This window comes from Rhodococcus sp. IEGM 1241, from assembly GCF_033142365.1.
GTDB classification, from domain to species: domain Bacteria; phylum Actinomycetota; class Actinomycetes; order Mycobacteriales; family Mycobacteriaceae; genus Rhodococcus_F; species Rhodococcus_F erythropolis.
The window spans coordinates 230,687-339,470 of record NZ_JAWLSE010000004.1; the positions used below are offsets into that span (position 1 = coordinate 230,687).

102 protein-coding genes (1 of these 102 only partly in view) are annotated in these 108,784 nt (G+C 61.9%); 57 read left to right on the top strand and 45 right to left on the bottom strand.

Annotation, left to right across the window (positions count from 1 at the left end; translation table 11 throughout):
* On the bottom strand, positions 1–220 hold the 5' portion of the coding sequence (locus R4P70_RS19465; RefSeq protein WP_029254441.1) for a metal ABC transporter ATP-binding protein. The gene continues 641 nt to the left of window position 1, outside the view; 220 of the gene's 861 nt are visible here — the first part of the coding sequence; its start codon is at positions 218–220; the stop codon falls past the left edge of the window.
* 102 nt (positions 221–322) lie between these two features.
* A complete protein-coding gene (locus R4P70_RS19470) occupies positions 323–1,273 on the bottom strand; it encodes a metal ABC transporter solute-binding protein, Zn/Mn family (RefSeq protein WP_317831238.1) in 951 nt (316 codons plus the stop codon).
* Positions 1,274–1,412: 139 nt separating this feature from the next.
* Here R4P70_RS19470 and R4P70_RS19475 point away from each other — a divergent pair, with 139 nt between their 5' ends.
* Entirely contained in the window at positions 1,413–2,501 is a 1,089-nt protein-coding gene (locus tag R4P70_RS19475) for a LacI family DNA-binding transcriptional regulator (RefSeq protein ID WP_007733995.1), read from the top strand.
* Between the two features lie 3 nt (positions 2,502–2,504).
* On the opposite strand, the gene otsB is transcribed toward R4P70_RS19475, so the two are convergent.
* Both otsB and kstR read right to left on the bottom strand, forming a co-directional pair.
* Complete coding sequence (gene otsB / locus R4P70_RS19480; protein ID WP_021332371.1) at positions 2,505–5,045, bottom strand: trehalose-phosphatase; 2,541 nt, start codon at positions 5,043–5,045, stop codon at positions 2,505–2,507.
* An 87-nt stretch (positions 5,046–5,132) separates the two neighbouring features.
* Complete coding sequence (gene kstR / locus R4P70_RS19485; RefSeq protein WP_003945752.1) at positions 5,133–5,771, bottom strand: cholesterol catabolism transcriptional regulator KstR; 639 nt, start codon at positions 5,769–5,771, stop codon at positions 5,133–5,135.
* A 94-nt stretch (positions 5,772–5,865) separates the two neighbouring features.
* Between kstR and R4P70_RS19490 the strand changes: the two genes are divergently transcribed.
* The 6 genes from R4P70_RS19490 (at position 5,866) to R4P70_RS19515 (ending at position 12,915) form a co-directional block, all read left to right on the top strand.
* Complete coding sequence (locus R4P70_RS19490; RefSeq protein ID WP_070385795.1) at positions 5,866–8,028, top strand: acyl-CoA dehydrogenase; 2,163 nt, start codon at positions 5,866–5,868, stop codon at positions 8,026–8,028.
* A gap of 83 nt (positions 8,029–8,111) precedes the next feature.
* On the top strand, positions 8,112–9,152 hold the full coding sequence (locus R4P70_RS19495; protein ID WP_317831244.1) for an acyl-CoA dehydrogenase family protein: 1,041 nt from the start codon (positions 8,112–8,114) through the stop codon (positions 9,150–9,152).
* Entirely contained in the window at positions 9,137–10,288 is a 1,152-nt protein-coding gene (locus R4P70_RS19500) for an acyl-CoA dehydrogenase family protein (RefSeq protein ID WP_084326786.1), read from the top strand. The genes R4P70_RS19495 and R4P70_RS19500 overlap by 16 nt, the downstream gene beginning before the upstream one ends.
* A 10-nt stretch (positions 10,289–10,298) precedes the next feature.
* The gene (locus R4P70_RS19505; RefSeq protein ID WP_411742482.1) at positions 10,299–11,306 is read left to right on the top strand and encodes a bifunctional MaoC family dehydratase N-terminal/OB-fold nucleic acid binding domain-containing protein; all 1,008 of its coding nucleotides are present in this window, start codon (positions 10,299–10,301) and stop codon (positions 11,304–11,306) included.
* A 2-nt stretch (positions 11,307–11,308) separates the two neighbouring features.
* Complete coding sequence (locus tag R4P70_RS19510; RefSeq protein ID WP_095970907.1) at positions 11,309–11,749, top strand: MaoC family dehydratase; 441 nt, start codon at positions 11,309–11,311, stop codon at positions 11,747–11,749.
* The gene (locus tag R4P70_RS19515; RefSeq protein ID WP_003945661.1) at positions 11,746–12,915 is read left to right on the top strand and encodes a lipid-transfer protein; all 1,170 of its coding nucleotides are present in this window, start codon (positions 11,746–11,748) and stop codon (positions 12,913–12,915) included. The genes R4P70_RS19510 and R4P70_RS19515 overlap by 4 nt, the downstream gene beginning before the upstream one ends.
* A 107-nt stretch (positions 12,916–13,022) precedes the next feature.
* Here the strand turns inward: R4P70_RS19515 and R4P70_RS19520 are convergent, their stop codons facing one another.
* Entirely contained in the window at positions 13,023–14,327 is a 1,305-nt protein-coding gene (locus R4P70_RS19520; RefSeq protein ID WP_317831248.1) for an HNH endonuclease signature motif containing protein, read from the bottom strand.
* Positions 14,328–14,412: 85 nt separating this feature from the next.
* Between R4P70_RS19520 and R4P70_RS19525 the strand changes: the two genes are divergently transcribed.
* From R4P70_RS19525 to R4P70_RS19550, 6 genes are all read left to right on the top strand, one after another.
* A complete protein-coding gene (locus tag R4P70_RS19525; protein ID WP_046377912.1) occupies positions 14,413–14,955 on the top strand; it encodes a GNAT family N-acetyltransferase in 543 nt (180 codons plus the stop codon).
* Between the two features lie 54 nt (positions 14,956–15,009).
* Complete coding sequence (locus R4P70_RS19530) at positions 15,010–16,011, top strand: helix-turn-helix domain-containing protein (protein ID WP_317831252.1); 1,002 nt, start codon at positions 15,010–15,012, stop codon at positions 16,009–16,011.
* A gap of 134 nt (positions 16,012–16,145) precedes the next feature.
* A complete protein-coding gene (locus R4P70_RS19535; protein WP_003945857.1) occupies positions 16,146–16,556 on the top strand; it encodes a VOC family protein in 411 nt (136 codons plus the stop codon).
* Positions 16,557–16,736: 180 nt separating this feature from the next.
* Positions 16,737–17,876: a serine hydrolase domain-containing protein gene (locus R4P70_RS19540; RefSeq protein ID WP_257237391.1), complete on the top strand. Its 1,140-nt coding sequence runs from the start codon at positions 16,737–16,739 to the stop codon at positions 17,874–17,876.
* A 103-nt stretch (positions 17,877–17,979) separates the two neighbouring features.
* Entirely contained in the window at positions 17,980–18,828 is an 849-nt protein-coding gene (locus R4P70_RS19545; RefSeq protein WP_019746862.1) for a mycofactocin-coupled SDR family oxidoreductase, read from the top strand.
* The gene (locus R4P70_RS19550; protein ID WP_205907383.1) at positions 18,825–20,285 is read left to right on the top strand and encodes an MFS transporter; all 1,461 of its coding nucleotides are present in this window, start codon (positions 18,825–18,827) and stop codon (positions 20,283–20,285) included. Before R4P70_RS19545 ends, R4P70_RS19550 begins: the two co-directional genes overlap by 4 nt.
* A gap of 33 nt (positions 20,286–20,318) precedes the next feature.
* Here R4P70_RS19550 and R4P70_RS19555 read toward each other — a convergent pair whose 3' ends face one another.
* Entirely contained in the window at positions 20,319–21,812 is a 1,494-nt protein-coding gene (locus R4P70_RS19555) for a glycoside hydrolase family 71 protein (protein WP_317831255.1), read from the bottom strand.
* 327 nt (positions 21,813–22,139) lie between these two features.
* On the opposite strand from R4P70_RS19555, the gene R4P70_RS19560 reads away from it, so the two are divergent.
* Genes R4P70_RS19560 through R4P70_RS19570 form a run of 3 tightly spaced genes read left to right on the top strand, consistent with a single transcriptional unit; the run spans position 22,140 to position 24,553 of the window.
* Positions 22,140–23,096 carry a daunorubicin resistance protein DrrA family ABC transporter ATP-binding protein gene (locus R4P70_RS19560; protein WP_003945489.1) on the top strand — a complete coding sequence of 319 codons (957 nt, stop codon included), beginning with the start codon at positions 22,140–22,142 and terminating at the stop codon, positions 23,094–23,096.
* Positions 23,093–23,893 carry an ABC transporter permease gene (locus R4P70_RS19565; protein ID WP_003945537.1) on the top strand — a complete coding sequence of 267 codons (801 nt, stop codon included), beginning with the start codon at positions 23,093–23,095 and terminating at the stop codon, positions 23,891–23,893. Before R4P70_RS19560 ends, R4P70_RS19565 begins: the two co-directional genes overlap by 4 nt.
* A 30-nt stretch (positions 23,894–23,923) precedes the next feature.
* Positions 23,924–24,553, top strand: a complete 630-nt coding sequence (locus tag R4P70_RS19570) for a TetR/AcrR family transcriptional regulator (RefSeq protein WP_317831257.1) — start codon at positions 23,924–23,926, stop codon at positions 24,551–24,553.
* On the opposite strand, the gene R4P70_RS19575 is transcribed toward R4P70_RS19570, so the two are convergent.
* Positions 24,544–25,338 carry a putative protein N(5)-glutamine methyltransferase gene (locus R4P70_RS19575; RefSeq protein WP_317831259.1) on the bottom strand — a complete coding sequence of 265 codons (795 nt, stop codon included), beginning with the start codon at positions 25,336–25,338 and terminating at the stop codon, positions 24,544–24,546. The two genes, R4P70_RS19570 and R4P70_RS19575, sit on opposite strands and share 10 nt — an antisense overlap.
* Before the next feature lie 207 nt (positions 25,339–25,545).
* Between R4P70_RS19575 and R4P70_RS19580 the strand changes: the two genes are divergently transcribed.
* Entirely contained in the window at positions 25,546–26,706 is a 1,161-nt protein-coding gene (locus tag R4P70_RS19580) for a lipase family protein (RefSeq protein ID WP_046377918.1), read from the top strand.
* 10 nt (positions 26,707–26,716) lie between these two features.
* Here R4P70_RS19580 and R4P70_RS19585 read toward each other — a convergent pair whose 3' ends face one another.
* The gene (locus tag R4P70_RS19585; protein ID WP_317831262.1) at positions 26,717–27,283 is read right to left on the bottom strand and encodes a TetR family transcriptional regulator; all 567 of its coding nucleotides are present in this window, start codon (positions 27,281–27,283) and stop codon (positions 26,717–26,719) included.
* 127 nt (positions 27,284–27,410) lie between these two features.
* On the opposite strand from R4P70_RS19585, the gene zapE reads away from it, so the two are divergent.
* A complete protein-coding gene (zapE, locus tag R4P70_RS19590) occupies positions 27,411–28,358 on the top strand; it encodes a cell division protein ZapE (RefSeq protein ID WP_317831264.1) in 948 nt (315 codons plus the stop codon).
* Between the two features lie 9 nt (positions 28,359–28,367).
* On the opposite strand, the gene R4P70_RS19595 is transcribed toward zapE, so the two are convergent.
* On the bottom strand, positions 28,368–29,117 hold the full coding sequence (locus tag R4P70_RS19595; RefSeq protein ID WP_019746871.1) for a helix-turn-helix domain-containing protein: 750 nt from the start codon (positions 29,115–29,117) through the stop codon (positions 28,368–28,370).
* On the opposite strand from R4P70_RS19595, the gene R4P70_RS19600 reads away from it, so the two are divergent.
* Both R4P70_RS19600 and R4P70_RS19605 read left to right on the top strand, forming a co-directional pair.
* A complete protein-coding gene (locus R4P70_RS19600) occupies positions 29,092–29,937 on the top strand; it encodes an ABC transporter ATP-binding protein (RefSeq protein ID WP_054188043.1) in 846 nt (281 codons plus the stop codon). The two genes, R4P70_RS19595 and R4P70_RS19600, sit on opposite strands and share 26 nt — an antisense overlap.
* On the top strand, positions 29,934–31,241 hold the full coding sequence (locus R4P70_RS19605; RefSeq protein WP_317831267.1) for an FtsX-like permease family protein: 1,308 nt from the start codon (positions 29,934–29,936) through the stop codon (positions 31,239–31,241). Before R4P70_RS19600 ends, R4P70_RS19605 begins: the two co-directional genes overlap by 4 nt.
* Before the next feature lie 18 nt (positions 31,242–31,259).
* Here R4P70_RS19605 and R4P70_RS19610 read toward each other — a convergent pair whose 3' ends face one another.
* The 4 genes from R4P70_RS19610 to R4P70_RS19625 all read right to left on the bottom strand — a co-directional run bounded on the left by R4P70_RS19610 (position 31,260) and on the right by R4P70_RS19625 (position 34,808).
* A complete protein-coding gene (locus R4P70_RS19610; RefSeq protein ID WP_317831269.1) occupies positions 31,260–32,108 on the bottom strand; it encodes a sterol desaturase family protein in 849 nt (282 codons plus the stop codon).
* 82 nt (positions 32,109–32,190) lie between these two features.
* Positions 32,191–33,000, bottom strand: a complete 810-nt coding sequence (locus tag R4P70_RS19615; RefSeq protein WP_020968420.1) for a PE-PPE domain-containing protein — start codon at positions 32,998–33,000, stop codon at positions 32,191–32,193.
* Positions 33,001–33,188: 188 nt separating this feature from the next.
* Positions 33,189–34,376 carry a serine hydrolase domain-containing protein gene (locus R4P70_RS19620; protein WP_279163063.1) on the bottom strand — a complete coding sequence of 396 codons (1,188 nt, stop codon included), beginning with the start codon at positions 34,374–34,376 and terminating at the stop codon, positions 33,189–33,191.
* Between the two features lie 144 nt (positions 34,377–34,520).
* Positions 34,521–34,808, bottom strand: coding sequence for a MerR family transcriptional regulator (locus R4P70_RS19625; RefSeq protein ID WP_020906139.1), 288 nt, complete (start codon positions 34,806–34,808; stop codon positions 34,521–34,523).
* Between the two features lie 484 nt (positions 34,809–35,292).
* Here R4P70_RS19625 and R4P70_RS19630 point away from each other — a divergent pair, with 484 nt between their 5' ends.
* On the top strand, positions 35,293–35,529 hold the full coding sequence (locus R4P70_RS19630) for a hypothetical protein (protein WP_279163064.1): 237 nt from the start codon (positions 35,293–35,295) through the stop codon (positions 35,527–35,529).
* A 134-nt stretch (positions 35,530–35,663) separates the two neighbouring features.
* On the opposite strand, the gene R4P70_RS19635 is transcribed toward R4P70_RS19630, so the two are convergent.
* From R4P70_RS19635 to kstD, 3 genes are all read right to left on the bottom strand, one after another.
* Positions 35,664–37,427, bottom strand: a complete 1,764-nt coding sequence (locus R4P70_RS19635) for a cholesterol oxidase substrate-binding domain-containing protein (RefSeq protein WP_020906140.1) — start codon at positions 37,425–37,427, stop codon at positions 35,664–35,666.
* A gap of 69 nt (positions 37,428–37,496) precedes the next feature.
* The gene (locus R4P70_RS19640) at positions 37,497–38,354 is read right to left on the bottom strand and encodes a MaoC/PaaZ C-terminal domain-containing protein (RefSeq protein ID WP_003945880.1); all 858 of its coding nucleotides are present in this window, start codon (positions 38,352–38,354) and stop codon (positions 37,497–37,499) included.
* Positions 38,344–40,068 (bottom strand): 3-oxosteroid 1-dehydrogenase, encoded by a 1,725-nt coding sequence (gene kstD / locus R4P70_RS19645; RefSeq protein ID WP_173362659.1) that lies wholly within the window; start codon positions 40,066–40,068, stop codon positions 38,344–38,346. The genes R4P70_RS19640 and kstD overlap by 11 nt, the downstream gene beginning before the upstream one ends.
* A 115-nt stretch (positions 40,069–40,183) precedes the next feature.
* Here kstD and R4P70_RS19650 point away from each other — a divergent pair, with 115 nt between their 5' ends.
* From R4P70_RS19650 to R4P70_RS19675, 6 genes are read left to right on the top strand one after another with little or no spacing between them, the layout of a single operon-like run.
* Positions 40,184–41,782, top strand: coding sequence for an FAD-binding protein (locus tag R4P70_RS19650; RefSeq protein WP_047890327.1), 1,599 nt, complete (start codon positions 40,184–40,186; stop codon positions 41,780–41,782).
* 3 nt (positions 41,783–41,785) lie between these two features.
* The gene (locus R4P70_RS19655) at positions 41,786–42,571 is read left to right on the top strand and encodes a 2-keto-4-pentenoate hydratase (RefSeq protein WP_003945480.1); all 786 of its coding nucleotides are present in this window, start codon (positions 41,786–41,788) and stop codon (positions 42,569–42,571) included.
* An 8-nt stretch (positions 42,572–42,579) separates the two neighbouring features.
* Positions 42,580–43,482: an acetaldehyde dehydrogenase (acetylating) gene (locus tag R4P70_RS19660; protein ID WP_003945771.1), complete on the top strand. Its 903-nt coding sequence runs from the start codon at positions 42,580–42,582 to the stop codon at positions 43,480–43,482.
* On the top strand, positions 43,479–44,522 hold the full coding sequence (gene dmpG / locus R4P70_RS19665; protein WP_007734084.1) for a 4-hydroxy-2-oxovalerate aldolase: 1,044 nt from the start codon (positions 43,479–43,481) through the stop codon (positions 44,520–44,522). The genes R4P70_RS19660 and dmpG overlap by 4 nt, the downstream gene beginning before the upstream one ends.
* Before the next feature lie 3 nt (positions 44,523–44,525).
* Complete coding sequence (locus R4P70_RS19670; RefSeq protein WP_003945607.1) at positions 44,526–45,278, top strand: SDR family NAD(P)-dependent oxidoreductase; 753 nt, start codon at positions 44,526–44,528, stop codon at positions 45,276–45,278.
* The gene (locus R4P70_RS19675) at positions 45,275–45,763 is read left to right on the top strand and encodes a VOC family protein (protein ID WP_003945419.1); all 489 of its coding nucleotides are present in this window, start codon (positions 45,275–45,277) and stop codon (positions 45,761–45,763) included. Before R4P70_RS19670 ends, R4P70_RS19675 begins: the two co-directional genes overlap by 4 nt.
* On the opposite strand, the gene R4P70_RS19680 is transcribed toward R4P70_RS19675, so the two are convergent.
* Positions 45,750–47,357, bottom strand: a complete 1,608-nt coding sequence (locus tag R4P70_RS19680; protein ID WP_113682118.1) for an FAD-dependent monooxygenase — start codon at positions 47,355–47,357, stop codon at positions 45,750–45,752. The genes R4P70_RS19675 and R4P70_RS19680 overlap by 14 nt on opposite strands.
* Positions 47,358–47,467: 110 nt before the next feature.
* On the opposite strand from R4P70_RS19680, the gene R4P70_RS19685 reads away from it, so the two are divergent.
* The 7 genes from R4P70_RS19685 to R4P70_RS19715 all read left to right on the top strand — a co-directional run bounded on the left by R4P70_RS19685 (position 47,468) and on the right by R4P70_RS19715 (position 52,690).
* Positions 47,468–47,773 carry a hypothetical protein gene (locus R4P70_RS19685; protein ID WP_317831284.1) on the top strand — a complete coding sequence of 102 codons (306 nt, stop codon included), beginning with the start codon at positions 47,468–47,470 and terminating at the stop codon, positions 47,771–47,773.
* A 371-nt stretch (positions 47,774–48,144) separates the two neighbouring features.
* Complete coding sequence (locus R4P70_RS19690) at positions 48,145–49,320, top strand: alkane 1-monooxygenase (RefSeq protein WP_124568882.1); 1,176 nt, start codon at positions 48,145–48,147, stop codon at positions 49,318–49,320.
* Positions 49,317–49,487 carry a rubredoxin gene (locus R4P70_RS19695; RefSeq protein WP_095970932.1) on the top strand — a complete coding sequence of 57 codons (171 nt, stop codon included), beginning with the start codon at positions 49,317–49,319 and terminating at the stop codon, positions 49,485–49,487. Before R4P70_RS19690 ends, R4P70_RS19695 begins: the two co-directional genes overlap by 4 nt.
* A gap of 30 nt (positions 49,488–49,517) precedes the next feature.
* Positions 49,518–49,709 (top strand): rubredoxin, encoded by a 192-nt coding sequence (locus tag R4P70_RS19700; protein WP_007734094.1) that lies wholly within the window; start codon positions 49,518–49,520, stop codon positions 49,707–49,709.
* Positions 49,709–50,965 carry an NAD(P)/FAD-dependent oxidoreductase gene (locus R4P70_RS19705; RefSeq protein ID WP_317831286.1) on the top strand — a complete coding sequence of 419 codons (1,257 nt, stop codon included), beginning with the start codon at positions 49,709–49,711 and terminating at the stop codon, positions 50,963–50,965. Before R4P70_RS19700 ends, R4P70_RS19705 begins: the two co-directional genes overlap by 1 nt.
* Before the next feature lie 70 nt (positions 50,966–51,035).
* A complete protein-coding gene (locus R4P70_RS19710) occupies positions 51,036–51,662 on the top strand; it encodes a TetR/AcrR family transcriptional regulator (protein ID WP_019746903.1) in 627 nt (208 codons plus the stop codon).
* Between the two features lie 194 nt (positions 51,663–51,856).
* Positions 51,857–52,690: a hypothetical protein gene (locus R4P70_RS19715; RefSeq protein ID WP_308371907.1), complete on the top strand. Its 834-nt coding sequence runs from the start codon at positions 51,857–51,859 to the stop codon at positions 52,688–52,690.
* 73 nt (positions 52,691–52,763) lie between these two features.
* Here the strand turns inward: R4P70_RS19715 and R4P70_RS19720 are convergent, their stop codons facing one another.
* Both R4P70_RS19720 and R4P70_RS19725 read right to left on the bottom strand, forming a co-directional pair.
* Positions 52,764–53,135 (bottom strand): hypothetical protein, encoded by a 372-nt coding sequence (locus tag R4P70_RS19720; protein ID WP_317831291.1) that lies wholly within the window; start codon positions 53,133–53,135, stop codon positions 52,764–52,766.
* 2 nt (positions 53,136–53,137) lie between these two features.
* Positions 53,138–54,298, bottom strand: coding sequence for a Rieske 2Fe-2S domain-containing protein (locus R4P70_RS19725; protein ID WP_003945847.1), 1,161 nt, complete (start codon positions 54,296–54,298; stop codon positions 53,138–53,140).
* 195 nt (positions 54,299–54,493) lie between these two features.
* On the opposite strand from R4P70_RS19725, the gene hsaA reads away from it, so the two are divergent.
* The 4 genes from hsaA to hsaB are packed head-to-tail and all read left to right on the top strand — an operon-like array spanning position 54,494 to position 58,041.
* Positions 54,494–55,669 (top strand): 3-hydroxy-9,10-secoandrosta-1,3,5(10)-triene-9,17-dione monooxygenase oxygenase subunit, encoded by a 1,176-nt coding sequence (gene hsaA, locus R4P70_RS19730; protein ID WP_031332838.1) that lies wholly within the window; start codon positions 54,494–54,496, stop codon positions 55,667–55,669.
* Positions 55,670–55,679: 10 nt separating this feature from the next.
* Positions 55,680–56,558, top strand: coding sequence for a 4,5:9,10-diseco-3-hydroxy-5,9,17-trioxoandrosta-1(10),2-diene-4-oate hydrolase (gene hsaD / locus R4P70_RS19735; protein WP_317831293.1), 879 nt, complete (start codon positions 55,680–55,682; stop codon positions 56,556–56,558).
* Complete coding sequence (gene hsaC, locus R4P70_RS19740; protein ID WP_003945585.1) at positions 56,558–57,460, top strand: iron-dependent extradiol dioxygenase HsaC; 903 nt, start codon at positions 56,558–56,560, stop codon at positions 57,458–57,460. Before hsaD ends, hsaC begins: the two co-directional genes overlap by 1 nt.
* Positions 57,457–58,041 carry a 3-hydroxy-9,10-secoandrosta-1,3,5(10)-triene-9,17-dione monooxygenase reductase subunit gene (hsaB, locus tag R4P70_RS19745; protein WP_003945677.1) on the top strand — a complete coding sequence of 195 codons (585 nt, stop codon included), beginning with the start codon at positions 57,457–57,459 and terminating at the stop codon, positions 58,039–58,041. The genes hsaC and hsaB overlap by 4 nt, the downstream gene beginning before the upstream one ends.
* Positions 58,042–58,103: 62 nt before the next feature.
* On the opposite strand, the gene R4P70_RS19750 is transcribed toward hsaB, so the two are convergent.
* Both R4P70_RS19750 and R4P70_RS19755 read right to left on the bottom strand, forming a co-directional pair.
* Complete coding sequence (locus tag R4P70_RS19750) at positions 58,104–58,928, bottom strand: Abi-alpha family protein (RefSeq protein ID WP_019746907.1); 825 nt, start codon at positions 58,926–58,928, stop codon at positions 58,104–58,106.
* Positions 58,929–58,942: 14 nt separating this feature from the next.
* Positions 58,943–60,217, bottom strand: coding sequence for a DUF445 domain-containing protein (locus tag R4P70_RS19755; protein ID WP_019746908.1), 1,275 nt, complete (start codon positions 60,215–60,217; stop codon positions 58,943–58,945).
* A 330-nt stretch (positions 60,218–60,547) separates the two neighbouring features.
* On the opposite strand from R4P70_RS19755, the gene thrS reads away from it, so the two are divergent.
* Positions 60,548–61,768: a threonine--tRNA ligase gene (gene thrS, locus R4P70_RS19760; RefSeq protein WP_256063825.1), complete on the top strand. Its 1,221-nt coding sequence runs from the start codon at positions 60,548–60,550 to the stop codon at positions 61,766–61,768.
* On the opposite strand, the gene R4P70_RS19765 is transcribed toward thrS, so the two are convergent.
* Positions 61,765–62,211, bottom strand: coding sequence for a MarR family winged helix-turn-helix transcriptional regulator (locus tag R4P70_RS19765; protein WP_003945852.1), 447 nt, complete (start codon positions 62,209–62,211; stop codon positions 61,765–61,767). The genes thrS and R4P70_RS19765 overlap by 4 nt on opposite strands.
* 143 nt (positions 62,212–62,354) lie before the next feature.
* On the opposite strand from R4P70_RS19765, the gene R4P70_RS19770 reads away from it, so the two are divergent.
* Positions 62,355–63,551, top strand: a complete 1,197-nt coding sequence (locus R4P70_RS19770) for an MFS transporter (protein WP_020968434.1) — start codon at positions 62,355–62,357, stop codon at positions 63,549–63,551.
* A gap of 81 nt (positions 63,552–63,632) precedes the next feature.
* Here the strand turns inward: R4P70_RS19770 and R4P70_RS19775 are convergent, their stop codons facing one another.
* From R4P70_RS19775 to R4P70_RS19785, 3 genes are all read right to left on the bottom strand, one after another.
* A complete protein-coding gene (locus R4P70_RS19775) occupies positions 63,633–65,687 on the bottom strand; it encodes a neutral/alkaline ceramidase (RefSeq protein WP_317831296.1) in 2,055 nt (684 codons plus the stop codon).
* A gap of 95 nt (positions 65,688–65,782) precedes the next feature.
* Positions 65,783–66,511 carry an acetoacetate decarboxylase family protein gene (locus R4P70_RS19780; RefSeq protein WP_007734116.1) on the bottom strand — a complete coding sequence of 243 codons (729 nt, stop codon included), beginning with the start codon at positions 66,509–66,511 and terminating at the stop codon, positions 65,783–65,785.
* Positions 66,508–67,368 (bottom strand): SDR family oxidoreductase, encoded by an 861-nt coding sequence (locus R4P70_RS19785; RefSeq protein ID WP_069146979.1) that lies wholly within the window; start codon positions 67,366–67,368, stop codon positions 66,508–66,510. The genes R4P70_RS19780 and R4P70_RS19785 overlap by 4 nt, the downstream gene beginning before the upstream one ends.
* A 139-nt stretch (positions 67,369–67,507) precedes the next feature.
* Here R4P70_RS19785 and R4P70_RS19790 point away from each other — a divergent pair, with 139 nt between their 5' ends.
* Positions 67,508–68,713 carry a cytochrome P450 gene (locus R4P70_RS19790; RefSeq protein ID WP_317831300.1) on the top strand — a complete coding sequence of 402 codons (1,206 nt, stop codon included), beginning with the start codon at positions 67,508–67,510 and terminating at the stop codon, positions 68,711–68,713.
* Here R4P70_RS19790 and R4P70_RS19795 read toward each other — a convergent pair.
* A complete protein-coding gene (locus R4P70_RS19795) occupies positions 68,702–69,136 on the bottom strand; it encodes a cupin domain-containing protein (protein ID WP_069146981.1) in 435 nt (144 codons plus the stop codon). The genes R4P70_RS19790 and R4P70_RS19795 overlap by 12 nt on opposite strands.
* Before the next feature lie 125 nt (positions 69,137–69,261).
* Here R4P70_RS19795 and R4P70_RS19800 point away from each other — a divergent pair, with 125 nt between their 5' ends.
* Positions 69,262–69,618 carry a hypothetical protein gene (locus R4P70_RS19800; protein ID WP_029537545.1) on the top strand — a complete coding sequence of 119 codons (357 nt, stop codon included), beginning with the start codon at positions 69,262–69,264 and terminating at the stop codon, positions 69,616–69,618.
* A 17-nt stretch (positions 69,619–69,635) separates the two neighbouring features.
* On the opposite strand, the gene R4P70_RS19805 is transcribed toward R4P70_RS19800, so the two are convergent.
* On the bottom strand, positions 69,636–70,580 hold the full coding sequence (locus R4P70_RS19805; RefSeq protein WP_317831303.1) for an alpha/beta hydrolase family protein: 945 nt from the start codon (positions 70,578–70,580) through the stop codon (positions 69,636–69,638).
* A 118-nt stretch (positions 70,581–70,698) separates the two neighbouring features.
* On the opposite strand from R4P70_RS19805, the gene R4P70_RS19810 reads away from it, so the two are divergent.
* Entirely contained in the window at positions 70,699–71,298 is a 600-nt protein-coding gene (locus R4P70_RS19810; RefSeq protein WP_031332839.1) for a TetR/AcrR family transcriptional regulator, read from the top strand.
* Positions 71,299–71,310: 12 nt separating this feature from the next.
* On the opposite strand, the gene R4P70_RS19815 is transcribed toward R4P70_RS19810, so the two are convergent.
* The 4 genes from R4P70_RS19815 to R4P70_RS19830 form a co-directional block, all read right to left on the bottom strand.
* On the bottom strand, positions 71,311–72,393 hold the full coding sequence (locus R4P70_RS19815) for an ABC transporter substrate-binding protein (protein WP_031332841.1): 1,083 nt from the start codon (positions 72,391–72,393) through the stop codon (positions 71,311–71,313).
* Between the two features lie 78 nt (positions 72,394–72,471).
* The gene (locus tag R4P70_RS19820; RefSeq protein ID WP_317558048.1) at positions 72,472–73,269 is read right to left on the bottom strand and encodes an ABC transporter permease; all 798 of its coding nucleotides are present in this window, start codon (positions 73,267–73,269) and stop codon (positions 72,472–72,474) included.
* The gene (locus R4P70_RS19825; protein WP_317558049.1) at positions 73,266–74,096 is read right to left on the bottom strand and encodes an ABC transporter permease; all 831 of its coding nucleotides are present in this window, start codon (positions 74,094–74,096) and stop codon (positions 73,266–73,268) included. The genes R4P70_RS19820 and R4P70_RS19825 overlap by 4 nt, the downstream gene beginning before the upstream one ends.
* A complete protein-coding gene (locus tag R4P70_RS19830) occupies positions 74,093–74,926 on the bottom strand; it encodes an ABC transporter ATP-binding protein (protein WP_317558050.1) in 834 nt (277 codons plus the stop codon). The genes R4P70_RS19825 and R4P70_RS19830 overlap by 4 nt, the downstream gene beginning before the upstream one ends.
* Before the next feature lie 97 nt (positions 74,927–75,023).
* Here R4P70_RS19830 and recC point away from each other — a divergent pair, with 97 nt between their 5' ends.
* From recC to recD, 3 genes are read left to right on the top strand one after another with little or no spacing between them, the layout of a single operon-like run.
* On the top strand, positions 75,024–78,305 hold the full coding sequence (gene recC, locus R4P70_RS19835; protein ID WP_317558051.1) for an exodeoxyribonuclease V subunit gamma: 3,282 nt from the start codon (positions 75,024–75,026) through the stop codon (positions 78,303–78,305).
* Positions 78,306–78,308: 3 nt separating this feature from the next.
* A complete protein-coding gene (locus tag R4P70_RS19840) occupies positions 78,309–81,626 on the top strand; it encodes a UvrD-helicase domain-containing protein (RefSeq protein ID WP_317831312.1) in 3,318 nt (1,105 codons plus the stop codon).
* Positions 81,623–83,491, top strand: a complete 1,869-nt coding sequence (gene recD / locus R4P70_RS19845) for an exodeoxyribonuclease V subunit alpha (protein ID WP_317831314.1) — start codon at positions 81,623–81,625, stop codon at positions 83,489–83,491. The genes R4P70_RS19840 and recD overlap by 4 nt, the downstream gene beginning before the upstream one ends.
* A 26-nt stretch (positions 83,492–83,517) precedes the next feature.
* Here the strand turns inward: recD and R4P70_RS19850 are convergent, their stop codons facing one another.
* Complete coding sequence (locus R4P70_RS19850) at positions 83,518–83,886, bottom strand: cupin domain-containing protein (protein WP_064112446.1); 369 nt, start codon at positions 83,884–83,886, stop codon at positions 83,518–83,520.
* A 250-nt stretch (positions 83,887–84,136) separates the two neighbouring features.
* Positions 84,137–84,700, bottom strand: a complete 564-nt coding sequence (locus tag R4P70_RS19855; protein WP_007734140.1) for a TetR/AcrR family transcriptional regulator — start codon at positions 84,698–84,700, stop codon at positions 84,137–84,139.
* Positions 84,701–84,798: 98 nt separating this feature from the next.
* Between R4P70_RS19855 and R4P70_RS19860 the strand changes: the two genes are divergently transcribed.
* Both R4P70_RS19860 and R4P70_RS19865 read left to right on the top strand, forming a co-directional pair.
* Positions 84,799–86,025 carry a metal-dependent hydrolase family protein gene (locus R4P70_RS19860; RefSeq protein WP_225989611.1) on the top strand — a complete coding sequence of 409 codons (1,227 nt, stop codon included), beginning with the start codon at positions 84,799–84,801 and terminating at the stop codon, positions 86,023–86,025.
* Positions 86,022–86,894 (top strand): alpha/beta hydrolase, encoded by an 873-nt coding sequence (locus tag R4P70_RS19865; RefSeq protein ID WP_097387867.1) that lies wholly within the window; start codon positions 86,022–86,024, stop codon positions 86,892–86,894. Before R4P70_RS19860 ends, R4P70_RS19865 begins: the two co-directional genes overlap by 4 nt.
* Before the next feature lie 164 nt (positions 86,895–87,058).
* Here the strand turns inward: R4P70_RS19865 and R4P70_RS19870 are convergent, their stop codons facing one another.
* Positions 87,059–88,369, bottom strand: coding sequence for an NAD(P)/FAD-dependent oxidoreductase (locus R4P70_RS19870; protein WP_060938419.1), 1,311 nt, complete (start codon positions 88,367–88,369; stop codon positions 87,059–87,061).
* Between the two features lie 257 nt (positions 88,370–88,626).
* Entirely contained in the window at positions 88,627–89,967 is a 1,341-nt protein-coding gene (locus R4P70_RS19875) for an MFS transporter (protein WP_020968454.1), read from the bottom strand.
* 548 nt (positions 89,968–90,515) lie between these two features.
* Here R4P70_RS19875 and R4P70_RS19880 point away from each other — a divergent pair.
* Entirely contained in the window at positions 90,516–91,604 is a 1,089-nt protein-coding gene (locus R4P70_RS19880; protein WP_317831320.1) for a PucR family transcriptional regulator, read from the top strand.
* A 639-nt stretch (positions 91,605–92,243) separates the two neighbouring features.
* On the opposite strand, the gene R4P70_RS19885 is transcribed toward R4P70_RS19880, so the two are convergent.
* Positions 92,244–93,668, bottom strand: coding sequence for a PQQ-binding-like beta-propeller repeat protein (locus R4P70_RS19885; protein WP_317831322.1), 1,425 nt, complete (start codon positions 93,666–93,668; stop codon positions 92,244–92,246).
* Between the two features lie 246 nt (positions 93,669–93,914).
* Here R4P70_RS19885 and R4P70_RS19890 point away from each other — a divergent pair, with 246 nt between their 5' ends.
* Together R4P70_RS19890 and R4P70_RS19895 are read left to right on the top strand one after the other, a co-directional pair.
* Positions 93,915–94,514 (top strand): RNA polymerase sigma factor, encoded by a 600-nt coding sequence (locus tag R4P70_RS19890; protein WP_019746930.1) that lies wholly within the window; start codon positions 93,915–93,917, stop codon positions 94,512–94,514.
* A complete protein-coding gene (locus R4P70_RS19895) occupies positions 94,514–95,635 on the top strand; it encodes a CU044_5270 family protein (RefSeq protein WP_317831324.1) in 1,122 nt (373 codons plus the stop codon). The genes R4P70_RS19890 and R4P70_RS19895 overlap by 1 nt, the downstream gene beginning before the upstream one ends.
* A 64-nt stretch (positions 95,636–95,699) precedes the next feature.
* Here R4P70_RS19895 and R4P70_RS19900 read toward each other — a convergent pair whose 3' ends face one another.
* A complete protein-coding gene (locus R4P70_RS19900; RefSeq protein WP_317831326.1) occupies positions 95,700–97,001 on the bottom strand; it encodes a TrpB-like pyridoxal phosphate-dependent enzyme in 1,302 nt (433 codons plus the stop codon).
* A gap of 318 nt (positions 97,002–97,319) precedes the next feature.
* Entirely contained in the window at positions 97,320–97,778 is a 459-nt protein-coding gene (locus R4P70_RS19905) for a PaaI family thioesterase (RefSeq protein WP_003945940.1), read from the bottom strand.
* 85 nt (positions 97,779–97,863) lie between these two features.
* Between R4P70_RS19905 and R4P70_RS19910 the strand changes: the two genes are divergently transcribed.
* From R4P70_RS19910 to R4P70_RS19920, 3 genes are all read left to right on the top strand, one after another.
* Entirely contained in the window at positions 97,864–98,439 is a 576-nt protein-coding gene (locus R4P70_RS19910) for a TetR/AcrR family transcriptional regulator (protein ID WP_007734151.1), read from the top strand.
* 72 nt (positions 98,440–98,511) lie between these two features.
* On the top strand, positions 98,512–99,015 hold the full coding sequence (locus R4P70_RS19915; RefSeq protein ID WP_030534740.1) for an SRPBCC family protein: 504 nt from the start codon (positions 98,512–98,514) through the stop codon (positions 99,013–99,015).
* Between the two features lie 28 nt (positions 99,016–99,043).
* The gene (locus tag R4P70_RS19920; protein WP_069146995.1) at positions 99,044–100,294 is read left to right on the top strand and encodes an NADH:flavin oxidoreductase/NADH oxidase family protein; all 1,251 of its coding nucleotides are present in this window, start codon (positions 99,044–99,046) and stop codon (positions 100,292–100,294) included.
* Here R4P70_RS19920 and R4P70_RS19925 read toward each other — a convergent pair whose 3' ends face one another.
* The gene (locus tag R4P70_RS19925; protein WP_019746934.1) at positions 100,295–101,170 is read right to left on the bottom strand and encodes an aldo/keto reductase; all 876 of its coding nucleotides are present in this window, start codon (positions 101,168–101,170) and stop codon (positions 100,295–100,297) included.
* A gap of 53 nt (positions 101,171–101,223) precedes the next feature.
* The gene (ald, locus tag R4P70_RS19930) at positions 101,224–102,324 is read right to left on the bottom strand and encodes an alanine dehydrogenase (RefSeq protein ID WP_019746935.1); all 1,101 of its coding nucleotides are present in this window, start codon (positions 102,322–102,324) and stop codon (positions 101,224–101,226) included.
* Between the two features lie 109 nt (positions 102,325–102,433).
* Here ald and R4P70_RS19935 point away from each other — a divergent pair, with 109 nt between their 5' ends.
* Positions 102,434–102,955: an Lrp/AsnC family transcriptional regulator gene (locus R4P70_RS19935; RefSeq protein WP_317831330.1), complete on the top strand. Its 522-nt coding sequence runs from the start codon at positions 102,434–102,436 to the stop codon at positions 102,953–102,955.
* Positions 102,956–102,962: 7 nt separating this feature from the next.
* Here R4P70_RS19935 and R4P70_RS19940 read toward each other — a convergent pair whose 3' ends face one another.
* Genes R4P70_RS19940 through R4P70_RS19950 form a run of 3 tightly spaced genes read right to left on the bottom strand, consistent with a single transcriptional unit; the run spans position 102,963 to position 105,370 of the window.
* Positions 102,963–104,027, bottom strand: coding sequence for a maleylacetate reductase (locus R4P70_RS19940; RefSeq protein ID WP_097387863.1), 1,065 nt, complete (start codon positions 104,025–104,027; stop codon positions 102,963–102,965).
* A 1-nt stretch (position 104,028) separates the two neighbouring features.
* Entirely contained in the window at positions 104,029–104,817 is a 789-nt protein-coding gene (locus R4P70_RS19945; protein ID WP_042950829.1) for a pirin family protein, read from the bottom strand.
* A 37-nt stretch (positions 104,818–104,854) separates the two neighbouring features.
* Positions 104,855–105,370 (bottom strand): VOC family protein, encoded by a 516-nt coding sequence (locus tag R4P70_RS19950; protein WP_317831336.1) that lies wholly within the window; start codon positions 105,368–105,370, stop codon positions 104,855–104,857.
* A gap of 111 nt (positions 105,371–105,481) precedes the next feature.
* Here R4P70_RS19950 and R4P70_RS19955 point away from each other — a divergent pair, with 111 nt between their 5' ends.
* Together R4P70_RS19955 and R4P70_RS19960 are read left to right on the top strand one after the other, a co-directional pair.
* Entirely contained in the window at positions 105,482–105,952 is a 471-nt protein-coding gene (locus R4P70_RS19955; protein WP_097387861.1) for a MarR family winged helix-turn-helix transcriptional regulator, read from the top strand.
* Between the two features lie 62 nt (positions 105,953–106,014).
* Positions 106,015–106,833, top strand: a complete 819-nt coding sequence (locus tag R4P70_RS19960) for an HAD family hydrolase (RefSeq protein WP_097387860.1) — start codon at positions 106,015–106,017, stop codon at positions 106,831–106,833.
* Between the two features lies 1 nt (position 106,834).
* Here R4P70_RS19960 and R4P70_RS19965 read toward each other — a convergent pair whose 3' ends face one another.
* Together R4P70_RS19965 and R4P70_RS19970 are read right to left on the bottom strand one after the other, a co-directional pair.
* A complete protein-coding gene (locus R4P70_RS19965; RefSeq protein WP_003945464.1) occupies positions 106,835–107,722 on the bottom strand; it encodes an alpha/beta fold hydrolase in 888 nt (295 codons plus the stop codon).
* A gap of 225 nt (positions 107,723–107,947) precedes the next feature.
* Positions 107,948–108,613 carry a hypothetical protein gene (locus R4P70_RS19970; protein WP_317831340.1) on the bottom strand — a complete coding sequence of 222 codons (666 nt, stop codon included), beginning with the start codon at positions 108,611–108,613 and terminating at the stop codon, positions 107,948–107,950.
* Between the last annotated feature and the right edge of the window lie 171 nt (positions 108,614–108,784).

The window sequence follows — 108,784 nt, forward strand, 5'->3', positions numbered from 1 at the left end:
GTGCCGGCGTGCCGACGATCTGTGCACTACCGCCGCTGAGTTGTAGTTGGCCCAGCAGAATCTTCAAGAGCGAGGTCTTGCCCGACCCGTTCGGCCCGAGTACGGCGATGAACTCACCTGGCTGTACCTCGAGATCGAGCCCGTCCCACAATGTGCGGGCGCCGAAAGACAATCGAGCGTCCTTCAGCGTCACAGCGGGCACGGAGGCCTTCGAAGGCACGGTGTTACCAGGAGGCACGGTGTTACCAGGGGGCACAGGAGTATTCGCGGAAGTTTCTGTCACAAGCCGATCGGTTCTTCTCGGAAATCGTGGGGCAAATAATTACTGGGCAGAGAGGGCGTTTGCGAGCGACTCCGCGGTCTGCGTCTGCCACTGAATGTAGTCCAGGCCCTCGGGGAGAGTCTCCGTAACCTCGACGACGGGCACTCCGGCGGTTTCGGCTGTGGTGCGCATGTCCTGGGTCACTTTGTCCTGCGTCTGGATGTTGTAGACCAGTGCGCGGGCCTGCTTCTCCGAGAGGAGCTGGCGCGTTGCGGCGATTGCGGCCGGTGAAGGATCGTTGCCGTCTTCGATGGCACTGGTGAACTCTTCGGGAGTTGCGTCCTTCAGTTCAGCTGCGACCAGGAGGTAGTGCGCGATCGGCTCGGTCTGCGCCACCGGTGCGCCCGCGTGGGCAGCGGCGATGGAATCGGTGATCGCTGTGACGCCGGCGAGCTTCTGGCTGTATGCCTTCGCGTTGTCCTCGTAGGTCGCCGCGTTGTCCGGATCGAGAGCGCTCAGCTGATCGGCAACCGAATGTGCGACGGCGTCGACGGTCGGAATGTCGAACCAGACGTGTTCGTTGACTGCGCCGTGGGTGTGACCGTCATGCGATTCGCCCGCGGTTTCGCCGGCGTGGATGCCACCGTCGAGCAGGTTGTAGGCGTTGACCGTCTTCTGCTCACCCTTGCCCGCGTCGAGGACGTCGGTGATGAACTGGTCGTAGCCGCCGCCGTTGTAGACAACGAGCGATGCGTCGGTGATCTTGGCGGCATCGGCTGGAGTCGCCTCGAACGAGTGCGGGTCCGCGGATGGCTCGTTGATGATCGACGTCACGGTCAGCTTGTCGCCGGCGACGGCTTGCGTGACGTCGCCCCACACGTTCGTCGATGCGACGACGGTGATGCCTTCGTCTTTCGACGAGCTGGAGCTGCACGCGGTGAGCGCGAATGCTGCGGCGACCGAGACGGCCGCGAGGGCGGTGGCGGTGCGGAATTTCGACGACGAACGCACGTGCTTTTCTCCTGAACAAAGGCTGGGCTAAATGCTATTGGAAACCGTTACCGTTACACATTAGCGCATAGTCGCTGGTAGTTCACCTTCGGTTCAGCCCCAACGCGCCGTCTGCGGGCACTACGGCTAACGTCCGTTTATGCCCCGGTCCCGTCAGCCACGCCGTCAAGCCACTTTGGCGTCGCTTGCCGCCGAGCTCAATGTGTCGAGAACTACAGTCTCGAACGCGTACAACCGACCCGATCAGCTCTCCGTCGAGCTGCGGGATCGAGTGCTCCAAGCGGCCAAGCGACGCGGATATCCCGGACCCGATCCGGTCGCCCGCTCCTTGCGAACTCGCAAAGCCGGTGCCGTCGGTCTTCTGCTCACCGAAGCACTCAGTTATTCGTTCCGTGACCCGGCCGCCATGAGCTTCCTTGCCGGTCTCTCGGAATCGTGTGAGGACGCGGGCCAGGGCTTGCTGCTCATCCCGGCCGGGCCCGGCCGCGACGAGGTGGATGCTGCAGCCGTGGTCCAGCAGGCGGGCGTCGACGGCTTCGTCGTCTACTCGGTGGCCGACGACGATCCGTATCTCGCTGCCGTGCTCGAGCGTCACATTCCGATCGTGGTGTGTGACCAGCCGCGCGAGATTCCCGGTGCATCCCTCGTGGGCATCGACGACCGCGCTGCCATGCGCAAGGTCGCCGATTACCTCATCGGGCTCGGCCACCGTGACATCGGCGTGCTCTGCATGAGGCTGGGGCGCGACCGGATGGACGGCGTGGTCAGCCAGGAACGACTCAAGTCCCCGCACTTCCACGTCCAGCGTGAGCGCATCGAAGGAGTGCGCGACGCGATGGTGGCGTCCGACATGGACCCACTCTCACTCACGGTGATCGAGCGGTACGTCCACACATCGCAGTCCGGGCACTCGGCGGCGGCGGAAGCTCTCGCGACCAACCCCGAGATCACCGCACTGGTCTGCACCACCGACGTGCTGGCTCTCGGCGCCTTGGACTGGGCGCGCTGGCAGGGCATCGATGTACCTGGCCAACTGTCGATCACCGGATTCGACGGCGTCGACGAGGCGCTGCGCGAATCACTGACAACGGTGCGCCAGCCCCAGGAAGAGAAGGGCCGGCGCGCCGGTGCGCTCCTGATGTCGCCGTCTGGATCCGGCGTTCCGATAGTCGAGATGCTCGACACCGAACTACTGGCCGGGCGAACATCAGGTCGGATCAAGGGGTAGCGCTCACGCCAGGAGTTGGGCGCAGCGCAACAATCCCAGATGGCTGTACGCCTGGGGATGGTTGCCCAGCGAGCGTTCCGCGATGGGGTCGTACTCCTCCGCGAGTAGTCCGGTAGGACCCGCTGCCGCGACCAACTGATCGAACAGTGCCTCTGCTTGCAGGCGTTGTCCGATCAGTAGGTAGGCCTCGACGAGCCAGGCGGCGCAGAGGTGGAACCCACCTTCGATGCCGGGCAGACCGTCGTCGTGATGGTATCGGTATACCGTTGAGCCGCTGCGTAGTTCAGCCTCGGTGGCTACGACGGTCGCTGCAAAGCGTGGATCCGTCGGATCGATCAGTCCCGACAGCCCGATGTGCAGAGTAGCGGCGTCGAGATCGGTACCGTCGTAGGCTGCGGTGTACGACTGGACGTCGTCCTTCCAGCCTTTGTGTCGCACTTCGTCGGCGATCTGGTCACGCAGTTCCGCCCACTCGGGCAGAGCCTCGCGAGAAAAGCGAGTAGCAAGATCGACGGCGCGGTCGACGGTGACCCAACCCATCACCTTGGAATAGACGTGGTGGCGCGGGTTGTCGCGAATTTCCCAGATGCCGTGATCCGGTTCGAACCAGCGCCGCTGCACTGCTTCGACCATGGCGCACACCAGTTCCCAGTCGCGGTCACTCAAAGGATCGGGGGCACCGGCCTTTTCGCGTGCATTCGCCAGTTCGACGATCAGCTCGACGATCGGGCCGAACACGTCCAGTTGAACCTGCTGATTCGCGGCGTTTCCGACGCGGACCGGCCTGGAGCCGGCGTATCCGGGAAGTGAATCGATGACGGCCTCTGGCGGTAGCGAAGTCCCGTAGAGCGTGTAGAGGGGGTGCAGGCGCTCGGGTCCCGGCAGCGTTTCGAGTACGCGGTGGACCCAGTCGAGGTAGTTCTCGGCTTCGTCGGTGGATCCGACGCTCACGAGAGCTGTTGCGGTGAGGGCGGCATCGCGCAACCAGCAGTAGCGGTAGTCCCAGTTGCGGACTCCGCCGATCTCTTCCGGCAGGGATGTTGTGGCGGCGGCCATGATGGAACCGGAATCGGCATGAACCAGCCCGCGCAAGGTCAGCGCCGAGCGTTTCATCAAGTCCGGCTTCAGCTTCGGCAGTTCGAGCGTCTTGGCCCAATCGGACCAGTATGCCTCCGAGGTCGCTCGACGCTCGAGTTCCGGAACTTCGGAAGGGCCGATTTCTTCTGTTCCGCAGCGCAATTCGAGTACGACGTCACCCTTGGACGGCTCGACGATGGCGTGGGCAGTCTGCTGGTTTCCGTCGGTGGCGATGTTCCACAGCACACCAGGGGAGCGGAGCACGTAGGGCTCGTTGGTGCCGAGGACCCGAATGCCCTCGTCGACGACCTCGAGCGTGACCTGACCCTGGCCGAACTCGGGACGGGGTGCAAACGAGACGATCGCGTCGGCCTGACCGGAAATGATGCGGGTCAGGTCGGTTCGTCCCTGCGGGACGTCGTGCGGGAGGTAGTCGGTGACGGACAGGCTCGCCCAGCGGGTCTGAACGGTCATCGTGCTGTCGATGTACTTCTGGCTCAGTGGCAACGCTGTGCGGCGAGGCCCGACCGAGAAGTGGCCGGCCCCGGTTCCGCCGAGAAGGTGGGCGAAGACCGCCGCGGAATCCGGTTCCGGGTGACACAACCAGGTCAGCGTCGCATCCGGGGTCACCAAAGCGACGGTCCGCGGACTGGCGAGCATCGAGAGTCGCTCGATGGGCGGAGCGTCGGCACCGGAAAGCCACGTACGGCGCTCGTCGAGCAGGAACGCCAGAGCAGCAGCGACATCCTCGGTGCTGTCGACGCGATAGTCGGCGACGGTGTCCCCGCTGCCGACCTTGATTCCGATGTCCGGCCCCTGCAGCCTGCTGAACGCCTTTTCGTCGGTGACGTCGTCCCCGATGAAGACGGCAGCGGTAGCGCCGTCCTGATGGCGGATCAAGTCGAGTGCGTGGCCCTTGTCGGTGGCGATGACCGCCAACTCGACCACCGACTTACCCTCGGTGACCTGAACACCCGGCCAGAGGGCCGATTCGGTGCGAACGGCGATGAGCGCCTTCTCGGCGTCGTCGGCGCTGGTGTTGCGTACGTGCAAGGCGACGCTGGCGGGCTTCTTCTCCACAGTTGCGCCGGGGGTGTCGGCGGCGATTCGGCCCAACTCGGTGACGATCTCGTCGAGCAGTTTCCTGGCGTCGGCGTCGATCGCGTGAACGAATCCGATGTCGAACTCGGAGCCGTGGCTGCCGACCAATTGCACTTCGGCGGGAAGCCGGGACAGCGCCGCCAGATCCTTGAGGGCGCGGCCCGAGATCACGGCAGCAGTCGTCGACGCCAGGCTGGCGAGGGAGCGGAGCGCACGCACCGTTTCCGCGCGGGGATACGCCTTGTCCGGGTTGGCGACTATGGGTGCCATCGTCCCGTCGTAGTCGGAGGCTACGAGCAGACGCGGCGTGCGTGCCACGCCCGACAGCGCTCGGCGGAGTTCGATGGACAGATCTTGTGCGCTCACCTCTTCAAATCTAGGTGATGCAGCGACTCCTGGCTCGATACGTTTCTGCCAGATCAGTGCAAAAATGACAGATGCGACAAAGGATGTCTATTCGGGTTTCCGAGTTCCATCACCGAGCAGCAGTTCAACCGTCAATTCCAGTCGATTGGCGACATCGGTAGCCGAAGAACGTCGCGTGAGCCAGGCCACCAAATTGGACAGCCACACATCGGAGATCACGCGCGCGATTGCCAACTGCTCTTCGGTCGGCTCCTCTTCGGTCATCGCTCGTGCGAAGAGGCGGTCCATCAACTGGCCCACCTGATCGACCTCTGCCGCTGCGGAGGCGTCGGCGAACATGAACGCGCGAGTCATGGCTTCGGTGAGGAGCGGATCGCGCTGCATCGCTCGGGTGATGAGGCTGAGGATCAGCTGCATCCGCTCGAGCGGGCTGGTTCCAGGTGGGATCTTGCCCTTGGAATCGATCTTCTCGAATTCGCGTGCCAGAGCGGACACCAACAGGTGAACCTTGGAGGGGAAGTAGCGATAGAGCGTTCCGACTGCGACATCGGCGCGCTCGGCCACGGCGCGCATTTGAACAGCCTCGTAGCCACCCTTGGACGCCAGGGCGAGGGTTGCGTCGAGAATCCGCTTGCGGCGTTCACGTTGCGCGTTGGAGCTGAGATCGTCGTCCCCGAGCGTTGCAGAAGCAACCGCGTTGGAGCGGGATCGGGATGTTGTGGTCATCGACAAATTCCTTCGCGCCTTGACTCTTGGCCAGGTGTCATATTAGAACACGTTCTAAACAATTGTGTCACTTATCGAGAGGCGGGAACCAGTTGTGACAATCGCCACGACCGATGAACAGCGGGCGGTCCAGGAATCGATAGAGGCCTGGGCTCGCTCGGCCACGCCGATGGACATGGTACGCCGTGGACCAGCAGTTTCGTGGCGGGAGAAATGGTCCGAGTTCGCGTCTCTCGGGATATTTTCCGTCGCCGTTCCTGAATCGGTAGGCGGAGCCGGAGCCGAAATCGTCGATCTCGCAGCAATGCTCGAGCAGGCGGCAATCGAACTCGTGCCGGGTCCTGTTCTCACGACTGCACTTGCAGCTCTGGTGGTTGGGCGTAGTTCGTCGCCCGCTGCCAAGCGCTGGTCCGAAATGCTCGCCGACGGTGCGTTGCCGTGTGCCGTCGTATTGGACGAAAGTCCAGTTGCGGCAACGGCGAATGCGTCCGGCGGCATCGAGCTTCATGGCGAAGGAGGTTACGCCTGGGGTGGAGACTCGGGCGTATCGGTCCTCGTGTCGGCGGGCGTGGTGTCGGAAGGTGAAGGCTCGCGTGTCGTCTGGGCTCTCGTCGACGGAGACAGCGAAGGTGTGACCTACGAAGCGGTCGACACGATCGACAAGTCGCGACCACTGGCGCGAGTCTCCTTCGACCGAGTGACGGTCGACGCCGACCGAATCCTCGATGACATTGCGCCAGGATCGGTTTCCGATCTAGCGGCGGTACTTGGGGCTGCCGAAGCTGCCGGAATTGCGGCGTGGAGTCTGCGTACTGCGGTGGAGTACGCGAAGATTCGCGAACAATTCGGAAAACCCATCGGTTCGTTCCAGGCGATCAAACATATCTGTGCCGAAATGCTGTGCCGAGTGGAAAATGCCGGAGCTGTCGCCTGGGATGGTGCGGTCGCTGCAGAGTCGGGCGACGAACTTCCGATCGCGGCGGCGGTGGCGGCCGCGGTGTCTCTGGACGCCGCTGTCGACACGGCAAAAGACTGCATTCAAGTGCTCGGCGGCATCGGATTCACCTGGGAGCACGAGGCGCACTTCTACCTTCGTCGAGCACTGTCGCTCCGGCAGATTCTGGGTGGATCGTCCCGCTGGCGCGCACGCGTCGTTGAATTGACGATCGGCGGTGCACGGCGTCACCTTCAGATCGACTTGAGTGAGCTGGAATCCGACCGGTCCGACATTCGCGAAGAGGTAGCGCAATTGGTGGCGCTGCCCGAATCCGAACAGCGCAACGCGTTGGCCGAATCGGGCTACCTTGCGCCGCACTGGCCTAAGCCGTACGGCCGGGGCGCCAAGGCCGCGCAACAGATTTTGATCGAAGAAGAGTTGGCGGCCGTCGGTATCGGCCGACCCGATCTCGTGATCGGGTGGTGGGCAGTTCCCACCATCCTCGAGCACGGCAGTGCGGAGCAGATCGAAAGATTTGCGACACCGACGCTCAAGGGTGAGATCACTTGGTGTCAGCTCTTCAGTGAACCTGGTGCAGGTTCCGATCTTGCCGCGCTGCGTACGACCGCGGAGAAGGTCGACGGCGGTTGGAAGCTGAACGGCCAGAAAGTCTGGACTTCGCTTGCGCGTGAAGCTGACTGGGCCATCTGCCTCGCCAGAACCGATCGCGAGGTTCCCAAGCACAAGGGCATCACGTACTTCCTTCTCGACATGAAGACGGCCGGGATTCGGATCTCGCCGCTGCGTGAGATCACCGGCGATGCTCTGTTCAACGAAGTCTTCCTCGACGACGTCTTCGTGCCGGACGACTGCGTCGTCGGCCAGCTCGGCGGAGGCTGGAAACTGGCCCGAACGACCCTCGCCAACGAGCGAGTCGCGATGAGCGGGGGCTCTTCGCTCGGCGGTGCGATGGAGGAATTGCTCGAGCTGGCGGGCGATCCCGATCCTGTGGTTGCAGACAAGCTCGGTGGGCTGATCGGAACCGCCATGGTGGGCTCGTTGCTGGAATTGCGCACGACACTGCGGCAATTGGATGGTCAGGATCCGGGCCCGGCGTCGAGCGTCCGCAAGCTGGTGGGCGTGCGCCAGCGTCAGAATGTCGCAGAGTTCGCCATGGAATTGGGTGGCCCAGCCGGATGGGTGGAGGGTCCGCTCTCGCGTGAGTTCCTCAACACGCGATGCCTGTCGATTGCCGGCGGAACCACGCAGATTCTGTTGACCGTCGCCGCGGAGAGAATTCTGGGTCTGCCCCGTGATTAGACGGCGTGAGTAGAGGCCTTTAGAAATGTCCACGTTGGTGATACAACTAGAACACGTTCTACATCAGAGACAGGATTGCCAGCGTGGACTTCACTCCCGATGAAACCCAGGAAGCGGTAGCCGAGGTGGCTACCGCGCTCCTTGCCCGCGAACTGGAGCCGGACGCGCTCTGGGCGGCATTCGCCGAAGCCGACCTGCTCACGTTGGCACTGCCCGAGCGTCTGGGCGGCGAGGGACTCTCCGTCACCGACGTCGGCTCTCTTCTCGTCGAGGTCGGCCGGGCAGCCGCTCCCATTCCGGCTCTCGCAACCCTCGGCTTCGGCGTCCTCCCCATCGTTGCTCTGGGGACCGACGCTCAGCAGGACGAATTGCTCACCGGAGTCAGCGCCGGACGGGTGTTCACCGCGGCGCTCGGTGAGCCGGGTCAGCAGTTCCCGGCGCAGTCGTCGACCACCGCCCATCAGTCGGGCGACTGGTATCGCGTCAGCGGGACGGTGCTTGCCGTGCCTTTCGCGGCGAGCGCACACAGAATTCTTGTGCCAACCGACGCCGGAGTCGTGCTCGTCGATCCGACCGCCGCCGGCGTCGCATTGACGCCGACACCCAGTGCGTCCGGCAGTCCGGAGTTCGCAGTCACGATGGACGAGGCAGTCGGTGAACTTCTCGGTGCCGGCGAGGAAGCCGTCCAGACGCTGTACCGGATCGCTACGGCGAGTATCGGAGCCGTTGCAGACGGTTTGGTGTCCGGTGCCGTCGATCTCACTGCGGCACATGTCGGCTCACGCGAGCAATTCGGCAAGCCGCTCGCCACGTTCCAGGCGGTCTCACAGCAGATCGCCGACGCCTATGTCACCTCGCGGACTCTTCACGTCGCGGCGTTGTCGGCGTCCTGGCGTGTGTCGGAGGGCCTGGATGCTCAGTCGGACCTCGACGTCATGGCGTACTGGATCGCCCAGGAAGTGCCCGCCACGATGCAGGTGCTTCACCACCTGCACGGCGGTCTGGGCGTCGACGTCACGTATCCGCTTCATCGTTACTACTCGACTGCAAAAGACTTGGCGCGCCTGCTCGGCGGCGCTTCGCAGCGACTCGACCTCGTGGGGGCCCGGTGTTCATCGATCTGACCGACAGTCAGCGCGCATTGCAAGCTGAACTTCGACGCTACTTCTCGACGCTGATCTCGCCCGAGGAGGCCAAGATCATGCGTGTGGAGCGTCATGGCCCTACCTATCGTGAGGTCATCCGTCGTATGGGCAAGGACGGTTGGCTCGGCGTCGGCTGGCCGGTGGAGTACGGCGGACGTGGGTTCGGTGAAGTCGAGCAGCAGATTTTTGTCAACGAGGCTGTGCGGGCGGATGTCCCACTGCCTTCGGTGACGTTGCAGACCGTCGGTCCGACTCTGCAGAAGTACGGCAGCGAGGAGCAGAAGCAGAAATTCCTGCCCGCGATCCTCGCCGGTGAAGTGCACTTCGCGATCGGCTACACCGAACCGGAAGCCGGCACCGACCTTGCAGCCCTGCGTACTTCGGCGGCACGAAATGGTGACGAGTACGTCGTCAACGGCCAGAAGATTTTCACCACCGGCGGGCATGACGCCGATTACGTGTGGCTCGCCGTGCGGACGGGATCTGCCGATTCACGGCACCGCGGCATCTCAATCCTGATCATGGATACCAAAGATCCCGGCTACACCTGGACCCCGATCATCACTTGCGACGGTGCGCATCACGTCAATGCCACCTACTACGAGGACGTTCGCGTTCCGGCGAACATGCTTGTGGGTGAAGAGAATCAGGGTTGGCGCCTGATCACGACGCAGCTCAACCACGAACGCGTCATGCTCGGTCCGGCAGGTCGCGTCGCAGGGATTTACGACCACGTCTTCGATTGGGCCAAGCGTGAAAACCTGCTTGATCACGTTGACGTACGACGCGCGCTCGGCGAGATTCACGCGACGTATCGCCTCAACGAACTGCTCAACTGGCAAGTGGCATCGAGTGATTCGGAGTCGGTGGACATTGCCGACGCTTCGGCAACCAAAGTATTTGCGACCGAACGCATCCAGCGAGTCGGTCGACTGGCGGAAGAGATCGTCGGGCGGTACGGAAATCCGATCGATCCCGAAACGGCTGATCTCATGGAGTGGCTGGACATGCAGATCAAGCGCAACCTGGTGATCACCTTCGGCGGTGGAGTCAACGAGGTGATGCGCGAATTGATCGCTACCGCCGGCCTGAAGCTTCCCCGCGTTCCGAGATAGGAAACAAATCGTGTCAGATCCCATTCTCACTGCTGCCGAGCGGGTTCGAGAGGACGGGCCAAGCGCTCCTCGCGCCGGCCGGGACCCCGTGAACTTGCCGATGATCCGCAACTGGGTCGAGGCGATCGGTGACGAGAACCCGATCTACGTCGACGAATCGGCCGCCCGCGCCGCTGGACACGACGGAATAGTCGCGCCGCCGGCGATGGCGCAGGTATGGACGATGCGCGGTCTGGGGGCAATTCGAGAAGCCGATGATCCGTTGGGCCGGATGACGGACATTCTCGACGAGGCCGGATTCACGTCTGTCGTCGCGACCAACTGCGATCAGATCTACCACCGCTATTTGAAGCCGGGTGAAGAAGTCACCATCTCCTCGGTGTTGGAAGACGTAGTGGGACCGAAGAAGACAGGTCTTGGTGAAGGGTGGTTCTTCACCACCCGTAGCTTCTGGCGGGTCGGTGAAGAACTGGTCTCGGAGATGATGTTCCGGATCTTGAAGTTCGCGCCGCCGGTAAGTGAGCGCCCCTCCACTGACGTGCCTGCGGACCTGGACGCATCTCGGATGCTGCGCCCGACGGCGTCTCTAGACACACAGTTCTTCTGGGACGGTGTCGCCGCACACGAGTTGCGTATTCAACTGCGTGCGGATGGTTCGGTGCAGCACCCACCCGTGCCCGCGATCTGGAAGGACAAGTCGGAGCAGACCGACTACGTGGTCGCGTCAGGGCGGGGAACGGTCTTCAGTTTTGTCGTTCACCACGCGCCCAAGGTTCCTGGTCGGTCGTTGCCGTTCGTCGTTGCCCTGGTCGAACTGCCTGAGGGTGTGCGGATGCTCGGCGAATTGCGCGGCGTCGATCCCTCGAGTGTGTCGATCGGAACGGAGGTGGAGGCGATCTACCTCGACTTCCCCGGAGACGACGAGACCGGGGGAACTCCCTGGACTTTGTACGCCTGGCAGCCGGTTGGGGCTTCTGCGGTTTCGGCGGTTCCTGCGGTTTCTGCGGGGAAGGAGTGACGGTGACTTTGACGACGGATATCACTGTGGGAGAAATTCTTCCGCAGCTCTCGATTTACGGCGACCCGACGTTTGTGGTCTCGGCAGCGCTCGCTACCCGCGACTTTCAAGATGTTCACCACGACCGTGATCTCGCACAGAAACGCGGCTCGAAAGACATTTTTGTCAACATCCTCACCGACACCGGCCTGGTGCAGCGATTCGTGACCGACTGGGCAGGACCGCGGGCAGTACTCACGTCGATCAAGCTCCGCCTCGGGGTCCCCTGGTACGCCTACGACACTTTGACGCTCTCCGGCACGGTGACCTCCTACGACGAGGATCTCGTTTCGCTCGCGGTGGTCGGGAAGAACAGTCTGGGAGATCACATCACTGCGCAGGTCACACTGGCATTTCCGGCGTCGGGCTCGAATGGAGACATTGAAAACGGAGACATTGAATGAGCGCATTGTCCGGCAAGGCCGCGATCGTCGGAATCGGAGCCACGGATTTCTCGAAGGACTCCGGTCGCAGTGAACTGCGACTGGCCGCCGAGGCTGTTCAAGCCGCGTTGGACGACGCCGGTCTGACACCCGCCGACGTCGACGGTCTTACCTCGTTCACCATGGACACCAACACCGAAGTGGCAGTAGCTCGTTCGGTGGGTATCCCGAACCTCAAGTTCTTCAGTCGTATTCACTACGGTGGCGGTGCCGCTGCGGCGACGATTCAGCAAGCGGCCATGGCGGTTGCCACTGGCGTCGCAGACGTCGTCGTTGCTTACCGCGCGTTCAACGAGCGATCGGGTGCGCGTTTCGGGCAGGTGAACTCCGGCCTTGTGGCGCAGGTCAATTCGTCGGGAACGGACAACGCCTTTTCCTATCCTCACGGATTGGGTACTCCCGCATCGTTTGTCGCGATGGTCGCGCAGCGATACATGCACGTATACGGAGCGTCCAGCGAGGACTTCGGTCGAATCGCCGTCGCGGACCGTAAGCATGCAGCCACCAATCCGAAGGCGTTCTTCTACGGAAAACCGATCACCCTCGAGGACCATCAGAACTCGCGATTCATCGCTGAACCTTTGCATCTCCTCGATTGCTGCCAGGAATCCGACGGCGGCATCGCCATCGTCGTCACCTCGGCAGAACGAGCCAAAGATCTGAAGAACACCCCTGCCGTCATCGCTGCCGCAGCACAGGGCAGCGGGGCAGATCAATACATCATGACCAGCTATTACCGCGACGGTTTGACCGGCCTACCGGAGATGGGCCTTGTCGGCGATCAACTCTGGTCACAAAGTGGGCTGCGCCCGTCGGACATGCAGACGGCGATCTTCTACGACCACTTCACGCCCTATGTTCTGATGCAGCTCGAGGAACTCGGTTTCTGCGGTAGGGGAGAGGCCAAAGACTTCATCGCCGGTGGCGCAATCGAACTCGGAGGCAAGCTTCCGATCAACACCCATGGTGGACAGCTCGGCGAGGCATACATCCACGGGATGAACGGTATCGCCGAGGGAGTTCGGCAGATCCGTGGTACTTCGGTCAACCAGGTCGACTCCGTCGAGAATGTGCTGGTGACTGCGGGAACGGGCGTTCCGACATCAGGGCTTGTGCTGACTCGCTGATCGTTGTGAGCACAGCTTCATCAAGCGTCACGGCCTGTTGGCACCGCATCGAGGTCTCCTTCGATGCGGTGCTGGCCCGTGTTCTGTTGTGCCCGAGGAGTACTACCTCAGGTTTTGAAGGTGGTGTTCGCCGGCCGCGGGTGCTGCTGCGGGTCGATCGAGGGTGGTGGGATGAACCAGGGTTTGTTGTCGACGCCGATGCGGATTACCCACTTCCCGACGAAACCGGCTTTTCGGTGCATCAGCCGATGATGCGAACGGCACAGCAGGACAAGGTTGTTCATCACCGTCGGGCCGCCGTTCGCCCAGTGCCGGATGTGGTGCGCGTCGGTCCAGGCCGGTACACACGTGCAGCCGGGGAACGCGCAGCCTTTGTCGCGGGCGATCAACGCCACTCGCTGCTCCGCGGTGACCAACCGTTTCCCGGGTTTCGCATCGAGCGGCGCCTCGTGGTCGTCGAGCAGTACGGTGGACAGGAAGCAGTCGCAGCCGAGGAGTCTGGTCTGCGACACGGACAGTGGCCCCAGCCAGGGCATGTGCCCGACATCAAGATCCGACACAGCCACAGCAACACCATCGGGCGAGGGTGCGGCGGCGCAGTCCCGGTGCTCCGCGAGATCGCGGGCGTTGATGTGCACGTTCACGTGCGGACGCTGCCCACCATCGAAACCGGTCTTGGCGCAGTCCAAGTACCGGCGGATCAGTTCGGTGAACCCATCCGCCGTCCGCTTCGCCGCCGACCGAGAATCCGGAGTTCCATCCGGTGCCGGGGTCGGCATCGTCAGATTCGACAACGCCGACAACAACATTTCCCCGGTGAGAGCATCGAAATCACCGCGCACCACCACCCGACCATTCAACGTCGACGCGATCCGCAACTCATTCCGATCCACATCCTCGGCGGGCGGAATCTCATCGGACTCGAACACTCGCTCCAAGGTCGCGATAACACTCCGCACCTTCGTCGTCGTCGCCTCCACGCCCGAAGCAGCAGCCAACAACAAATCGACACAGCGAGGCAACGCCTCCTCCGGCATCCCCTTCGGAGGTGACTCGCAGAACGCCACGATCAACACGGCATGATCGAAGGAGCAGTCCCCGACATCGAACCGGGCAGCCACCGCCGGAAAAGGCCGAAGCGCCGCACCCAACGCGGCGATCTTCTTCCCATCCCGAACCTGCAGCATCGTGTTCGCCGCCAACCACACACCCACCCCGCGGCTCGCAATCACCTGATCATCCGGCCGCAACGACAACTCGTCGACCACCGCCACACGAACAGCCTCGAGACGAAGAATCTCCGCACTCGCCCCGATAGCAACGGCCCGCAACTCCGCGGCAGTCAACTGCCACAGGCGTCCGCGCAACCCCACCGCAGAACCCGACACCACATCCGACAACAGAACACTCATTGAATCCCCCGATCCCCTCCCCAAACAATACTCGAACACCCGTTCGAGTCAAGAGGTGCTTTCGGGCTCGCTCTAGGATCGCTGGATGTTCACGTTGACTACGGAACGCCTTGTTCTTCGAGATTTCACTGTCGCGGATGAAGATGCCGTCCATCAGTACGCGTCCGACCCTGCCGTCTGTAGATATGTTGATTGGGGGCCGAACACCCCAGCGGTGACCAGGGCATTCCTGGCTGACGCGGCACTCGAAGCTGAGCTCGTCGAACGTCGCACGTTCACCCTGGCCATCACGTCGAAGGCTGATGGAACGGTCATCGGTTCGGTAGCTGTGTGGGAAGTGTCCGCCGCGCACCGGCGGGCGGAACTCGGTTTTGTCGTGAACCCGAAGTCCCAAGGACGAGGTTATGCATCCGAGGCAGGGAGTGCGGTCCTGGGACTCGCCTTCGCTCGCCTTGGAGCACAGCGCGTGCAGGCAACGTGTCGTCCGGATAACTCGGCGTCGGCGTCGGTGCTCACCAAAATCGGAATGGTGGAGGAGGGGCGGATGAGGGCGCACATGGTGATCCGGGGGACCGCGGTGGATTCGCTGCTTTTTGCTGCAACACGACCTGCCGCCGTACAGCCATAGACCGCGTCGGCTCACTTTCGTGACCTTCCCGGGCCCTGGTGCGATACTCGAACCATGTTCGAGGATGCCTTGCTCATCGACGCGGCCGGCCGGCCCACCATGCAGCATCACCAGGCCTTTTCTCGGGACTGGGACCGCATCAAGGAATGGTCCGACAACATCTACATGCCGTATACGGTCACGCCGATAGGAAGTCGGTTGAAGCCGGCTTCGGACATGTACTCGGCAGCGGTGGGCAAGATCGACGTCACCCGATTCTGCTACGGCATTCCGGTCTCTGTCGGTGAATGTTCTCCTGAGGCCGGAAACATTCTGGTTCTGACGACGATCAGAGGCAACGGCCGACATGCCCTTGGCCGGGGAGCTGCGGCAAATACTGCCGTGGGGGAGACTTTTGTCGCCGACTGTAGTCGGACCGACTATTTCGTCGAATTCGACGAGGATCATCTGCAGCTGAATCTCACTGTGCCGCATCAGCTTGTCGCCGACCACGCCCAGCAGTGGTACGGGGCGGTTCCCGACGATCGTCTGTGGCGGCACAAGTGCACCATCGGCGGGCGTGGCTCGAGTTGGCTCGCATTGATGGACTACGTCGTTTGCGCGATTGCAGAGTCGCCTGACGCGATGTCGAGTGAAAGGCTGGGCGCCAGGGTTCAAGAACTCATCACGGCTCAGCTTCTCGACGAGTGGGCGACGCAGGCCGGGTTGCAACTCGGCGCCGACGTCGCCTCCGCCGAACCGGCATACGTGCGATCGGCGGAGGAGTACATCGATACCTTCGCGCGCTCGGTACCGACGGCGTCCGAGATCGCGGCTGCGGTGGGTGTCAGTGTCCGGGCGCTCACTGCGGGATTTCGACGGTACCGAGACACCACGCCGGGGCAACGATTGCGCGCGCGTCGGCTGGAGGGGGTACGCAGCGAATTGTTGCGTTCCGATGGGAGAACCGTCTCCGAAATCGCAAACGCCTGGGGCTACGTCAATCTGGGCATGTTTGCGGCCGCCTACCGGAAACGGTTCGGAGAGTTGCCTTCCGAGACTCGGAACCCACTCTGAGGATAGTTGTTTGAACGGTCATGACGATCGGTTTACGCACTCGATGAACTGCGATGATCCGTTGTTTCGTGTCGGAGCGTTCTGCAAGGATTGAAATCGAACGTGACAGCAATCCCACGAGCTAGGAGTACGTCATGGCAACTCGACTCAATCCGTACATCAGTTTCAACGGTAACGCGCGTGAAGCGTTGGAGTTCTACAAGGGCATTTTCGGTGGCACGCTGGCGCTGAGCACGTTCGGTGAATTCGGCAATCCCGGCGAAGGCGGGGACAAGATCATGCACGGAATGCTCGAGACCGATCAGGGATACACCCTGATGGGTGCTGACACTCCGCCAGGCATGCCGTACAACCCCGGCGACAACATCACGGTCAGCCTCAGCGGCGACGACGGCGATGTGCTGCGCGGGTACTGGGAGCAACTGTCGGGAACAGGTACGGTCAGCGTTCCGCTCGAGAAGCAGATGTGGGGCGACGAATTCGGCGCCTGTACAGACAAATTCGGCATTTCCTGGCTGGTGAATATCGGAGCGCCCCAGAGCTGACTACAGAGTCTGCCCGGTTCTGCCGAAACGAGACAGTTTTCCTGCCGTTTCGAGGCAGAGCCGGGTGTGTGATCGCCGTTACATTCTGTTCGACAAGACAAGTTGCAAGTCGGATGGAGAAATGCAGTGACGATCGAAGATATTGCGCGGAAGCCCCTTTCGAAGCAGCGCCTCGACGACGTGCTGGCGCGAGCAACTCAGGGGGCTGATCGCGTCCCGGGTGTGGTCGCGATGATCACGGATCGAGAAGGCAACATCTACGAGGGTGCTGCGGGCGAGCGGACTCTCGGTTCCGGCGTTCCGATGACCCTCGATACAACTTTTGCGCTCTTCTCCACCACCAAGGCGATCACCGGTACCGCTGTCCTGCAATGTGTGGAGGAGGGATTGCTCGATCTCGATGCACCTGCAGCGACCTATGTTCCCGACATCGGTGAGCTGCAGGTTCTGGACGGTTTCGACGCCGGCGGAAACCCCGTTCTTCGAGAGCCCAAGCGTGACATCACCACTCGCATGCTGCTCCTTCACACTGCAGGGTTCGGCTACGACTTCTTCAACGAGTCGTACAACCGGCTCTCACAGGAACATGGGCAGCCCAGCGTGATCACGTGTAGCAAAGCGGCGCTCACGACACCGCTGCTCTTCGACCCGGGTGAGAAGTGGGAGTACGGCACCAATATCGACTGGGCCGGCCAGGTCGTCGAGTCGATTCGAGGTCAGCGACTCGGCGATGTCATGCGTGAGCGCATCTTCGAACCTCTCGAGATGGCCGATACGGCATTCACGATGAGCCCGTCGATGAAGGCTCGACTTGCGCCGATCCATCAGCGCGAGAGCGACGGAAGCCTCACTCCGCTAATCGGATTCGAGCTTCCGGCCGAACCCGAGGTGCACATGGGTGGTCACGGTTTGCACGGCACTGTCGCCGACTACATGAAGTTCATTCGTATGTGGCTCAACGACGGCGCGGGCACTTCGGGTCGCGTATTGTCGCCGGAGACGGTAGCTGCAGCCGTTCAGAACGGGCTCGAAGGCCAGCACGTGGGGTTGTTGCCCGGAGTTCTCCCGACTCTGTCCAACGATGCGGAATTCTTCCCCGGTGTACCCAAAGGATGGGCATACTCCTTCATGACAAATGAAGAGGTGGCACCCACCGGTAGGCCGGCCGGATCGCTGGCTTGGGCGGGTCTTGCCAACCTCTATTACTGGATCGACCGGCAGACCGGCGTCGGCGGGTTCTGGGCAACGCAGATTCTGCCGTTCGCGGACGCTGGATCCATCAACGGATACCTGGAATTCGAGACCGCCGTTTACCAGTGATCGGCTGGATTCCCGCTGTCCGGGATCGACTGTTTCTTTCGGGCGGGTTCGGAGTACGCATGCAGTACAGCGCACGCTTGCATACGACGAACTAGGAGACGGCATGAACAGCCTCGAAGGCAGCTTCGAAGGAAAAGTTGCACTGATCACCGGCGCCGCACGCGGTCAGGGGCGCGCCCACGCTGTCGCATTCGCGGAGCGTGGCGCGGACATCGTGATCTGCGACCGGTGCGAGAACAGTGATGTCGTCGCCTACCCCCTCGCAAACGAGGAGGATCTGAAGGAAACCGTTCGTTTGGTGGAAGCCACCGGTCGGCGGTGCATTGCCGTCAAGGCAGACACTGCTGATCGCGAAGCAATGGACGCGCTCGTTGCCCGCGCTGAAGCCGAGTTCGGCCGTGTCGACATCGCCGTCGCGAATGCCGGGGTGTCCGTGCCCGCTCCGATCACGTCGATGACGTCGGCACAGTGGAACGAAGTCATCTCGTCGAACCTGACCGGTGTGTTCAACACCGTTGCGGCCGTGTCAGGTGGAATGGCGGAACGTGGTTACGGTCGCATCATCACGATTTCCTCGATGATGGGTCGATCAGGTGGCACCCAGATGGCGGCGTACGGCGCCTCCAAATGGGGCGTCATCGGTTTGACGAAGAGTGTGTCGCTCGAACTGGCCAATTCGGGTGTGACCGTGAATGCTATTGCGCCGGGTAATATCTCGACGCCGATGATTCACAACGACATGATGTACGCAATGATGCGGCCTGACCTCGAATCGCCGACGGCAGACGACGTCGAACCCGTGTACGCGACTCTGCATGCGCAGCCGGTCGGTTGGCTGGATCCTTTCGAGATCACGCGAGTAGTCCTGTTCCTCGCCGCCGACGCGAGTGCCCACATGAGTGGCATCGTGGTTCCTGTCGACGCCGGAGTAGCCGCTCGCTCGAACGCTTGACGGACAAGACTGTTCGCGCGAAAGCGCGGACCGGGTGGGTCGTCGGCGTCCTGAGTCTGAGCGGTGTGGTGGTCGCGCTGCAACAGACCTTGGTGGTGCCGGTCCTGCCTGCGTTCGCGACGGCATCGGGAGTATCGTCGTCCACCGCTTCCTGGCTGGTGACCTCGACGTTGCTGACCGGTGCCGTCGCAACCCCTCTCATCGGCAGACTCGCCGACATGTTCGGCAAGCGCGCGATGATGCTCGTCTGTCTTGCCGTGATGATCGTCGGCTGCATGGTTGCTGCGCTCAGCCAGAGTTTCTGGTTACTGATCCTCGGGCGCTCGTTGCAGGGGTTCGCGACGGCACTTCTGCCCGTCGGAATCAGTATCATGCGCGATGTCCTTCCTCCGGAAAAGCTCAGTGGTGCAGTAGCTCTCATGAGTGCGACGTTGGGGATCGGTGGCATGTTCGGTATGCCGATGGCTGGGGTGATCTCGGCGCACTGGGGACTACCCGCGCTTTTCTGGGTCACCGGTGGATTTGGGGTAGTACTGATAGTCGTCTTGCCGCTGGTGGTGCCGGAATCGGCGGTGAAGAGTCGCGGACGCTTCGACTTTCTGGGGGCCACGGTCCTCACGCTCGCCATGACTGCACTGCTACTGGCCGTTTCGAAGGGAACCGAATGGGGCTGGGCAAGCCCCGAGGTTCTTGTTCTGGTCGCGTCCGGCGTGGTCTTGCTCTGTGGATGGATTCCGTGGGAACTGCACACGCCGGCACCGCTGGTCGATCTGCGGACTTCCCTTCGCGCTCCGATTCTGGTTTCGAACGTCTGCGCAGTATTACTCGGTTTTGCCATGTTCATCAGCGCGTTGGCGGCAACGCAGGAACTTCAGTTGCCCCTGGCGTCGGCGGACGGTCTCGGACTCTCGGCTGCCGAAGCCGGACTGGCGATGATGCCGGGTGGAGTCCTGATGATCGGATTGGCGCCGGTGTCGTCGAAAGTGACGAGGCGATGGGGAGCGAAGGCTACGTTGGCGTCGGGTGCGATCGTCATTGCAATCGGATATGTCTTGCGTGTGCTGTTGGCGCCGACGTTGGTCAATATCGTGATCGGCGCTGCCGTGGTATCGGCCGGTGTGGCATTTTCCCTGGCAGCCATGCCGACTCTGATCACCGAATCTGCGCCGATCCATCAGACTGCCTCGGCCAACGGATTCAACAGCCTGCTCCGTTCGGTCGGTACCTCCACCGGAAGCGCCGTTGCGGCAGCGGTATTGGCCAGTTCAACGGTGGTGATCGGTGCGAGCGCTGTGCCGACCCTGCATTCGTTCGCGGTTTTGTACTGGATCGGAGCGGGCGTATCAGCACTGGCCGCCGCGGTGACGTTGGCAGTGAAGGTGGAGCGGACGGGGGCGGTATCGCTGCCCGAGTTACCAATTGCAGCTCAAACCGATGGCGCAACGAAGATCGGGTGAGTCGACGGACTCACCCGATCTTCGTCGTCACCGTTATCTTCGACTGGAATCAACCAGGTACTCGAGATTCTGGTTGTACGGGGTGGCCGTTACCGCAGCGTGCGAACTCACCCGGGACACCTCGGTAGTGCCGCGAACGACAGAAGCCTTGATCGAACCTACTTTCAACGGGGCGATGCAGCTGCTCATCCCGGCCGGGGCATTGCAGGTAGTTGTCGTGGTTCCCACCGTTACTTTGACGACCGCCGGCGCCGTCAAGAAGGAAAGGACTTCGACGGTATCGCGAGCGGGGGATGACCATTGGCGCAGTGACATCGGGGGTGTCGAAGGGTTGGCAGGCACTGTGGATACTTTCTGCGTTCGATAACTCAAATAGGCAGTATCGCGGACGATCGTCGGCATTACCCCTGACCGGAACCAGTACAGACCGTAGGCGTTGATGTCCAGCAGGGAGCGTCCGTGCCCGGCGCTGGGAGCGAAGGAAGTCCCCTCGCTGTAATCGTTCCAGGTTGTCAGTTGGACCCATTCGCTGCCTGAATCGAGCGCGATCTGCCAGGTATTGCGAAGATTCTGTGTGTTTTCCGCTTCGTCGTAGATGGCCTGGTTCGGTCTGACGTCTTGGAAGGAGACCGATTGCATCCAGATCTTTCCCAATGCATGAGCCGCGGCAGCCAAATCAAGCGGAGTATTTGGGCTGTTGACCACTGGGTTTCCCGCCGGATTCCGGTTTCCCCAACTCGACATGCCATAGCTGATGGAGGCAAACGCATTGCGGTTTGCCGCTGCGTCTAAAAACACCGGAACTAATGCGACATTTATCCCATAGGACTGACTCATCAGGGTGATGAACTGCGACCACCATGTTGGACTTTTGGCTTCTGCAAGAAATGGGGAAATAACGAGGCGTCCGTCCGCAAGTTTGAATACGGACGGTTTTGTCGCATATGGTGCCATTTCTGCGGCGAGCTCTGCAGGCGTCATATTATTGAAAGAAGCGCTCATATCGGGCATGAGCATTACTTTGAAGTTCGGATCTACTGTGGCTGCGGCTTGCATGAGCGCGCCGGGAATGATTGAACCCCACCAACTGGTGTCCGTTGCCTTGGCCATGATGTCGACAGAGAACCCGTCGAGCCCAGCAGCGACCGCCTGACGAACTTCAGTTTCGAGATCTCTCTGACGCCACTGGGGATCTGTGATCGGAGGGCGTGGAGCAGGCCGATCGCGGATGAATCCAGCTGAGTTGACGTGTGCATTGTTCTCTCCATGCACTGTCATGTACTGAGTTGTGTAGAAGTCGCTGTTCGGGGTCGCGTTGTCGATAGATACCGGGTACGGCGGAAAATAATGTCCGAATACCTTCCGTCCGTTCAGCGTTGCCCGGTCCGGAATGTCGAAGGGGAGAGCAGCAGATTCCGGATTGGCAGAAAGAGCAGTGGGAGCAAACGTAGGTGATTCTGTGTGCCCTTGCCCCTGATAGGAATAGGCAAATGTGAGCGATAGTGCGACTGCCGTCGAGAGGCACATGAGACGGATTGTTTTCGGTAGGATTGCGTACCGTCGCATAGGGATGAAACGCATGGGAGTTATCCTCCAGGTCAGATTCTTCGGCTGTAGAGAAATTTGTTTGGAGTGCATTCTGAGGCACGAACTTTGCGACGCTAACATGAATTGAAATCCGGGGCACTCTCGTCCACTTGAATACGCGAGCGAGCCGAATCGTGAGGAGTCACGACGGTTGGGTCCTGTCGGGGGCCCGTTTGCAGGACTGCTGCGTGAAATCCTGGAATGTGTCGGCCTCCTGGGTCACACTGGGGAACGGACTACCGACGGATTACCGATGCGGGAGGGCTCATGACCGAAGCGATTGTGGCCGAGGGGCTGGTCAAGAAGTACGGCGACGTCACGGCATTGGACGGCATCGACCTGGAAGTGCGCGAGGGTTCGGTGATGGCTCTATTGGGTCCCAACGGCGCCGGAAAAACCACTGCGGTAAGGATATTCACGACGCTGCTCATTCCGGACGGTGGACGCGCCAAGGTTGCCGGGCTGGACGTGGTCGAGGATGCGCGGGCGTTGCGGTCCAAGATCGGTGCTTCGGGTCAGTATGCCGCGGTCGACGAGTACCTGACGGGCTATGAGAACTTGGACATGGTCGGGAGGCTGTATCACCTCGGCGCCCGAAGCAGTAAGGCACGAGCGCGTGAATTGCTCGAGCAGTTCGATCTCGTCGAGGCTGGAGATCGGCCGGTCAAGGGCTATTCCGGCGGAATGCGGCGACGTCTCGATCTGGCCGGCGCATTGGTTGCTCGGCCGCAGGTGTTGTTTCTGGACGAGCCGACCACCGGCCTCGATCCTCGTGCGCGACTCGGTCTCTGGGATGTCATCGAAGGGTTGGTGGCGCAGGGGACAACACTGTTGCTCACGACGCAATACATGGAGGAAGCCGAGAGGTTGGCCGACCAGATCGCCGTCATCGACCGCGGCTCGGTCATCGCGCGCGGTACTGCAGATCAGCTGAAGGCGCGGGTCGGGGGTGAGCGCATCGAACTGAGTGTGCACGAGGTCGAACATCTCGACATCGTCCGAGAAGAATTGCGCTCGCTTGCCGTGGGGGACATTCAGGTTCAAGAGAATGTCCGTCGCGTCACCGTTCCTGTCGACGACGGTACCGATGCGTTGGTCGCAGCGCTGAATCTCCTGTCGGCACGAGGCATTCGGGTGTTCGACGTCGGTCTGCGCCGGCCCACTCTCGACGATGTCTTTCTCACACTGACCGGGCACCAGGCTGAACTGGAGGATCAGAAATGACCGTGCAGATGGCGCTCGAAGACGGTTTGACCATCGCCAGGCGAAACTTGATCAAGATCAAGCGCGTTCCGGATCTACTGGTGTTCACCACTTTGTCGCCGATCATGTTCGTGCTCTTGTTCGCATACGTGTTCGGCAGCGCGATCTCCGTCCCGGGCACGTCGTATCGAGAGTTCCTGATCGCCGGAATCTTCACGCAGACGGTCATATTCGGTGCTACCTGGACTGGTTTGGGGATGGTCGAAGACATTCAGAAAGGAATCATCGACAGATTTCGATCGCTGCCTATGGCTCCGTCTGCCGTGCTGACCGGCCGAACATCGAGTGACGTGTTGATCAACGTCATCAGCTTGGTGGTCATGTCGTTGACCGGTCTTCTGGTGGGGTGGCGCATCCATTCCAGCTTCCTCGAGGCGGTGGCCGGTTATGCGCTGCTTCTGTTCTTCGCGTACGCATTGTCATGGGTCATGGCTGTTGTCGGGCTTTGGATCCGCACGCCGGAGGTGTTCAACAACGCGAGTTTCATCGTCATCTTTCCGCTGTCGTTCATCGCGAACACTTTTGTCGAGACCACCAATCTTCCCGGCCCGCTCAAAGTGATCGCCGAATGGAATCCGGTGTCGGCGGTGACTCAGGCGGTGCGTGAACTGTTCGGCAATACCAATCCTGCGATGACGGTTCCGGATGCGTGGCCACTGCAGAATCCGGTCATCGCGTCGCTGTTGTGGACTTTCGGTTTGCTGATCGTCTTCGTGCCGTTCGCTATTCGTCGGTATCAGAAGGCAGTCAGCCGCTGACCTGGTGATTCCGGCCGGTAGGGTGGGTATGTGCCGGAGCCCGAACGCATCGACAAACGCAGCCTGAGATACGCGGGGCGACGTGAGGAGTTGCTCGACGCGCTGACCCGCTACGTCATCGACAACGGTGTCGGGGAACTGACGGTGAGGCAGCTCGCCAAGGCCGTAGGTGTGTCGCATGCGTCGTTGCTCAACCATTTCGAGAGCAAGGAGAACCTGCTCTCCGAGGTCATCGAGAACATGCGTGGTGAGTCCATTCCGATTGCGGTTCCGATGAAATCGGGGGTCGATCCGGCGACAGTGCTGACCGCGTGGTGGACCGAACGTACGACGCCGGAGGTACTGCCGCGGTTCCGAGTGATGGTCGAGATTTACGCCCTCGCGCTCGGCGACCGCGAACGCTACGGACGGTTCCTGGACCGTTTTGTAGGCGATTGGATCGAGGCGCTGGAAGCCGGTCTACGACAAGCGGGTTGCCCCGAGGACGATGTTGCCTCTGTCGCTACTCTGTTGCTCTCGCAAATGCGGGGTCTGTCGATGGATCTTCTGGCCACTGGGGACCGGGCCCGCGTCGATCGTGCGTTCGGGCTTTTTGTCGACGGCTTTGCCGCCCGCGCTCGGGACTGGTCCACGCCAAGATCCGATCGCCTTCAACACTGACCGATCACCACGGTCGAGGCGGTCTCACCGTAGGTTGCTACCCGAGTGAGAAACCCTCCCCGAGTGAATGTTTCAACAGTCATTTCGACCTGCTCCGTACTCGTCTCGACGAGAAGACAGCCACCCGGTCGTAGCCACGGCGCAGCGTCCGCGATGATGCGTCGCTGCAGGTCCAGTCCGTCGGTGCCGCCGTCCAACGAGACCAGCGGTTCGTGAAGACGGGCTTCGGGCGGCATCAGCCTGATCGAATCGGTGGGGACGTAAGGTGCATTGGCAACGACCACATCCACGCGACCGAGTAATTCCGTTGGCAGTGGTTCGAAGAGATCGCCTTCGAGTACGCGCTCGGGCGGTGTGATGTTTCGGCGAGCGCACCGCACCGCGGCCGGTTCCACATCTACCGCGTACAAATCGACGGCATCGAGCGTCGACTGCAGGACGGTACCGACAGCTCCTGAGCCACAACACATGTCGACGACGACGCTTCCCGAGACGACGAGTGAGCAGGCCTGCCGGGCGAGGAACTCGGTGCGCCGGCGTGGGACGAAGACTCCAGAGTCGATGTGAATACGCAAGCCGCAGAACTCGACCCATCCGAGGACAGGTTCGAGTGGTTCGCCGGCAACTCGTCGGTCGACCATCGCGTCGAGTTCATCGAGAGAGCGTGCGGTGTGAAGAAGTAGGCGAGCCTCGTCTTCGGCGAATACGCAACCTGCTGCTCGGAGAATCGCGGCCACCGACTTCTGCTGCGAAGCAGGGAAGGTCGGGAGATCAGGTGCTGACATGAGAGAGCCTTTCGGCCTCCTGATCTCGCTGGGACCTGCACGTATCGAACACCGCCACCCTACCCGAGCAGGCGTGTCACGACGGTAGATGCGGAATGGGAATCTAGGTTGACCAATTGGTAAGGCTGTTCTATGGTCTGAACTCGATCGGCTGATGTGGGGCCGATCACCACAGATGCACCGTCACCGCAATCGTAGGAGAAGTACGTGAGTAAGCGACTGGGTAGGACGCTCGTCGGGCTGAGTGCGAGTGCTTTGGTGGCGTTGACAGTTGCGGCGCCGGCCGGAGCGGAACCGAATGATGCTCCGGGTGCTGTCGTGAGTCGGGAGTTACTCGGTCCCGATCGGGTGATCCCGGGTGCCGTGAGCGCAACAAAGGTGACGTACTGGTCGACGGGCCCGAAGGACGCGCCGATGACGAGCACCGGTGTGGTGTATCGCCCAGAGGGAGCTCCGCCCGAGGGTGGTTGGCCGGTCATCTCCTATGCGCACGGAACGGTGGGTGTGGCGGATCAGTGTGCGCCGAGCAGCAGTGTTCCGCTCGAACGGACCGCGACGCATCTGGGTCACTGGCTGGAGCAGGGATACGCGGTGGTGACGACCGACTACGTGGGGCTCGGAACACCTGGTGTTCACCCGTATCTCGACGGTCGTTCCGCTGCACACAGCGTTGTGGACATGGTGCGCGCCGCTCGTGCGGTCGACGACGACCTGTCGAGCGAATGGGTTGCGATGGGACAGTCGCAGGGCGGGCAGGCGACTATGTTCACCGCTTCGCTTGCCACTGATTACGCGCCGGAGCTGGACTACCGCGGCGCTGTCGCCACTGGTGTCCCCTCGAACATCGAAAATCTTCTACCGCTCGGTGGTCCGGCTTTCCCGGCGCTTCCGCTCAAGGGTACGACGGTCTACATCGCGAACGTTCTTGACGGACTGCGTGCTTCGCGGCCAGACATCGACATCGACTCGTATCTGACCCCGCTCGGCAAGACCATCCTCGACGACGTCGAGAACAACATGTGCTACACCGAGGCGCGCACGAAGTACGGAACCGTCACACTCGGGCAGGTGCTGACGAAGTCGCTGGACAATCCAGTATTCATGGAGGCTGCGCGTGAACTGCTCACTGTGCCGACCGCAGGATACGACCGCCCGTTCTTCATCGGTCAGGGGTTGTCGGACATCGATGTTCCGGCACCGCTGACACTGAAGTTCGCGGCTGACCTCGCTGCCAACGGTGTGGATTTTGCATTCCATACCTATCCCACTGATCATCTGGGAACCGTCCCGGCTTCGGTTCCAGACAGCACTCCCTTTGTTGCGGCGCTGTTCTCTGGTCGACAACCCTGTACCGGAAGCCTCTGCTGACCGAGGTCTTTCAGATGACCCCCACTCCGCGAAGGTAGATGTCGATCGGGATCCGAAGTTGCCGAACGGTTTCGCTGGAGTGAGGGTCCCGGCTACGTGATCCCAGGCAATAGTCGAAGATCAAGCCCTCCAGCAGGCTCAGGAAATTTGCGGCAGAGACATCAGGGTCGCCAACACCAGCGGTTTCGAAGACGGGTCTTGCCTTCTCCAGCGAAAACAGACTGCCTTCGAGGAGTTGGTGCAATGCCGAATCTCGGGGAGATTCCACGAGTAGTGCATAGCGCGCGATCAATTCGTGTCTGCGGTGCGAGAGAAGATCGTCGAGATACTCGGCCGTCAGGGTAGCAGGATCGCTGGGCCTCTCGCGGAGTTCGCCGAAAGTCGAACGTGACCGGTGCACGATGTGCAATGCGGTTGCTTCGAGAAGTGCCTCGCGAGTGCGGAAATAGTACGACGTCGAACCGGCAGGAAGTTCCAGGGACTGATCAATCGCCCGATGGGTGAGTGCACGCGGGCCCTGCTCGGCGATGATCGTGACGGCGGATGCCGCAATGAGGGCTCTGCGATCGGGCTTCATGTCGTTCCTTGCTGTCGATGTTGCATGCTGCCGGAGTTGCATGCTGCAGATGGTGCGTCGTGAGGGTCACATTGACTCGATTTGCCTTCGGTCACTAGCCTCGACTCTACAGATGTAGAGGAGCCTCATGTTACTGGACGAAGAGCAGTTGGCGGCGCGTGAAGCTCTCGATGCCCTGCGAGCCCGGATATCCGGCGGTGAGGTCGGCGGAGGGATCTACCTCTGGGGTAGCGTCGGCCGCGGTAAGACGATGCTCATGGACGAGTTCTACGAGAGCATCCGAGTCGGCAAGCGGCGCATTCACTTTCATCGGTTCTTTGCAGATCTGCACTCTCGGGCGCACGAACTCGGGTCGATGGGCGCGGCACTGGACCACGTCGTCGACGGAATCCGCGTGCTCTGTTTCGACGAGTTCCACATCGACGACGTCGCCGACGCCATGTTCATGGCAAGGGTTCTCGACACAATCGTCGCGAAAGGCGTGACTGTTGTTGTCACGTCGAATGTCCCGCCGACCGATCTTCTTCCGAATCCGCTTTTTCACGAGCAGTTCGTTCCGTCGATCGAGTTGATCGAGCGGACTCTCGAGGTGATCGAATTGGGTGGCTCCGTCGACTATCGGACGGCGGGTCAGCCAGGTGCCGGGGACTACCGTTTTGCGACAGGGGCATTCCTCGTCGGCTCGGGAATTACGTGGCCTTCGGGCGAAAGTGTCGAATTGACGATAGGCACGCGCACATTGGAGTGCTCGGCGATTCGAGACGGTGTTGTCTGGTTCGACTTCGAGGTGCTGTGCGCTGGTTCGACCTCGGCTGCCGACTATCTCGAGCTTGCCTCCCGCTTCGACGACTGGGTGATCTTCGGAGTACCGGTGCTCGCCGAAGCTTCGGAATTTGCCCTTCGCCGTTTCGGAAATGTCGTCGATGTTCTCTACGACGTCGATGCGCGACTGACGGTGTATGCCGCTGCCGGTGTGGAGGACGTTGCGGGCAGTCTTCGGGACGTTCCCGGATTGGCGCGCCTCTACAGTCGTCTGTCGTTGCTCGCGAGGACGGAGATGGACAGCGTCAGCTGAGGGGCAGCGTCAATTCCAGGTGAGGCCGCCGGTCGCGGCGCTGGGCGTGAGCCCGAACATGCTGTGGCAGATACGGTTGAGATGGGCGCTGTCGGTGAAACCGGCCTCGTGTGCACTGGTTGTCAGGGTTGCGCCACTGCTCATCACTTCCATGGCACGTCGTAACCGTAACCAGCGGATGTAGGTCGAAAAGCTCATCTGCAGTTGATCGTTGAAGATTCTTCCCAGCCGTCCGGGCGAGATGGAGACCAGGGCGGCGATGTCCGTCAGTGTGACCTGCCCCGAGATTCTCTCGGGAAGTAGCGTCAGGGCATGCTCGAGGGCCGGGTGAAGAACGCCTAAGTTCGACGCCTTTTCGTGTTCGGATAGTGAATCGATCAGCCTCGCTGCGTATTCCAGATCCGAATCAGCGCCGCGGTCCGTCATCGCTACTGCGGTCTGCCCACGGTCCGACCAGTCGGTCACACCACCGCGGCCCGGCTCCGGTGGCCTGATGCGCAGACCCATCCCAGTGGTGGAGTCAATGTAGATCGCCCGTCCCCGCGCACCCTCGGAGGCGGACAACGCGTGGACCGCCCCGGATGGAATGACCACGGACCGCACGACTGCACTGTGGCCGTCCCCGTCCGTGACCGTGACGTCCCCGTCGTCGATGATCATGATCTGAACAGCGGCGTGCGAATGCATGTGCGCGGATCCCACTGCGCCGGTGAACATGAGAATTCCGGGCTGCATGTGGACGGCGCCGGACCAGGTCATGTCGGAAATCATAGTGACGACCCTGACAGAGCTCGGGGTCCGGTCATCCTCCGGTAGGACCGAGCTCAGTCCGAAGATCGTGCGCTGGGCCGATGTGCTGGCGAGGGGTTCACGAGAAGGTGGAATCATGAACAACGCACAAGCACCCGCAGTCCTGTCGGTCCACGCGCTGGGCAAGTCGTACGGCGACGTTCCGGTGCTCCGAGGTGTATCGCTGGAAGTGCGCGCCGGTACTGCCACGGCCATCATGGGTCCTTCAGGATCGGGGAAGTCGACACTGCTGCATTGCATGTCAGGAATCGTCAAGCCCGACTCGGGAGCAATCTTGCTGAGCGGCCGGCATATCGAGAACCTCGGTGAGAACGACCGCAGCCGGCTCCGACGGGAGTCGTACGGGTTCGTTTTTCAATCGGGCCAACTGTTGCCGGAGCTTCCGGCGATCGAGAACGTCGCTTTGCCCTTGGTGCTCAACGGGTTGTCCATCGCAGAAGCCAAGCGGACGGCACACGGCTTCTTCGCGCCGTTGGGGCTGGATGGGTTGCAGGATCGTCGCCCGGGTCAGATGTCGGGTGGGCAGTCGCAACGTGTGGCGATTGCGCGAGCGTTGGTGACCAAACCCGCAGTTCTCTTCGCAGACGAGCCGACCGGTGCCCTCGACGCGCAGACGAGTTGGGAAGTGATGAGGGTGTTGCGTGATTCGGCTCAACAGATCGGTTCTGCGTTGGTCGTCGTCACTCACGATGCCGAAGTCGCTCGGTGGTGTGATCGCACGATGATGATGCAGGCCGGTTCGCTCGTCGGGACACAGGTGGCGGCATGAAGGCCACAGCGCGCGTTGCATTGATGACGGTGCGCGGTGAAGGGCGAAAGGCCTTGAGTACCTTCGCGCTCCCAGTGTCCGCATTTGCCGCCTCGACGACGTTGTTGCTGACGGTGCTCGGCGGCTACGGTGCATTCGCGGGCAGATCGAGCGAACCCGAAGCCGAGGCGTACCTAGCGCTCGCAGGGGTAGCTTCGGTGTTGATGATCGTTCCAGCCGTCACTCTCGGTCTGGCGGCGGCCCGCTTGGGCGCGCGCCGTCGCGACGAACGACTCGCCTCGCTGCGACTCATCGGATCCACCCCTCGCCAGATCGTTGCGCTGTGCGCTGCGGAATCGGGTATCCAGGGCTTGGCCGGTGCGTTGATCGGTGTGGTGGGATACCTCCTCGCGTTGCCGCTCGTAGCTCTCTTGAGATTTCAAGGTCGGACATTCGAGTGGAGTGAGCTTTGGGTTGGCACACTCCCTCTGGTGGGCATCGTATTCGGAATGACCATCCTGGCTGCTTTGACGTCGATGCTCGGGATGCGCCAGGTGTTCGTGAGCCCGTTGGGCGTCACGGCGGGCAATCCCAGCGCCGCACCGAAGATGATCTTCGCTGTGGCTGGGGTGGGGGTTCTTGTGGGATGGAGTGCATTCGGGGGCTCCGCGGCAAGCATCGCGGCAATCCTGGTGGGCCTTGGTCTCTGCTTCGGCGTTGTTGCGTTGGTCGGTCCGTTCGTCATTTCGCTGCTTGGACGGATCATGCTCAAATGCGCCAAAGACGGTGCTTCGCTGATTGCGGCGCGTCGGGTCCTGGATAATCCGAAGGCTGTGTGGCGCACGGTCAGCGGTGTGACGATGGCCAGCTTCGTTGCCGCAGGCACATCTCTCCTCGCCGCGATAGGCAACGGGGAAGGGCAGGATTTGCAGCCAGGGCAGGAGTTCCTGTTCGCGGACATGAGAACCGGGGTGTTGTTCACTCTCGGAGCAACATTCACGTTGGCGGCCATCTCGTCTGCGCTCACCCAGGTATCCGGGATCCTCGACAACCGTGAGCTGTATCGGAGTCTGACTTTGGCCGGCACACCTGTCGAGGTGATGGACAGCGCCCGCATGAGGCACGTTCGCACTCCCGTGGTGGTGATGGCACTGGCCGGCGCCGGCGCTGCACTGCTGTTCCTCTTCCCGCTGGCAGGGGCAGCCGTATTGACCACTCCGATGGCGCTGGTTCAGTTGGGCGTCACCCTGGCTGTGGGGATCGCGTTGGTGTTGGCCAGTGCGTTTGCAGCCAAGCCCGTCATGCGGCGGGTACTCGCGGGCTGAATCTCCACCGATCGTCCGTCAGTTCTGTTTCCGGAACGGTTCGGCCAACTGGCCGAGGTAGTCGTCCGGGTAGTCGGGTTTGGCCGCCATTCCGAGATCGTCACTGCTGAAGCGCTTTTCCGGATCGAAAGAATAAGTGCGGAACAGGTGATCCCAGATCAGAGTGAACAAACCGAAATTGACGTCACCGATTCCCGCCCACTTCAGGTGATGGAATCGGTGGCCGGCGTTGAGGGCGAGTATCGGACGCAGGGGGCCGATGCGGTAATCGGCATTCGAATGCTGAAGCAGGAGTTGGACAGCGACACAAACCGCGAGCGCCGAGGCAACTGGAACGGGCATCCCGAGGAGGATCAGTGGCAGGACGCCACCGGCGGTTTCGAAAGTCTGATGCACGGGGTGCTTCATCAGTCCGTTCATACCGTAGAACCGTTCGAGGCTGTGATGAACCGCGTGGAAACGCCACAACCATCCAACCTTGTGGCTGATCAAATGCACCACGGTGATGCCGAAATCGGCAACCAACACTGCGAAGACGACCTGAAGGACAAACGGAAGACCGCTCGGCCACAGCCCGTCGAACGGAATCACCGCGGCCATCAACGGGATTACCGCGACGCTGACCAAGATGAGGGATTCGTTGACAAACGCATGGACAGCGTCGCGAAACCTGTCCGGTCCCGGTTCATTCCACGAGGATTCGTAGGGAAGCGTCCGTTCGGCCGCGAAAGAGCAGACCACTGCGAAGAGAATCAATGCCACCAGTGACCATTTCGGCGCGCCGGATGCCGCCAGCGCGATTGCGGCTCCGTTGATTCCCAAGAGCATGAACGGGACGTACCCGTATCTGACGATGAAGGTGAGCATGTGATCGATGGTGCTCGATGCCGGTGGCTCTCGACTTGTACGAATCGGTCGACTTTCAGTCAACCGAACAGGCGGTATCGCGTTACTTCGTCAGTACGGTGGCGAGTGCAGCGCTCAGATACGGAGTGATGTTCTCGACGACCCGCGTCACGATCGCAGTGGCAACGTCAGCGGGTTGCAGTGGCACCGACGGCGTCTGCGGCAATGCCGGGGGAGCAGGCGGAGCGGGCTCGGACATCATCGGCGTATAGGTGTTGTGCTTCGTGAAGTAGCCGAAGACCGAATCCACGAACACCTCGGGCGCATCACGCGGCTTGGGCATGTTGCAGATGCCGTCACCCTCGATGCAGACTTCCTGCACTGCGATGTCTCCGAATCCGCCCCGTGCTCCGGACATCGTCGCTCCCGGAACGACATTGGGCACTACGGTTTCGATGCCCCCGGCCGAGTTGCGAGGGTCGGCGTAGAGGACGCCTTCGACTTGCGACTGCGGAATGGATCCGTCGCGTGCGATGTCACCGAGAACGTCGCCGGCAATACGCGCTCCCTGTGAGTATCCGGTGACGACGATCTCGCTGCCCGGGCACTGAGCGTGGAAAGCGTTGACTTCAGTGCGAAGCGTCTGGGCGCCGGCGGCAACGCTCTGGTCGTACGTCTGATCGCCGAGCGGCCAGAAGCTGGCGGGGTAGGTCACCGGCTTGGAGGCGTAACCCTGGGCCACGTAGCGGTCGGTGACGGGTTGCGTCGTTTGTCCCGTCGGATCCCACGTTCCGCCGACCGCGAATACCGCACCGGCAGGGCACGACCCACTGTCATTCGGGTCCGCTCCGGCAGGCACCGACATCACAAGAGTCACCCCCGCTGTGACTGCAACCGTGCATGCCACTGACATCGCGTATTTCCTCATCGGGCCTGTCCCCATCTATCTACGTTCTCGTTCACTGGCGAGACAACCCGCGGTCCGACGCGTTTCGTTCGGTACTGAAGAGAATGGTGATGGGGCGATAAGTCCTGGAGGTAATCCGTGCGTAAACAGGAAGTTGCCGACCGACGCTGTTTGCTACCAGCGTGTGTGGCGCGTCACGGCGTCGGGACCTGCGGTGGGTGATCCGGTTCGAGGAGGGTTCCGATCGCCTTGCCCATCGGCACGGCGTTGTTGAGGTCCGCGTTGGTTGTCGGCCCGAGCGTGGCGTAGACGACGATCGTCGTCTTCGAGTCGGGGTAATAGAGCGCAAGCCCGTTGTAGCCGCCGTACGACGGGTTCATCACAAGCCAACCGTCGAGGTGCCCGGTCCCGAAGGAAAAGAACTTGTCCGCCGTCATACTTCCCAAGCCCGCAGTCGTCGGTGCCATCTGCTGCTCGAAAGCTTTGTCGGAGAGCAACTCTCCCGTTCCGAGTGCGCGCACCCACTTTCCGACGTCGGCGACAGGCGCGTTCATGTTTCCGCTGTGCAGGAAAGCCGTCGGATTCCAGAAAGTGGAGTCTTCGAATACTCCGCGTTCATTGGTGTAGCCGTGCAGGATCGGCTCGTCCATCTGCGACGTGAGCACAACGCTGCTGTGATCCATCCCGAGTGGATCGAAGACGCGCTGCTGAAGTAGGTCGCCCAGCGGTTTTCCAGTCGCTTTCTCCATGACGTCGCCGAGCAGCGTCAGGTCGCTGTGCGCGTACGCCCAACTGGTGCCGGGTTCGAACAGCGGTGGGCGGGAGTTGGCAAGATTCAGGATCTCCTGAGAAGTCCAGCCTTTCATCGGGTTGTCCGTGAAGAGTTTGAGGAACTGTGGATCGGTCACGTAGTCGGAGATGCCCGACGTGCTGTTGGCCAGCATTCGTGGAGTGATGGTGTCTGCGCGTGGAAAGTTCGGTTCCCACTTCGCGATCGGTTGATCGAGAGGAAGCGTTCCCTCTTCGTCGAGTTGCAGCAGAACTGTCGAGAGCATCGGTTCCATCGGCTGACCGACGCGCAACTGCATGTCGGTTGTCGCCGGAACTCCGATAGGGGACTCTCCGACGGCACCGAGAGCAATCTCGTCGTCGCCCCGCCACACTCCGAACACGGCGGCACTGAGGCCCAAGTCGGCCACCTGACGGCGGACGAGGTCCGCGATCTCGGTGGATTCCTGACTGCTCGCGGTGCTGGGAGATGCGCTGCTCGTGTTTGTTGCCGAGTCCTCGTCGGAACTGCACGCAGCGGTTGCAATGGCAACGGTCAAGGCGATCGACAGAGCAGCTAGCCGCACCCGAGTGCGGTGGTGGGAGGAATTCATGCCTGCGATCCCTTCGATGTGGAAATCGAGCAACCGACGCCTAGCAATGTCCCAATTGACTGAATTTAGCGCAGTTCGAAGGGGGAGGGAACAGATTGACGGTTAGGGGTGACTGCTACTCCCAGTGCCTGATCACGTCAGTCCTCAGTCCGGCGTTGCGTCCGATTCCGCTCGTCGGTCCTGTGCTTGCTGGAGCTCGGCGTTGATGCGACGAGCCTCGGTGAGTTGGTCTTCGAGGATGATGATGCGGCAAGCCGCGTCGAGCGCCGTGCCGTTGGCTACGAGTTCGTGCGCGCGGGCCGCGATGCGCAGCTGGTACCGGGAGTAGCGGCGATGTCCGCCCTCAGAGCGTTGTGGGGTAAGCAGTTTCGCGGCATCGAGGCTACGAAGGAAAGCTTGCCTGACACCGAGGATCTCGGCCGCATGTCCCATGCTGTACGCAGGATAGTTCTCGTCGTCGAATCTGCCGGAGGGGTCCCCCGGTGGTGTATCTGCCGGAATGGCTCGCTTCTTTCGCTGAACGGACGGGGCCCCCGGCGCGAGGTGCGCCGGGGGCCGGATGGGGTTGAACTTACTTACATAACTGCATTCTTTCGAACTTCCGGACTCGCACAAAACATCCGGTAGCCGCTTTGAAGGGGGGTGCCGGGTCCGACTACACACTCACACACGAATTCGGCCCCGGCACGTCCCTGCCCTGCGGTACTGCTTGCGGGTAGTTCATCTCTCCCGCATCTCTTGACTCGTTCCTTGCTACGAGAAAAAAGATACAACACCCTCGTGAGAATGTCTACCCTGACCGCTGTAGATATTTTGTTGCGAACTTTCTAGGTATCGGAGTTCAGGAACGGCCTGGTCACCGGGGGTGAGAGCGCTCCATGTGAGTCATGGGAGATGAATCTGGGACAATGCTCCGATGCGAAATACCCCGAAGTCCGAGTCGTTGTTGCGCGCCCGCGCGGAGAGGGAAGAGCGCTCCGGCTCCTCCGAGCATCCCGCTGGTGGCGCGTCGAACCCCGGAGAGGACTCGTCGTCGTCCGAGCCGGGGGCACGCAGCGACAGCGCCACGATTCGGTCGGCTCGGTCCGAGCTCTCAACTCATGCCAGGGCAGTGGAAAGTATGCACGAGGCGATCCATCCTGATCGCGATTGAGGCAGTTGCCTGGTCGGGATGCGGGGGACTCCTTCATCCCGCTCACTGCAACGCACGACGGCCGCCGCACTCCCGAAAGTAGGGGAGTGGCGACGACCGTCGAGTTGGCAGAGTGCGTGCCTGGTGCTTGGACCTCAGGGCAGCAACTGGTCCAGGAAGGTGTTGCTGAAGACCTTGTGCGGATCCAACGCGTTGTATGCGGCGTTGGCGGTGTCCCAGTTGTCGCTCGATGGGACGCCGTCGCGGTAGGTCTGGGGGAGGCCCTGGGTGATGATCGGGGCGTCGGTGTACGGCTTGTCGGGGCCGAACGCCCAGCCTTTGGACCACTCGGGGCGGAAGGTGGCGTCGTTGTTGTTGTAGTGATTACGCATCCACTGTTCCATTTCGCGGTAGAACGCGAACATGCCGGGGGTTCCGGGGACGCCGAGGACGTTGAGCCAGATGGCGGTGTCCCATTCCGGATGGTCGGGGCGCGGGCGCATGGCCGAGATGGTGGGGGCGCCTGCCGAGTCGACCTCGACGTCCGAGGGTTGATCGAGGCCGCAGCAACGGATTTCGACGGGGCCGTTGAGGGGGAACTGTCCGATAGAGCGGTAGTACTCCATGCGGCCGTTGAACCACTGGGTGAAGTCGTGGATGACCTGGCCGATGTTGGCGCGGGAGGTGATGACGGCTCCGCCGCCCTCGGTCAGACGAAGGGTGGTGGCCCGGATGTAGAACTGGACGTCCTTGGACCATCCCCACAGGTCGTTGGAGAAGGTCGCGGCGAGTCCGGCAACGGTGGTGGCGTACATGATCTGCCCGAATGCCGGTGCGATGCCCGGGTTTCCGGCGTTGATCTGCCCGATCATGTCGGTGACCGGCTCCGGGAGGTTGTCGGAGAAGATGTAGTTGTAGGGCCCGGTCACCTCACGCGAGAACGGCGGCTTGGTGGGGGCAAGTGACCACACCTTCATCCACGGGCGTTCGGTGAAGGGGTACCAGATTGCTTCTGCGCGACCGTTTTCGCGGACGAACTTCTCGAAGGTGCGTCCGGACGCTCCGCGGGCACCGAAGAGTTCCTGCCAACCGATGTCGGTGTGGCTGACGCAGCGCATGCGGTAGTTGGGAGCGGCCTGCAAGGTCACGGAGGTGAGGAAGGTGCGTCCGAGGTGAGTCAGCAGCGGCTTGATCGCTGCATCGCTACGCGCGTACGTCTCGAGCGCGTACTCACTGCCGTTCCAGACCACTGCGGTCAGGGAGGTGACGAGGTTGGAGAGCGAGCCGAAAGTCTGTCCGGGAACGTGTGCTTCGCCTTCTGCGGGGAGCGCTGCACCGTGAGCGTCGACGGCGAGGCAGCCGGCGATGGTCAACACACCGGGCGCCGGCAGGTTCGCGAACCCGAGGCCCTGTGCCTGCAGTGCGGTGGTGATGGCGTCGAGGGTCGCGCCGGGTCCTGCGGTGACGGTAGCCGGGCTGCCACCGGCGTTGACGGAGACGCCGGTGAGGTGGACCGTGGTGTCGGCGAGGATGACCTTGTCGACCGGCGCACCGTTGACGATGGTCAGCGGCGTCCAGCCGTGCATGGCACCGCGGGGACGAATGGTGTAGCCGTTGGCATGACCCCAGTTCGCGAGGCGGACTACGTCTTCGGGCGTCTTGGGCGAACAGGTCCAGATCGCGTCGAGCATGATCTCTTTGGACCAGTTCTGATACGCCTGCTGGTACAGCGCGATGCCTTCGGGGAAGGCAGGCGGCGGTGTGAGGGTGGAGACAGGACCACCCGCGGAGCCGGAGGAGCCGGCGGGGACGGCATAGGCCGGCGTCCAGCCGGCGAATGCGGTCGCTGCCACGGCGCCGGCTCCAGCGGCCATGAAACCTCGTCGGGACAGTCGGAACTTTTCGTCTTGTGCCGTCATCTTCGGGCTACTCCATCGGGTTCGAGAACTACGGTGAGTTCTAACAGGTGGGTATCAGACAGGTTGGTATCAGACAAGAGTGAGAACTACGTCAGCCAGGGCAGGAGCTTCGCGCTCCAGTACGGAAGCTGAGATCAGGAGTCGCCCATTGTCTTTCCAGATCTGGATACTCAAGTTCTCGCCGGGAAATACGACCCCGGCAAAGCGGGCCCGAAATCCGGCTACCCGACTGCTGTCGCCGTCGAGCATGGTATCCACTGCGGTCTTGCAGACCATTCCGTAAGTACACAGTCCATGCAGGATAGGCGCTGGAAAGCCTGCCGCGGAGGCGAATTGCGGATCCGAGTGCAACGGATTCCGATCACCACACATCCGGTACAGCAAAGCCTGCTGTGGAAGCACAGGCGTCACCACTGTCTCATCTGCTTCGCGATCCGGAAGCGTAATCGACTCCGACGGACCACGTTCACCCCCGAAACCACCCTCGCCGCGGGCGAAAATGGACGAGCGAGCTGTCCACAGCGGGTTGCCCTCGGCGTCGACCGTGACGGATTCCTGCACGATCACCGCGGCCTTGCCCTTGTCCCAGACCTCGGCGATTCGAGTTGTGGTGCGGCCACTTCCACTTGCCGGGATCGGCTGATGGACAGTGACTTCCTGGCTCCCGTGGACTACCTTCGCCAGATCGATTTCGACGCCGGGGAACGAGACCTTCGGCGCTTCGGTGGCGTGGAAGTTGGCGGCGACGGTGGCAAAGGTGGGTAGTACCTGAGGCTTTTCGTCGTCGAGGTATCGAAGCTCGTTCGGATCGAGCGGCCGAGCACCTGCCCCTAGTGCCAGGTGGTAGTGCTGCACGTCCGACGGGGTCCATGAGAACTCTTGTGGCGCAAGCTCGGCGCCGAGTGCGATCTTCGGATCAATTGGCATGGTCGACCGCCGTCTTTTCAGCTGCCGGTGCCTCGGTGCTCTCAGCCTTCTTCGCACGCTCGACGATGTCGAGTACTGCCAGGTAACCGAAAGTCATTGCGGGGCCGATGGTCGCGCCTGGTCCGGCGTAGGTGTGGCCCATGACCGGAGCGCTCGCGTTGCCAGCGGCGTAGAGACCGTCGATGACGCTTCCGTCTTCGCGTAGTGCTCGGCCGTTGACGTCGGTGCAGATACCACCCTTGGTGCCGAGGTCACCCGGAACCATCTTGATGGCGTAGAACGGAGCCTTGCTGATTTCGGCGAGGCTGGGGTTCTTCAGTCGGGGATCGCCGTAGTACGCGTCGTAACCACTGTCACCGCGTCCGAAGTCCTCGTCCTTGCCGTTGCGTGCGAAGCCGTTGAACCGGTCGACGGTTTCGGTCAGCGATGCGACGGGAAGCCCTGTCTTCTCGGCCAATTCGGCGATGGTTCCCGCCTTGACCACGATGCCGGCCTTGAGCCAGCGGCCGGGGAAGGGGGAGCGGGGAGTGATACCGGCAAACGTGTAGCGGTTGCGGTAGCGCTGATCGAGAATCATCCACGTCGGGATGTTCTCGCCGGCGCCTTCGCCCTGACCGTACTCACCGCCGTACATCGCATGGGTTGCCTCGACGTACGGAGCAGCCTCGTTGCCGAAGCGCTTGCCCGACATGTTGACCATCATGCAGCCCGGGAGGGTGCGCTCGGAGAGAGCGAACCACGGTCCGCCGGTCAGCGGAATGGACGGGCCCCACCAGGCGTCGTCCATGAAATCGACTGCAGCGCCCACTTCTTGGCCTGCGCGGATACCGTCGCCGGTGTTTGCCTTCGCGCCGACGGTCCATTCGGTGCCGATGGGTGCGCGCTGGTACTTCTCACGCATTTCCTTGTTGTGCTCGAATCCGCCGGATCCCAACACAACTCCGTGGCGAGCGCGGATGACCTGCTCTTCGCCGTCGACGATGACGTTGACGCCGCGAACTGCGCCGTCTTCGGTGTACAGGGATGTCAGGGGGGTGTTCAGCAGGATGGGTACTCCGGCGGACTGAAGTCCGAGTCGAATACCGGCGACCAGTGCCTGGCCGCGAACCAGCAGATCCTTCTTTGTGGCCTTGGCTGCGAGGAATCGCATGCCGACCTTCATGGCGCGCAGGGGTCCGCGAGGATTGCGCATCAGCAGGTTGAGCCACTTGTAGTCGGCCTGGGTGATGACGAAGTTCTTGGGGGCCTTGACGTAGTCGGGCTCGAGGTTCTTGCGGTCGGCGCCCAACTTGTTGCCGTCGAACGGGGTGGGCTCGACACTGCGGCCACCGAGGCGTCCGCCGGGAGCTTCCGGGTAGTAGTCGGAGTAGCCGGGCACCCACTGCAGTTCGAGAGGGCTGTTCTTCAACACGAACGAGAGCATCTCGGGACCGCGCTCGAGATAGGTGTCGATGCGTTCGGGAGCGACGACGTCGCCGATGATGCTGTGCAGGTAGGAACGTGCGGCCTCCGGGGTATCGGTGACACCGTCCGCCTGAAGTGCCTCGTTGTTGGGGATCCAGACCCCACCACCGGAACGGGCGGTCGATCCGCCGTAGTGGGCGGCTTTCTCCACGATGACCACACTCAAGCCCTGGTGGGCTGCGGTCAAGGCCGCTGTCATACCTGCGGCACCACTGCCGACGACGACGATGTCGTATTCCTGCTTGCTCATGTAGAACACGTTATAGAATGATGGGGGTGTCAGTCCATGCTTTCTGCCAGGAAGTATTTCCGGACGTTGTCATTGATAACGAAACACGTTGCAGTGGGATTGAGGATGGTGCGGTGTGACCTGGGATACTTCGGTTGACGTCCTTGTGGTCGGGTTCGGTGTGGCGGGCGCCAGTGCGGCGCTCGAAGCGGTAGCGGCCGGTTCGTCGGTTTTGGCGATCGACCGAGCACTCGGTGGTGGTGCCAGCACGATTTCCGGAGGAATCTACTACGCCGGCGGCGGCACCGTGATTCAAAAGGAAGCCGGTGTCGAGGACAGTCCCGAAGCCATGCTCGCCTACCTGAACCGCGAGGTCGGTGACGCGGTGACGCCGCAGACTCTGCGCCGGTTCGTCGACGAGAGCCCGGCGTCGATCGACTGGCTGCGGAGTCACGGCGTGCCGTTCGAGGCCTCACTCTGTCCGTACAAGACGTCGTACCCGAGCAACAAGCACTACCTCTACTTCTCGGGTAGCGAATCGGCCGGCGGGTTCCGTGACATCGCAAAACCTGCTCCGCGTGGTCATCGCGCCAAGGGGCGTGGCACGTCGGGAAAGATGCTGTACGGCCCGCTCGCGAAGTCCGCGGAGGCGAAGGGCGTCCAGTTGCTCGGCCAGACGCGAGCGGACCGGCTGATCATCGAGGACGGCCGGGTGATCGGCGTCGAAGCACTGACGCTGCGTGACGCACCCGCCGGAGTTCGTCGCCGTCACGCGACGCTCGGGTCCTTGTCCTCCAAGCCCGGCGTCTACGCACCGCAGTTGCGCACGATTCTCGACGCACTGATCGCGAAGATCGAGAAGAAGCACGCCAAGCGGATTCGTATCCAGGCACGCGGCGGCGTGATCCTCAGCGCCGGCGGCTTCGTGTCCAATCGCGAGATGATGCGTACCCATGCTCCCGCCTACAAGGGCGGTATCCCGCTCGGCACCTCCGGGGACGACGGCAAAGGCATCAACCTCGGTATCGAAGCCGGGGGAGCCACCGACAAGCTCGGCAATGTTTCCGCCTGGCGATTCATCGTCCCGCCGAGTGCTTTTCTCGGTTCCATTTTGGTGGGTGAATCCGGTGCGCGAATCGTCGACGAGTCACGTTACGGTGCCGCTCTCGGTCAGGCGATGGCAGAGAAGAGCAACGGAATCGGTTGGCTGCTGGCAGATTCCGAACTCGTTCGCGAAGCGAAATCGCAGATCAGTGACCAGTCGATGTGGTTCCAGCGGGTACAGACCACTGGCATGATGCGTACCGCAGTGCGTGGCAACACCATTGCCGAGGTCGCCCGTAAAGCGGGGATAGACGTCGCCGGCCTTCAAGCCACCGTCGACGCGCACAACTCCGCTGCCGCTGCCGGACAACCTGATCCGATGGGCAAACCGTCGGACTTCGTCAGGCCGATACTGTCTGCGCCGTTCACGATGTACGACGTCTCGATCAAGCCCAACATGATGAATCCGTGCCCGATGCTCACGCTCGGTGGATTGGTGGTCGACGAATCGTCCGGCATGGTGAAAAACGAGGCCGGGGAGGGTATCCCTGGCCTGTATGCCGCCGGCCGTACCGCCGTCGGTATCTGTTCCAACTCGTATGTGAGCGGCTTGTCGCTCGCCGACTGCGTGTTCTCCGGACGACGAGCCGGTCAGCATGCAGCCGCATTCTCCACAGTCGGAAAGGCCTGAACGATGCTCTCGACGCAGATCCGCGGCGAACTTGCCGACCATCTTGATTCGGCGGAACGGGATCGCGCTCCGATCAGCCCGCTGATCGCCACGTATCCGGACATCGACGTCGTCGACGCCTACGAGATCCAGCTCATCAACATCAGGCGTCGTGTTGCCGGTGGCGCAAAGGTGGTCGGACACAAGGTCGGACTCTCGTCACTGGCGATGCAGCAGATGATGGGCGTCGACGAGCCAGATTACGGTCACCTGCTCGCCGAGATGGAAGAGTTCGAGGACCGTCCGGTCGACACGTCGCGCTTCTGCTTCCCACGCGTCGAGGTGGAGGTCGCCTTCATTCTGGGAGCAGATCTGCCGGGCGCCGGGTGCACCGAACAAGACGTCATCGACGCCACTGTCGCCTATGCGCCGTCCATCGAGTTGATCGACAGCCGGATCAAGGACTGGAAGATCGGCCTCTCGGACACCATCGCGGACAACGCGTCCTCCGCCGGGTTCATTCTCGGCAAGGAACGAGTTCGCCCGTCGGACATCGACATCAAGGCGATCGATGCGGTGCTGACCTGCAACGGCGAGCGGATTGCGGAGGGGCGCAGCGATGCGGTTCTCGGTAACCCGGTCACCGCTGTCGCATGGTTGGCGCAGAAGGTCGACACGTTCGGAGTTCGGCTCAAGGCCGGCGACATCGTTCTGCCGGGTTCGTGCACGCGAGCGATCGACGCTCATCCAGGCGACAACTTCCGAGCCGAGTTCAGCGGCCTCGGTTCCGTCTCTCTTCAGTTCACGTAGGAGTAGTCATGACCAAGGCAAGTGTGGCGATCGTCGGATCGGGAAACATCAGTACCGATCTGTTGTACAAACTGCAGCGTTCCGAGTGGCTCGAACCGCGATGGATGATCGGAATCGATCCCGAGAGTGAAGGATTGGCGCGCGCCCGCAAGATGGGACTCGAGACCTCCGCCGAGGGCGTCGACTGGTTGCTGAACCAGGCGGAGAAACCGGACCTGGTCTTCGAGGCGACGTCGGCATACGTGCACCGCGAGGCAGCACCACGCTACGAGGCCGCCGGTATCCGTGCCGTCGACCTGACTCCGGCCGCGGTCGGCCCGGCTGTGGTTCCGCCCGCGAACCTGCGTGAGCACCTGGACGCACCCAACGTCAACATGATCACTTGCGGTGGGCAGGCAACCATTCCGATCGTCTACGCGGTGTCGCGTGTCGTCGACGTGGCGTACGCCGAGATCGTCGCCTCCGTTGCATCATTGTCCGCCGGCCCGGGAACTCGCGCGAACATCGATGAGTTCACCAAGACCACCAGCCGCGGTATCGAGACCATCGGCGGCGCACAGCGCGGCAAGGCGATCATCATCCTCAACCCCGCGGACCCGCCGATGATCATGCGCGACACAATCTTCTGCGCTATCCCCGAAGACGCCGACCAGGCCGCGATCACCGACTCCATTCACCGCGTCGTCAAGGACATCCAGCAGTACGTGCCCGGCTACCGGTTGCTCAACGAACCGCAGTTCGACAAACCGAGCGTCGTTTCCGGTGGCTATGCAACGGTCACCACGTTCGTCGAGGTCGAAGGCGCAGGCGATTTCCTACCGCCGTACGCGGGCAACCTCGACATCATGACGGCAGCAGCCACCAAGGTGGGCGAGGAAATCGCCCAGAAGCTTCTGAGTGTGAAGGCATGAGCGACATGATTCATTTCGATTCGAGCTGGGACATCCGCGTCACCGACACGTCGCTGCGCGACGGCTCCCACCACAAGCGTCATCAGTTCACCGTCGACGAAGTACGAGCCATCGTCGGTGCCCTCGACGGAGCCGGAGTGCCGGTCATCGAGGTCACTCACGGCGACGGTCTCGGCGGATCCTCCTTCAACTACGGCTTCTCGAAGACTCCCGAGCAGGAACTGATCAAAGCTGCAGTCGAGACGGCGACCAACGCGAAGATCGCCTTCCTGATGCTGCCCGGGTTGGGCATCAAGGACGACATCGTCATCGCACAGGACAACGGTGCGTCCATCTGCCGCATTGCAACTCACTGCACCGAGGCAGACGTATCCATCCAGCACTTCGGCCTCGCGCGTGAGCGTGGACTCGAAACAGTCGGATTCCTCATGATGGCTCACTCGATTCCGCCGGAGAAGCTGGCCAAGCAGGCTCGTATCATGGCCGACGCGGGTTGCCAGTGTGTGTACGTGGTCGACTCGGCCGGCGCGCTGGTACTCGAGCAGGTATCCGATCGCGTCGAGGCGCTGGTTCAGGAACTCGGCAACGACGCTCAGGTCGGCTTCCACGGCCACGAGAACCTGGGCCTGGGCGTCGCCAATTCCATTGCGGCAGTTCGTGCGGGAGCCAAGCAGATCGACGGTAGTACCCGTCGGTTCGGTGCCGGCGCCGGCAACGCCCCGGTCGAGGCCTTCGTCGGTGTTTGCGACAAGATCGGCGTCAAGACCGGTATCGACTTCTTCGCCATCGCCGATGCAGCCGAAGATGTTGTGCGCCCGGCAATGCCGCAGGAATGCCTGCTCGATCGTCAAGCACTGATGATGGGCTACGCCGGCGTGTACTCGAGCTTCCTCAAGCATGCCGAGCGTCAGGCCGAGCGGTACGGAGTGTCGTCCGCGGAGCTGTTGGTGCGCGCAGGTAAGCGCAAGTTGGTCGGCGGACAGGAAGATCAGTTGATCGACATCGCGCTGGAACTCCAGCGCGAAGCAGCGGCTTCCTAGGTCATGGCAGACGTACTGGCCGGAAAAGTGGCCTTGGTGACCGGCGCGTCCTCAGGGTTGGGGCGCGCGGTGGCCGAGATACTCCACCGCAGGGGCGCACAGGTTTTCGGTATCGCCCGCGACAAGGAAAAGCTGCGACAGTCGATGGTCGAGGTGGTCGGCGCGGATGGAGAGCGTCGTTTCGCGGCGACGGACGTCTCGGATTCCGCTCAGTGTGATGCGGCCGTGCAGGCGTGCGTCGACGAACTCGGTGGTATCGACATCCTCGTCAACGTGGCGGGATCGCACTCGCTTCGTCATACGGCGGATATTGCGGATTCCGAATGGGCACATGACCTTGCGGTCAATCTGAACGGACCGTTCTTCCTTTCCCGAGCAGCACTGCCGCACTTGCTGGAACGGGGCGGCAACATCGTCAACGTCTCCTCGATCGCGGGACTGGAAGGGCAGGCGTACTCGGCTGGATACTGTGCTGCCAAGCACGGACTCATCGGACTGACCCGAGCGATGGCGATGGAGTTCACCGGAAAGTCTCTGCGTGTCAACGCAATCTGCCCCGGCGGCATGATGACTCCTCAAGTCACCGGATTCACCTTCCCCGACGGAGTCGACTTCGACCTCGTCATGAAGGTTGCCTCGCCGCGTGGCTTGATGGAAGCCGAGGACGTTGCGAAGATGGTGGCTTTCGTCGCCTCCGACGACGCCTCGGCGATACACGGGGCCGTCTACTCGGTGGACAACGGAAAAATGGCATGACCCCGTTGGTCTCGGGACCGATCTTCCAGATCTGCTGGGTGGTCGAGGAGATCGAGGCCGCCGAACAGGAGTTCACTCGGCAGTGGGGAGTGGAGCGATGGCTACGTATGCCAGACATCGCCTTTGGTCCCGAGACCACAACGTATCGAGGTGAGCCCGCGGACTATGTCGTTCACGTGTCGATCGGATATGCGGGCAGCCAACAGCTCGAGTTGATCCAACCAGTGTCCGGACGCAACCTGTACACGGAGTTCCTGGAGACTCACGGCGTCGGAGTTCATCACATGGCTTGGGTTCCTGACGATTACGAGGCGACGTTGCTCGAGGCCGAGCGTCGCGGAATGTCGGTGGTGCAACAAGGTCGGGTAGAGGGCGCCGGCATGGAGTTCTCCTACCTCGATGCCGGGCCGTTGGGTGGATACGTCGAGTTGATGAAGCTCTCGCCCGAGATTCGGTTGATGTTCGCTTCGCTCATTCCTGATTGACGGCAAACACTTTCGTGAAGTAATCGGAAACGTTCTCCGGGTGACCACGGAATCCGAGGTAGCCGTCGGGGCGAATGACCAGCGCCGCCGTACCTTCGACCCCATACGCGGCGCACAGTTGCGAGGCGTTGTCCTCGATGATCGGCACCAGCGAGTCGACGGTCACGGTTCCCGGTGGCACTATCGCGTAGACGTCCAGCAAGCCGTGCGCTGATCGAATTGCGGCGTCGGCGACCTTCTCCAAGCTGTTGATGCTCTCCGCGGATCCGTCCGAAGTCAGCAGTAACGTGTGGTCGACTCCTGACAGCAAGTCGAACAACCGAATTGGATACTGCACACCGTCTCGGCGCATTCCGCGTGCATCGGGTGCACGCTCGCCCGGTTGAACGTGTGGACTCGAAGAATTACGCCCGGTGTTCAGCGGACTCTCCGAGTAGTCGATCAACAATTGAGCCTGGCGCCGCATTGCCGTGTCGATGGAAGACTCTCCCGAACCGATTCCTTCTCGAGCATTTCGGACGGTCATCCCGACGACTTCTTCACCGACCGGCCGTCTTTCGGCATCGTAGGTCTCGAGAAGATCTGCTGTTGCAACGCCTTTGACGGCGAGCGCTATCTTCCACGCAAGATTGTGGGCGTCCTGGATCCCGGTGTTCATGCCCTGCGCGCCAGTCGGGGGATGGATGTGCGCGGCGTCGCCGGCGACAAAAACCCGTCCGCGACCGTAAGCGTCGACGATGCGGTGGCTGATGCGGAAGACCGAGGACCATCGCAGCATCGAGGCGGTTGTCGGTTCTGGGGACAGTCTGTCGAGCACGGCCTGGATGTGATGGAGTTCCGGTGTCTTGCCGGTTGAAAAACCGTGTTGTACAGCGGCTTTGTTCGACGATTCGTCCGGCATCAACTCGTCCGGAACGAGCATCGACATGCGGTACCGCTTGTGTCCGGGAAGTGGGATGCAGACGAGTAGATCGTCGGTGGTTCCGTCGTCGCTGGTGTGGTTGGCGCGGACGGAGTAGCCGCTGGGTATGGACCAGTCGACTTCGACGTCACCGAGCATGTAGCTCTCGGCAAATGCGCCGCCCTCGAAGCTCAGGCCCAGCCCTTTGCGGACCACGCTGTGCGCGCCGTCGGAACCCACCAGGTACTGAGCCGTCACGGTACTGCCGTCGCTGAGGGTGCAGGTGACGGCGTCGTCGGACTGTTCGAATGCAGTGAGGCCGACTCCGCGTTCGACGGTTGTTCCCAACTCGGTGAGGCGCTCGGTGAGGATGCGCTCCGTCGAGTACTGAGGCAGACAGAGAAACCAGTAAGGAACGTCCTCGGGGAGGGTGAGGTCGACGCGGCCGACCTCGACGCCGTTCGTGTACATGATCTGACCGCGCATCAATGTCGAGGCGTCGAGTGCCTGGCGGAGCACCCCCATGTTCTCGAAGAGTTCGAGAGTGCGTGGCTGAATCCCGACGGCTTTCGCGTATTGCCGCGGTTCGTCGAGCGGGTCGACTATTCGACAGGAGATACCGCGTCTGCGCAGCTCGATCGCGGTGGTCAAGCCGATCGGGCCGGCGCCCGCTACCAATACGTCGGTATCCATGAGGACCCACTCACGTCGGGGACAGTCGGTCATTTCAGTATGGGTAAGCGAACTTTCGTTTTGGGGAAATTCGCGCAAATCGGACATTTAGGGACATTCTGCACGGGTTGATGACGTTGAGCTCGTGGGAAGATCGCGACGTGAAGGCAGACGAGTTGCATCATGAGCCGCCGGGGTATCGCTGCCCGTTCTGTCGCTACGCGCTCGGCGAGTTCGACGAGCACAACGCGTCGACAGACCTGGTTGCTCGAACCGACCATGCAATCGCTCGGATTTCCCCGAAGTGGTGGCCGGGCAACCGCGGCCACGTACTTGTGTCACCGATCGAACACTTCGAGAATCTCTACACTTTGCCGACGAGCGTCGGGCACTCGGTGTTCGACCTCGTTCAGGCTGTGGCTGTTTGCAATTCGTGAAGCCTACGGCTGCGACGGTATCTCGACCAGGCAGCACAACGAACCGGCGGGCAACCAAGACGTCTGGCACCACCACGTCCACGTATTTCCGAGATACGAATCCGATCGCCTGTATGCCCGACATGGCGAGGCGGCATACGTTCCGCCCGAGGCTCGCGCGCCTTTCGCTGCACTTTTGCGCCCTCGATTTCCTGAACGCTGATCTGCAGCCGCATCCTGCCATGTACAAATTGGCGTGTTTGTAAAACTTTTACCTCAAAATCGTTGACAAAAGACCGTAATTTGTCCACTCTCTATACATAGATGTTGTTCGTGTCGCGGATTGCCGCGCAGGACGCACTCACTGATTCGAACGAGAACTGGAGAATTCGATGGCGGCGTTGGTGTACACCGAGCCAGATGGTCGGCTCGCAACTTGGAGAGACCGGAAACGCTACTTATGGCTGTTGGCGCTGATTCCGTCATCGGCAACTTTCATCGCCGTGGGGCTTGTTACCGCCACCGGATGGAATGTCTTCTGGTGGACCGGCCCACTGATCGCGTTTGCCCTCATTCCTGTCATCGACATTCTGGCGGGCGAGGACGGGAAAAATCCGCCCGACGAGGTGATCGACGAACTCGAGAACGACCGCTTCTACCGGTGGTGCACCTACGCCTATCTGCCGCTGCAGTACACGGCCTTCTTCCTGTCCTGCTACATCTGGGCGCGTTGGGATTTGAGCGTTCTCTCCAATATCGGACTCGCAGTGACGATCGGTGTGACGGCCGGAATCGGCATCAATACCGCCCACGAACTCGGGCACAAGAAGGAGAGCGTCGAGCGCTGGTTGTCCAAAATCGTTCTCGCGCAGAGTGCTTACGGTCACTTCTACCTCGAGCACAACCGTGGCCACCATGTGCGAGTGTCGACTCCGGAAGATCCGGCGACCTCGCGCTTCGGTGAGACCCTCTACGGTTTCTGGCCGCGCAGCGTCGCCGGGGGATTGAAGTCGGCGTGGCATCTCGAGAAGACCCGCTTCGAGCGTTTGGGCACCACGCACTGGAGCATCAAGAACGACGTGCTCAACGCCTGGCTCATGTCGGTTGTTCTGTTCGGTGTCGCGCTTGCAGTGTTCGGGATCGGCATTGCGCCGTACCTCGTGATTCAGGCCTTCATCGGATTCTCGCTGCTCGAAGCGATCAACTACCTCGAGCACTACGGACTCCTGCGGCAGAAGACCGCAAGCGGACGGTACGAGAGGTGCACGCCGGCGCACAGTTGGAACAGTGATCGCATCTGCACCAATGTCTTTCTCTATCACCTGCAGCGGCACAGCGATCATCATGCGAACCCGACGCGTCGCTACCAGGCGCTTCGCAGCATGGAAGAGGCACCTCAGCTCCCGAGCGGGTACGCCAGCATGATCATGCTCGCCACAGTTCCGCCCTTGTGGCGCAAGGTGATGGATCACCGCGTCCTCGCGCACTACCGAGGTGACATCACCCAGGTCAACATCGCGCCGAAGAAGCGGGCCAAGATCCTCGCGGCCTACGGGGTGAACGCATGAACGCCTACATCTGCCCGATCTGTGATTACACGTACACCGAATCGGCAGGTGCTGCGCGAGAGGGCTTTCCGCCCGGCACGCCATGGTCGAGTATCCCGGACGACTGGTGCTGCCCCGACTGCGGCGTCCGCGAGAAGGTCGACTTCACGCTCGTCGCGCAATCCTGATCGAACTACCCACCGACGAAAGGAAAACCGATGTCCGAGACTGCCACTGCTTACAAATTGTTCCGCTGCCTCCAGTGCGGGTTCGAATACGACGAAGCGATCGGCTGGCCCGACGACGGTATCGAGCCGGGCACTCGCTGGGACGAGATTCCCGAAGACTGGTCCTGCCCTGATTGTGGTGCTGCCAAAGTCGATTTCGAAATGGTGGAGGTGGACCGCTGATGACAGCGGTCAGCGAGTCCGACACACGCACCGTGGTGATCGTGGGCACGGGCATCGCCGGTGCCGGTGCGGCGCAGGCCCTGCGCAAGGAAGGGTTCGGCGGCAGCATCATCCTGATCGGCAGCGAACCCGAGGAGCCGTACCGACGCCCGGCGTTGTCGAAAGAACTTCTGTCCGGGAAGGCGTCGATCGATCGGGTTCGGTTGCGGCCGTCGACTTTCTGGACCGAGCAGGGTATCGATCTTCGGATCGGCGCAACTGTCACGAGTATCGACACCGATACCCGCACAGTACTTTTAGCCGATGGTGACAGCATCGACTACGACGTTCTGATTCTTGCCACGGGTGGACGGTCCCGACGGTTGGCCGCGGAAGATTCTGAGCGCGTTCACTATCTTCGGGATATCGCAGACATGCGACGCTTGCAATCCCAGCTGATCGAAGGATCCTCGCTACTGGTGGTCGGCGGTGGCTTGATCGGATCGGAGGTGGCATCAACGGCACGTGACTTGGGTTGCAGTGTGCAGGTTCTCGAAGCGCAACCGCTGCCCCTGTCCAGGCTGCTTCCACCGTCGATAGCGGAGAAGATCGCCGCGCTGCACGCCTCGGCGGGCGTCGCCTTGCAGACGGGAGTCGACCTCGAGACGCTCACGACGGGTGCCGACGGCGTCACCGCACGTGCGCGTGACGGACGCGAGTGGACAGCGGACTTGGCCGTCGTCGCAATCGGATCCTTGCCCGATACCGATGTGGCTGCTGCTGCGGGTATTGCGGTGGACAACGGGATTTCGGTCGACCGATACCTCCGGACCTCCGTCATTGATGTGTACGCGATCGGCGATGTGGCCAACGTGCCCAACGGTTTTCTCGGCGGCATGCACCGTGGTGAGCACTGGAACACTGCGCAGGACCACGCAGTTGCAGTTGCCAAGACCATTGTCGGGAAGGAAGAACCCTTCGAATCCGTCCCATGGAGTTGGTCGAACCAATTCGGCCGCAACATTCAAGTAGCTGGTTGGCCAGGCGCGGACGACACCGTGATTGTTCGAGGAGACTTGGAATCCTATGACTTCACTGCGATCTGCATGCGCGACGGAAATATCGTCGGTGCTGTGAGCGTGGGCCGGCCGAAGGACATTCGCGCCGTCCGAACCCTTATCGAACGCTCCCCGGACATCAGCGTCGACGTACTCGCCGATTCGAACAGGGATCTGACCGAACTTGCGGCGGGTCTTGTCGCCTTACCGGTGCTCTGAGTTCGTGACTTCTGTTGCTTGCGTGTCCACCGTTTTGACACCGAGTACGGGCGATGGAAATCTTCCCGATATGTCCACCGCTCGTGCCCGTGTCCCGTACCACGAGGCAGCTCGTCAACTCCTCCGTGCGTCAGCGCTCGACGCCACACGCGAACTCTTGACCGAGAAATCGTGGAACGACATCACGATGGCGCATATCGCGGAAGCTGCGGGTATGAGCCGGCAGACGTTGTACAAGGAGTTCACGTCCCGGCAGGGATTGGCGTCCGGATACCTCATCCGTTTCGTCGACGAGTTCCTCGAAGAGGTGGAACGCGAAGTAGCGCTGCACCATTCGGACCCCCGGGGTGCGGTCTCGGCGGCCTTCCGTGCCTTCTTCGACGCCGGTGCCCGGGATCCGATGGTGGTCAGTATTGTCGGTCCTCGTCCGCAACATGACCTGCTGAGCCTGGTCACCACCGACGGGACTCCGCTGCTCGAACATGCGAGCGCGAGGTTGGCCGAGATCTTCATGACCAGTTGGGCGAACGTCGACCGCGTCCATGCCGAGATGTTCGGCAGCACGATAGTGCGTCTGGCGATCAGTCACGTGACGTTGTCCTTCGGTACTCCCGATCAGATCGCCGAGAACCTGGGGGAGATGTTCGGGCCGTTCCTCGATCAAGTCATCGGTTCGGGCACAGTCGAACCGAACTGAGCCGACAGGATCGATACGGTTTCCGAGCTAGGACGGAAGTTCGATCGAGACTGATCGCCGTAGTTCTTTGGTGGGAAGTTTCGCCGATATGTGTGAATCCAAGTCCCGCTTCTCGGTAGCGTGCCGGACGTGCGTCGAGGTGCAGCCCGTGGGCGGCTCTCGTCAGATTCCGTCAACGGTGGAGGGTTTCGAAGATGAAGAGCTGCAATAAGTTTCGAGTGATGTCGACAGTTGCGCTAGTTGCAACATTTGTCATGGCCGGTGCAGGTGTGGCAATCGCCGACGAATCATCGTCAGGGTCTTCCGGCAGCGGATCGCTCGGTTCCTCCGGTGCGGCAGAGGTTGATCCGTTGACCTTCGACGGTTGGGGCACGTGCCCGATCGAGGATCTCGAGGTGACGACGTGCGCCAGCGTCGTAGTTCGCGGAGGGACCATGAAATTGGGCGCACTTTCGGTGCCGATCCCGGACGGAAGTCTCAAGGTGGCGGGCGGCGTGAAATACGCGACCCAGCCGGACAACAGTTTCATCGAGACGTTCGTCGCCAAGCAGGACGGGTCCAACGGGGTCTATTCCAATCCGATTTCGGTACCCGGAGGTGCTCTCGGGATCGATACTCCGCTGGGACTGACTCAGATCAGCGCGACGGTGGAATCGGTGGGAGTCCCGGATCTGAAGGTTCTCGAGCAGGAACTCACCATGCCTGTTCGATTGAAACTGTCTAATCCGTTGCTCGGTGACGATTGCTACATCGGTTCGGTTTCGAATCCGATCAACCTTCACCTGACCACAACCGGAAACCCTCCGTCGGAACCTATCGGTGAGTTCCCCGGTGCAGTGTTCCCGGCAGTCCCACATTCGGATGCTGTGTTTGCGGCGCCGGGAGCCAGCGGATGTGGACCGCTCGGTGCGCTCAACTGGGCGGTGAATCTACGTGGGGGACTGCCGGCGGCCAGCGGAAAGAACTCTCTCACCACGTCGAGCGACGTCTATGCAGTGGCTGCACGAAAGGTGCGACCGCCTGCCTGACGGACGCGCAGTCGCTGGAAAGTAAAACGAGGGCCGACCCGTGGTGGGTCGGCCCTCGTTCTACACAATCAGGTCAGCTGACCTCGGGATCACGCACCGTGATGGTGCCGTCCCTTACTGCGTCGGCGATGCTGTCGTGCAGTTTCGGGCAACCGTCCTTCAACGCCGTCGACTGCCCGGAAGCAATTGCCTCTTTGAAGGCGTGGCAACGCAGCGCCGGGTCGGAAGTCCACTGAACACTGGTGTGCTTGTACGTGTTCTTGCGAACAAGCACGCAGGCACCGCATGCCTTGCAGTCGACTTCCTGCAGACCCGAGTCGAGGTATTCGTGCTTGTCCTCGATCGTCTGGGCCGCGATCGCCTCGAGCCGTTCAGTCTGCCCGGCAAAGTCCGGTGCCTTGGCCCAGCGAGCCCACCGTGCGTCGGTTCCGATCGAGGCGCTCACGATTAGACCTCTGCTTCTTTCTTTGCCGCTTCTGCTGCAGCTTCCTTCTCGGCCTTCTGGCGTGCGAGGTTTTCCTCGACCTCGGCGTGCCAGGCCTCGTTTGCCTTGGTGGTGTCCACCTCGAACTCGAAGCGCTGCGTCATCTTCTCGGTGACGTCGGCCTTGTCCACGTAGAACTGCTCGTACCAGCGTCGTAGCTGGTAGACGGGGCCGTCTTCTTCGCAGAGAAGGGGATTCTCGATCTTGGTCTTGTTCTTCCAGATCGCGACGTCTTGCAGGAAGCCCTCGCTGATGCCCTCGGTGAACTTGCCGGCCAACTTGTCGGCCATCTCGTCGGAGACACCCGTCGGCTTCTTGACCGTCACGCCCCACTGCAGCACGAACGAGTCCGGGCTGATCGGGTAGTGGCAGTTGATCAGAACACTCTCGACCTCGTATCCGCTGTAGCTGTTCCACAGGGGATTGACCATGTACGACGGTCCGTAATACGCAGCTTCGGAGCGAAGAAGCGTGTCGCCGCCGTACTGGGAGGCCATTCCGATGTCGGGACGGCCGGTGGTGTTGAGGTACTGAGTGGCGATCTCACCTTCGAAGACGTTCTTGAAGTACGTCGGGAAGGCGTAGTGGATGTAGTAGAAGTGCGCCATGTCGACCACGTTGTCGATGATCTCGCGGCAGTTGGATCCCTCGATGACCATGGAGTTCCAGGTCCAGTCGGTCCATTCGTCGCTGTACGCACCCTCGATACGAGGAATCACGATCTCTTCGGGCGGCGGATTGCCCTCGGGGTCGTTCCAGACGAAGAGCTGACCGTTCTGCTCGAGGGTCGTCCACGCGCGGGTACGTGCGAGTGGGGGCACGCGGCGGGCATAAGGAATGCCGGTGCACTTTCCGTTGCCGCCCCAGCGCCAGTCGTGGAAGGGGCAGGCGATGGAATCACCCTTGACCTCGCCTTGTGTGAGGTCACCACCCATGTGACGGCAGTATCCGTCGAGAACTTTGATGTCGCCCTTGCTGTCGGCGAACACCACGAGCTTCGTACCGAAAGCCTCGATCGCGTGCGGTTTGCCGTCCTTGAAGGTCTTCAGTAGACCCAGGCAGTGCCAACCGCGGGCGAAACGCGTTTGCACCGTTCCGACGTCGATCTCGCGAATCTGCGCCATTGTGACCTCACATCCCTTCTAGCTGTTAGTAGAACACGTTATAGAACTCGATCCGGTTCCGCCAGATTTTGGGGGCACTTGTTACAGCATTGCGGCCACAAACGGGACCTTTGTCAGCGTCTCGACAGAAAAGAGAACGTGTTCTAGTCTCAAGTGTAAGTGAACCAACCGATCGAGGAAGACGGGAGCGTCGAAGTGGGTAACCATGACAGCCACGAGGTGATGCAGAGGCTCGACGCACTACTGCCGGCACTGCGCGAGCGCGCACAGGAGACCGAGGATCTGCGTCGTATCCCCGACGAGTCCATCAAGGGACTCCAGGAAACAGGCTTCTTCCGCTTGCTGCAGCCGAAGCAGTGGGGCGGGTACGAAGCCGATCCGGTGCTGTTCTACTCCGCAGTCAAGAAGATCGCCAGCGCGTGCGGTTCCACAGGGTGGGTCTCCTCGATCATCGGGGTACACAACTGGCACCTCGCCCTCTTCTCTCAGCAGGCGCAGGAAGACGTGTGGGGCAACGACACTGACGTGCGCATCTCGTCCTCTTACGCTCCGATGGGTATGGGTGAAGTAGTCGAGGGCGGATACAAGGTCAACGGTGCGTGGGCGTGGTCCTCGGGTTGCGACCATGCCAGCTGGGCCGTTCTCGGTGGTCCGGTGTTCAAGGACGGCCGCGCAGTCGATTTCGTGAGCTACCTGATTCCTCGCGAGGACTACCAGATCGACGACGTGTGGAATGTGGTCGGCCTGCGTGGAACCGGCTCCAATACCGTTGTGGTCAAGGATGTTTTTGTTCCCAAGCATCGCGTTCTGAGCTTCCGGGCGATGAGCGAATTGACCGCCCCGGGCCTCGAGAAGAACACCGCGCCGGTCTACAAGATGCCGTGGGGAACCATTCACCCCACCACGATCTCGGCGCCGATCGTCGGAATGGCTTACGGCGCCTACGAAGCGCACGTCGAGCACCAGGGCAAGCGTGTTCGTGCTGCGTTCGCCGGCGAGAAGTCGAAGGACGATCCGTTCGCCAAGGTGCGTATCGCCGAGGCGTCCAGTGACATCGACGCCGCGTGGCGTCAGCTCTCCGGCAACGTCGCCGACGAGTACGCGTTGATCCTTGCAGGCGAAGAGGTTCCGATGGAACTGCGGCTGCGCGCTCGACGCGACCAGGTGCGCGCCACTGGCCGTGCGATCGCCTCGATCGACAAGCTTTTCGAGAACTCCGGTGCCACGGCGCTGCAGAACGGCACTCCGATTCAGCGTTTCTGGCGTGACGCTCACGCTGGTCGCGTCCACGCCGCGAACGATCCCGAACGCGCATACGTCATGTTCGGAACCGGCGAATTCGGTCTGCCGATCACCGACACGATGGTCTAGAGGAGGCTCAGTGACAACTACCGAAGAAGCTCTCACCTACGAGTCCACTTCGCGGTTCGCGCAAGTGCGCCCCGATCTGAAACTGCACTTCCACGAGGCAGGCGTCGGAAACGACAAGACCATCGTGCTGCTGCACGGCGGTGGCCCAGGCGCGTCGTCGTGGTCGAACTTCGCCCGCAACATTCCGGTGTTGGCGAAGAACTTTCACGTCATCGCCGTCGATCAGCCCGGTTACGGGCAGTCCGACAAGCCGACGGAGCATCCGCAGTACTTCGTGCACAGTGCGTCGGCGCTCAATGATCTTCTGGATACGCTCGAGATCACCGGTCGCGTTGATCTGCTGGGTAATTCGCTCGGTGGTGGCGCTGCTGTTCGTTTTGCACTCGCCTACCCGGACCGTGCGGGTCGCCTCGTTCTGATGGGCCCCGGCGGTCTGAGTGTCAACCTGTTTGCGCCGGACCCCACCGAGGGCGTCAAGAACCTCGGGAAGTTCAGCTACCAGCCCACACGGGAGAACCTCGAAGCATTCTTGCGGATCATGGTCTTCGATCAGAAGCTGATCACGCCGGAACTCGTCGACGAACGCTTTGCTGCCGCCAGCACTCCCGAGTCGCTGGCTGCGGCCAAGGCGATGGGTAAGTCCTTCTCCAGCGGTGACTTCGAGCTCGGCATGCTCTGGCGCGAGGCGTACAAGCTCCGTCAGCGTGTGTTGCTGATCTGGGGCCGTGAGGATCGGGTCAACCCCCTCGACGGCGCACTGGTTGCGCTCAAGATGATCCCGCGCGCGCAACTCCACGTCTTCGGCGGTTGCGGTCACTGGGCGCAGCTCGAGAAGTTCGACGAATTCAACCGGCTCGCAACCGACTTCCTGCTCGACGGAGGTAAATGATGGGTATTCGATCTCTGGCGTACATGCGCATCGGGGCCACCGACATGGCCGCGTGGCGCGAATACGGACTCAAGATCCTCGGAATGATCGAGGGCAAGGGCGTCGACGCGGAATCGCTGTATCTGCGTATGGACGACTTCCCGGCGCGTCTTGTCATCGTTCCGAACGACACGGACCGTCTGCTCGTCTCGGGTTGGGAAACCGCGAATGCCGCTGAGCTGCAAGATATCCGTGACAGGTTGTCGGCAGCCGGTGTTCCGTTCAAGGAAGGCACGGCGGAGCAGCTCAAGGACCGTCGCGTCGTCGAGATGATCGCGTTCGAGGACACCTCGGGCAACTCCCTCGAGGTGTTCCACGGAGCTGCTCTCGAACACCGCCGGATCGTGAGCCCGTACGGGCACAGGTTCGTGACGGGCGAGCAGGGCCTCGGCCACGTCGTGCTCACCACCGATGACGACGATGCTTCGCTGCGGTTCTACCGCGACGTACTCGGATTCAAGCTTCGCGACTCGATGCGTCTGCCTCCGCAGATGGTCGGCCGGCCCGCGGACGGCGACCCGGCGTGGCTGAGGTTCCTCGGCTGCAACCCGCGTCACCACAGCTTGGCGTTCCTGCCGTTGCCCAACCCGACGGGCATCGTGCATTTGATGCTCGAGGTGGAGAACTCCGACGACGTCGGACTGTGCCTCGACCGGGCACTGCGCAAGAAGGTCAAGATGTCGGCGACTCTCGGTCGCCACGTCAACGACGAGATGCTCTCGTTCTACATGAAGACTCCAGGCGGGTTCGACATCGAATTCGGTTGTGAGGGGCTAGAGGTCGAGGACGAAAACTGGATCGCGAGGGAAAGCACGGCCGTGAGCCTGTGGGGTCACGACTTCACGGTGGGAATGAAGCCGTGAGTTCGCCCGACGCGTCGGTGAGTGCGGAACAGGCCATCGATCCACGCCAGTTCCGCACGGTTCTCGGGCAATTCTGCACGGGTATCACCATCATCACGACAGTCGACGACGGTGAGCCGGTCGGGTTCGCGTGTCAGTCTTTCGCTGCCCTGTCACTCGACCCACCTTTGGTGTTGTTCTGCCCCACCAAGGGTTCTCGGTCGTGGGCGGCAATCGAGCGGACCGGGAAGTTCGCCGTCAACGTGTTGGCGGAGGAACAGCAGGCGGTGTGTGCTCGTTTCGGGTCGCGTGAGCCGGACAAGTTCGCGGGTATCGATTGGACGCCATCACCGTTGGGGTCACCGATCATCGACAAGTCGCTTGCCCACATCGACTGCACGGTGGAAACCGTCCACGACGGCGGTGATCACTACGTCGTCTTCGGACGTGTGTCGTCGATGAGTGAGATCAAGACCGAACGCCCGCTGCTGTTCTATCGCGGGCAGTACACGGGCATCGAGCCGGACAAGACTGTTCCGGCTACCTGGCGTGACGATCTGGAAGCGTTCCTGACGACCACGACAGAAGATACCTGGCTGTAGGGGCACCCCGTGAGTGGTTAAGGAGTCCAGGGGCTCCTTAACCACTCACGGGGCCGGAGGCACTACAGAGAAAAACAGGTATGACAGAAGTCGTCACCGAACGGCGTCAGCAGGATGCTACGACGCACTATCTTGTTCGATCGTCCGGCTCGCTTGACCGCCTCGATCACCGACGGCTGTACCTCGACCACCTGGTACCGGTCGGCCTCGACGGGTTCGCGTGAGAACGCCACCAAACCGAGCCGATGCAGGTTGTTCAGGTACGCGCTGATGCGGTCCAGATGGCGACATCCCGCCAGTTCTCCGATCATCGACAGACCCTCGTCGATCATCTCCGAGCCGACGCCGAACGGCCGCGCCGTACGTACGTCCACGCTCGGTTGCGCACCTGAAGTGGCCAGCAACCGAAGAATTCGAGCTTCGTCCGGCGCGATTTCGTCGAGGATCCGGTCGTAGGCCGGGTGCAGATCGTCGCGATCGGTCACGTCCGCGGAACGGTCCAGCAACCTGTCGCCGCGTGCCCGCAGCGCCGCGAGAGTGGCTTCGACGCTCTGTTTGCGATTGGTACGAGTTGCCATTGCCGCCCGTAGGTTTTCGGTCCGCGAGCCGTCTCCGTTGGAGTTCTCGGCCCGACGTTCGGATTGAACATTGGCCGATTCAGCGGCCTCTGCCGCGGCTTCGGCGGCAGCCTGAACGATCTGCCGCGTCGCCTCCTTCGCCGTCCCGAAAGCCCAACCCGTCAGCTTGATCGACGTGAGCGTCGTCGTGGCAGTCAGCCCGACAAGGCTGCGGATCAGACGCTTTTCCACGGATTCGACCGGCGCGATGTCCGCAGCCCAGTCGTACGATTCCGCTTCGACGATCAGGCGATGGTCGTGCTCACTCATACTCATACTCCGACTCATACTCCGAATATTGCGAGGTGCAGGAAACCGGCAAACGAGCCCAGCACGGCCCCGTGTACGAACAACAGCCACTCGTCCTGTTTGACGGCTGAGCGTAGTAGTTCACTGAAATCTTCCGGTGAAAGGATGCTCATGCGTTCGGTGACGAAGACACGAATCTTCTCCGACTGGCTCTCGGCGAACTCCGCGTCCTCGAAGACCCTTGGGTACAGATCGAGCACTTCGGTGGTGGCCAGGCCGGGCAGACGCTTGTAGCTCTGCGAACCGACGGTCATCTTGACCACCGACTTTGCCCAGCCGGCGGCGTCGTCGACGGATTCGCGCAGTACCTGATCGAGCATCCGCCGCGTTCGGTCCGAGCGGGGACCTTCGAGGAGTTCGGTGCCGATGTTCTCGAGCGTCACGACGTGATCGGCCAGGGTTTTTGCGTACCCGGCGATGATCTCGGTGCGACGTTTCAGGAAAAGTCCCTGCCGCCACGGCACCCAACGGCTGGGGGTGATCGGTTCGAAGATCATCGTGATTCCGAGGTAGTTCACGATGTACCCGATGATCACGCCACCGATGGGAAGCACCCACCACTGCGGAACCAGATGGAGGATTCCGACGAGCACGAAGCCCATCGGGAACCCGAAGTAGAAGCCGAAGTTCTGCATGAACCTGAGCTCTTTGTTGCCCATCGTGCGGAAGATGTCGTTGAGCAGTTTGGGATGCGAGGAGAGGTAGCGGATCACCATCAGCTTCGCGTCGATGAACTCGTCGATGTCCTCTTCGATGCGGTCGGTGATCATGCGCACGCTGGCCGGCAGATCGTCCTCCACCTTGCGGAAGACGGCTTCCTTCACCGACGTCGGAAGGTTGTGCCACAGCTGAGGATTCTCGGCCGTCATGATTCTGGTGACCACGCCGCGCACTTCACTGCGGGAGATGTTCACCAAGTGCTCGGCGATGCTGTCCGGGTCCAGGACGCGATAGAAATCGGCGATGCTGCCGACTTTCGCGAGGGATTTGTCGACGGCGATCGACGCCATCTTCTCCGCCCGCGAGGGGACGATGCCTTGCCAACCGAATCTGCCGTCGCTGGTGATCGCGGGGATCACCTGGACGCGTCGGGGGAGGAACGGGAAGAGCAGTTTGAGGCCGGGCACTTTGATCCCGTGGAAGTTGATCGGCGCAAACAGCATCAGGACGCCCGACCAATTGGTGATGTACCCGATGATTCCGGTGAACAAAGGAATGGTGATCAACTGTTCGAGCAAGTGGTCCGGCACCGTCGCACATCCTCCTCATATCCGAGAACCTCACGTTCGGACATGATTGCCGAAACTTCGCTCTTCGTGGGTGTTTCGTTGGCTACTGCTGCGCCTTCCCAGTTGCGTCAGCATAGAGGCCCGACAATTCGGGCTGTAGGTGGGTAGGAAGTTGATGTAACCTCACGTACATGGTCAGTATTGCGCACAACACGACGACGCCGGTTCTCTTCCGGCGCATCGTTTAGCAACTGCTGACCGAACCCTTTCAGCCCCGGGAGTTATCGCCCCGGGGCTTTCCTGTTTCGTCGCTCCGTGTGCGTCTCCCCTTGAACGATTTGGAGAGCTCTCATGAGCGTTGACCACCGCGAACTCGGGCGCGACCTGGAGTTTTTCGCCACCACCCCCATAGTCGGAGCCGGCCTTCCGCTCTGGTTACCGGACGGCGCCGTCATCAGGAACGAACTCGAAAAGTTCGCCGCCGAACAAGCAGCGCGCTCCGGTTGTCAGGGTGTCTACACCCCGGTTATGGCGAAGAAAGAGTTGTACGAGAGATCTGGTCATTGGTCCAAGTTCTCGGAAGACATGTTCCCCGAAATGAAGATAGGGGGAGAGTCTTTTCTCCTTCGTCCGGCTAACTGTCCTCATCACGCTCAGGTATTCGCCGCTCGCGGTCGTAGTTATCGCGAGCTACCTTTCCGTGTTCGTGAACTCGGCTCGATGTTCCGTAGTGAACTCTCCGGAGTTCTCAGCGGATTGAGTCGAGTCCGACAGATCAATCTCGACGACGCACATGTCTTCTGTAGTCGTGAACAAGTGCAAGCGGAAGTGATCGTCGCGCTCGTCGCGATCGAGCGCTGCTACTCGACTCTGGGGATTGCCGAACGGGGGTACCGACTCTCGATCAGAGGGGGAGAGGGGCAGTACCTCGGCACCGACGAGCAGTGGGTGGACGCCGAGGATCACCTTCGCGGGGCGCTGAATGCACGCTCGATCGAGTACGTGGAAGCGAAGGGGGAGGCAGCGTTCTACGGTCCCAAGATCGACGTCCAGGTGCGAGACGCGCACGGCCGCGAGGAAACACTCTCGACCGTGCAACTCGACTTCAATCAACCGGAGCGGTTCGACCTCGAGTACACCGCTGAGGACGGATCCAAGGCTCGCCCCGTCATGATCCATCGGGGCTTGCTCGGGTCGATGGAACGCATGACTGCGCTATTGATCGAAAGGTTCGAAGGGCGGATGCCGCCGTGGCTGGCACCCAACCAAGTCTCGATCCTGCCTGTCGGCGACCGGCACCAGGTTGAGGCCGAGCGCTTGCGGGCCGATCTCGAGGCTCGCGATGTTCGAGTGGCGATCGCGCCTGACGGATCATTGGGACGTCGCATCCGCGAGGCACGCACTCACCGTGACCCGTACATTGCGGTGATCGGGGACAACGAGGTGCACGGCGGCACCGTCGACGTTCTGGTCCCCGCGCGTGGTGGGCGGGCGGTCGTCGATGCGAGTGTGTTTGTCGCTCAGGTGGTCTCGGGCATCGAAGAGCGTGCCCTGCTTCCGGCAGACTTCTAGCCGACGGGTAGTTCGTGGAGCGCGCGCACCAGTGGCGCGAGTTCGGGTGTCTTGCATGCCTCGTCGAGTGCGGCCTCGAGGGTGGCGTCGTGCGTCGGCCGTGCGCTTTCGAGAAGTTCGCGGCCGGCCGGCGTCAGTTCGGTGTAGATGCCTCGACGGTCGTCGGCGCACAGGATGCGCGTCAGTAGTCCTCGATCTTCGAGCCGATTGACCAAGCGCGTCGTGGCGCTGCTGCTCAGTGCGGCAGCGCGAGCCAGCTGGGCCATACGCATGTGCCAGCCATCCTGGCGGCTCAGTGCGTCGAGCACGGTGTATTCGACGACGGACAGTTTGTGCTCACGCTGGAGCGCGCGTTCCAGTTCGGTGTCGAGGGCGCCGTGCAGTGCTGCGAGCGTGCGCCACCCTTGCGAACGGATTTCGACGGCGTCGTCGGCGATCCCCATGTGATTCTCCTTGTCCGTTTCCTGCGACTCCAGGTTACCAGCTTGCGCATGTAGCGCGCGCGTGCAACTATTTATAGCGCGCCTGCAACTACTGCACACGCCCGCTAACGGCTTACGCGTAAATCTGTGAAAGGAACATCGAGATGCCATTGGGTCTCATTGCCCTCGCTATGGGCGGGTTCGGGATCGGCCTCACCGAATTTGTCATCATGGGCCTCCTGCCCGAGGTCTCGGCTGATTTCGAGGTCACCGAGTCCGTCGCGGGCTACCTGATCTCGGGCTACGCACTGTCGGTGGCGATCGGCGCGATCCTCCTGACCGCTGCCGTCACCCGCTTCGAGCGCAAGAAGGTCCTTCTCTCGCTCATGGTGCTGTTCATCATCGGCAACCTGATGTCTGCGCTCGCGCCCTCCTACGAGGTCATGATGGGCGGACGCATCGTCGCGGCACTGTGCCACGGTGCGTTCTTCGGGATCGGTTCGGTGGTTGCCGCCGACATGGTGGCGCCCAACAAGCGCGCCGGCGCCATCGCGATGATGTTCGCGGGCCTGACCATCGCCAACGTTCTCGGCGTTCCGTTCGGCACTCTGCTGGGCCAGCAACTCGGATGGCGCTCGACCTTCTGGGCCATCACCGTCATCGGCGTCATCGCCCTGATCGGAATTGCAGCACTCGTCCCGACGACGCCCGCCAGCACGACCGGTGGCGGATTGCGCGGAGAGTTGGGGGCATTCCGCAACAAGCAGGTATGGCTCTCGATCGCCATCACCATCCTCGGCTACGGCGGAATGTTCGGAGCCTTCACCTACATCGCCTTCACCCTCACCGAGGTCACCGGCTTCGCGACGTCCAGCGTTCCGTGGCTGCTCATCCTCTTCGGCTCGGGCCTGTTCGTCGGTAACTTCCTGGGCGCCAAGGCGGCCGACCGCTCGCTGACGAAGGCACTGGTCTGGATTCTCGCGATTCTGACCGTCGTTCTGATCGTGTTCGCCGCCACCGCGGAGAGCAAGGTCATGACCGTGATCTCACTGTTCTTCATGGGCGCCTTCGGTTTTGCGACGGTCCCCGGCCTGCAGATGCGGATCATGAACTACGCGTCGGCCGCACCGACCATGGCGTCGGGTGCCAACATCGCCGCCTTCAACGTCGGCAACGCACTCGGGGCATGGCTGGGCGGAATCACCATCGCCGCGGGACTCGGCTTCACCTCCCCGATCTGGATGGGGGCGGCGGTCACCGTCGCAGGTCTGCTGGTCCTGATCGTCGCGGCGAAGATCGACCGCCCGGCAGCGTCAGAGCAGTCGACGTCGAGCACCTCGCTGCACCCGACCGCCGCCTGAACCTGACCACTGCGCTCTGATCCCATCGCGTGAACGTATCGCTCCCCTTGTCCAACAAGGGGAGCGATACGTTCACGCGGGTCAGGTGAGGCGGAATTCGGCGGTCACCCCGGAGAACGGCGAAATCGCGCCGCTACCCCGAGCCTTCGACGCACCGAAGTGTTGGACTCGATACGTACCCGCCGGAGTATCGGCCGGAACATCCCACGTGATGCGAACGACGGAACCGTTGCTCCCGACCCGGCGCCAGTGCAGTTTGGTGGACCAGTCGTTGTCGTCGGCGACCCGTGTCCAGGATCCGCCGGTATTTCGCTGGATCTCGTAGAAGGTCTCGTTTCGGTGAGTGTCGTTCTTGGGGTGGCCGGTGACGAACTCGACGGCAACCTGTGCACCCGGTGAGCCGTCGCCGGGCTGGACGGTCGCATCGCCGAATTGTGTTCCCGGCAAGGGCTCGTCGAAGTCGACGCCAGGTCCGAAGCTGGGTTGGAACCCGGACAGGTCGGCCGGCGCGGGGCCGCGAGGAGGTTCGGTGCCGTCGCGCATCGCGGCTGCGAGGGCGGCGTACCCCTGTTGATAGGCCGGCAGTGTGTAACGGCCGAACATCGTCGAGCCGCCCTCGTACTGCTGCGAATCGTATTCCTGTGGCGTGGTGCAGTAGCTCGAGTACGAGTTCGCGTAGCCCTGGAAGATGACGTTCTCGAGGGGAACTCCAAGCTCCTCGGCGACGGTTCGACGCACGCGTAATCCGGAGACGATGGTGAATTCCGCAGGGCCACCGACGATGTAGAACTGGCCGATCCGCAGGATCTGGATCTTCAGTACGTTCGGCACCCATCCGCCCGGTGGCAACAGGCCGACCGGAACGACTACGAGCTTGGGTGCCTGTGCATCTTGAAGCCATTGAGGCACAGGAGCATCCATGCCGCCCAAGGCGTCGATCATGGGGTTTCGGGTGCCTTCGGGGAAGATCGGAATTGCCGGCCCGTCCTCGACGCTTCCGGCGCTCATTGCCGCACCGATCGCTGCCGGAGCAGTGCGGTGCTCGCGCCCGTCCGGGGTGAATCTTCCGCTCACCACCTGATTTGCCATGTCCAGGTACATGATCCGACTGTCGACACCACCAGTGACGGTTTCGGAGGCCGAATCGAAGGCAGTTTGAGCCGCCGCAACCTGGCGCAGCCCGATGATGCGTGCATTCTCGAATTCGTCCTCGGTCGGTCCGCGTCCGGGCTCGAGGAAGAGGTTCGGTGACATGTCGCCGCTGTTGGTCTGCGGAAAAGCGGCAATGAAGCTGGTGTCGCCGTCGAGGTAGCGCACACCCCGGTCGTCGTGCTCCCAGAAGTACGCCGCGGCGCCCTTGTTGTCCCCGGAGATGAGATGGTTCTCGTTCGTGAGCGAGGCGCAGTGGGTGGCGAACCAGTTGATCGCCCCGATGTCCTTGCTGCCCCGACTGATCCGCATGACACGCATGTGGTGATCGTTGCCACCGGGGTAGTAGGCCTTGTCCTCTTCGGGGTTGAGGTCGAACGCCACTCGTGATCGGTTGACGCTGGCATCGGTGAGATCGGACCGCCCGAAACGGACGGAGCCCGGCGCCAGGTTCTCGTGGGCAGCGCTGATCGCCTCGACCATGCCGTTGACCTCGGCTTCGAACACCTGCAGTTCGACGCCGAGAACTGCGAGGTTGTACGCGTAGTTGTGCGAGGCCCCGCCACATGCCGCGTGTGAATGGATGGCCGTCAACATGACGTTGCGTTCGGTGTAGATGTCGCCGAATTTCCCAGCCAGCCGGCGTAGGACCTCGTCGTGAACGGACTGGAAGATCATGCAGTTGTCGACGCACACGTAGGCGACCCGTGACCCGCCGGACTCGAAGATGAAGGCGCGTGCGCGCATTCGCTGGTGCAGTCCTTCGGCGCGTTGGTCGAAGCTCGAGTAGCCCATCATGCCGACCTCGGCGACCGGTCCGGTCACATCGGAGATCCCGACGCCCACCTGCAACGACGACGACTTGTCGGTACGTGCGGGTGAAACGGTGCGTGCCGGCGAAGCTGCGACGGCCTGGTTCGTCGACAGAGCGGCGAGCGCAGGTGCGGCGGCAGCGCCTGCCAGTACGGTGCGTCGGGTGATCTGCACGAGTGTCCTTTCGGGCGGTCTGACGCGAGTTGGTCAACCGTCCAGGAGTGTAGCCCGAGTCACACGTGACCGAAAGGGGTGCCGTCGGCTGACACTCAGATCGTTGTCGCCTCCCCGAACGTCATCGCCAGGTTTTTGATGGTCGTGGTCATCAGGGCCCGGCGGGGGAGTCCCAGTTTCCGAAGCTCCGCCGCCATCGGGTGACTACCCAGCTGAACCTCTGCTCCACCAGGGCGCGATTTGACGCCGGTCGGCGCCATGTCCCACGACGTGCACCTGGTTGCGCCGTCGAGATGCGAGTACGCGGCCAACGACATGTTGGCTCCGCCGCCAGGCACGCTGACGCCGGACTTCACACTCAACTGTGTGATGAGTTTGCCGTCGCGCGAGACGGATCCGCGCTTGACCGAGCCGACGTGCTCGGTGTCGAACTCGGCGAGCACCTTCGGGAATCCCCAGATTTCCCGGCCGGCGGCCTTGGTGAACTCTCCGTCCACCGGCAACTCGTGAATGAGTGCCCCTGCAGTTCCGGCAGCGAGCGAACGTAGATCTCCCAGCACCGAGGTTTCGGGAGGCGCAGTGTGGCTACGCACCATGTACGTCACCCCGAATTCGTTGTACGGCCCCAGATCCCCATCGATGTAGTCGACAAAAACCAGGCCGCACAGCGCCCGGCCGGGACGGTACTGGAGCACGGTCAAGCCGGTGTAATCGATGATCGACTGCGCCGTTGCGCTGGGTACCGAGTACAACGCCATGAAGGCCGACGCGGTGCGAACTTCGACGGGCATCTCGACCTTCTTGCCCAGAATCGTGTAGCTCATGGCGCGACCACCCCGCGGAGTCCGTCGGATCCGTAGACGGGTTCGAGCATCGAACGGAAATCCGGTCCGCGGCGCAGCATTTGGCCTCCGTCGACGTTGATGATCTGCCCGGTGATCCAGGTGGATTGCGGTCCGAGTAGGAAGGAAGCGAGTCCGGCGACGTCCTCGACCTCGCCGACGCGTTCGAGCGGCGTGTTGGCCAGGTAGTCGTCCAGGATCGGGCCACCGTCGGTGATGAGCGCGACCAGATCCGTTCGGGTCAGCCCTGGGCGGATCGCGTTGACACGAATGTTGCTGGCGCCCAGTTCGTCTGCCGCCAATTGCACCAGGTGGTCGACGCCGGATTTCGAGACGCCGTACGCGCCGAACCAGCGATGTGTGTTGCTGCTGGCGATCGACGAGATCGCGACGATGGATCCACCGCCGCCTGCCACCAGTGCCCGAGCGCCGTGCTTGATCGTCAGCATGGTCCCCGTGACGTTGAGGTCGACGGTGCGGCGCCACGCGTCGACGTCGAGTTGCGTGACCGGGGCGATGGTTTCGTTCCCGCCGGCGCAGGCCACCACTCCGTCGAGCTTTCCGGTGACGGAGACCGCCGCGGCGACAGCGGCGACGACGTCTGCCTCGATCGTGACGTCGGTAGGGGAGACGCTGACCGATCCTTCCGGACTCGACTGACGGATCGATTCGGCGGCAGCTTCGAGTTTCTCCTTGTTGCGTCCGCAGATCGTGACGTGAGCGCCAGACGCAACCAGCGAACGAGCGATGCCCAGGCCGATGCCACTACCGCCGCCGGTCACCAGTATCGATGTGCCGGCGAAAGTGGGTATGCCCGCTGAGGCGGTGTCGTCGTCCATGCGTGTCTCCTGGTCGTTGCTCCGGCGGGCTCGCGTGCTGATTCTGGAGGTTTTCCGGTTCGGCTTCGGTGAAAACGCCCCACGCTATATAGGAACAGGTTCTACTTATTGAGGCAAGGGTTGTGCGAGAGGTGGAGTGATGGCTACCAGACCGACCTTCGATTTGATCGACGGACGCTTCTACAGCGGAGACCTCGGGAATGTGCGCGACGCGTACGCCTGGATGCGTGATCACGAGCCCGTGTACCGAGACGACGCCAACGGAATCACCGCGGCCGCGAGCTACGACGCCGTCGTCGCAGCCGAGCGGGATCCCGAACTGTTCTCCAACGCCGGCGGCATCCGTCCCGAAACGGGTCCGTTGCCGCAGATGGTCGACATGGACGACCCGCAGCACCTCACGCGTCGACGCTTGGTCAACGCGGGTTTCACACGTAAGAAGGTCGAAGCCAAGGCCGGCCGTATCCGGGAGATCTGCGATCAACTGATCGACGCCGTCTGTGAGAAAGGAGAAGCCGACTTCGTCGCAGACCTGGCCGCACCACTTCCCATGGCCGTCATCGGCGACATGTTGGGTGTCCGTCCCGAGGAACGCGCGTTGTTTCTGCGGTGGTCGGATGATCTGGTGAAGGCATTGGGAAGCAACGCTTCCCAGGAGCAACTGCAGGCCATGATGGCTGCGTATGTCGACTTCACCGCGTACATGATGCGAACCATTGCCGAGCGGAGGAGCGAGCCGGCCGACGATTTGGTGAGCACATTGATTCACAGCGCGGTTGACGGCGAGGCCCTCTCCGATCAGGAAATCGTCAACGAGTCCCTACTGATACTCATCGGCGGTGACGAGACCACACGGCACGTCCTGAGCGGCGGCATGGAGCAGCTGCTGCGCCATCCGGACCAGCATCGAGCGCTGGCCGACGATCCCGATGCCATTCCCTTGGCAATGGAGGAGATGTTGCGGTGGTCCTCGCCGATCAAGAACATGGCTCGAACCCTGACCCGTGATACCGATTTCTTCGGTGCGCAGTTGAAGGCAGGTGAGAAGATGCTGCTGCTCTTCGAATCGGCGAATTTCGACGAGTCCGTGTTCCTGAACGCCGAACGGTTCGATATCGGCCGCACACCGAATCCACACGTGGCCTTCGGCTTCGGAACGCATTTCTGTCTGGGTAATCAGCTGGCCAGGCTCGAGGGACGGATCATGTTCGAGCAACTCTTCGCCAGGCTGCCGGGAATGGCACTTGCCACCGACGCGCCGTTGCAGCGGCGTGCCGCCAACTTCGTGTCCGGTCTCGAATCGATGCCGGTGCGGTTTACCGCTTCGGCGCCGTCAGCCGGGTAGTTGGCAGTTGGGAGGCGCAGCATCTTCGGAGAGGGGGCTGCCCGCCGGATTGACGTAGACGACCGCGAGTACCAATGGTGTTGTCTGCGAGTTGTTTCCGATGTGCACATGATCTGAACCGCTCGGTTCGATCAAAGTATTTCCGGCGCTGTAGATCCCGTCGACGGAGCAATCGGATCGGTAGTGGCTCAACGTGCCCTGCGCGATCAGTGCGTAGAGCGTCCCGTCGTGGAAGTGCCAACCGGTGGAACCGCCGGGGTCGATGGTGATCTGACGCAGGATGTAGTCCTTGCCGTCGAAAGTCACCTGCCCGAGAATTTCACCGTGTACTCCCGTGCTCGGTGTCGCCGACGCATTGATCGGCGTCAGAGACAGCCCGATCGCTGCGGACACTGCAAGCAGAACCTGATGGCGTTTACGCATGAGCGGCCCTCCCAGACGGATGTGCTCCTGAGTGTCCTCCGTCGATGCCCGGTTTATCCCAGTTTTCGAGGATCCAGCACTGCGAAGGCAGAGGTATGCCCTTGAGAGGCGGTTACGCTCGTGCCATGCAGCAAGTCGCGACGAGGCGCCGGAGCCAGCCGCCGCCTGCGCGCTTCATGTTCGAGGCATTGATCGATCCGTACCGCCAGCCCGCCCGGCACTGGTTGGAACTGCTCGAGAGCGAGATCGCACCGGAGATCGTCAGGGCTGAAGAACCGGAGCTGGTGATCTGGTCGTCGATCTGGCCGGACCGCCCCGACGCCGTCATCCGATTCGACATCGAGGCGGTCGGAAACGGCACGATGCTGCGTTGGACGCTCTTCCTCGAAGATCCGATACCGTCCGAGTCGGACGTTGTCAGGATGCGAAAGCGGCTCAATACATTGATCAATGCGAATCTCAGGTTCAACTTCGGCCAATAAGTTGGATCACTGCCGCATTACTTGGTGTCGACTCGGCCGATCGGGTCGGCGTTGTCGCTGAATGCGGCCTGGGCCGCTGGCCAGCTGGTCTCATCGATGCGCAACGCGGTCCGAAGGTAGGCAGTACTCATCCGTTGGATGGCGGCGACCCGCTCTGGGTTTTCGTCAGTGGTCTCGGCGACTTCGTATCCGACGATTCCGCCGAGTGCGTGCTCGGCACCGTAGAAGGTCAGGAGGTCGGTGGCTCCTGGGCTGTGCGTGTAGGCGTCGGTGAACCAGTCAGGTCCGCGGCTGGACATCTTGGACTGGTCGTGGTCGCCCGCGACGACGAGTGTCGGCGTCGTCAGTTCCTGGAACGAGGGGCGCATGAACGGGAAGTTCGCCTGCGCGAACGGATGCAGGTTCTCGCCGCCGAGACCGGTTGCTGCGAACAGGATTCCCGCGGTGACGCGGCTGTCGGACATGTCCTGGCCGACCTGGCCGGCCTCGTCGAAGACCCTTGCTCCGAGGAGCGACTGAGCGGTTTGCCCGCCCCAGGAGTGACCAGTGGCGGCAACTCGACTGCGGTCGATGCGGCCGGCAAGTCCGGGCACGGCAAATTCGATGGTGTCGAGCTGATCAAGGATGCGTGTGAGATCCGCGATCCTCTCGGTCCAGATCGTCGGGAAAACCGGGTGGTCGAACCCGAAACCGTTCCGGCGCGAGTCCAGATGTGTCGGCTGGATCACCACGAATCCGTGGGATGCCCAGAATGCCGTGAGTGGCGAGTATCCATCGAGGTTCCAGCCGTTGCCGTGGGAGAACACCACAACGGGGAGGTTCGTGCCTGCTGCCGGAGCAGACACACGTACTTCCAGCGGGACAGGTCGATCGGGGGCGAACAACTCGACGGGGGCAACGGAGACGACCGGGGTGCCGGCGCCGATGATGCCGTTCAGAGTGTCGATCATTGATGAGGTCATGGCAAGTTCCTTGCTGAGGCTGCACCCTGCGATACTGTTTATCGGAGCGTCGTTCCGCAACATTACGGAGCGGTGTTCCGTAATGCAAACATATGTTGTGAGTCAGCGAGGAGTGCACATGGCTGATGCCCAGGACGAGCAGTCGCGCGTCGCCTCTCCCAAGCAAGTCGGTCGCCCACGTCGAAGCGAGCAGGCGCTGCTCGACGCGGCGGCAGCAGTGTTCGTAGAGTCCGGAGTCGATGCTCCGGTGCGGGAGATTGCGGCGAAGGCCGGCGTCGGCATGGGGACGATCTACCGCCACTTCCCGACGCGTCCCGAGTTGGTGGTCGCCGTATACCGACACCAAGTCGAGGCGTGTGCGGACGCGGGCCCACAGATGCTCGCGGAGAGTGCAACGCCCGAGGCGGCTTTGCGGGCATGGGTGGCTTTGTTCGTGGAGTTCCTGGTAACCAAGCATGGGCTCGCCGGTGCGCTGCAAGGAGACAGCGCCGGGTCCGACGCTCTGCATACCTACTTCGTCGACCGCCTCGTCCCGGTATGTGACTCCCTCCTCGCGGCAGCGCTCGAGTCCGTTGGCACTGCTTCGCGGGTCGATGCGTACAACGTGCTCAAAGGCATCGGGAACCTTTGTATCGGTGCTGGGTCCGATGACCGGTACAAGGCCGAGGTCCTTGTACAACTATTCATCTCGGGCGTACTCGCGCGAGAGGTTCGCTGACGCTCGGCTCAGTCAGATCAACTCCGGATTCTCGGCGTACACCTCTTCGAGGATCGACATGTCGAACAGTTGCTCCGCCGTAATCTCCAGCCCCGCTTTCGACAGTGCCGCGATGTTCTGTTCGATCAGTTGGGGTGTCATCGTGAACAACCCGTTGGCTTTGGTATCTGCCGACACCACCAGATCGTTCTGTGCGGTGGCTTCCTTGATCTGCTCTTCGAGTTCGAGGTTCTGGTCCTTGCCGTAGACCTCGACGGCAAGCCGTGCCGACTCTGCCGGATCGGCGACCGCGTCCTTCCAACCCTGGATCTCGGCCTTCAGGAATGCCTTGAGCTTGTCCCTCTCGTTGTCGATGGTGGACTGGAGAACCGTGAACGATTCGGCGACCAACGGCAGGTTGTAGTCCGCGAAGAGGAAGTGGGCGTTGGGGAAACCTTTGGCGGCCAGTGTGATCGGCTCGTTGGTCACGTAGGAGACCCAGCCGTCCACCTCGCCGTTCGCCAAGGGGCTCGGATCGAACTGCGCGGGCACGATCGTCATCTGGCTTTCGGTCAGGCCGTTTGCTGCCAGGAGAGCTCCGAAGACGAGCTGATTGGAATCCTGGACGCCGATCTTCTTGCCGATCATGTCCTGTGGTGAGTTGATCGGTGCCGCAGCGGAACTGACAATCGCAAACGGATTCTTCTGGAACGTCGCCCCGACGATCTTTGCCTCCAGTCCGTCGAGCACAGCGGGGGCTGTGAGCTGCGGTGCGGACATTCCGATCCACACCTTGCCGGTGTCCAAGCCGGCTTCGACGCCGGTACCGGCTGCGCCACCTGCCACCAGGTCTACATTCCCGAACCCGGCATCCTTGTAGTACCCCTTGTCGAGAGCGAAGTACTCACCGGCGAACTCGATGTTCTTGATCCAGGACAACTGCACTGCAACTGTTCCGAATTCGGAACCGTCGTCCGTGGTTCCGCCACTCGAACTGCTGGAGTCACTGCTACACGCGAGCAATGACGCACTACCGGCGACTGCGATGCCGGTCAGCGCGGAGTAGCGGAAGAAGGCCCTGCGGTCCAGCTGGCGGACGGGCTTGAATGGCGTCATGAATCGGAACACTAGGGCCAGTCGGTTTCGTTCAGTTTGCTTGGGAGAGAGAGTTTGTTGAGGTCGTGTTAACAGATGTCACGACTTGCCCGCCGAAGGACCGAAGCGAGACAGAGCGATGCTTTCGAAGATCCCGACCACGGCGTAGAGGACGATCGACACCACGGTGATCACCACGATAGATGCCCACAATTCGTTGTACTGGTAGCGCGGAATGGCTTTGATCATGCTCGAACCCAAGCCTTGACCGCTACCGAGCCATTCGCCGATCAGTGCTCCGATCAAAGCGCCGGGCACTGACACCCTAGCGGCGGCGAACACCGCCGGAAGTGCGGACGGTACGGACACCATTCGCAATGCGGTCCAACGACTCCCACCGTACGCAGCTATGAGGTCTTGTGCCTGAGCCGGAGCGGCACGTAGACCGACCATGATCATGACGAGGGCTGGGAAGAACACCACTATCGCAACCATGACCGTCACACCCACGATTCCGCGGCCGAATATCAGGACGATGATCGGGGTCATCGCAACGAGAGGAACAGATCGTAGAAGCATTGCAACGGGCATGAAAGTCTGTTCGACAGTGCGGGAAACGACGAAGATCGATGCCACCACGAGCGCGGCAGTCATTCCGACGGCAAAGCCGACACCGGCGTCGCGCAGAGTGATGAACAGGTTGTCGATGATGCCCGAACGAGCGTCGGCGGACTTAGGACCGGAGAACAGGTACTCCCAGACGTCGGCCGGCGTCTTTCCCACACGCGGGCCGACCTGGGGGAAGGTGTTGAGGAAGACCACCCAGATGACAAGCAACAGCGCCGAGGCGATGGCAATCGGAGCGAGGAATCTCAATGTTCCTCGTGCCGCGGTCATTTCTGTGCTCCCGGAGCGCTCGTCCACGGGGTGACGAGCCGGGCGATCGCTGCGACGACGGCGTATCCCAGGCCGGCGAGCAAGGCGGCGGCGATGGCCATTCCCCACGTTCGCGGGACGTTGTACGACGTCTGAGCGGCCGTGAGTGCGACGCCGATCCCGCTGTCCACCCCGCCGAGATACTCTCCGAGGATGGCACCGAGTACAGCCGAGGGTGCAGCAATCTTGAGGGCGGCAAAGGTACTCGGAAGTGCGCTCACCAGTTGAACTTTGGTGAACTTCTGCCAACGCCCACCGCCGTAGGCGGCAACGAGATCGAGGCTCGTCTTGTCTGCCGATCTCAGGCCAGCGAGGGTGCCGACCATCGTGGTGAAGAAGCAGTACATCGCGGCGAGAAAGATTGTGGGGGTCCGGCCGCCGAAGACGACCAGGATGATTGGGCCAAGCGCCAACAGCGGTGTGCAGTAGCTCAGGATCGCCAATTGTGTGGCCAATCCCTCGATGGGCGGAATGAGGACGACAAGCACGGCAAGCGTGATCGCCAGCAGATTTCCCCAGAGAAAGCCCTGCAGCGCACCGGAAGCCGTGACGGTGAAATTGGGTCCGTACAGCGACCAACCGTCGTCGAACATCGTCGAGACAACCACCCACGGCGTCGGAATCGTGCCTCCCGCAACACCGGCCGCCGCCAGAATCCACCAGAGAGCGATCAGTCCGCAGATGCCGACTGCACCGCCGAACCACGTTGGACGCTTCAATCGGATCCGGCGCGGTACAGATTGCTGCGCCGCCGCGGTCGCGACGTTCTCGATATCGGTAATTGTCATGCGACGCCTGCTTTTCCGAAGAGCAGTCCGGAGAGGTAGTCGTGGATCTCGTGGAACTCGGGTGTACGCATCATCTCGGGAGTACGCGGGCGCGGCAGGTCGATCGGCACGACTTCGAGGACGCGTCCGGGCCTCGGCGTCATGACGGCAACGACGTCGGAGAGGAACACGGCTTCGGCGATTCCGTGAGTCACCATCAACGTGGTCGCCGGTTTCTCGGTCCAGATCCTGAGCAATTCGATGTTGAGCCGTTGGCGGGTCATGTCGTCCAGTGCGCCGAAGGGTTCGTCGAGTAGCAGGACACTCGGCTTGACCACGAGCGATCGTGCGATCGACACGCGCTGACGCATACCGCCGGACAATTGAGCGGGCTTGGCCTTCTCGAATCCTTCGAGGCCGACGAGAGCGATCAGGTCGGCGATCTGGTCGGGGTCGGGATCGATGCCGGCAACCTGCAGCGGCAGTTTGATGTTGGAGGTCACCGTCCGCCACGGCAGCAAAGCCGAATCCTGGAAGGCGATTCCGAGTTCGCGGCGCTTGCGTAACTCGGCCGGAGACTGTCCGTTGACAAGTGCTGTTCCCGACGTCGGAGTATCGAGGCCCGCAAGGATGCGGAGAACGGTGGACTTCCCGCATCCGGACGGCCCGAGCAGAGACAGAAAGGAGCCTTCGCTGGTTTGAAGGGACACGTCGGTCAGCGCGGTCACCGACCGACGACCCATCTCGAAGGTCTTGCCGAGGCCGGAGATGTCGAGACCGGTTCCAGCGGGGCGAGGTGTGGTGACGGGACTGGTCATTCCCGCACAGTACGAACGTGCGGTTGCGGTCATGTTGCCTGCGCGTCACCGCTGCGTGAGGCTGGTTCGGCGTCTCCTGTCACAGCGCCGTGGTGAGATGGAGGTCTGGACGGAGTGAGGGGAGCGAAGATTGCTGAAGTTGTACCGGGCCGAGCGTTCGGACACCTTGGTCTCGGCGTTGGCCACGCTCCTCCGTACACCGCTGTCGGATCCATTCGCCCGGGAAACTGTTGCGGTGCCGGCCAAGGGCGTCGAGCGTTGGCTCAATCAGCGGCTGTCCTCCCAGCTAGGCACGTCCGGACCGTCAGCAGTGGACGGAATTTCTGCGAACATCGCGTTTCCTTCACCCGCGCGCCTGGTCGCGGAGTCCGTGGCCGCGGTCAGTGGAATCACGGCTGACGACGACCCATGGTCGCCGACTCGATTGGTGTGGACGGTTCTCGACGTGATCGACGAGTCCCTCGGCGAGCCCTGGTGCGGAGTCCTGGCGAAACATCTCGAAGGCCATCGTGAAGGTCGACGGTTTGCCTCCGCCACACATGTCACCGAACTCTTCCGCAGTTATGCCGCGCAACGCCCACAGATGCTGATCGACTGGGCCGCCGGGCGGTTGACCGACGGACACGGATTGGCGCTGTCGGAGGATTTCGAATGGCAGGCACGTCTGTGGTGCATCGTCGCGGACAAGATCGACGTTCCGGGGCCCGCAGAGCGGCTGGGGCAAGTGAGCCGCGCGCTGGTCGAGGACCCGGCCTTGGTCGACCTACCGGAACGTCTGTCGGTCTTCGGGCCGACCCGGCTGCCGGTCGATCAGCGAATGATCTTGAGCGCACTCAGTGCGAATCGGGACGTGCACATCTGGCTCCCGCATCCCAGCCCCGCGCTGTGGACCAAGATGAGCTCGCGCATACCGCCTCGAAGTGAGAGCACGATCCGACGTTCGGAAGACGGGTCAGCGCTGATATCCGCCAATCCGTTGCTGTCGAGTCTTGCTCGCGACGTTCGTGAACTTCAGATCAGCCTCGGTGCCGCCGAGTTCGAGTCGGTGCATCTTCCCGAACCAGCCGGCCCGAAATCCCTCCTGGCGACGGTCAAGGCCGATGTCATCGCAGATCGTGCTCCCAGCGTTGCAGCGGAACCGGATGGGACAGTTCAGGTCCACGCTTGCCACGGGCCGGCACGGCAGGTCGAGGTGCTCCGCGAATGCTTGCTCCGATTGTTCGAGGACGACCCGACATTGCAGCCACGCGACGTACTCGTGATGTGCCCGGACGTCGAAACGTACGCACCCTTGGTTCGTGCTGCATTCGGGCAAGGTGTCCATGGCCACCCGGGGCATCTTCTTCGAGTAAGGCTGGCAGACCGCGGATTACGTCAGACCAATCCTGTCCTGGCCGTTCTCGGCTCTCTCCTCGAATTGGCCGACGGCCGGGCCACAGCCAGTGAGGTTCTCGACCTGGCCGCGACCGAGCCTGTCCGCACACGTTTTTCGTGGGGCGACGACGAATTGGAAAGACTGCGGGAATGGACGACGGAAGCGGGTGCTCGCTGGGGAATCGGTAGTCGGCAGCGTGCCACGTTCGGTCTCGACGCATTTCCGCAGAACACCTTCAACACCGCCATGGACCGAGTCTTGTTGGGGGTCAGCGCGGACGAATCGGAAAATGCCTGGCTGGATCTCGCGCTGCCACTCGATGACGTGGACGGCACAGACATCGACCTGACTGGACGTTTCGCAGAGTTCGTCGATCGCCTGGCAGTCTCGCTTCGCGATCTTGCCGGTCCACATTCGCCGGCCGAATGGCTTCGTGTGCTGATGCGGGCCCTGGATCTGCTGACCGACACTGCGCCCGCAGATTCCTGGCAGAGTGCGGGGGCCCACCGCGAACTGGTAGCTGCTGTCGAATTCGGCGGAGAGACGGTGTTACGTCTGGCCGATGTTCGCGCGATGCTCTCGCGCAGCCTCGCGGGCAGACCTACGCGTGCCAACTTCCGAACCGGCGAACTGACGGTGTGCACGATGGTTCCGATGCGTTCGGTGCCGCATCGCGTGGTCGTTCTGATCGGGCTCGACGACGAGGTGTTCCCTCGAACCGGTGGAGTCGACGGCGACGACATCTTGTCCCGTGATCCCGTTGTGGGGGAGCGTGATCTGCGCAGTGAAGACCGGCAACTGCTTCTCGATGCCGTGATGTCTGCGGGTGAGCATCTGATTCTGTTGTATACCGGTGCCGATCCGGTCACCGGTGTCGTCAGACCGCCGGCGATCCCCCTCAGTGGCCTCCTCGACGTACTCAGTGCGACTGTGGGCCCGGAAGCGATCAACGGGGTGCTGACTCGACACCCGTTGCAGTCGTTCGACAATCGAAACTTCTCGCCGGATCAGCCGTTCAGCTTCGACACGGCAGCGCTGGCCGGTGCCAGGGCTGCTGCCGGAACGCCGATCGAATTGCCGACAGTCTTGTCGGCCAAGCTACTCGAGGTGCATCCGAAGGAAGTGAACCTTGCCGACCTGGTGAACTTCCTCGTACACCCCGCCCGTGGTTTTCTGCGCCAACGCCTCGGCGTCCGGGTACCGGAACTCGACGACGACATCGCGGATTCGCTGGCGACCGAGCTCGATCCACTGTCCACCTGGGCTCTGGGTGACCGGATGCTTCTCTCGCGCTTGGCTGGACGCAGCTCGGCGGATTTCCGTGCAGCCGAGTGGCGCCGCGGTACTTTGCCGCCCTACAACCTGGGCGCCTCGGTTCTGGGCAACGTCGAGTGGGTGGTAGACCAACTTGCCGGTCTTGCATTGCCACACCTCGAGGGCGACTCCGAGGCTGTCGACGTCGACATCGACCTCGGTGACGGGCGTCGTCTCACCGGAACGGTAACCGGTGTGCACGGCAATTCAGTGGTGCGAGCGTCGTATTCCTCACTGGCGCCTAAACATCGAATGACGGCCTGGATAAACCTGCTCGCCTTGAAAGCACACGGACGGCCCGGTGCGCTCGATGCAGTCTCCATCGGACGGGGCCGGGGAAAGATAGCAGCGGCACGGTCGGTGCTCGATGCGCCAGGCAATGCGGCCGAGATCCTGCAGCAACTGGTGGACCTACGCGAGCGGGGGCTGCAGCGTCCGTTGCCGATGTGGGCCGCTACTTCAGCCGAATACGCGCGTCGACGCTTTGGTGGCGAGTCGGTCGACGATGCGACAAACGGTGCGGACACCCAGTGGACCGGGCAGTACGGCGAGATGATCGATCCGAGCAACGCTTACGTTTTCGGAGAAGCTCGAACACTGGCGGAGTTGGCTGCGGATCCGCCGTCGGACGACGAATTCGTCTGGGCCGAGGAACCGACTCGATTCGGAGTTCTCGCCCGACGACTGTGGGATCCGTTGCTGACCAACGAAAGAGCGGAGTAACCCGTGGACTTCGACCTTTTGGGGCCGCTACCGACCGGCACCACGGTGTTGGAAGCGAGCGCCGGAACTGGCAAGACCTACGCGATCGTCGGACTCGCAACCCGTTGTGTTGCCGAAGGTCTCGCTGACATTTCGCAAGTTCTGCTGGTGACATTCAGCCGGGCCGCCACTCAGGAACTTCGTGAGCGTGCCAGGGAGAGGTTCGCCGGAGTGTCCGCCGCTCTGGTCGACCCGGAGGCGGCGAGGCGGTCGGATGATGATCTGGTGTCGTACCTCGCCACAGCTGACGACGAGGAGATCGGCGTGCGGCGTCGTCGACTCCTGCGCGCTCTCGCGGAGTTCGACGCCGGCACCATCACGACCACCCACAGTTTCTGTCAGAGGATGCTCGACGGACTCGGCATCGCCGGGGAACGCGAACCCGACACAACTTTTGTGGAGTCGGTCGACGACCTGATCAGTGAGGTCGTCTCGGATTTGTACCTCAGCCGCTACAGCCGGACGGACTCGTCTCCACCGTTTTCCACGAAGGACGCGCTGGCCATTGCCCGAAGCGCAGTCGGCGATGGCCAGGCAATTCTCGAACCCGACGGCGAGGAGGAGACCGCTCCCGGTCAGCGAGTCCTGTTCGCGGCGGCTGCTCGTCTCGAGGTTGAACGACGTAAGCGGACCAAAGGAATTCGCGACTTCAACGATCTCCTGACGCTGCTGCACGGCGTGTTGACGGATCCGGAATACGGCCCCGTCGCGTGCCGTCGGGTGCGCGAGAAGTTCAAGGTCGTGCTGATCGACGAGTTCCAGGACACCGATCCGTTGCAGTGGGACATTCTGCGGTTGGCCTTCCACGGTCACACCACCCTGGTCCTGGTCGGTGATCCCAAACAAGCCATCTATGCGTTCCGCGGGGCAGAAGTCCTGAGTTATCTCGATGCGGTCAATCAGGCGGATGCGCACCAGGAGTTGACCACCAATTGGCGCAGCGATCCAGGGTTGTTGGCGGCACTCGAACACCTCTACGGCGGCGCCGCACTCGGTAACGAGGGTATCGTCGCGCATCCAGTGGAGGCTTCGCACAAGAAGTCCCGGTTGTCCGGCCCGGTGCCGATGCGTGTACGCCATCTGCCGCGTACCGGAGCCGGACCGCTCAATCGTTCGGGATTTCCGGCCGTAGGCAGACTTCGCAGTCGCGTCGCGGACGACGTCGCAGCAGACGTGGTCGGACTGCTGGGCAGCGATGCCCGCTTGGCAGTCGACGGTGATCCGCGCCCGGTCGAGCCGGGAGACGTCGCGGTATTGGTGCGCACCCACAAGCAGGTGGCGATGATTCGCGATGCCCTCGACGCCGTAGGTGTACCGTCCGTATTGACCGGCGGTTCCAGTGTTTTCGCGACACCCAGCGCAACACAGTGGCTATGGCTGCTGCAGGCGATCGAGCAGCCGCACCGGTCTGATCGCGTCCGGTTGACCGCCCTCTCTCCGATTTTCGGGCGCACCGCCGAAGAATTGGACGTCGACGGCGACAACGTCGTCGCGGAACTCGCGGGTCAACTGCGCTCATACTCCGGGTTGTTCGCACGCGTCGGGTTCGCGGCCGTGTTCGAAAGGATCTCCGCCGAAACGAATCTGGAGAAGCGTGTACTCGCGGCCCCGTCCGGCGAACGAGATTTCACCGATCTGCGGCACGTCGCACAACTTCTCGGCCGCGTCGCCACCGAGGAAGCGTTCGGGTTGAGCGCATTGGTTCGCTGGCTCTCCGATCGGATCAAGGACCCGACGTCCGGGAGTGCCACCGACAGAAGCCGTCGCCTCGACAGCGATGCTGCCGCTGTACAAATCGCAACCGTGCACGCCACCAAAGGGCTCGAATTCCCGATCGTCTACGTCCCGTTCAGTTGGGAGAGCGTAGGCGGCTTCAACTCTCCGACGCAGTTGTTGCACGATCCGGATGGGCGCCGCATCCTCGACGTCGGTGGGCAGGAAGGCCCGGGGCACAACGCCAGAAAGACTGTTGCGGAGGCTGAAGAAGCGGGCGAAGAACTGCGGCTGCTGTACGTGGCGCTGACCCGGGCGCAGTGCCAACTAGTGCTCTGGTGGGCGCCAAGCTACGGGACCTCCCGCTCGCCACTGCACCGCTTGATGCTCGGACGTACACCCGGCATCGCCGAACCTGCTCGGGTAGTGAAGGTGCTCGACGACGGTACAACCGCAGCACGACTCGCGACGTGGCCGGCAGCAGCTTCCGATGTGATCTCGGTGGAACCTGTTGGTCCACATCCACCCTCGCCCGTCCAGTGGTCCGGTGCAGCCGCGAACGTGACCGAACTGGCCGCGGCGCGTTTCGATCGAGACCTGGACACTCTCTGGCGTCGTACGTCGTACTCGGCACTGACCGCCGGAGCGCACCACGCGGTCACGAGCACCGACAGTGAGGTAGAGGATCCCGAAAAGGACGACGAGCCGGAGGATTCCGTAGACGTCGGGACCGTCACCCCCTCGCCGCTGGAGGCGTTGCCTTCACCGATGAACGGTCTTCCGGCGGGCGCCGCATTCGGCACGCTGGTGCATGAAGTGCTCGAGGTGGTGGACACGGCTGCTTCAGACCTGAGAGCGGAACTCCGTATACGCTGCGCCGAGGCGGTCTCGGTTCGGGCGGCCGAGGTCGACTCCGAAGCACTCGCGGATGCGTTGTTGCTGGTGATGCAGACTCCACTGGGATTCGGAACCTTGGCCACGATCGCGCCGAAAGATCGTCTTCCCGAACTCGATTTCGAACTCCCACTGGCCGGTGGCGACGATCCGGTGTCGATGAGTGTCACACTTCGCGGAGTGTCGGAACTGTTGAGGCGCCACCTTCCCCCGGACGACATTCTGGCGTCGTACGCCGACCATCTTGACCGTGTCGAGACGTCACCGATGCGCGGGTTCCTGACGGGCAGTATCGACGCCGTCTTGCGGATCCCGGGCCCGTCGTTCGTGATCGTCGACTACAAGACAAATCGGCTGGGCCGCGGCGATCTGACGGCTGCCAACTACACGCGCGAACTCATGGCGACGGAGATGATGCGCTCGCACTATCCCTTGCAGGCACTGCTGTATTCGGTTGCGCTGCATCGATATCTGCGGTGGCGACTGCCCGACTACGATCCGCATCGCCATCTCGGGGGTGCGCAGTATCAATTCGTGCGGGGGATGCTCGGCCCGGACAGTCCGCCGGAATGTGGTGTATTCGAATGGAAACCGTCTGCTCAGCTGACGGTTGAACTATCGGATCTGCTGGCCGGTCTTGATGCGTCCCACACAGTAGGGGAGAAGATTCGATGACCGAGGCGCAATTGGCGCAGCGCGCCAAAGGGATCGTGCGAATCTTCAATGAAGCCGGGGTTCTGGTTGCCGCCGATGTTCATGTCGCGACGAGAGTGTGCAGCCTGGGCGGTGAAACTTCCGAAGAAGTGATGCTGGCCGCGGCGTTGGCAGTTCGGGCCGTGCGATCAGGTTCGGTGTGCCTCGATCTACGACGGATGCGCGACGTGAGCGTCGACAATGCGACGGAAGACGAACTCACGTCGTTGCCGTGGCCCGAACCGTCGGAGATCGTTGCCGCCCTTCGCCTGAGCCCTCTGGTGATCGGCGGCAACGCCGGACCGCTCAGGCCCCTCCGGTTGGTCGACACGGACGACGGTGAGCTTCTCTACCTCGATCGGTACTTTCTGCAGGAGCAGACGATTCGGCGAGTGCTCGACGAGCGTGCGTCCACGTGGCCGCCCGCCGACCTGAAAGCGGTCCGAACGCGCCTGGATTCGCTGTTCGTCGACGAGAACGGGCCGACCACCAGCCCTGATCGTCAACGGATAGCCGCTGCTCTCGCCGCGACACAGTGGACGACGGTCATCGCCGGTGGGCCCGGAACCGGCAAAACCCATACGGTCGCACGTATTCTCGCTCTCGTGTCGGAGGAACTGGGTTCGAATGCTCGTATCGGGCTGGCCGCACCGACGGGCAAAGCCGCAGCACGTCTGCAAGAGTCCGTACGTGAGCAGACCGCGAGCCTTGGCCTTCCCGAAGAACTCGCGGCCATGACCCTGCACCGGCTACTCGGTTGGCAGCGGGGGAGTTCGAGCCGTTTCAAATACAATGCGACCAACAGACTTCCCTACGATGTGGTCGTCGTCGACGAGACGTCGATGGTCTCCCTCACCTTGATGGCGCGCCTGCTCGAGGCCGTTCGCCCCGATGCCCGGCTACTGCTCGTCGGCGATCCCGATCAGTTGACCTCCGTCGACGCCGGCGCTGTTCTTGCTGACCTTGTCGCCCGCCCGGTAGAAGTCAGTGGAAATCCGGCGCTGACACAGTTGGTGGGTGACGATCTCACGGCCACCGGTTCCGAAGAGTCCCTGAGTGTGGACGAGCAGGATCGTCTGCGGGGCGGGATCATTCAACTCTCACGCGGGCGCCGCTTCGACGGAACCATCGCGTCGTTGGCCATGGCAGTGCGAGCGGGAGATTCCGCTGAGGTTCTGCGTATCCTGCGCAGCGGTGATCCCGCCGTCTCCTTCCATTCTCCCGAGGACGTCGACGCATTGCGCGCCGACATCGTTGCGAGTTCAGAGGTGGTGACGGCGTCGGCGGAAGTGGGTGATGCGATCGGCGCGCTGAAAGGCTTGGAATCGCACCGCCTTCTGTGCGCCCACCGTGACGGACCGTACGGTGTCGGGAGGTGGGCGCAGCAGGCGATGGAGTGGGTCGGCACGGCATCAGGGCAATTCCTGGACCCGACGAGGTGGTATCCGGGCCAACCCCTGTTGGTGACGGCCAACGACTACGAGGCAAAGATCTACAACGGGGATGCCGGTGTGATCGTGCAGCGTGAGGATGGCGTTCCCATTGCCGCGTTCCAGCGGGGGAGTGATGCGTTTCTGATTCACCCGAGCCAACTCTCGTCGGTGCAGACCGTTTACGCGATGACGATTCACCGGAGCCAGGGCAGCCAGTACGACACGGTATCGGTGATGCTGCCGGCCGAGGCGTCGTCACTGCTGACTCGGGAGTTGTTGTACACGGCGATCACTCGCGCCAGAAACCATGTGAGAGTAATCGGCACCGAGGATTCCGTGAGGGCGGGAGTGCAGCGTCAAGTACTCAGGGCAAGTGGGCTGCGTCGTGAGATCCGTCCGTACGACGGGCCGTAAAAGTCGGATGTTGCGGATTCTCTTGGTCATTCGTTGTATACGACGAACACCTTGCGTACGGTCTCGGTGACCGTCCACGTACCCTTCCATCCGATTGGGAAGATTGCACTCGTACCGGCAACGAGATGTACGGGATCGCCGTCGTCCTCCTCGACGGTCATGGCGCCGGAGACGATGGTGATGATCTCGCCGCGGGTGAGGAACTCCCACCGCGACTTTCCCGGTTCGCTCTCCCAGACTCCGGATTGAATGCGGCCGTCGTCACTGGTGAACTCGACATCTGCACGAGTGATGATGTCTCCGCCGAGTGGCTCTGCACTGGGTTGGCCGAGCAGTGCTTGCTGGAAGATCCCACTTGCGCTGTTCAACTCTGCGGCGCGGAAGGTAACGGTCACAATTCGATCCTGACTTTCGAAACTCATGTGAATCATCGGACTTGTCGATGATGTCGTGTGTCTGCTGAGCCGGGATACATTCACTTGTCGCATCTTTCGGCGTTTCGCTCGTACAGATGTCGAAAGGGTGATCGACCATCATTCAACCGGGGCTCAGGGAACCGTCTCACGCCGAAACGTGACCGAGCCCAGGGAAAACGCCCCCGCGCCGGTGATCTCGAACGGGGGTGATCGGTTGTGTATGAGGGGTTTACGTGGTGGACGCTGTCAACGAGGTGATGAAGCGCTCGGCTGCCGCGTCGACCTCGGCGTCGGGGGTGAGCAACCTCTGTAGCAACAGTCCTCGCAGACATGCGGTTGCGATGATGCTCTGCTGCTTTGCGTCCACCATTGTGAACCCTTCGCGGAGGGCCGCCGCTTCGAGGAGGTGCGCCAAATCGTCGAGGTCGGCGGCGAAATCTTGAAATGCTTTGTGCTCGTAAACCGCAAGTCCGGCCAGGTGAAAAAAGGTGCGGCTTCGATCTTCGTGCTCGGCGTTCGAGTAGAAGGTCCAGATCGCCCTGCACAGGGCCGCGAACCCGAGATCCTTGCCCATCGCGGCGATGACGAGGTTGTCACGGCGGCGAGCTTCCGACAGCACGGCGCTGAGGAGTCCCGGTCGTGATCCGAAGTGATAGGTCAGCAGCGTGTGGTGCACTCCGAGTCGCTCCGCTACTTGGCGCATCGACAGCTTCGGGCTTGGGCCGGTTTCACCGAACTCGTCGAACAGTGCCTGCAACAGTCGCTCTCGACCCTCCCCAACCGGCGATCTCACGCTACCTCCATTGACGGGTTCACCACTGTTGAGTACGGTACCGCATATCGAATTCACCAGTGTTTAGGAGAGTGGTTTCCAATGCTCGGGAGGTCCCTTTGACTGACGTATGGTTTGCCGGCGGCATGGTCGCGGATGGATCGGGCACCGACCCGGTCGAAGTCGACGTGTGCGTGAGTGGCGGCATTGTCACCGCGATCGGACAGGCGCCGTCGGGTTCGACGACAGTTGACTTGGACGGCATGCTTCTGACTCCGGGGCTGATCGATGCTCATGTGCACCTGGGTATTTCGAGTCCGATCCGAAGGCAATTCGGGTTTGAGCTCTCGGCAGCCGAACTGGCTGCGGGCATCTTCGCCACCGCGGGCGATGCCCTCGACGCGGGCTTCACCACGGTGCGAGACGTCGGTGGCATCGACGGCGGAGTCGTCGACGTTATTGCGAGCGGCAAGGTGCGTGGTCCGCGTGTCCTCTCGTGCGGTCCTGTGCAGTGCCAGACCGGTGGACACGGCTACTACGGGGCCGCATGGGAGCCGACCGAGCTGTGGAACATGCACCACATTCCCGGGCTCTGCGCCTTGTCCTTGATGTCGGGCAATGCCGACGAGCTACGACGCAACGTGCGCGAATCGTTCCGCCGAGGCGCAACATTTCTGAAACTGTGCGTCACCGGCGGTGTCGTCGGAGGCCATGACAGCCTCACCGACACACAGTTCACCGTCGAGGAAATCTCCGTGGCAGTGGAAGAAGCAGCGTCGCGCGGCACCTACGTCACGGTCCACGCGCACAACAATGCGGGCATTCGCAACGCGGTGCGGGCCGGCGTCCGGTGCGTGGAACACGGCACCGACATCGATGCGGAGACGGCCCAGCTGATGCGGGAACATGACGTGGCACTTGTCCCCACCTTCGCCGTGGTCGAGCAGTTGGCGGACACCGAAAGCATGGACCTGGACCCGGCAATACGAGAGCGTGCAGCCGGAGTGCGTCAACGCATGGCCAGAGCGCTCGAGGCCTCTCGCGCAGCAGGCCTGAGGATCGGCCTGGGCTCGGACCTCATCGGGCCGCACCAAAAGCGCCGAGGTGAGGAGTTGCACTTGCGCGCGGAGTTGGAGTCGCCGATGCATGCACTCGTTTCGGCCACCAGCGTCAATGCCGACATTCTCGGTATCGGGGAAAGCGTCGGGACGATCCGCGTCGGTATGCAGGCGGACATGGTTGCCTGGCAGCAAGACCCACTCCGAGACGCAAAGGTGTTCGCCGATCCGGACATGGCTGTTCTCGTCGTGAAGTCCGGAAATATCGTCAAGGGAGACGTTCGATGAGCGCAATGCTGCACGGATGCTTTGCAGACACGGAGTACTTCGAAATCACGGCGAAGTCGGGACACAGCTACGGCGTCTGGGTGACCACACCCCCCGGCTACGCGGACTCCATGGATCCCTTACCGCTGATCTACGTGATGGACGGCAACTGGGCTGTAGGTCTTACCGCCCCGCTCATCGTCACGCAGGCAGACCCGTACCTGACGGTCGCCCCGTACATTCAGGTCAGTGTCGGATATGCCGGTGAGGAGGCCGCCAACTGGGCACGGCTCCGCAACCGCGATCTCGTGCCGCCTGGGGAACCGGTAGGCGAAGAAATGATGGCTACTCTTGCCGCTGCTCGCGACTCGGGTGCAATGACCCAGGAGTACGTGGACGCCTACCTCGAGGAGCTGGCAGACACCCACGGGGACGTCTTCCTCGACTTCCTGACCAACGAACTCCACCCTCGCCTGTACTCGTCGGAGCTACGTGTCAGCGAGTCCGGGCACGGACTCTTCGGGTACTCGTACGGAGGCCTTTTCGCCCTCTACGCATGGCTGCGCGACGCGCCCCCATTCGCGACCTTCGGTGCGGGTAGTCCCGGAGTTGTGAACGCCGACAGCCAGATCCACACACTGGTCGAGGCACTGCCCGAGCGTGGCGTGGGCTCAGTTGTTCCGCAGCTGCACGTCACGCTGAACGAAGCCGAACTGACTGGACCCATTCCGATCTATCGCGGACTGTCACGCAATGTTCTCGCCGTCGTGGAGCAGTTGCATGGCAAGGGACGGTCGCAGGATGTTTCGACCGCGTTGTTGCACGAGACGCACGTCACCGGGCTGCAGGCATCGTTCCTGAGCTACTTGAAGACCTGCCATGCACGTTAGCTCTCCGTCCCGGAGACGATGTGCCGCTGACACGTTCTAGGGCGATTTTCCGCAGACGCCGTTGAAGGAGAAGTCGGCTGTGGGTGTCCACCACGTGGTGGGACACCCACAGCCGTGTCTATTCAGTTGTCGAGGCTATCGATTCTCCAAGCCGGACAAGACTTCTAACCCATGACGGTCCCGGTCGACTCGGCATTGGGTGCCCGAAGGCGGGAGAATGCGCCGAGGTCGATTTCGAGCCCGGTGTGCATCCCGACATAGGTCAGGGGATCAGCGTCGTGATCGTGTCCAGCTTCCACTTCGTCGATGATCCTGGACATGAGGCGCCCAGCGATGGGCGCATTTTTGAATTGGTTCCCGCTGGTGCCCATGGCGACGTAGAAACCTTGCCTGTCTGTCTTGTCGTAGATCGGGGTCCAGTCAGATGCTGCGTCGTACACGCCGGCAATACCTTTCGGTTGTGAAGGGACCTCCAGGGTGGGGAAACGCCTGGCGGCGCGGAAAACCTGCGCTTCGAATCGGGCAACAGTGCGATTCGGGTTTGCGGTATCAGGATCGTCGATCCACTCGAGCGGATCGCAATCCGGTTCGGTTCCGCCGACGAGGAAACCGTTTCCAGGTTCGGCTCGCATGTAGGTTCCGAGATCCAAATCGGCGATCATCGGGCCGAGGATCTCGTCGTCGTTGTACTCAGTGGGTGCGGTGATGTGATGGACTTCCTGACGCAAGGGCCGAACCGAAACCTTGAAGTCGGACCCGACATTCGACAGCTTGTTGAACGCTCCTGACCAGGGGCCGGCGGCGTTGACGACAATCTTGGATTTCACACTTTCCCCGTCGTCGAGCCCTAGCTGCCAGGTGCCGTCAGGCAACTGCTCGACTGCCACCACACGCGTGTTGTATGCGAAAACCGCACCGTGCGAACGTGCTGCCGCAGCAAGATTCGCGGCTGCCAGTTGCGGGTCGTCGACGAACCCCGCCTGCGGTGTGTACAGCGCGCCGAGCGTGGTTTCCGCATCTGCGAAGAAGGACTCCGAGTCGACTGGCTTCGGTGGATAGTATTTACCTGCGTCGATACCGGGAATCTTTTCGACGAGTGTCGTTGCGTCCCAAAGTTGGTAGTCGATTCCGATCTTCTCGAACAGTCCAATCGTGCGCGCGTGGGGTGCGACGTCGACATCGAGCAGTGCCATCCCGCATTGCCGAAACTTCGCAAGCGCGCCGTCGACTGTCGCGTTGAGATGCTCGTTCCAGTTTTGCCAGCAATGCAGCGACTCCCAAGCCGCAGCCATACCGTCGAATGTGGAGTAGTTGAACCGGATGACCGCACTGGATGCACTGGTCGAGCCGTAGCCCGGACCACCAGACTTGTCGATGACCAGGACTTCGTAGCCTCGAGCGGCCAGTTCGTAGGCGATGGAGCTGCCGATCACTCCAGCTCCGACCACAACTGCATCGGTCTTGTCGGTAGGCACTTTCGGCCCCTCTTTCTACTGATGGCTTCGCCGGATCGAAAGCGCAGCTATTCGATCCGGCGAGCTTGGGTTCTGGTAATTCCGACGCCGTCGACTTCCTCTGGAGACCCGCATCCCGAATTCTCGGATTCGGCTCTGCCTTAATGGATTTGGTACCTGAAAGTCCAGAGGTGTCCGTCGTCCTCAACTCTCTCGTGGCGGCCATCGGAACGCTATCGACAGCTGCTCAAAAAATCACAGCCGTGGCGCGTCCGTTGTCAGAAATGTTTCGTCGAGCTGCCCCGCGTGGCAGACCAGTCTTTCGATTCCGGAATCCCTCGCCACAGAATGGGAAGTGCGATCAAAGCGATGGCGGTCGCGTAGAAGGCAGGCGACAGATCGCTTCCAGTGGCGTTGACCAGTGCTGCGCACACCAGCGGCGCAGTTCCTGCGAAGAGCGCATATGCGATGTTGTAGGGGATTGCCGTGCCGGTGAATCGAGCATGCGTCGGCATCATTTCGAGGATTACGAGCAAAGCGGACGCGAGTAGGGAAAGCGCGATGACCAGAGCAGCCAGTGCAATGGCAATCGCGAAAATGTTTCCGGTGCCGATGAGCATGTAGCTGGGCACCGAAACGAAAACTGACATCACCATGCCGATTCTGACGAGAGGTCTCCGGCCGATTCGGTCGACCGTGGCGCCGAAGAAGATGAACAGCGGGACTGCGAGAACCAAAGCGCCGGTTGTCATCAGCAGTGCCACCGTGCTCGAAACGTCGGCTGAAAGAATCAGAAATGTCGGCATGTAGCCGAGCAGCATATGAGTAACGACACCGAGCGAGGCGAAATACACGAATGACGTGAGCAGAGTCCGCCAGTGATTGCGGAACAGATCTGTGAGAGGGCGGGTTGGAAGGGAATCGTTTTCTTTCATTTCCTTGAAAGCCGGAGTTTCCTCGACCGCAAGCCTCATGAACAGTCCCACCATGGCGACAACGCCTCCGATGATGAACGGCCAACGCCATCCCCCGTCGGCAAAGGACTCAGTGCCGACCAAGCTGAATGACAAGACTGTGACCGTGGCCAAGATACTGCCGACGAACGACGAAGAGCTGATAATCCCCGCGTACAAGCCTCGGCGGTGAGACGGCGCATGCTCGACGACGAAGGTTGCCGCTCCGGTGTATTCGCCGCCGGCCGAGAATCCTTGAACCAAGCGACAGAGCAGCAGCAACAGCGGTGCTGCAACACCGATCGAAGCGTAGGTCGGTAGGAGGCCGATAGCCGCTGTCGAGCAGCCCATGAGCGTAATTGCCAGGGACAGTGACCTCCGTCGGCCGAGGCGGTCACCCAGTCTTCCGAAGAATATGCCGCCGGCAGGTCTGGCCAAGAATGCGACTCCGTAAAGAGCGAAGGTGGCAAGCAGTGCGCCACTGCCGAACTCCGGAGGGAAGAACACTGTCGCGAGAACTGCGGCAGTGAAACCGTAGATCGTGAAATCGAACCATTCGACGATGTTGCCTGTCGCGCCGGCAATCAGGGCCCTACGGCGCGCCGATCGACGTCCGGGTGACGTCTCGGTTTGATGCTCTACAGGAGCATTTGCTGTGCCGGTCATGATGATTCCTCTCGGGATATGCTGAATAGCAACGGTTTTGCGACGTCACGGTGGCCGATGTCGTTCGGAGGCATGCGAAATTGAAAGAGGCTGACCGGACCCACGTTGATCTGGCGAACGGAGGTTGCGATCGATTCCGGATCAGGGACGACGCTTTCTCACGCGAGAGCGTGTCGGCTGGCTTCGGCCCACAATGCAAATCTCACGGCTGCAACGAATCTCGTCGCTGTCGTGCAACCTGTCGTTGCTGGGTATGCCTGGTCGCGGGCCGAGCGAACACGTTCCGGGTCTCATGTGCTTCGGCATGTAGCGAGCTTATGGCGCGAAAGTTAGTTGCATCACTGTCATTCGTTCAAATTGTCGCGGACGAATTTAGTCATATGTTGCAAAACGGCGAGCGCTGCTCGTACAGTTCGACGATGGCCGGAGAACTACAGCATTTGGTGGATACTACCGGGCGCCGACTGGACCGTTCCGTTGCGATCGATGATGCACAGATCCGTCTACTCGCGTACAACTCGCATGACAGTGCCGTCGATTCAGTCAGAATGAATTCTGTTCTACAGCGGAATGTTTCACGCGAGATTGTGGACTTCATCTACGCGAGTGGAGGCCGTGAAGCCCTCGATCTCTTCACTGTTCCCGTCAACGAAGAACTAGGGCTGACCCTTGGCCGGGTCGGGATGCCGATCCGGTACCGCAATGCGCTGCTGGGCTTCGTCTGGCTGTTGACTTCAGAGGGCGAAGTTGACGAGGATCAAGCCGAGGTCTTGAGGCGCACGGCTGATGCGGCGGCGATGATCCTCCACCGCGAACAGTTGCTGGACGAGTTGTCCCGAAGTCGGGAGCGGGAACTTACTCGAGACGTACTGTCTGGCGAGCGGTCGCTGCGCGAGGACGCGGCAAGCAGATTGGCTGATGAGGGCTTGATGGCTGCGGGTCCAGCAGTCGCGGTCACTATGTTGCTCCGTCCCGTGGACCGGTCGACATTGACCGAAAGAGATCGTCTGAGTGTTGCCGTCGGCGTCGATCAGCTTCGGCGGAGGCTCCCGCGGAACAGTGCAATCCAACTCGACCGCCCCGACCACAGTCTGTTGATCGTATCGGTGGCCGAACGCTCGACTCAAACCCATCTGGACTCGTTGATCGTGGCAGCCCGGGAGCGAGTCTTGTCTGAAAGTGGGCGCCAGAACATCGAATGTTGGGTTGGTATCGGTGAACCGCGAACCTCGGTTGCAGACGTGCGCGAATCCTACGAAGAGTCCAGACGCTCCGCAGATGTAGCCCAGGTCGTCAAGGTGCTCGGAAATGTTGTGCATTATCGGGATCTCGGCGTCTACGGACTTCTGGCCGAACTGTCGGAGGATCGACTCGAGAACAGTATTCACTCAGGTTTGCAGTCCTTGCTCAGCCATGAGGACTCAAAAAGTGAGGCTCTTCTCGCGACGCTGGAGAGCTTTTTGGACAATGCCGGTGACGTAAAGCGAACGTCCGAGGCGCTCTGTGTGCATCGAGGGAGCTTGTACTATCGTTTGCGGCGAATTCAGGAGATAACACGCGCAGACTTGGCAAACGGCGACGACCGGTTGGCATTGCATTTGAGTCTGAAAGTCGCGCGGTTGTTAGATCTCCGATGATCCCAACCGAGAAGAGGGGACTGCGGAAGAATCCAGCGGCTCAACGTAGTTCGGGGCTGGATCGTCAAGCGGGATGGTTCTGGGGTGGGAAAGGAAGCGCGTCGTACATCGGCCGGCGTGGGTTGGCTTGACCTGCTGAGACGTTCATACGTTTGATCGGGCATCTTCTATCCTCCTGTCGGCAGATGCGGCGGAGTGCAACTTTTTCGGGCATTGAAAGTGCAGAATCGTCCAGATGAGTGTCGAGCTGCGTGAAGAACGCGCGTTTTTGCAAACCGAAATGACGACGAATTTGGTCTGAGTTCGGTCCCCCGGTGCGCAGATGTTTGCGCGCAAACTGGACTATTTGTTGCCGACTGCACACAGGGGATTTCGCGTCCATCCCGTTGGCTCCCTTTATGGTTGGAGTGGATCAGATACCTGAGTCGGTGCGATTTTTACGCACCCCTTCACTGCAGGTCTGGTCTGATCTTTCCGAAATTGGAGTCGCGGAGATATATGCAGTTGTTCGAGATCGTTCCCCCGAAATTGAACAAACGCGCCAGACTGGATTGTGGCCATTGATGCTGCAACGTCTAGCCATTTGCTTGCTGCTGAACTGGCTGGTCAGTACGACACGGTATCGGTGATGTTGCCGGCCTAACGCCAAACGGTGAAATGGTTCTGCCAGGAGAACGACACGTTTTTGCCGGCATTCGAGACGACGACTCCGCGTGGATCAACTTCTGGGGGAAGGGGAACCGACCACATCATCTTTCCGTCGCGAGCCCGGATCGCGTGCATGCCGGTGTAGTCGCTGAAGACGAAGTGGTCGCCATCGGTTACCCCGCTGCGAACCCAGTACGCGTCTTGCCAGGGCGTTTGCCACAACTGTCGGCCACTCTCGATGTCGAGACCCGAGATTGTGCGAGTCTCGGGAGACGTGACCAGGATTGTTTTTCCTACCACTGCGGCGATGGCGCTTCCCGTCCCGGCCATCGCGGTGTTGACGATTTGTGAACTGCGCCAAAGTTCGTCACCGGAATTCGGGTCGTAGGCGCCGTCGCCGAGAAACATCGGCAGGCCCGTCGAGGACTTACTGGGGTAGGACGACGATGAGTACGAGGGAATCGGTATCGCACGAATCGTGGATCCATTTGAAGCCAAGAGGTTTTGGGTTCCTACATAGCCTGATCTGCCTCCGACACTGGTGAGGAACAATCCGTTCCCGGCCGGGGCAAGCGAATCACCCTCGAATCTGAATCGTTCTGCGCCGGAATCCAGATCGTAGATTCGATAGCGGTACTGTGGGTGCCCGCCATCGCCCTGTTCCATCGCAATGACAGTGTCGGTGTGAGGGACCGTGTAGACGGCCCCGAACTTCTCACTTGGTTCGAAGGTGCGAACGAAGTTGGCCGTTAAGTTGGTTGTGTTGCCGCTGGCGAGAATTCGTGTTCGAATCGTTCCGTCCATCCTTTCGCCGGACGTGTACACGGTGTCTCCGGTGATGACGGCGCCATTGAGATCGAAGTCGGTTCCGAGGTCGGACAACAGAGTTCCGGTCGCGGTATCGACAAAGATCATCCGTCGATCGCCCCAGCACGCGATGATCGTGGATTCGTTCTGTTGGCTGCACTGGCCGATGACTCCGCCGATTCGCGTTTTCCACAGCGGACTTCCGTCGTCGGGATTCACACCGACCAGTGTGACGGCACCGACTCCCTGACTCGACGAAGACTCGTCGGTCTTGGGAAGGGGATAAGCAGTCGCAGCCACCAGCACGTCACCGACTTGGTACGTGTTGCCGTAGCCGTAGTAGCGATCGAGGCCGGAAGGCATCGACAGCAGTACGTCGCCGGAGTTGTCCGTGAGCGTTCGAACATCGAGTTCCCAAGCTTGTTGCGGAGGATCGGAGAGGTCCACGTCGACAACCCCCTGCTCGACGATCGGACCGCCTGTCTTCTGCTTCGGCGAGGCTGCCTCACTGGAGTCGGAGAGTGCCGATACGACGATGAACGCGATCGCCACGATCAACGCCAGTCCGAGGGCGACCAGTTTCCAGTGTTCCTTCAACCGAAGCTGCATCGAAAGACCGTAACCGATCGAGCAAACTGATCGGTTCGTTTCGTGGACGGCCGGCTCGATGCCGACCTCGAAATCGATCGCACGGCCTACCGCGTCAGGGCCGGGTAGCGTTTGTCTCCGACCAAGAGACTGAGAACCGTCGCTGCGTAGTGAAAAACTCGGGGGGAAATTGCGGATCGTCCCTCGTTATCGCCGCCCGCTCAGGCACTCCGGGGACGCTATGGGCCGCACCGACCAAGTATCACCGTGACATCTTCGAGCCCACCCGGTGATCGCGGCACACCGGACCCGGACCTGCACAGCCCGCGTGTGGCGGAGGTCTTCGCTCAACTCTTCGACGCCCATGCCGCCGATCTTCGTCGCTACGTGTGTGCCCGAGCCGGCGAACATCATGCCGACGACCTCGTCGCCGAGGCTTTTGCCGTCGCGATCGATCGTCGATCCACCTACGACCCTAGCCGGGCTCCCGTTCGCGCTTGGTTGTTCGGCATCACCCACACCCTGCTCAGGGCACACTTTCGCTCCCAGGATCGCGCCGAACGCGCACTCGCGCGGGTACATGGCGAACGTGCCGTGTCCGAGACTGCGCCGGAAGACCTCGTCACGGCTCGGGTGGACGCGTCCCGCCGCCTCGAGGTGATCGCGTCGGCACTCGCCGAGCTGACGGAGGACGAACGCGACGTGCTGCTCCTCTCGTCCTGGGCCCATCTCGAGCCGGCGGAGATCGCGGAGATCCTGTCCGTGCCGGCCAGCACCGTCCGGTCCAGGCTGCACCGCACACGCACTCGCCTGCGGACTTTGCTGCTCGACTCCGAAAACCTCCAACAAGCCTCGGGAGAGAACTGATGCCGAATCGTCGGACCGATCCCCTGGACGACACGTTGCTCGAACTCCGCGATGCGCTCGACAAGCCGGACGTCGACGCCTTGGCAGCGATCCGGAATCGGGTCCTCGCCGACGCGGAAGCGGCCGAAAGTTCTCCGCCGGTACCCAGTCGCAGGTTCGCTCTGCGGCGCGTGCCCGCTTCGGTCTACGCCGGTGCCGCGGTGCTCATGGCCGTCTGCTTGGCTGCGGTGCTGGTGCAGTTCGCACCTTCAGAGCAGACAGGCACTACGGGTGGTGTGTCGCTGCCGGTGCCTTCCATCGAACTCGCCTCCGCCGAACACGTCCTACAGCAAGCCGCGCGCTCTCTCGAATCGATCGAGATGATCTCCGCTCGACAGGGACCGTTTCGACTCGTCGAGGAGCACGCGTGGGTCCAACAGGGGATGGAGTACGGATCTCCCTACGAAGCAGGGCCCGACGCTCCACGCAACGGCTACACCTACCTGCTCGAAACCCGTTCGCAGCTATGGATTCCGGCAGACGAAACACAAGAATGGCTCGAGCGGCGGTCAACTGGCCAGTCGCGGTGGCTCGGCGGCACGACGCCGGAGAGTGAATCAGCTCTGTACATCGACGAAACCCGAAACGGGGAATGGCGTGCCCGCTGCGGCAGATTCTTCGACGACAATCGCGACAACATCAACTGCGTTCCGGACGACTGGGACGATCCCAACTTCTATCGGTCGCTGCCCGCTGACCCCGAGGGTTTGCTTCGATGGCTCCGCGACTACACGGCGCCGCGCGGTTCGACGCCGGAAGCGATGTTCCACATCGCGATTGAAATACTGAGAGCCGGCATGATGCCGCCTGACGTCAAAGCGCAGTGGTATCGCGCGATCGCCGGAATCGATGGTGTGGAGACCGTGGAACAGACCACGCTCGACGGTCGATCCGGAATCGCACTCGGGCTCAGTGGTGTTCACGAGCGTCGCGACTTGATCATCGATCCGGGAACCGGTGAGTTCATCGGTGAACGACGGGTCGCGGGCGCAACTCCGGAAGATCCTTGGATAGCCCCCGGCACCGTGTTGGGGACAAGTTCGATCACTGTCCGGCCCGTCGACGAATTGGGATCCGAATAGGGAACGTGCTCGGTGTGACGAAGTGTGGTGGCCTCGTACACACGAGACCACCACACCGACGGCGTCAGACGTAAGGCGAGTACGCCGGGAGATCCAACTGACCGTTGCCCGACAGTCCGATCACAATCACCTCGGGTTCGGTGACGGCGCGCGCGTGAGCGATGGCGCCGGCAACCGCGTGGGTTGATTCCGGAGCCGGGATGATCCCTTCGGCGCGGGCGAAAATCAGACCGGCCTGGAGCGCGTCGTCCTGATCGACGGCAATCGCATCCATGAGTCCGAGGTTGACCGCATGCGAGACCATCGGCGACATGCCGTGGTAGCGAAGGCCACCGGCATGGATCGCCGGGGGAACGAAGTCCTTACCCAGAGTGTGCATCTTGAGCAGCGGGGTGAGGCCGGCGACGTCACCGAAGTCGTAGCGGTACTCGCCCTGGGTGAGGGACGGGCATGCCGAAGGCTCGCAGGCGACCAGACGAGTCTTGGTGCCTTCGCGAAGGTTTCGTCCCAGGAACGGGAAGGTGAGTCCGGCGAGGTTGGAACCGCCACCGGCGCAACCGAACACGGTGTCGGGGACGGCGTCGCCGGCTTCTTCGAGCTGGACCATTGCTTCCTGACCGATCACGGTCTGGTGAAGCATGACGTGGTTCAGCACGCTACCGAGTGAGTAGTGCGTGTTCGGATCCTGCGCAGCGACCTCGACGGCCTCACTGATCGCCATACCGAGCGAGCCGGTGGTGTCGGGATGCGACTTCAACAGTGCGCGTCCGGCTTCCGTCAGGTCGGAAGGCGACGGGTGACAGATTCCGCCGTATGCCTCCATCTGGATGCGTCGGTACGGCTTCGAATCGAAGGAGGAGCGAACCTGCCACACCTCGACGTCGAGTCCGAGCAGTGCGCCCGCGAACGACAGCGACGCACCCCACTGGCCTGCACCGGTTTCGGTGGTGAGCTTGGTGGTTCCTTCGATCGCGTTGTAGTACGCCTGCGCGACAGCAGTATTCGGCTTGTGTGAACCGACCGGGCTCACGCCTTCGTACTTGTAGTAGATGCGAGCAGGTGTGCCCAGAGCGCGCTCGAGTCGGTGCGCACGGAACAGGGGAGAGGGCCTCCACATGCCGTAGATCTCGCGAACCGTCTCCGGGATCTCGATGTAGCGCTCGGTTGCGACTTCCTGCGCGATGAGGTTCACCGGGAACAGCGGCGCCAAGTCCTCGGGGCCGAGCGGCTCACGAGTGCCCGGATGCAGGTGCGGGGGAACGGGCTCGGGGAGGTCAGCCGCCAGGTTGTACCAGTGCGTCGGCACTTTCGACGGGATGGAGACGCCCAAAGGCTCGAGCGAACGGTTGAGTGGGGTGGTGGTCAACTAACTCTCCTTCGTGGATTCGGTACCTGATCTTGGCGGTCGTAGCGACGACGCGTACGGCATTTGCCGGATCGGGGATCCTGGAGAGGAGCCTGCTGGACCACCCGATATCGGTCCGGGCAGCACGCAGTTGCGGCTGACCGTCAGCGGTCGGGCCACCAGAGGTGCGCAGTGAGCAGGGTCACGAGCCGATCGTACATCGGTACTCGCACCCTGCTCACGTCGGGCGCGGCTACATTTTCGCCATCCTCCGTCGGCTCAGCGACATTTTCGCCATCCTCCGTCGGCTCAGCGACATTTTCGCCATCCTCCGTCGGCTCAGCGGAAAATCATGCACGTCGTAGTTCCGTGCGCCACCAACTTGCCGTTCTTGTCCAAGACCTTGCCCTCTGCGGTCGCGGTACGCCCGCCCACGTGAATGACACTGCCGTGGGCTGTCAGTTCGTCACCGTCGAGAGGCACCGTGCGGATGTAGTTGAGCTTGAGTTCGAGGGTCGTGTAGCCGACGCCGGCCGGAAGCATCGTGTGCACCGCGCAGCCCATGACCGAGTCGAGCAGCGTTGCGCAGATGCCGCCGTGCACAGTGCCGAGGGGGTTGCTGAAATCGGCACGCGGGGTCAGGGCGAAGCTCACCGATCCCTCGTTGACCTCGCGCATCTCCATGCCGAGGAGGCGTCCAATGCTGGGTCGGTCGTTGACCTGCGTTCCCATCCAGCGGAGAAGTTCGAGGCCTGTCATCTGCGCCGGATCGACGGTTGCGGTTGTCTCGTCACTCATTGTTTCATCCCATCACTATGTAGGTCGTCATACATAACGTAGCGTATGAGTCGACAGGTGTACCGACGGCCGAAGGATCTGTGACATGGCAGAGCTGAGCTCACGTGATCGCATGATTCGTAGTGCGGTCGAACTGATCAGCCGCAACGGTGTCGATGCGACATCCTTCAGCGACGTCATCAAGCACAGCGGCGCGCCCCGTGGGTCGATTTACCATCACTTCCCCGGCGGCAAGACCGAGCTGATGGTCGAAGCCGTGCGCGCGGCTGGTGCGATCATCACCAGACGAATCAGCTCGGCTGCGGCCACCGGTTCCACTGCCGACGTGATCGAAGCGGTCGGAGACATCTGGCGACTCAATCTCACGCGCTCGGACTTCGCGATCGGCTGCCCGGTGATTGCCGGCGGGTTGGCACGCGCCAGTGAGCCAGAAGTCGCGGAAGTATCGGCTGAGGTCATGCTGGGATGGCAGAAGTTGATCGAATCGCAACTCGAAACTGCGGGTTATCCTGCAGTGCAAGCAAAGTCGATGGCAAACCTGACGATCACGTCGGTCGAAGGTGCAGTGGCGGTGTGCCAGACGACTCGAAGTATCGAGCCGCTCGAACAGGTCATCGCTTCACTGCAGGGGCTCTCTCGTTCTGAGGCTTGGTCCCGCTGAGCCTTCGGGGGTTGACTTCGGCCATCAAGTATCTGTAACTTCATGTAACGGCTAATTAGGCAGGAGTAGGCGATGACACATTGGTTCGACCTCGAACCGGTCGGTGTCGATTTCTTCGACACGGCACCGCATATCTTCACGTACTCGATCGACCTCGCCGCCGAACCTGATGCCGTCTGGGCCGGTCTGACCGCCGACGAGCCTTTGTCGTGGTGCCGACTGCTCACAAAAGTGCACTACACCTCGCCGCGCCCCTACGGCGTCGGCACGCGCCGAATCGCGGAGGTGGGCGGTGGCGCGATGCAGATGCGCGAAAAGTTCATCACCTGGGACGACGAAACGCGTCGGCACTCGTTTTACGTCGAACAGTCCAATGTTCCGCTGTTCCAATCCTTCGCGGAGGACTACCGCGTCGACGAGCTCGCAGTGGGTTCGAGATTGCAGTGGGATTTTGCATTCTCGCCGCGTCCGAAGCTGTCGCTCGCGGTGCGCGGCGGGCTACCGGTCAACTCACTGATCTTCTCGAGCTTCGTGCGCGATACCAAGCGGCACTTCGGTTCTGCGCCACGCCATTGACTTTCTTCCCTTCATGCGAGAGGCATCCATGACCACGCTCGGAGAATCGTTGACTTTGCCCTGTGGGCAGATACTGCGGAATCGCACGATGAAAGCTGCGCTCAGCGAGGCTCTGGGTGACCGGACTCATGGACCGTCCACTCGCTTGGAAACGCTGTACGGTCGTTGGGGCAGTGGCGGGTTCGGATTGCTCGTCACCGGCAATGTCATGGTCGATCGATCGCAGATCGCCGAACCGGGCAACGTCGTCGTCGACGACGATCGTGATGCCGAAGCGCTGACTGCCTGGGCCAAGACTGCCAAGAACGGCGGCGCCGAGATCTGGATGCAGCTGAACCACCCAGGGCGGCAATCCAACCCGATCGCCAGCAGAGGTCGACCGGTCGCACCGAGCGCGATTGCGCTGAAGATTCCGGGAATGGCGACGCCGCGAGAACTCTCGACTGCTGAGATCGAAGGGATCGTCGACAAGTTCGCGGAAACCGCTCGCGTCGCCGAGTCCTCCGGATTCGGAGGCGTGCAGATACATGCCGCGCACGGTTATCTTGTTGCGCAGTTCCTTTCGCCGTTGTCCAATCAGCGGACGGACGAGTGGGGTGGAGATCCCGAGCGTCGACGACGCTTTCTGATCGAAATCGTTCGGCGCATACGCTCGACCGTTGCTCCGGGATTCGCGGTGTCGGTCAAACTCAACTCGGCTGATTTCCAGCGCGGCGGATTCTCGGAAGACGAGTCGCGAGAAGTAGTACGCGCGTTGACCGAAGAGTCGGTCGACCTCATCGAGATCAGCGGTGGCAGTTATGAATCGCCGGCCATGATGGGCAAAGCACAGAAGCAGAGCACTCGCGATCGAGAGGCATATTTCCTCGAGTATGCCGAGACGGTTCGAGCGATTGCCGGCGACATTCCGTTGGCGGTCACCGGCGGCTTCCGCTCGCGATCGGCGATGGTCGAGGCGCTCGCTTCCGGCGCGTGCGACGTGATCGGTCTCGGCCGGCCGACGATCACGATTCCCGACGCGGCAACCGTTCTCCTGGAATCGAATCGGGAACGATTGATCGTCCCGACTGTGGAGTTCGGAGCGCGGAAGTTGTTGGGGAAGGTTGCCGACATCTCGATGCTCGACGGTGCACTCGACCTGCAGTGGCACACCGATCAGTTGCATCGAATGGGTGACGGCAGCGAGCCGGATCCGGCTCGGCCGTGGTGGAAAACCCTCGGGACCATGGTGAGGCGAAACGGAATCGATGCGCTTCGCCCCACCAAACGAGCGGCTTGATCAGTTCGGTGCACCGATGTTGAGTTCATCGGGATGCGCGCCGACGCGGGTACCGTCGTCGAGAGTGTCGATTTCGCTCAGATCGAGATCAGTGAGTTCGAAGTCGAATACGTCGATGTTCTGAGCGATCCGGGCGTCATGCACTGATTTCGGGATGACGATCAGGCCGTTCTGCAGGTGCCAACGGATCAGGACCTGCGCCGCAGTCTTGCTGTGGCGGTCACCGATTCGGGTGATGATCGGATCGGTGAGCAGCGTGTTGGGCTTCGATGCCTTACCCCAACCCGCGTTGCTGGTACCGCCGAGTGGGCTCCACGATTCGACCTTGATCCCGTGCTCGGCGGCCTTGTCGCGGATCGCGTGCTGCGTGAGGTGCGGATGCAGTTCCACTTGATCGACTGCCGGCAACAATCCGCCGCGATCGACGAGAAGCTGCAGATGATGCGGCTCGAAGTTGCACACCCCGATTGCCTTGGCGCGGCCCGATTCCGCGATCTTTTCGAGCGCGTCCCAAGTGCGGAGGAGTCGGTCGTTGTCCTGCAGTGGCCAGTGGATCAGATACAGATCGACGTAATCGACGCCCAGCTTGTCGATGCTGCTGTCGAAAGCCTTCAACGCCGGCTCGTAGCCCTGATCTGCATTCCACAGCTTCGTGGTGAGGAATATGTCCTCTCGCGCGACGGACGAGTTGGCGATACCTCGTCCGACGCCCTCTTCGTTCCCATAAGCGGCAGCGGTGTCGATGTGCCGGTAGCCGGCGTCGTCGAGAGCGAACCGCACTGCATGCTCGGTTTCGTCGTTGGTGGCCTGCCAGACTCCGAGGCCGAGTTGCGGGATCGTGGTTCCGGAATTCAGCGTGATGTCAGGATTGCTCATGGATCAAGGCTAGCGATCTCGAGCTTTCCTTGCCGGGGTCAGAGCTGCCTGGGTCAGAGAGTGGTAGCCGAGTACCCATGCGCCGCTGCAACACTGTCGGACAGGAGCAGGCCGTCGTGTGTGCTCAGTCCCGACCCCAGGCCGGGAACTGTCGCGACCGCGTCCTTCCACCCCTTGTCTGCCAATGCGACGACGTACGGAAGCGTCGCGTTGGTGAGCGCGTACGTCGACGTCCGGGGGACGGCTCCGGGCATGTTCGCAACGCAGTAGAAGACGGAACCGTGAACCTGGTACGTCGGGTCGGCGTGCGTGGTCGCGTGTGAATCCTCGAAGCAGCCGCCCTGGTCGATGGCGATGTCGACCAGGACAGAACCCGGCTTCATGCGCGCCACCAGGCTGTTGGAGACGAGAGTCGGCGCCTTCGCCCCGGGGACCAGCACTGCGCCGATGACGAGGTCGGCGTCGAGTACTGCCTGTTCCAGTTCGAGGCTGTTGGACGTGATGGTCTTGACCTGGCCGTGGTACAGCTCGTCGATTTCCCGCAGGCGCGCGATCGACAGATCGAGAACGGTGACGTCGGCCTGCATGCCGTAGGCCACGGCGATGGCGTTCTTGCCGGAGACGCCAGCACCGATCACCACGACCTTGGCGGGGCGCACTCCGGGGACGCCGCCCATCAGCACTCCGCGTCCGCCGCCGTGACGCATCAAGTGGTAGGCGCCGGCCTGCGGCGCAAGGCGTCCGGCTACTTCGCTCATCGGTGCGAGAAGGGGCAGTGAACCGTCGGAACCGACAACGGTTTCGTAGGCGATGGAAGTGGTCTTCGAAGCCAGGAGTGCGTCGGTGCATTCCTTCGACGCCGCCAGGTGCAGGTAGGTGAAGAGCACCTGATCCTTACGGAGTCGCGAATACTCTTCTGCAATAGGTTCTTTGACCTTCAGGAGCAGATCTGCGTCTGTCCAGACTTGATCGGCGGACCCGAGGATCTGCGCGCCCGCGGCCTTGAAATCCTCGTCACTGAACGAGGAGCCGACGCCTGCGCCCGTTTCGATGACGACCTCGTGCCCTCGGCCGACCAGTTCGTGGACGCCTGCTGGGCTGATAGCCACGCGGTACTCGTGGTTTTTGATTTCGCGGGGGATTCCGACCTTCATGACACGGCTCCGAACTGAGTCTGTTGTTTCTTCGAATGGCAGGTGCCAAGCATGAAGTTTCGTCGCCAGATAGTGAAGAGAAGTGAAGATAATTCTCTAGTCTGTATTCATGGTGCGCGAAAGTTCAAAAATCGGTATTCAGACGGCCGCCTCGCCGAAGCATGTTCGGGCTGCCGTGCAGTTGGACGAGGTCGACCGGGTTCTGCTCGAAGAGCTGGCGAAAGACGCGAGGATTCCGAACAATGCGCTGGCCGCGATCGCGGGAATTGCGCCGTCGACATGCCTCGGCCGTGTGCGCGCCTTGGTGGACAACGGCGTGATCAGGGGATTTCACGCGGACATCGACCCCGCCGCTCTCGGAATGGATCTGCAGGCGATGATCGCAGTTCGACTGCAGGCCAACGCACGGTCGCACCTCAACCGGCTCGGCGACGATTTCGCCAAGCTGGACTCGGTGCTCAACGTGTACTTCGTTGCCGGTGTCGACGACTACATGCTGCACGTCGCAACGACGGATTCGGCGCAGTTGCGTGACTTCGTCGTCAACAATCTCTCGGCACATCCAGCGGTTGCTGCGACCGAGACGATTCTGATCTTCGAACACGTCAGGCCTCGAGGCGGTACTGCCTGATTAGTTCTCACCTGATGGCGGGTCGACGCCCGGACCAGGCGTTCTCGAGGAGTTCGCTCAGGCCCGGCGGGGTGATCTCACGCGGGTTCGGATACGCGGCGGAGGTGGCGAGTTCGACTGCATTTTCGATTTGATCGTGACTCATTCCCAGTTCTCGCAGAGTGGTCGGTCCGCCGCACGCGGTGACGAGGTCGAAAACGCCGGTAGCGGCATCGGATGCGCCCAGAGCAGTCGCTATTCGCGACATCACATCCGGGACAGCAGGCGCGTTGAATGCCATCGCGTGGGGGAGGACAACGGTGTGGGTGGGAGCATGCGGCAAACCGAAGCTGCCACCGACGGTGTGGCACAACTTGTGATGAAGCCCCATACCGACTGTGCCCAAGCAAGTTCCGGCCAACCAGGCCGCTTGTAGTAGTTCGGCCCTACCTTCCAGATTTTTCGGATCATCGACAATGCTCGGCAGCGCACGGGCGATCCCGGAGATCGCCTCGATCGCCATCGAGTCCGTGATCGGGTTGGACTCGATGGAGTACAACGCTTCAACCGCATGCGCCATCGCGTTGACGGCGCTGGTGACGGTGGTATCCAGCGGCAGATCGAGAGTGAGGTCGACGTCGTAGATGACGGTTTCCGGTCTGATGTGGGGAGAGGAGCGAGTTGTCTTGCGTCCGTTCTCTGTTTCACCCAACACCGGAGTGACTTCTGATCCCGCGTACGTTGTCGGAACGACGATCTGATCGAACCCCGCTCGTAGTGCCAGTGCCTTGGACAACCCGGTTGCCGAACCGCCGCCGATCGCGACGACCGTGTCGACGTGATGGTTCTCGGCAAGTCTCAGCGCGGCTGTCGTGACTTCGATCGGAGTATGCATCACAGCGCCGTCGAAGCGGACCACCGCCATGTCGCCGAGAGATTCGGTCACGGCGGCGGCAACCGCGTCGAGTCGACGACTTGCCAGCACCATCACTCGGCTACGGCCGCGCCGCCGCACTTCTTCGGCGATCGTATCGATCGTCCCTTGGCCGAAGACAATTCGAGCCGGTGAAGCGTCGTACGAGAAGGGCTTCATGTCATCCCTGCGAAACGGTGGCGTGCATTTCCCAGACGATGACCTCTGCCCCGGTATCGGAGCTGAGCTGCTGACCTCCACCGCCGGATACTCGTACCGCGTCACCCTGTTCGAGCACTCCGACGCCTTCCATGGCGGCCTGACCGTCGGCGACAAAAACATGCAGGAACGGTGCGTCCGGCAGGGTCACAGGTTGTCCGGGTTGCAGACGCGCAACGTGCATCGCGGCGTACTTGTTCTTGATCCGGATTGCCGAGTGATCGGCGTACGCGTCCATACCCGAGGCGACCGGAACCAACCCACCGGCAAGCAATTCGGCGTCGATCTCCAACTGCTCGTAACCGGGTGTGATCCCGGCTTCGTCGGGGACGACCCACATCTGGATGAAGTGAACCGGATCGCTGTGCTTGTCGGAATGCGCGCCCGCCACGTCACCGAGTCGCCACGAATCGTTCTTCTCCGAATGCAGGATTCCCGTTCCAGCGCTCATCCGCTGGGCAAGACCGGGGTAGATGACGCCCGAATGCCCCATCGAATCCTGATGTACGAGAGAACCTCTCAGTACCCAGGTGACGATCTCCATGTCCTGGTGCGGGTGGGTGTCGAATCCCATTCCGGGCGTGACGATGTCGTCGTTGTTGACCAGGAGAAGACCGTGGTGAGTGTTCTTCGGGTCGTAGTGATTGCTGAACGAGAACGAGTGCTTCGAGTCCAGCCAGCCGGCATTGGACTTGAAGCGATCCTCGGATCGACGGATATCGAGGTTCGGCTGCGACAGAGTGGAGGTCATGGTGTGCCTTCCGAATGGTGTGGGGGAGAGCAAGTTTTCAGAGGACGTGATTGCCGTACATCTCGCCGAGGGGGTCGGCGATCAGCTCGAGTCGAGCGCCGTCGGGATCGCGGAAGTACAACGAGACCTCTCTGTGCTCGATCAGTTCGACGCCGGCCTCGGTCAGTTGGGTGCGCAGCTTCGCCCACTTGGCAGGTTCGACGCTGATCGCGATGTGGTGGAGGCCGCCGAGTACTTCTTGGTACGGGCCCACGTCGAGACCCGGGAAGTCGAAGAAGGCCAGAAGGTTGCCATTGCCGATGTCGAAGAAGAAGTGCGACGACCCGGGATAGTCACGGTTCTCGATCAACTCGGTGAGTGGGAATCCGAGGAGATCCTGGTAGAACTTCACGGTTCGTTCGACGTCACTGCTGATCAGGGCCGTATGGTGCAGGCCGCGTGCGGTCGATGCGGGTCGTTTGTCGGAGGGGAGCAGATGTCGATCCCTGATCTCGGCCCGGCGTTCCTCGAACTGCACTGCGTTGTCGAACTGCACTGCGTTGTTGTCGCTCATGGCGCCCGCCTCTCGGTTGAACCTTCTCTTCGAACAGGTAGTTGACTGATCAACTACATTGAGAATAGATCATTTGATTTCGTTGTCAACTACTTCGGATATGCTGCTGTCATGGAATCGACGCGGTGGTTGAGCGACTCGGAGCAAACGGCCTGGCGGGCTTACCTGGACTCGACCCGACTGCTCCAGCGTGTTCTCGATCAGCAGTTGGTGCGAGACTCCGACATTTCCTTCACCGATTTCGAACTGCTGGTCGCTCTCGCCGAAGCGCCCGGCCGGCAACTGCGCATGAGTGAGCTCGCCGACGCTGTGATGGCTACCCGAAGTGGTGTGACCAGGGCCGTAAATCGATTGGTCGGCGCAGGGTGGGTGCGCCGGGTTGAGTGTGTCGACGACAAGAGGGGCGCCAATGCGGAGCTGACCGACTCGGGTGCCGACAAACTGGCGTCGGCAAGCCCGGCGCACGTAGCCGCAGTGCGGGAGGGCATGTTCGATCTGCTGAGCCCGCGAGATGTCGAGCGGCTCGGTGTGGTCTTCGGCGAGATGCGTCGGCACCTTCTCGAGACCCAGTCAGGTAATTGACAGAGCAACGGTCCGTGTCACGTAGTTGGTGAGGGCTGCGAACGGACTGCCATCATTGTCTGGTGACCCGCATTCGTATCTTCGCAACCGACCTCGACGGCACCCTGCTGCGCTCCGACCGAACGATTTCGGCGCGCACCGCGCAGGCCATGGAGAACGCGCGGCTCGCCGGAATCGAAGTTGTGTGGGCGACGGCCCGCGCCCGGCATTCGGTACACACATTGGCGAACTCGTGCGGATTTCGCGGTAAAGCTGTGTGTGCCAACGGAGCTGTGATTCTCGACCTCGCCGACGGGACGCCGGAGATCGTCGACACCGTCTCGATCGAAATGTCCTTGGCTGCAACGGCTATGGAGCAAGTTCGGGCGCTGGTTCCGGGCGTCGTGTTCGCGAACGTCGGACCCACCCAATTCTTTGCTGAGCCGGAGTACGCCGCTATGTGCGAGTTCGCGGACCATCACCGGCACCTGCACGAGATGGTGCTGGCCGACACCTTGCCGCTCGATGTCGAGCCGATGGTCAAGATCGTGGCCCGGCATGCGGAGGTTTCCAGCGCCGACCTGTACCGAACAGCCGTCGCTGCGGGCATCGAGGGCGTGGAGTTGACCCACTCCGGCGCCCCGTACATGGAAATGGCTGCAGCGGGCGTCTCGAAGGCCAGCGCTCTCGCGCAGTTGTGCGCGATCGACGGCATCGACGCGTCGGAAGTGGCCGCAGCCGGTGACGCCTTCAACGACGTTGCCATGCTGACCTGGGCTGGAACGGCTCTGGCGCCGGCCAACGCGAGAACCGAGGTCATCGAGCTCGCCGACCGAATTTTGCCCACGAACGACGAGGACGGCGTGGCGAGCTACCTCGAAGAGTTGGTTGCGGGGCGCTAGTTCAGCTGCTGACGGCCTTGGGTCCGGTGCCGATACCGACTCCGCAGTCCGTCATGAATTCGGAGAAGACGCGGTCGAAGCGATCCGGGTAGTCAAGGTGCGGGAAATGTCCGGCTCGCTTGAAGATCTCCACCCGCCCCAGCGGTAGTTCGGCGCGAGCGTTCTCGGTGTGGGCGTTGGGGATGATGGTGTCTTCCTCACCCCACACCAGTAGTGCCTGCAGATTCTTGAAGTTGGCGAAATGCGGAGTGGCATTGACGGTTTGACCGTTGTAATTGATGACCGATCGTGCCGTCGCCAGAAATGCCTGACGTGTCGACGCGTCCGATACCGAAGCGAAGCTCTTACGGGCCTCGCTTGCGCTGGCACCGAGCTTGAACAGGCCGATCTTGTTGAAAAGTCCGAGCGCTTTGTCGGTCACGTCGGTCAGCGTCCTCGACGCGAGGACGGGAAGTACCAGTTCGCTGCCGGGCAGTGTCGCCGCGCGCAGGAGTGGGCTCACCTCGGGCCCGAGTCCACCGCTGGCCACCAGGCACAGCCGCTCCACCCGGTCGGGGAACAGATACAGCGTCTGCATCGCGATCCCACCACCGAGGGAGTGTCCGACCAGGGTGGCCGACGGAATGTCGAGGGCTTCGAGGAGGTCACGCACAGTGGCGGCGTGAGCACTGAGTGAATAGTCGCCGGCAGGCTTGTCCGACGCACCGTGTCCGAAGAGATCAGGGGCGATCACGCGGTAATGACGCGAGAGCGTCTCGATCTGCGGTTCCCAGTTGGAGTGCGCGCCCAGCAGGCCGTGAATGAGCACCACGACGGGGCCACTGCCTTGGTCGACGTATTTGAGCTGGTCGCCGTGCAATACAACCGTCTGTAATTGGTCGGTTGCCATGATTGAACCTTTCGGAGCCGCCAGTGTCTGTGGCTGCTCGCGTGTTGTCGGACCGCACCCGCCCCGACGCGGATCCACGGGTATTTGTGACCGGGAGTAACCCCAGTTCCCTCAGTATGCCCATCGAGGGGGTCGATGTCGTGGCCATCGGGCGTGTTGTGACGAACCGTGAGCCGTCGGCTGAGAGGAGACGTACAACTCACCGCCGCGTGTCGGCGCCGTTGATCAGGCGAAATCGACCAGTTTGCCGAACGTGAGGTTGATGTCCCACGGTGTGACGCCCCACGTCTCGATCGCTGAAACCGCGAAGATTCCGGCAGCCTCGATGGTGTCCTGTGAGGCTGGTGCCGACACCGATACGCCGGTTTGGTCGCTCGGAACCTCCGGCCAGACGCCTGTGCCCACCGGTGCGGGGGTTGCCTCCATGACTGCGTTGGCCAGGCCCGATTCGTCGACGGTCGTGAAGAGGCAGTTCGGCTCGTGCGGAGAATCCCACCCGCCGAGTTCCGCGAGCCAGAATTCGCCGCGTCCAGCAGCGGAGATCGCGATGGACGCGAGTACCGATTCGAGATCTTCCCAAGCGTCGCCGGTCGGGGCCGACGCCTCGGTGAGCGTGAACGGTGCGGCGAGGGCAGTGCTGTCCGGGGAAGCGAAGCGCGGCTGCACAGTGAGGGCCTGGGTCTGGGTATCCAGAAACGCAACTTCTCGGAACTTGTTGTCCGGCAGAGCAGTACGAGCTACGAGGCCGCGTCCAAGCAGTGCGCCGAGAGCGGCGGGATCGTCGACGCTCCACAAGCGGGTCTCGTCCTCGGACCAGGTGCGAATCATTCCGCCGACGACGGGACTGATCAGCACGGGCTCGAGGTTCGTAGTGCCTGTTGACTCGCTCACCGCTGGCTCCCCACCGCACGTCGTACCGCCGGACCGGTTCCGGGCGGCTAGACAAGTATGCCGCCTCGCTGCTGTGGGCCCTTATTAAACCCCCGGGGGTGTTAAACGCCCCCCCCCCGGGCGCACCAAAGCGTGGCCCCCGCGGTGCGGATTTGCCGTGCGCGGACAAAC

What these genes read in the sequence shown, in the direction of transcription:
- R4P70_RS19660 (WP_003945771.1), top strand. Translation starts at nt 42,580, where the DNA reads ATGACCAAGGCAAGTGTGGCGATCGTCGGATCGGGAAACATCAGTACC.
- R4P70_RS19575 (WP_317831259.1), bottom strand. Translation starts at nt 25,338, where the DNA reads ATGTCAGCACCTGATCTCCCGACCTTCCCTGCTTCGCAGCAGAAGTCG.
- R4P70_RS19710 (WP_019746903.1), top strand. Translation starts at nt 51,036, where the DNA reads ATGTCCACCGCTCGTGCCCGTGTCCCGTACCACGAGGCAGCTCGTCAA.
- R4P70_RS19810 (WP_031332839.1), top strand. Translation starts at nt 70,699, where the DNA reads ATGGCTGATGCCCAGGACGAGCAGTCGCGCGTCGCCTCTCCCAAGCAA.
- R4P70_RS19685 (WP_317831284.1), top strand. Translation starts at nt 47,468, where the DNA reads ATGACGTTGAGCTCGTGGGAAGATCGCGACGTGAAGGCAGACGAGTTG.
- thrS (WP_256063825.1), top strand. Translation starts at nt 60,548, where the DNA reads ATGAGCGTTGACCACCGCGAACTCGGGCGCGACCTGGAGTTTTTCGCC.
- R4P70_RS19905 (WP_003945940.1), bottom strand. Translation starts at nt 97,778, where the DNA reads ATGAGTGACGAGACAACCGCAACCGTCGATCCGGCGCAGATGACAGGC.
- R4P70_RS19805 (WP_317831303.1), bottom strand. Translation starts at nt 70,580, where the DNA reads ATGACCTCATCAATGATCGACACTCTGAACGGCATCATCGGCGCCGGC.
- kstR (WP_003945752.1), bottom strand. Translation starts at nt 5,771, where the DNA reads ATGACCACAACATCCCGATCCCGCTCCAACGCGGTTGCTTCTGCAACG.
- R4P70_RS19670 (WP_003945607.1), top strand. Translation starts at nt 44,526, where the DNA reads ATGGCAGACGTACTGGCCGGAAAAGTGGCCTTGGTGACCGGCGCGTCC.
- R4P70_RS19925 (WP_019746934.1), bottom strand. Translation starts at nt 101,170, where the DNA reads ATGAGCAATCCTGACATCACGCTGAATTCCGGAACCACGATCCCGCAA.
- R4P70_RS19830 (WP_317558050.1), bottom strand. Translation starts at nt 74,926, where the DNA reads ATGACCGCAACCGCACGTTCGTACTGTGCGGGAATGACCAGTCCCGTC.
- R4P70_RS19790 (WP_317831300.1), top strand. Translation starts at nt 67,508, where the DNA reads ATGGCTACCAGACCGACCTTCGATTTGATCGACGGACGCTTCTACAGC.
- R4P70_RS19885 (WP_317831322.1), bottom strand. Translation starts at nt 93,668, where the DNA reads ATGCAGCTTCGGTTGAAGGAACACTGGAAACTGGTCGCCCTCGGACTG.
- R4P70_RS19945 (WP_042950829.1), bottom strand. Translation starts at nt 104,817, where the DNA reads ATGACCTCCACTCTGTCGCAGCCGAACCTCGATATCCGTCGATCCGAG.
- R4P70_RS19610 (WP_317831269.1), bottom strand. Translation starts at nt 32,108, where the DNA reads ATGCTCACCTTCATCGTCAGATACGGGTACGTCCCGTTCATGCTCTTG.
- R4P70_RS19795 (WP_069146981.1), bottom strand. Translation starts at nt 69,136, where the DNA reads ATGCGTAAACGCCATCAGGTTCTGCTTGCAGTGTCCGCAGCGATCGGG.
- R4P70_RS19715 (WP_308371907.1), top strand. Translation starts at nt 51,857, where the DNA reads ATGAAGAGCTGCAATAAGTTTCGAGTGATGTCGACAGTTGCGCTAGTT.
- R4P70_RS19545 (WP_019746862.1), top strand. Translation starts at nt 17,980, where the DNA reads ATGAACAGCCTCGAAGGCAGCTTCGAAGGAAAAGTTGCACTGATCACC.
- R4P70_RS19535 (WP_003945857.1), top strand. Translation starts at nt 16,146, where the DNA reads ATGGCAACTCGACTCAATCCGTACATCAGTTTCAACGGTAACGCGCGT.
- R4P70_RS19700 (WP_007734094.1), top strand. Translation starts at nt 49,518, where the DNA reads ATGTCCGAGACTGCCACTGCTTACAAATTGTTCCGCTGCCTCCAGTGC.
- R4P70_RS19780 (WP_007734116.1), bottom strand. Translation starts at nt 66,511, where the DNA reads ATGAGCTACACGATTCTGGGCAAGAAGGTCGAGATGCCCGTCGAAGTT.
- R4P70_RS19920 (WP_069146995.1), top strand. Translation starts at nt 99,044, where the DNA reads ATGACCACGCTCGGAGAATCGTTGACTTTGCCCTGTGGGCAGATACTG.
- R4P70_RS19680 (WP_113682118.1), bottom strand. Translation starts at nt 47,357, where the DNA reads ATGGATACCGACGTATTGGTAGCGGGCGCCGGCCCGATCGGCTTGACC.
- hsaC (WP_003945585.1), top strand. Translation starts at nt 56,558, where the DNA reads ATGGGTATTCGATCTCTGGCGTACATGCGCATCGGGGCCACCGACATG.
- R4P70_RS19605 (WP_317831267.1), top strand. Translation starts at nt 29,934, where the DNA reads ATGAAGGCCACAGCGCGCGTTGCATTGATGACGGTGCGCGGTGAAGGG.
- R4P70_RS19620 (WP_279163063.1), bottom strand. Translation starts at nt 34,376, where the DNA reads ATGAATTCCTCCCACCACCGCACTCGGGTGCGGCTAGCTGCTCTGTCG.
- ald (WP_019746935.1), bottom strand. Translation starts at nt 102,324, where the DNA reads ATGAAGGTCGGAATCCCCCGCGAAATCAAAAACCACGAGTACCGCGTG.
- R4P70_RS19560 (WP_003945489.1), top strand. Translation starts at nt 22,140, where the DNA reads ATGACCGAAGCGATTGTGGCCGAGGGGCTGGTCAAGAAGTACGGCGAC.
- R4P70_RS19705 (WP_317831286.1), top strand. Translation starts at nt 49,709, where the DNA reads ATGACAGCGGTCAGCGAGTCCGACACACGCACCGTGGTGATCGTGGGC.
- R4P70_RS19940 (WP_097387863.1), bottom strand. Translation starts at nt 104,027, where the DNA reads ATGAAGCCCTTCTCGTACGACGCTTCACCGGCTCGAATTGTCTTCGGC.
- R4P70_RS19935 (WP_317831330.1), top strand. Translation starts at nt 102,434, where the DNA reads ATGGTGCGCGAAAGTTCAAAAATCGGTATTCAGACGGCCGCCTCGCCG.
- R4P70_RS19915 (WP_030534740.1), top strand. Translation starts at nt 98,512, where the DNA reads ATGACACATTGGTTCGACCTCGAACCGGTCGGTGTCGATTTCTTCGAC.
- R4P70_RS19825 (WP_317558049.1), bottom strand. Translation starts at nt 74,096, where the DNA reads ATGACAATTACCGATATCGAGAACGTCGCGACCGCGGCGGCGCAGCAA.
- R4P70_RS19640 (WP_003945880.1), bottom strand. Translation starts at nt 38,354, where the DNA reads ATGCCAATTGATCCGAAGATCGCACTCGGCGCCGAGCTTGCGCCACAA.
- R4P70_RS19750 (WP_019746907.1), bottom strand. Translation starts at nt 58,928, where the DNA reads ATGAGTGAGCACGACCATCGCCTGATCGTCGAAGCGGAATCGTACGAC.
- dmpG (WP_007734084.1), top strand. Translation starts at nt 43,479, where the DNA reads ATGAGCGACATGATTCATTTCGATTCGAGCTGGGACATCCGCGTCACC.
- R4P70_RS19910 (WP_007734151.1), top strand. Translation starts at nt 97,864, where the DNA reads ATGGCAGAGCTGAGCTCACGTGATCGCATGATTCGTAGTGCGGTCGAA.
- R4P70_RS19625 (WP_020906139.1), bottom strand. Translation starts at nt 34,808, where the DNA reads ATGGGACATGCGGCCGAGATCCTCGGTGTCAGGCAAGCTTTCCTTCGT.
- R4P70_RS19815 (WP_031332841.1), bottom strand. Translation starts at nt 72,393, where the DNA reads ATGACGCCATTCAAGCCCGTCCGCCAGCTGGACCGCAGGGCCTTCTTC.
- R4P70_RS19615 (WP_020968420.1), bottom strand. Translation starts at nt 33,000, where the DNA reads ATGTCAGTGGCATGCACGGTTGCAGTCACAGCGGGGGTGACTCTTGTG.
- R4P70_RS19820 (WP_317558048.1), bottom strand. Translation starts at nt 73,269, where the DNA reads ATGACCGCGGCACGAGGAACATTGAGATTCCTCGCTCCGATTGCCATC.
- R4P70_RS19565 (WP_003945537.1), top strand. Translation starts at nt 23,093, where the DNA reads ATGACCGTGCAGATGGCGCTCGAAGACGGTTTGACCATCGCCAGGCGA.
- R4P70_RS19630 (WP_279163064.1), top strand. Translation starts at nt 35,293, where the DNA reads ATGCGAAATACCCCGAAGTCCGAGTCGTTGTTGCGCGCCCGCGCGGAG.
- R4P70_RS19515 (WP_003945661.1), top strand. Translation starts at nt 11,746, where the DNA reads ATGAGCGCATTGTCCGGCAAGGCCGCGATCGTCGGAATCGGAGCCACG.
- R4P70_RS19690 (WP_124568882.1), top strand. Translation starts at nt 48,145, where the DNA reads ATGGCGGCGTTGGTGTACACCGAGCCAGATGGTCGGCTCGCAACTTGG.
- kstD (WP_173362659.1), bottom strand. Translation starts at nt 40,068, where the DNA reads ATGAGCAAGCAGGAATACGACATCGTCGTCGTCGGCAGTGGTGCCGCA.
- R4P70_RS19520 (WP_317831248.1), bottom strand. Translation starts at nt 14,327, where the DNA reads ATGAGTGTTCTGTTGTCGGATGTGGTGTCGGGTTCTGCGGTGGGGTTG.
- R4P70_RS19595 (WP_019746871.1), bottom strand. Translation starts at nt 29,117, where the DNA reads ATGACCTGGTCCGGCGCCGTCCACATGCAGCCCGGAATTCTCATGTTC.
- R4P70_RS19875 (WP_020968454.1), bottom strand. Translation starts at nt 89,967, where the DNA reads ATGACCGGCACAGCAAATGCTCCTGTAGAGCATCAAACCGAGACGTCA.
- R4P70_RS19785 (WP_069146979.1), bottom strand. Translation starts at nt 67,368, where the DNA reads ATGGACGACGACACCGCCTCAGCGGGCATACCCACTTTCGCCGGCACA.
- R4P70_RS19675 (WP_003945419.1), top strand. Translation starts at nt 45,275, where the DNA reads ATGACCCCGTTGGTCTCGGGACCGATCTTCCAGATCTGCTGGGTGGTC.
- R4P70_RS19725 (WP_003945847.1), bottom strand. Translation starts at nt 54,298, where the DNA reads ATGGCGCAGATTCGCGAGATCGACGTCGGAACGGTGCAAACGCGTTTC.
- R4P70_RS19635 (WP_020906140.1), bottom strand. Translation starts at nt 37,427, where the DNA reads ATGACGGCACAAGACGAAAAGTTCCGACTGTCCCGACGAGGTTTCATG.
- R4P70_RS19600 (WP_054188043.1), top strand. Translation starts at nt 29,092, where the DNA reads ATGTGGACGGCGCCGGACCAGGTCATGTCGGAAATCATAGTGACGACC.
- R4P70_RS19695 (WP_095970932.1), top strand. Translation starts at nt 49,317, where the DNA reads ATGAACGCCTACATCTGCCCGATCTGTGATTACACGTACACCGAATCG.
- R4P70_RS19530 (WP_317831252.1), top strand. Translation starts at nt 15,010, where the DNA reads ATGTTCGAGGATGCCTTGCTCATCGACGCGGCCGGCCGGCCCACCATG.
- R4P70_RS19950 (WP_317831336.1), bottom strand. Translation starts at nt 105,370, where the DNA reads ATGAGCGACAACAACGCAGTGCAGTTCGACAACGCAGTGCAGTTCGAG.
- R4P70_RS19475 (WP_007733995.1), top strand. Translation starts at nt 1,413, where the DNA reads ATGCCCCGGTCCCGTCAGCCACGCCGTCAAGCCACTTTGGCGTCGCTT.
- R4P70_RS19865 (WP_097387867.1), top strand. Translation starts at nt 86,022, where the DNA reads ATGAGCGCAATGCTGCACGGATGCTTTGCAGACACGGAGTACTTCGAA.
- recD (WP_317831314.1), top strand. Translation starts at nt 81,623, where the DNA reads ATGACCGAGGCGCAATTGGCGCAGCGCGCCAAAGGGATCGTGCGAATC.
- zapE (WP_317831264.1), top strand. Translation starts at nt 27,411, where the DNA reads ATGTTACTGGACGAAGAGCAGTTGGCGGCGCGTGAAGCTCTCGATGCC.
- R4P70_RS19955 (WP_097387861.1), top strand. Translation starts at nt 105,482, where the DNA reads ATGGAATCGACGCGGTGGTTGAGCGACTCGGAGCAAACGGCCTGGCGG.
- R4P70_RS19800 (WP_029537545.1), top strand. Translation starts at nt 69,262, where the DNA reads ATGCAGCAAGTCGCGACGAGGCGCCGGAGCCAGCCGCCGCCTGCGCGC.
- R4P70_RS19525 (WP_046377912.1), top strand. Translation starts at nt 14,413, where the DNA reads ATGTTCACGTTGACTACGGAACGCCTTGTTCTTCGAGATTTCACTGTC.
- R4P70_RS19965 (WP_003945464.1), bottom strand. Translation starts at nt 107,722, where the DNA reads ATGGCAACCGACCAATTACAGACGGTTGTATTGCACGGCGACCAGCTC.
- R4P70_RS19585 (WP_317831262.1), bottom strand. Translation starts at nt 27,283, where the DNA reads ATGAAGCCCGATCGCAGAGCCCTCATTGCGGCATCCGCCGTCACGATC.
- R4P70_RS19880 (WP_317831320.1), top strand. Translation starts at nt 90,516, where the DNA reads ATGAATTCTGTTCTACAGCGGAATGTTTCACGCGAGATTGTGGACTTC.
- R4P70_RS19555 (WP_317831255.1), bottom strand. Translation starts at nt 21,812, where the DNA reads ATGTGCCTCTCGACGGCAGTCGCACTATCGCTCACATTTGCCTATTCC.
- R4P70_RS19765 (WP_003945852.1), bottom strand. Translation starts at nt 62,211, where the DNA reads ATGGGGATCGCCGACGACGCCGTCGAAATCCGTTCGCAAGGGTGGCGC.
- R4P70_RS19770 (WP_020968434.1), top strand. Translation starts at nt 62,355, where the DNA reads ATGCCATTGGGTCTCATTGCCCTCGCTATGGGCGGGTTCGGGATCGGC.
- R4P70_RS19655 (WP_003945480.1), top strand. Translation starts at nt 41,786, where the DNA reads ATGCTCTCGACGCAGATCCGCGGCGAACTTGCCGACCATCTTGATTCG.
- R4P70_RS19895 (WP_317831324.1), top strand. Translation starts at nt 94,514, where the DNA reads ATGCCGAATCGTCGGACCGATCCCCTGGACGACACGTTGCTCGAACTC.